Origin of the sequence: Enterococcus sp. DIV2379, from assembly GCF_050542965.1 — a bacterium.
Classification (GTDB): domain Bacteria; phylum Bacillota; class Bacilli; order Lactobacillales; family Enterococcaceae; genus Enterococcus_D; species Enterococcus_D entomosocium.
Map to the genome: position 1 here is coordinate 2259387 of NZ_CP172938.1, position 115343 is coordinate 2374729.

Below are 115343 nucleotides of genomic sequence, written 5' to 3' on the forward strand. Positions count from 1 at the left end.
AGCATGATCACTAATGTGATTGGATAGCCTGCTTTATAGACCGTCAAGGAATACAAGGGTTCGACAAAGAACCAATTGTAAGAAAGGACACTAATGATCGATGCCATGGCACTCCAAAGATAGCCACTTGTGTAACGTGCCACTAAGAGAACAAAAAAGATATAAACCAGCATCAAATTCTGATCGCCGAAATGTAAGTACTGCATGCCTTCTGTCACTATGGTAGCGAGCATGATCAGCCCAAAGGTCAAGGTGAAATCTCGACCACCGCCTTCAAATAATTGCGAAAACGTCAGCCGTGGTCGCTGCATTTTTTCTTTAAAAGGAATCAAATGGATCTCAATATCATCAAGGCGCCGAATCAAGCGGTCTTCCAAATCCTCGACAAACAATTTTTGGAACCACTTCTGAGAAACCTGTTTCCCCATGATAATGTCACTGGCACCCGTCATTTTGGCATACTCTACGATGGTCTCAAAACTGTCATCCGCTTCGATGTTGATGACTTCTGCTCCCAAACGCTCTGCCAATGGCACCTCGGTAGGTGTATCATCTAACGATCGAACTTGAATCACCGTCCATTCCGCCCCCACTCCTTGGGCTAAGCGGGCGGTCCAACGAATGCATTTCTCTGCCATTTTAGGCAAGCGATCATCAATAATCGTCAAAAGCTTGCTTTGGACTCGTTTTCGACCGCCGTTCATTTGATTGATATGATTGGAAGCTTTTTGGATCGCTAATCCACGTAAATGATCAAGTTTTTCTGGCGTAAAAAAGTTTTTTAGTGCCCGCTTGGCATTTTCATCGGCATAGATTTTGCCTTGTTCCAACCGATCAATCAGTTCGTCTGGTTCAACGTCCACCACTCGTAAGCTGGCGTGCTGGAAAAAGGTGTCGGGTACAGTTTCTCTGACTTCCACTTCCGTGACCTTTTCCACGATGTCATTCAGACTTTCGATATGCTGGACATTGATGGTCGTGTAGACGGTGATTCCTGCATGCAAAAGTTCATCAACATCTTGGTAACGTTTTTTGTTTCGCGCACCAATGGGATTGGTATGTGCTAACTCATCGATCAAGACGATATCTGGTTTTAGTTGGATCAGTCGATCGATATCCGGCTCATATAGGGTCAATTGCTTGTGCTGGTATTGCTTTAATGGTACTTGTGGTAACCCTTCAAGCAATCGATTGGTATCGGGACGTTTGTGGGGTTCGATATAGCCGATCACCACATTTTTGCCCATGAGCAAACACTCATGGGCTTCGGTTAACATCGTATAGGTTTTTCCGACACCGGCAGCAAAACCGAAAAATACCCGCAGCTTGCCACGTTTGGGGCCAAATCCGGCTTGCAGCAGCATCTCTTCTGGGATTGTCTGCTGGTTGTTTTCACTCATAGATGCTTCCCCCTATTCTTCGGGTAATTGATCGAGCTGCTGATTCAAGGTCATGATATTGACATATTCTCTCGTGAAGAACAGATCAGCTACTTTATTTCTGTTTATTATATCATGAATTGTTTGTTCATCGATGCCTCTTGTGTCAGCGATCCGCGGCAGTTGAAAAAGTGCCGCTTCGACACTGATATCAGGATCAACGCCACTACCCGAAGCGGTCACGAGATCGATCGGCACACTGGTTTGGGTTGGGTTTTCTGCCAGTAACGCCGCTGTCCGCTCAGCTACAGTCTTTTTTTGGGTCGGATCATAGGGCGACAATTGTGAAACGGTTTGATCACGGCCTTGGAAGTAACCTGCTTGATCAAAGGGTTGTGCAAGCAGCTCAGACCCTTTAACCGCTCCGTCTTCCACGATCTGACTGCCGTTGGCTTGATGGGCAAAAAAGACTTGTCCGACACCGGTGACCAATAATGTATAGAGACCGCCAAATAGCACGGTACTAAATAGTAAAAATTTGATACTGGCAAAGAGGGTGTTCTTCATCATGTTTTCCTCCTAAATGACTCTTTGACTCTGATGGACTTCTCTTATAGTAGAACAGCTGACAAAAGCAAATCTACTAGCTTGATACAAATGAATGGTGCGATGATGCCGCCTAGGCCGTAGACGACAAGATTGTGCCGCAGCATTTGGCTGGCTGGTTTTTCTTGGTATTTGACCCCTTTTAACGCCAGAGGGATCAAGGCGATGATCACGACTGCATTGTAAATGACTGCGGACAAAATCGCCGTTAAGGGACTACCAAGATTCATGATATTCAGCGCTGCAAGTTCTGGATAAATCGCATAAAACAGGACAGGGATCACTGCGAAATATTTGGCGATATCATTCGCGATACTAAAGGTCGTCAATGCCCCACGGGTCATCAGCAGCTGTTTACCGATCTGCACCACTTGCAGTAATTTGGTTGGGCTGGAATCAAGGTCGATCATATTCCCTGCTTCTTTGGCTGCTTGCGTACCGCTATTCATCGCCATTGCCACATCGGCTTGGGCGAGTGCGGGTGCATCGTTGGTTCCATCCCCCGTCATCGCCACCAAATGCCCTTTTTCCTGATATTCGCGAATCAGGTTCATTTTGTTTTCTGGTGTTGCTTCGGCTAAGAAATCATCGACGCCCGCTTCCGCAGCAATAGCAGCTGCCGTCAAAGGGTTGTCTCCAGTGATCATGATCGTCTTGATGCCCATCTTTCGCATGTCGGCAAATTTTTCTTTGACGCCGTTTTTCACGATGTCTTTTAAATAAACGACCCCGAGTACCTGGCCATTTTTCACTACGACCAATGGGGTTCCACCAGCTTTAGCGACTTTTTCCACGATCTCGTCACATGCAGTGGGATAGGTCTGCCCTTTTGCCGTCACGTATTGCTTGATCGTATCAGCAGCTCCTTTACGGATCTCATCACCACGATAGTCGATCCCAGACATCCGTGTTTTGGCACTAAAATCGATCCAATGGACATCAGCTTGCTGAAATACCCGTTCACGAATATTGAAGGCTTCTTTGGCTAAAATTACGATACTGCGTCCTTCTGCCGTTTCATCGGCAAAAGATGCCAACTGCGCTGCATCTGCTAACTCTTTGGCGGTGACCCCCGGTACCGGTAAGAACTCGCTGGCACGGCGGTTTCCCAGAGTAATGGTTCCTGTTTTATCCAGCAGCAAAACATCCACATCTCCTGCAGCTTCAATCGCGCGTCCACTCATGGCGATGACGTTTTCTTTGGTCAAACGGCTCATTCCAGCGATCCCAATCGAGGAAATCAAGGCGCCGATCGTGGTTGGTGCGAGACAAATCAGTAAAGCGATCACGATCACACTGGAAATCGCCGTTCCCCGACCAGATAACTGACTGCTAAAATCAGTAAAGGGAATCAATGTGATGGAAACAGCCAAGAAGATGATGGTCAGTGTCACTAAGAACAGCTGCAAGCCAATCTCATTGGGTGTTTTTTTCCGCTGTGTCCCTTCCACCATCGCAATCATCTTATCCAAAAAAGAATGACCATTTTCAGCGGTCACTTTAATGACCAAGTAATCGGAAACGACTAAGGTTCCTCCCGTGACTGCACTACGGTCGCCACCAGATTCACGAATGACAGGTGCTGATTCTCCTGTGATGGCACTTTCGTCCACCGAAGCAGCACCTTCCACGACATCCCCATCGGCAGGAATTTGTTCGCCAGAAGGAACATAAACCAAGTCGCCTTTTTTCAAATCGGAGGAACGGACTTCGATAAAAGCCTCTTTGGCGACATCTTCCAAGGACATGACTTTGTAGGTCATGATGTCTTTTTTGGCTTGCTTCAAACTATCCGCTTGTGCTTTGCCGCGCCCTTCTGCCACTGCTTCGGCAAAATTGGCAAACAATATAGTCAACCATAAGAAGACGGTCACACTGATGCTAAACCACAACGGGACCGTTTGTTCTTGAAAACATAAAATCGTTGTCAAGATCGCCCCTAGGTAAACCACAAACATCACGGGGTTTTTGATTTGTTGGCGAGGGTCCAATTTCTTAAAGGATTCGCCGATCGCCCATTGATAGATTTTTTTCATTTTTTCTCTCTCCTATTTCGTTGTAAAAAAGTCTGCGATTGGTCCTAAAGCCATCGCTGGTAAAAAGCTCAGTGCACCGATCACGATGATCACAATGATTAGCATCGTGACAAAGACTGGACTCGTGGTTGACAAGGTTCCTTCATTACGAACGGTTTTCTTTTTGGCACCCATGTTTTCTGCCAGATACAAGATGGCTGCGATGGGAACGAAACGTGAAACGAACATCAAGATACTACCCAAACCATTCAGGAAAACAGTATCTGCGGTCAAGCCGCCAAAGGCACTCCCGTTGTTGTTGCTGAACGAAGTTGCTGCATACAACAGTTCGCTAAAGCCATGGGCGCCTTGGTTGGTTAGCCAGCTCATGATGTCAGGATGCAAGGTCATCAACATAGCCCCGAAAAGCGTCAGTAGCAATGGCGTCAAAATAACGATACTCGTCATTTTAATGTCAAAGGCTTCGATTTTTTTGCCGATATATTCTGGTGTTCGTCCCACGAGTAAACCAGCGATAAAGACCGTCAATAATAGAAAAGCGATCATGCCATAAAGTCCGCTACCGACACCGCCAAAGATGATTTCCCCCAGCTGCATCAAGAACATTGGGATCGCACCCCCGAGTGGTGTGAAACTATCCAGCATGGCATTGACTGATCCACTGGAAGCGGCGGTGGTACTCACTGCCCAGAGGCTCGACCAACCGATACCAAAACGTACTTCTTTGCCTTCTAGATTGGCCGTTCCAAGCACTTGACTGAATTGCGGTCCATAAGCTTCACTGATCACTACGCCAATAAAAGCAAGGATCAAAAAGACGGTTGCGGTGATCAAGATCGTACGTCCTTGTTTCCACTCTTTGATCCAAAAGCCAAAGGCAAAAATCAAAGCAGCTGGCAGCAACAAGATCGCTAAGTTTTCTAAAAAATTACTGAACATCGTTGGGTTTTCAAATGGATGGGCGGCGTTGGCGCCAAAAAAACCGCCGCCGTTGGTCCCTAATTGCTTGATGGCGATTTGACTCGCTACCGGTCCGAGCGCCATCCAAAAGGATTCCCCCTCAAATCCATTGACTTCAACGCCGCTGCTCAACGTTTGGACGACGCCTTGAGACAGGAGCAAGATCGCTAAAATCAATGAGAGTGGTAAAAGGATATAGAGCAAGGAACGGGTGATGTCTTGCCAAAAATTCCCTACCGTTCGTTTTTGTTTTTGCTGCAGCCCACGAATCAAGGCACACAGTACAGCTAGTCCTACTGCCGCAGATAAGAAATTTTGCACCGTTAATCCTAATGCTTGGGAAAGATTGGTCAGTGCTTCTTCCCCAGCGTAAGCTTGCCAGTTCGTGTTCGTCACAAAACTGACGGCTGTGTTCAAGGCTAAGTCAAAGGACAAATTCTCAACGGCCGCCCCTTGCGGTAACCAGTGCTGGACCATCAATAATCCGGTCAATCCGATGATGGAAAAGACGCTGACGGCCAAGACTGAAAATAGATAAGTTTTGGCGGTCATTTCTTTTTTGCTGACCGAACCAATCACTCGATAGGTCAACCGTTCAATGGGTTGAATAAAGCGGACAAACCGCGGTGTTTTTCCTTGCATGATTTCTTTGATATACCAGCCCAAAGGAACCGCTGCTGCTAGTAAGATCAGTAAAAATAAAAAGCCTTGCACAAAATAGCTACTCATCGTTCTCCCCCCTCAAACAAGTACCAAAAGAGATAGATCATTACGATCACTCCGATTATTCCTAAACCAAGATTCATATTCTTCACTCCTTCATGACGTAAGCATACGCAAAAAGAAATAAAAATAGTGTAAATCTTCTGCTAGCATCTTTATATCTTCTTTATACGGCTGCTTATCGGACAAGAAAACCGCAATACTGCAGGTTTTTTTTAGAAAACAAACTAAAAACAGCGGATATCCTTAACGATATCCGCTGCTAGAGTCATTGAGACTTATTTCGTTTTTCTGCTTTTGTTCGTGTGTTTCTTACGAAAGAAGACGATCCCCGCTAGTGCCACAAGGCTCACTCCTACAATGGAATAGCCTTGAGTGATGGCTGTACCAGTCTTTGGTAACACCCGTTTGTCCTTTGCGGTCGCTTTGCTTTGTTTACCAGGCTGTCCTGCATCCGTTGGTTTTTCTTGCCCTTTATTAGAATCATCTTTCTCTGGCTGCTTATCATTTTCCTCTGGTTCTTCTGCTTTTTCAATGACTTTGATCGTCGCTGTGGCGGTGACTGCTTCTTGTGAGTCAGTACCAAATAAGCGTGCGAAAAAGTTAGGAGTTGCTGCTTCATCGGTTACGATTGAATAGGTGACTTGATAGGTTCCGGTTTTTTTGGTATCAACCGAACCGTCCACCAACAGTTGCTCCAACGTAAGTGTCTTACCATCACGATCTGTAGCGGAGACAAAATTGTCGGCAGCTGTCCAGTTGTCACCGACATAAATCACGCTATCTTTCACAGTCACAGACGTTTGGTCTGCCAACACGGTGATTGTGGCAGTGGCTTCGGCTTTGCCATTGCGATAGGTTACTTGGTATTTTCCAGGCACATCAGTATTGACTGTACCGCTAATCAATACTTGATCATAATCGACTGCTTGTCCGCTTTTATCTGTTGCCGAGACAAAATTATCGACGGCTTGCCACTTCTCTCCTTCATAGATTGTACTATCTTTTGCTACGACTGTTTCTTCGTGAGCAACCACAGTGATTGTCGCTATGTCGCTGACTTTTCCATTCGTATAAGTGACTTCGTATGTGCCTTCTTGATTGGTATCGACGGTACCAGTAACCATTACTCCTGATAATTCAACCGTTACTCCCGTTTTGTCTGTGGCTGAGACAAAGTTGTCGGCAGCTTGCCAGTCATCGCCGACATACAGGGTACTGTCTTTGGCTTTGACACTCGTTTGATCTGCCAACACGGTAATCGTGGCAGTCGCTTCGGCTTTGCCGTTGCGATAAATCACTTCATATTTCCCTGGTGTGGCGCTATCGACCGTACCTACTGTTGTGATATCTGCAAGTTTTAGCTCATTACCGTCCTTGTCTTTGGCTGACACGAAGTTGTCGGCAGCTTGCCAGTTATCATCCACATAAATCGTACTGTCCTTAGCGACTACGGTTTCTTGGTTCGCAACGACTGTAATCGTCGCCGTTGCTTTGACATGACCATTTTGGTAAACCACTGGGTACTCGCCTGCTTTGGAGGTATCGACTGAGCCACTAACGGTTACTCCTGAAAATGGTAGGTTTGCTCCCGTTTTGTCTGTGGCTGAGACAAAGTTGTCGGCAGCTTGCCAGTCATCGCCGACGTATAGGGTACTGTCTTTGGCTTTGACACTCGTTTGATCAGCTAACACGGTGATCGTGGCAGTCGCTTCGGCTTTGCCATTGCGATAAACCACTTCATATCTGCCTGCTTTAGAGGTGTCAACTGTGCCATCAACGGTTACTTCTGTTAGCGGCAATGCCTTGCCGTCTTTGTCTGTTGCGGAAAGAAAATTATCCGCGGCTTCCCATGAGTCACCTACATACAACGTACTATCTTTAGCTGCCACCGTTTCTTGGTTCGCAACAACCGTGATCGTAGCAATAGCTTCTGTTTTACCATTGCTATAAGTAACTTTGTACTGACCTTCTTTGCTCGTATCAACTAATCCACTAACGGTCACTGCTGAAAATGGTAGGTTTGCTCCTGCTTTATCCGTTGCCGAAACAAAGTTGTCGATTGCTTGCCAGTCGTCACCAACATATAAGGTGCTATCTTTAGCTTTAATTGATGTTTGATCAGCTATCACGGTGATCGTCGCTTTCGCCTCAGCTTTGCCGTTACGATAGATTACTTGGTATTCTCCTGGTACTTTCGTATCCACGTCACCACTGGTGGTGACTTCTGCCAAGCTTAACGGTTGTCCCTTCTTATCCGTTGCTGAAACAAAATTATCCGCAAGCTCCCACGCATCTCCAACATAAAGTGTACTATCCTTGGCAACGACTGTTTCTTGATTGGCAACCACGGTGATCGTGGCGACTACTTTTTGATTGCCATTTTGATAAACCACTGGATATTGGCCTTCTTTGGAAGTATCCACGGCTCCACTAACTGTCACATTTGAAAATGGAACGTTCGCTCCTGTTTTGTCCGTTGCCGAAACAAAGTTATCAACTGCATGCCAGTCGTCCCCGATGTATAAGGTGCTGTCTTTGGCTTTAACCGAAGTTTGGTCTGCTAAGACCGTGATCGTAGCTGTTGCTTCGGCTTTGCCGTTACGATAGATTACTTGGTATTCTCCAGGTGTATCCGTGTCAACTTCACCGGTGATGGTCACTTCTGTGATTGCCACTGTGTTACCGTCTTTATCCGTTGCCGCTAGAAAATTATCAGCTGCTGTCCATGCATCGCCCACATATAACGTGCTGTCTTTGGCTGCCACCGTTTCTTGGTTGGCCACCACAGTGATCGTCGCTGTCTCGCTCACGTTGCCATTCATGTATTTGACTTCATAAGTGCCGACTTTAGATGTGTCGACCTCACCGTTGACGGTAATTTCCGAGAAGGTCAACGCATTGCCATGCTTGTCTGTTGCTGAGACAAAGTTATCTACAGCATGCCACTCGTCTCCCACATAGATTGTACTATCTTTCGTGACGATCGTTGATAAATCTTCTTCTGGCGTGATGCCCACAGAGAAATGATTGCCCGTCCGATTCACTTGGACTTCTTTTCCGAGTTGAAGCTCCTGGGGCACAACGTAGCCTTCTGGGACGTAAGAAACATAAAGCGTATAGGTCCCTGTATAAATATCAGCTAATTGATACTCTCCCTTCTCATCCGTTACAACAGAAATAACATCTCCAGTCAACTGATTCCAAAGCATCAATGTAACGCCTGCAATTTTCTGAGTTGGTTCTTCGGTATTATAAACATCAAGTGACGCACTAGTTTTGTAAATGATCCCGTTTGAATCACCTGCCGAAAATTGCAGGTTAGTCACCGTCGAAGTAGCCGTCCGTTTGGCTTCCGACAAGGTATCAATCGTATCAGAAACGATCGTTGCTGAAGCTGAGATTTGGCCGGCGTTTTGTGAAAGTACGTTGTAACTGATTTCGATATTTTTCGTTAAAACATAGTTTGAAAAGACAAGCTGTACGTCTCCGTCAACTTCTTTGATTTCGTAGCTATCGTCTGGCACATTTGAAACATTGATTGACCTAAGATCGATTTCACCATTGGTATTTCCCAATGATTTTAGAAGGATCGTTGGATTTGCTACTTTTTTCGAGCCATCATCGATATTTTTTGTTGTGACCTTGACCTGAGTCATGTTTTTTGTATTATTCACGGTATTTTGAGTAATCCCAATAATATCCGTCGCTGTATTGGAAACCGAAACGGTAGTTGAGCCTTGCTGATTATTTGATAGCGGCTCTTTTGCAAAACCAGGTACATAAATCGTACTCATTTCCTGCCAACCATTGGCGTACTGATAGGAAATGATGTAGCGATGGTTAGTCGTCCCAAAATCAAAGGTATAATAGTTGGTTGCCTCATCATGGGTGATCGTTGGATAATTCGGATCGCTTTCTTTCATGGCTTGATTATCATAATAACCACGATCCCAGTACTGTGGATAAATGCCACTGACTTGTTCATTGGAAACATCGATGATCGAAAACACAACATCCGTATTTTTCGGAACATGGGTCTCAACAGTCAAATCACTGATGGTATCTTGACGAGCGTTGACTAAAAACTGATTCTTACTGCTTTGGAGCGTGCGTTCAGAATACAGTTTTCTTCCGGTATAGACGGAGGTATGAACCGTGTCAAGTCCTGTCGCGGAAATCGTGATTGGAATTGTATCGTTAGGAATTGATTTTGTCGGTGCTAAACTGTCTGGCACATAATTGAAGCCAATATCAAATTGAACAGAATAGGTAATGGGCGACGTAAAGGTGACCATCGTTCCGCCTGCTACTTCTTCAATCGTATAATCAGTTCCTAAAGTATAATAGAAGCCGACTTTTGGTACCTTTCTTAAAGAAAGATACTCGGGATGTTCAATAAACATTTGTAAATTTTCGATCGGTTGTGAGGTGCTGCCTTCGATATTGACTGAAGTGTCACTGGCATAGGCACCATTTTGATCATAATTTCCCCAAGCAGTTTCAGCGTTATTGGGATTAAGAACACTGATTGGTTCGACGTAGTTGTCTTCAACGATTTTGAATTCTTTATTAGCAATTAACGGTGTCGAGACATTGAGGATGATATCTTTCTGATCAAAGGGTACGGTTATGTTCGTGGAACCAAGAGTGAGATTGCTGTCTTTTGTGGCCGTCACAATCAGTTTGTCCCCATTATTTTCGACAGAAAAATAATCCGTAAAAGTCACATTTTGATAGAAGGCGTCTCTTGCTGTTAACTGTTTCGCCGTGATCGGCTGTCCGTTTTGACTCGAAAGAATGATTTGTTGACCTGCTTTCATCTCCGTCGGCATTTGATGAATTGATACATAGTAGTTTCCTTTAGAAAGGCCATTCATAAAACTGGCAGAAGCAACCCCCATATAATACCTAGAATCGACTTCTTTTTCATCTTTACTGGTTGCTGCGGTAAAGGAAAACCCTCTGTTTTGGGCAGTTGTTTGTTTTAGCTGTACCGAACCAAATCCGGTCGTTGGATACCCTTTTGAAAAAGAAGGCGTATAATCCGTCAGCTCGGTCAAACTCATGGTGAATTGATAAGAAACCCCATAAGCCTTTTGTTTGTCCATCTGTTTGATTTCAACAGCAGTATTGTAAAGACTATTTGAGGTGATCGTATAGTCTGTCCCTTCGACTAATGCTGTCTGTGTTTCTGGCTTGATCTTTCCTTTGATATCCACTTCATAGCTGAAGACTTTTAACGGTTGGGTCTCAATCTTTTTGAAGGACGCACCCGGCGTATCAACCAAATGCAGTGAAAGAGTTTCCGTTCCAGATAATGTCCGATCAGTATTGTAGTAAACCATTCCTTGCATCCCAAAGACATTTTTTTCTGACACATATTGAATCGGGTCAACTTCTTCATACAAATCAATGGCGTAGCTTGTCTGGTTTTGATCGCCCATCTCAATGGTTAGCTGAGGCTTGTCTTCTGAATAAAGATAACTGGTCAACTCGATCGAAAACGATGCATCATGAATGGATTGGTTAAAGGTGATCGTTAATTGATGGGCGGCGCTATCTACTGCCCACGAAGCATTGATTGCTTCATTTGTTCCTTGCATATCACTAAAACCAAGGCCTTCCGGCAGGTCAAAAACAGCAGTGGTGCCGGCTAAGTAGTCTTCGTCATTGATTTCAAAGTCTAATTTCAGTTTCACCGGACTATTGTTTAAAATCCGCGTTTCTTCCGTTTGACTGAACTCCTCACCAGCAATCGTCAGTAATGTGCCTTTTTCTAAAAGCTCTTGTCCATTGATGCGGGTGCTGACACGGGAACTCTTTTCGGCTCCTTTTGCCTCTTTCGATTCAGTTTCTGAAGAACTTGTTTGCGTCGAATCTGTAGTATCTGCTGTATGCGTTGATGAAGTTGTAGCAGGCGTTTCACTTTGACTCGTTGTTGCTGCATCCGTCTTGGAGGTTGCTTCGCCGCTTTCTTCTGAAGAACGATCCGTTTGAGTAGTCTCAGTTGTTTGCGCGTCGCTTGTGTTTGTTTCATTGGCAACGCCGCTGGTTGATTCCAGCAGATGATTTGAGTTATCTAAAGTACGAATGGTCTGTTCCTGTTCCGTGGTTTCCGCAAGCGCCATGACCGGAGTGATCACTTGGGACAGACCTAAAGCGGTAACAACAATGCCATGACGAATTCGTTTATTTCTCTTTTTCATTTTTTTCCTCCATTAAATATATGTAGTTTTAACTGATTGCTTTACGGATTTTTTTTCCAACTTCTAATTCTTCCCCATTAAAAAAGCAAAGAACATTGTTTGTTCGATCAATCATTTTGATTTGTCGCGCATTAATAATGTACGATTTGAATACTTTATAATACTCAGGCAAATCTAGCTGTTTGATGACCTTTAACGAAGTTTCAATGCACTCAACTGATTTCTTTTGATGGAATACGATTCGGTTTCGCTCACCTTTGATCGTTGTTATGTAGTTGATTGCTTCTGCATCAACGATCATCAACTCTCGTTTACTAACAATTTTTAATAAGTGTTTTTTTCCCAGCAATGATCGTTTCACTTCAATTGCTTCTGTTAACAAATTTCTTAACTGCATTGCCACATCCTTTTCTTCTGTATCGATGATTCCTAAAGGACAGATAAGATTCAGTTTCTTGATTTCGATTTTGGACGCATAGGCACCATAAAAAGCAATTTGACACTTTTTGCACTGCTCCCTCAATCGCCCTGCTAATTGAAAACTTCGATCAAAGCCCATCATTTCAATGGAAAATAAAAATAAATCGTTCACATCTGTTAAGTACCCTTCAAGAAAAGAATCTAGTCCTTCCGGTGAAATGATCTCCACCATAGAATAAGGAACATGACTTTCAGTGATCATTTTTTTCATCAAATTTCCATTAAAAAAGTTGTCATCTACTATATAAACAGCGAAATTGCTCAAATTTGCAGACATCTTAATTCTCCTTTTCACATCATTTCTAATTGTATTCTTAATTAAAAATGCCTGCTTGCACTTTCAAACGAATTAGCGAAACGTTTATGCAAAAAAGGTAGTTTAAATTAAAAACAAAGTAAGAAAAGACTTTATAATTGGTCTAAACCTATTATAGTAAAGGAGTTCCCGTCGTACTGCTTTCTTAACACATTTATAAGACAGAAAGCGCAAACAACAATAAAAACTTATGTTTTTTTAAGTAGTTTAACTAATTAACAATTCCAAAACTTACCGACTACTGCCCAACCTTTCTAATGATTTCAAAAAAAATAACCTTCGTTCAAATAAAATATTAATCGTTATTTATTCTTCGTTTTTTCGCAAAAAAAGCTAACCTTCTCTTTGGGCAGTCCGGTTAAGGGTAATCAACTGTTTCCTCTGAAGATTTTCCATCAAAATAAAAGTGATCGTTCGCTGCTGCAAGATGCAATCAAAAAATTTTTCTACTTAATTTACCATATCGAATCTTCATGGACACGACAAAAAACCATTTATTTCGAACAATAAATGGCCTGTTTGCTGCTTTTATTATGCTTCTGATTTACATGCATCCCGTGAATTTTAATTGTTTTCTTTTTTTCCTTCTATATTAATAAGGAATTTCTTACAAGTGCTCATGGGGTTTTATCATCTGTTTTTTTTAATGCTCGTTTTAGTTTTCGATTATGCCAAATCAGATAGGCGATGATCAAACATAAAACACCCCCAATCGATAGATAGAGAAGGATCGACGAAGCGGTTTCTTCAATACTGACATCTTGCTCGTTTCTTTCTTGCGCTTCTTGCCTTGCAACTTGGAAGGTCGGCTCTCCCTGCCATTCTTGATCGGCTGCTTTGAGGGTCGCTTTTATTTCATACTCTCCTGATAGCAGTTCCTTTCCATCCAGCGGAAGTGCGTAATTCATTAATGCATTGGGCGCTAATTGGATCTCTTTTTCTCCTTTGATGGCTGTTGCTTTTCCTTCATGAAACACTTCATAAGCAAGCGTGGCTTTACTGAGATAATCGGCTGCTGCATTTTCCACCGCTACGATGATGACATTGCGGCGGTTGATCTCTTCCAAATGGGCTTCTTCAATTCGGACCGCTGGCGGGATGTCTGACTCTTTATTTCGGAGCAATACCGCCACTTCTCTTGCTAATAGGTTTTGAACATTCCCTTGAAATTCTTCACTGCCGGTTTGCTGTACGTATAGTCCCCCTGCCAAAATCCCATCAAATGATTTAGATGGCATCCGGACTGTCAAGGTGATTTCTTTTTGTTCATTAGGGGCTAACGAAAGTGTTTCATCACTCAAAGTAACGAGTTCTTCGATCGCGTACGGAGCAGAAGGCGTTGCTTCCTCATTTGCCCCAGAGTACTCAACGACGCCAGTCATGTTCGTGACCGCTCGATTAAACGATAGCTGTAGATTGATTGGTTGCTCGCTTTTATTGGAAACCATGACTGCTAGTTTTTCTTCTGCCTTGGGCTCCAGCAACAAATCATAGTACATCAACTCTTTGTCCCGCTGTGACTCCGGCAATTTGATTTGAACATCGAAGGTATCAAGTGAATCTGCTGCCCCCGTACTACTAGTACCAATTAAAAATAAGACCGTTAGAATACTTACTACCCAATACTGAAATCCTTTGCCTCGAAGTTTGTTCTGATGCATCCTGTCAGATCCTTTCTACACAAAATAGGAAAGAAAAATCAGCTAGCATAAAAAGCAGCCGCTTAGGCAAGCTGCTTTTTTTCTGCTAACTGTTAAGCAATGACTACTAACCTATGGGGTCGTCGGCGCACTGCTGATCGTCCAAACGAGGGTCGTTTGATAGGTTGCCGATTGTTTTTCCGTATTGGCTGGGATCGAAAGGGTAAATTGTTCTAGAGGCATCGACGTTTCACCGATCCCTTCACCAGCATTGGCGGTCAAGAAAGCATATTCATTGTTGATCGCCGCAAAATCAAGCTCGCCATTGGCAATATCACTGGTTCCGGTTGGCGGCGAACTTAAGTTGTTGGTCAATGTACCCGTATCTACCGTTAATACCGCACCGTCCAACGTACTGTCTCCTGCCGTAAATTGGGTTGCTTGCCGTACTTTAATTGCCCAAGAAGAGTTCGCCTGTCCTCGGTTATCACTGACTGCAACTGCCCCTCTTTGCAGCGTGGACCCATCGCCAGGTAGTCCAGTCCCATCCGTAGTAGCTACCCACGTTTCGGCATTTTCTGTTTGGATCTCATGGGCCCCAAAATCTAAATTCGTTGGTAGCTGCGTATTGGGATCACTCCCGCCTTTATCCGGGTCAAACACGATGCCACCAGAGGTATATTCTACGACACCGGTCGTGTCGTCCGCTTGCACCGTGGTCACAATACTAAGGGCGGTCAATACCCCCAATGTGCCTATTACCGATTTCTTTGAAATCATTTTGCCATCCTCCTTTTTTTGATGCAAATGATCAATGTCAGACTAATGAAGAATCCGCCTATTAAGGGCAGCCAAAAGTGATTGGTTTCAGCAAGCTGCGGCAGTGGTTCTTCTACGTTAGTGACCGTTTCTTGATTGGTTGGTGGTTCAATTTCTTCATCAGTTGAATCACTGCTAGCTGTTTCCGTTGGTCCTTCATAAAACTCAATGTTGCCGGTCGTCGTATTGGCTACTGCTGATAGAACGAAACTGCAGAAACTGCCGATCATCAAAATCAGAAGCAGCACAAGGGAATTCTTTTTCATTCTGCTCTTCCTTTTCAAGGTGTATCGGAAACGGTCCACACGACTGTGGCGCGATACTGACCTTGAAATTTAGGTGTTTTCTCAGGTACAAATAAATTGAACTGGGAAAAATTAACGGTCAGTCCACCAGTCGATGCCGCATTTTCCAACGTCACCACATTTTTTTCGACATTTTGCTGCAGGGCAATCGTTGCATTATCAGGTAAAACCACTCGACCATCCGTAAAGGTCGAATTGACAGTGCCAAGCTGAACCCTTAATTCGGCGGCTGGCAATGTGCGTGTACCATTGACCCAATTGGTGGATTGTCTGACCTTGACTTGCCATTTTTTCTGCCGATTGCGGGTATCATTGATCCGTAAAATCCCAGTTGTAGCAGCTGAGCTTTGATCGCCGTTGGCGGTTGCCCGCCACGTCTCACTCTTTTTCGTTTGAATGGCATGTCGGCCAAAATTCAGCTGAGTCGGTAGATTCGTCCGATCCATCGTCAGTGCTTCGACCATGAAATAAATCATGGTTTGGCGACTGCTGATATTTAGCGCACTAAAGTTCAAGAGATTGATGTCTGTCGGCTTTGCTTTCAAAACAGAAGCGGAAAAATTAGCAGTCCAATTTGCAGTCAACTGACCCGGACCTGAAAGTAACGTCGGAATTTGAACATCCGTTGCTCCTAAAACAGCTGCATCCGCCAGCTGTTCTTGGACAGTTGTCAAATCATTCAACGCTGAGTTCACGGTGCTAAGCAGAGTATTGAGCAACCCTTGCAGCAATGCGCGCACGACGCCGCCAATATCGATGCCGATCACTCGGATCTGGGTATTTTGAATCGCGGTACTTAAATTCCGTAGAATTTGCGGGACATTGGTTCCTAAGACGACACCAAGGTTCGAACTCATATTGGCATATAAAGCTTCTTTCTGGGTCGTAAACTGCAATGGACTGGTAAATTCAACATTCCCAATATTTCCGACAGTCTTTAGTAAAGAAATCTGCTGATTGATCGCTGTCAAATCGATTTGAACAATCCCAAGGTTGAGATTTAGTGAACTGGTCAAGGAATCAAGCGCTGTTAAGATCGCATTCAAAAGTGGGACATTGGCAATATTGACTGTGGTCGACGTCTTGATCGATGCGGATCCATTGGCACTAATGCTAGTTCTCAATTCTGCTGGGATCGCTAATAAAGCAAATTTATCTTCCCCACTGACATTGACAGAAGCGTTCAACCCGCCGTTGCCTTTAATAGAAAAAGTCACTGGTCGATTTGTCACGCTGCCTGGCCATGGAACGCTTACTGAGGTGCCACTTGTATTGGCACTCGTTAAATTGCTTAAAATCTCCACATCTAAAACATTCACTGCTGCTTCGGCTTTTATTGTCGTTGTTAAAAGATACAAATTGACGAAACTGATGCTGGTCAAAAAGAGAATTAATTGGCCGATCGTCCATTTGTAAAGACATTTTTCCCTCCTTCTGCTTTTCATACCATTTCTAACCCTTTCTTTACGAAACGATGATCATTGCTTCAAAACTATTGTTCACTAGAGATACCAGCGGAGGATGTCCACTCCGCTGGTAAAGTCATGCTATTTTTGTTGGTCTTTTTTCTTTCTTGCTTTGAAGAACAAACCAATTCCTCCTACAACGAAGACTGCTGCCCCAATCAGTGAAGCATACCAAGTTCCTTCAGATCCCGTTTTCGGTAGGTACTTACTTCCCCACCAGCTTTGGTTGTTATTGCTACCGTTGCCGTTGTTGTTCCCCCAACTGCCCCAGTTACCCCAAGCGCCGTTGCTTCCGTCGGTACCATTCGTTCCATTGGTACCGTCCGTGCCATTGCTACCGTCCGTGCCGTCGGTACCATCCGTACCATTGTCACCCGTTGGTACCACGATTGGTGTTGCTGCACTGCGGTATTCTCTGCCACCTGCTGTAACGATAGCCACAACGTTAAGGGTTTCTTCTGGTGAAACATCCTCTGGGTCTAATGTGATGCTGAAGGCACCATTCCCATTGGTCGTTCCAGTTCCGACAACGTCACCCGCTTCATTCAAGATTTCGATCGTCGCATTGGCTGGCCCATTCCCGAAGACTGGATAGCCATCGGTAGGATTGCCAGTGATCGTGGCAACCGGTGCGTCAACCGTCAAGGCACCGACTACGGTCGTCGTCGGATCACTTAAGGTTTCGCCTTCGGCTAAAGCAAGAACCGTAACGGTTTCGCCTTCCGTCGCTTCCGCGGATAACTCAACATCCCAGTCACCATTTTGATCGGCGATCGTTGTGATTGGTCCTTCAGCCGCGAAGATGGTCAGGAATCTACTTGTTAACGGATCGCTGATGGTAACGGTGATCGTAGCACCTGGCTCACTCGTTCCGCTGATCGTTGTATCACCAGCCGTAACTGGGTCAATGGTTGGTGTATCTGTCTTGATGCTTTCATCATCGACAGGTACGACGATTGGTGTCGGATTACTGCGGTAGTCATCCCCACCAGCAGTGACGATCGCCACAACCGATAAGTTTTCTTCTGGTGCGACATCCTCACTAGTCAATGTGATCGTATAGTCACCATTTTCATCGGTCGTGCCTGTTCCTACGACAACACCCGCTTCATTAAGAATTTCAATTGCTGCATTGGCAGGCCCGTTCCCGGCTACTGGATAGCCTTCTTGGGAATTACCCGTAATGGACGCTGAAGGTGCGTTGACCGTGATGCCATTAACAACAGTCGTTGCTGGTTCACTGGTGGTTTCTCCTTCACTTTGCGCCACTGCTGTTACGATTTCATCTCGAGAAACTTCTGCAACTTCCACTGACCAATTTCCTGCTTCATCTGCTTCGGTTTCAACCGCTTCTTCTCCCGTTACCGTCACGGTGACCATCGATCCCGGTACAGCAGTACCAGTGATGGTCGTGTCACCAGCTGTGACTGGTTCGATGATTGGTGTGGCGGTTTGATCGATCGTATTCTCAACGGGCACTACGATTGGTGTGGCATTACTCCGATAGTCTTTGCCGCCGGCTGTAATGATCGCAACGACGTTCAATGATTCTTCAGGAGAAACATCTTCACCAGAGAGCGTGATCGTGTAGTTGCCATTTTCATCAGTATTGCCTGATCCAACGACATCCCCCGCTTCATTCACGATTTCAATCGCCGCATTTGGTGCTGCCATCCCCGTCACTGGATAACCATCCTCTGGATTGCCAGTGATGGAAGCGGTCGGTGCTGAAACCGTGATGCCATCCACACTCACTGTGATTGGTGCACTAGGGTCTTTTTCAGGGGATTGTGCCACAACAGTGACGGTATCACCCTCCGCAACTTCAGGTACCTCGACTGTCCAATTGCCCTCTTCGTTCGTTTCAGTTGTGATCGGTTCATTTTCACCAATCGTTACCGTCACCGTCGAACCTGGTTCGGCAGTCCCGCTGATCGTCGTATCGCCAGCTTTGACTGGATCGATCGTTGGTGTTGCAGTTTGTTGCTCTTCTTGATCCAAAGGTACCACGATTGGTGTCGCATTACTGCGGTATTCTTTGCCGCCAGCTGTCAGAACTGCGACGACTGTTAGGCTTTCCGCTGGTGCAACAGCTGTTGGTTCAAGAGTGATACTGTAGTTTCCTTCCGCGTCTGCGGTTCCTGAACCGACGATTTGTCCATCGCTATTCAAGATTTGTATGGTGGCATTGGCTGGTGCCGTTCCACTTACTGGATAGCCATCCGTGCTGTTGCCTGTGATGGTTGCACTAGGAGCAGTGACCGTCAACGCCCCCACACCAACTGTTACTGGAGCGCTTGGCTCTTTGTCAGGTGATTGAGCCACAACAGTGACTGCATCGCCTTCAGAAACTTCTGGTACTTCTGCTGTCCAATTGCCTTCGTCATCCGTTTCAGCCGTGATTGGTTCCGCATCTGGTACAGTGATCGTCACGGTTGAACCTGGTTCTGCGGTCCCACTGATGCTGGTATCTCCTGCCGTGATTGGATTGATCGTTGGTGCAGCTGTCTGATCCACTACCGTATCTGCTGGTACGATGACCGCTGTTGGATTACTGCGATACTCTTTCCCACCAGCTGTTACGATGGCAACGACATTTAAGGTTTCTTCTGGATTGACAGTTTCAGCAGTTAAGTCCACTGTATAGTTGCCGTCTCCATCGGCAGTGCCTGTTCCAACGACTTCATTGTCTGCGTTCAAGATCTCGATCGCTGCATTGGCTGGTGCTGTACCAGTCACTGGGTAGCCATCCGTGCTGTTGCCGCTGATGGAAGCTGTTGGTGCTGCGACAGTCACTCCTTCAACGATGACAGTGATTGGATCACTTGGGTCTTTGCCGTCACTGTCTGCGACGACTGTGATGGTATCCCCTTCAGACAATTCAGGCACATCGACACTCCAGTTGCCTTCGTCATCTGTTTCGGCGGTCTCTTCTGTGCCATCAGGTAGTGTCACAGTCACAGTTGAGCCAGGTTCGGCCGTTCCACTAACTGTTTCATCGCCTGCTTTGATTGGATCAACCGTTGGTGCCGTTGTTTGATTTTCACCCGGTTCAGCTGGCACCATGATCGGTGTCGCTGGACTACGATAATCTGTACCACCAGCTGTGACCACCGCAACTACCGTCAAGTTTTCTTCAGGAGAGACATCTTCACTGGTCAAATCGATCGTGTAAAGCCCTGCAACATTGGTCGTACCCGTTCCAACTGTCTCGCCAGCTTCGTTCAAGATTTCGATGGTCGCATTCGCTGGTCCTGTTCCGGTCACTGGATAACCTTCGGCTGCATTGCCACTGATGGACGCACTAGGAGCCGCCACCGTTAATGCACCGACTGTGATCGTTGCTGGTGTACTTGGTGTTTCATTTTCTACTTCTGCTACTGCCGTAACAGTCGTCCCTTCGGAAAGCTCTGGCACATCAACTTGCCAATTGCCCTCTTCGTCAACTTCGGCTGAGATTGGGTCTTGCTCACCGACCGTCACGTTGACTATTGCTCCTGGTTCGGCTGTCCCGCTGATTTCTGTTGCGCCGGCAACTGCTGGATTGATCGTTGGTGTCGCCGTTTGATCCGCAGGTACCACGACAGCCGTTGGTTGACTACGGAAGTCATCCCCACCTGCTGAAACGATGGCAATGACACGGACCGTTTCTCCTGCTGATGCCTCTTCACTGGTCAAGGTAACGGTGTAAACACCATTCTCATTGGCCGTCCCTGTGCCAATCACTTGATCATCAGCATTTAAGATTTCGATTGACGCATTAGCTGGTGCTGTACCAGTTACTGGATAGCCATCTGCACTATTGCCAGAAATCGTTGCCGTTGGTGCTGCCACGATCAGCCCTTGCACCGTCACTGTTACTGGTAAACTTTCTGTTTTGCCGTCTGCCAAAGCAGTAACTGTCAAGACATCATCCAGAGAAACCGTCGGCACAGTTGCCGTCCACTCACCTTCGTCATTCGCTGCCACTGTAACAGTATCGCCGTTTGGTAGTTCAACCGTTACATCTGCCCCAGGTTCAGCCGTTCCGCTAACGGTTGTAGCCCCAGCAATCACTGGTGCGACAGTCGGTGCCGCTGTTTGGTCTTCTGCGTTATCTTCTGGCACCACGATAGTAGTTGCCGGACTGCGATAGTCTTGACCGCCGGCTGATACGATAGCCACCACTTGCAAGGTTTCTGCTGGTGAAACACCTTCTGTCAAGGTGATCGTATACTCACCGTCTCCATTGGCAGTACCACTGCCTACCACTTCATTGGCAGCATTTAAGATTTCAATGGTTGCGTTGGCTGGTGCTGTTCCTGTGACTGGATAGCCGTCAGTACTGTTGCCCGTGATCGTTGCGGTTGGTGCAGCCACGTTCAAGGCACCGACACCAACACTGATTGGTGCACTTGGGTCTTTGCCTTCAGCTTCAGCAACCACTGTGACCGTGTCGCCTTCTGAAAGTTCTGGTACGGTGACTGTCCAATTGCCTTCCTCATCCGTTTCGGCAGTCACTGGATCTTCTCCAGGAATCGTTACCGTCACCGTTGAACCAGGTTCGGCAGTTCCTCCGACGGATGTATCACCTGCTTGCACTGGATCGATCGTTGGGGTGGTCGTTTGGTCTGCTGGTACCTCGATGGAGAGCGGCGCACTACGGTACTCATCGCCGCCAGCTGTTACCACTGCCACCACCTGAAGTGCTTCTGAAGGATCAACATCGTCGCTGCTCAATGTGATGCTGTAAGCACCTTCCTCATTTGCTTCACCGCTACCAACAACCTCACCGGCTGCATTTAAGATCTCAATCGCTGCATTTGGCGTGGCCGTTCCGGTTACTGGATACCCCTCCGAACTATTGCCGCTGATCGCTGCTGTCGGTGTCGCCACACTGAGTGGATTTACGACGACCGTAGCTGCATCACTTGGTGTTTCCCCATCAAGAGTCGCTACCACAGAAACAATTTCTCCTTGAGAAACCTCGGGCACAGTTGCCGTCCAATTGCCTTCGTCATCCGCTTCGGCAGTGACTGGCTCTGCGTCACCAATCGTGACTGAGACTGTCGCGCCAGGTTCAGCCGTACCACTGATGGTCGTGTCGCCGGCTGTCACCGATTCAATCGTTGGGACTGCAGTTTGATCCAAAGGTACTGTGATTGGTGCAGCCGCACTGCGGTACTCTTGACCACCGGCTGTGACTACCGCCACCACCCGTAAGGCTTCAGCTGGAGACGCGTCATTACTCGTTAACGTGATCGTATATTGGCCTTCGTCATTGGCGGTGCCAGTACCTATGACCTCGTCATCGGCATTCAAGATTTCGATGGCTGCATTGGCTGGTGCCGTTCCCGTTACTGGATAACCTGCGGTACTATTGCCGCTGATCGTCGCGGTTGGTGTAGCGATCGTCAACCCATTGACTCCAACACTGATCGGTGCACTTGGGTCTTTGTCTGGTGCTTGTGCGACCACTGTGACGGTTTCTCCTTCAGAAACTTCAGGAACTTCAACTGTCCAGTTCCCCTCGTCATCGGCTTCACCAGTAACAGGTTCTTCACCTGGGATCGTTACCGTCACCGTAGCGCCTGGTTCTGCGGTCCCACTGATCGTCGTATCCCCGGCATTGATTGGATCGATGGTTGGTGATGCTGTTTGTTCAAGCTCATCTGCTGGGACCGTCACCGGTGTGGCAGGACTGCGGTACTGATCTCCGCCTGCTGTAACGATCGCAACGACAGACAAGGTTTCTTCTGGTGCTGCATCGGATGATGCGATGGTTACCGTATAGTTTCCATCCCCATCGGCTGTCCCAGTACCGATCACATCGCCTGACTCATTCAACACTTCGATCGCTGCGTTCGCTGGAGCAGTCCCCGTGATTGGATAGCCATCGGTACTATTGCCGCTGATGATCGCTGTTGGTGCTGCAACGGTGACTCCATTGACTCCAACGCTGACTGGCGCGCTGGGCTCTTTGCCTTCGGCTTCCGCAACGACTGTGACTGTATCACCACCAGAGACTGCTGGCACTTCCGCAAGCCAGTTTCCTTCGTCATCCGTTTCAGCCGTTACTGGTTCTTGACCGGTGATCGTAACAGTAACCGTCGAACCTGGTTCTGCCGTTCCGCTAATCGTGGTATCACCTGCTGTGACCGGATCGATCGTTGGTGTCCCTGTTTGTTCAATGTCTGCTGGTACCGTGATTGGCGTGGCATTACTGCGGTAGTCTTGACCGCCCGCTGTCACAACTGCCACCACCTGCAAGGCTTCTTCTGGCGCCACATCAGCTGGATCTAAGATGACGGTATAAACACCCGTGTCATCCGCCGTCGTGCTACCAACGACATCGCCTGCTTCATTCAAAATCTCAATGGCCGCATTCGGCGTGGTTGTTCCACTGACCGGATAGCCATCCGTACTATTGCCTGTGATGGAAGCGCTCGGTGCACTGACAGTCACACCATCAACGGTCACGGTAATCGGTGCACTTGGCTCTTTGCCTTCTACATCGGCAACGACTGTTACCGTATCACCTTCCGTTAACTCTGGTACCGTCGCTTCCCAATTGCCTTCGTCATCGGCTTCTGCCGTGATCGGATCGCCTTCAGGCAGCGTGATCGTCACAGTTGCCCCTGGTTCAGCCGTTCCGCTGACGGTCGTATCCCCAGCTGTTACTGGGTCGATCGTTGGTGTTTCTGTTAAATTTTCTACATCATCTGCAGGAACTACAAGCGGTGTGCCTGTACTGCGATAGTCTTCACCACCAGCCGACACGATCGCTTCCACTCGTAAGTTGTCACCAGCTGTCACCTCTTGAGGATCAAGGGTGATCGTGAAGTTGCCATCCTCATCAGCTGTTCCGCTACCAACGACCTCTCCTGCTTCATTCAAAATTTCAATTGCTGCATTGGCAGTCGCTGTTCCCGTTACTGGATACCCATCTGTGCTATTTCCGGTGATCGTAGCCGTTGGCGCCGCCACGGTTAAACCGTTTACACTCACGGTGATTGGTGCACTCGGATCTTTGCCTTCAGACTCAGCTACGACGGTCACGGAATCGCCTTCTGATAATTCAGGAACCGTTGCTTCCCAGTTGCCTTCATCATCGGCTTCAGCCGTGATTGGATCGCCTTCAGGAAGCGTGATCGTTACCGTTGCCCCCGGTTCCGCTGTCCCACTAACGGTCGTATCTCCAGCACTGACTGGATCGATCGTTGGTGTTTCCGTCTGCAGGATATCTGCAGGCACCACAATAGGTGTTGGGTTACTTCGATAGGTTTCGCCGCCAGCGGTCACAACCGCTGTCACATTCAGGGTTTCTTCCGCGTCAACATCCGCTGGATCTAACGTGACTGTATAAATACCATTCTCATTGGCGGTACCTGTTCCGACAATTTCGCCATCCGCATTGGTGATCTCAATGGCCGCATTTGGTGCTGCGGTTCCAGTCACTGGATAGCCCTCTTGACTATTTCCTGTGATCGAAGCCGTTGGTGCGTTGACTGTTAAGGCGGACACGGTGGTGCTAGCCGGTTGGCTTGGCGTTTGTCCTGCTAGTTCGGCGATAGCTGAAACCGTATCGCCTTCTGACACTTCGTCCACATCAACACGCCAATTGCCCTCTTCATCGGCTTCCGTCACGATCGGATCTGCACCGTTGACGGTCACAGTAATCGAGGCACCAGGCTCAGCAGTTCCGCTGACGCTTGTATCCCCGGCAGTCACCGGTTGAATCGTTGGTGTTCCCGTTTGTTGCTCCGCATCGTCTGCTGGAACGACGATTGGCGTATTACCACTACGGTAAGTTTGCCCACCGGCAGTGACGATTGCGGCAACATTCAAGTTTTCATTTTCTGCTACATCTGCTGGGTTCAACGTGATACTGTAGTTGCCGTTCTCATTTGCCGTCCCAGAGCCAACGACTTCACCTTCGGCATTGGTGATTTCAATGGCTGCATTTGCTGCGGCTGTCCCCGTCACAGGATACCCATCGGTACTATTTCCTGTAATCGAAGCCGTTGGTGCATTAACCACTGGTGCTGCTACCGTTGCCGTTGCAGGCTCACTCGCCGATTCCCCATCAGCTTCCGCTACTGCTGTGACTGTATCGCCTTCCACCAATTCAGGGACATCTGCCGTCCAATTGCCGTCACCATCTGCGGTTGTTGTAATAGGTGCACCGCCGTTGATCGCCAATGTGATGGCTGCGCCTGGCTCAGATGTTCCGCTGATCGTCGTTTCCCCTGCTGTCAATGGATTGATTGTTGGTGTATCGGTTTGATCTTCTGGTGTATCTGGCGCAAACCAAATCGAGTTATTGCCGTCAGCATCCGTAAATAAATCAATGGTGATCAAATCAAGTTGAGACATCGTTCCTTCGAAGCGGGCTTCGTAAGGATTAGATGGATTCGCCACGCCGTTTTCAACCAATTGTGCATAGGTCGGACTGGTGACATTCGTTGGAACGACCACATTGGTTTGACCTAAAACAGATGCAGAAGCGATTTGATCTGCTAAATCTGTCGTTGCATTGAAGACTGTTTGTGCTGTTTCAACCGTTGCGTTTAAAGTGGCTTTAGCTGTGTTAACGGTACTTTGTACCAACGTATTGATTTGACCGATCAAGGTACCGATGCCTGGAATCCCACTTGCACCATCCAAAATACTGACTTGAATCTGGGCTGCTTGTAAATTATCGAGAATTTGATTGATGCGTTGATTGATAACGATAAATAAACCATCATCCACATTGGCAATCAGGGCACGTTCGTTATCGGTTAGTCCAGCTGGAACTTCAAAATTCGCTTGGCCAAATTGTCCAAGTTGATTTAATAAGTCTAACTGGGTAGTGATTTCATCTAAGTTGACGGATATCACTTGGCTAACATCCACGATTGAAGCCGCTGTATACAACGGATTTGGCAAGCCGCCAACGATTGTTGGCGGAATATCAAGTGCATCAGCTAAATTTTGATTGACGATTCCATCCACCGTGCTGATCAAGGTATTGACTGCTGGTGTGACTGTACCGATCAATGTTTGCAAGGCTGGGAAATTCCCCAGTTGGAGTATCACATTGGTGGAAATCGATGCATTCCCTGCCGGTTGAACCAAACCAGTAAGGCCTTGAGGAACCCCAACAACCGCGACTTTATCCCCATTCAAGACATCAACCGTTACTGCATTCGATCCAGAAATCGAGAAATTGACTTGGTTCGTTGCACCAGGAGTTGCATAAGGTGCAGACGCACTCGTGCCTGAGTTATTAGACGCTGTGATATCTGAGAAAAGTTCAGCTGAAACCAAAGCAGCTTCAACCGTCGTTGGTGCCCATAACAAACTTGCTGGCACAACCACCGTACTTGTCAACAACATTCCACTGACAGTTAAATTCGCAATAATATTTTTCTTTGTTCGAACGCGTGTGTTTTTCTTTGAATCCATGAGCTTTTTATAATTAATGCCTTTCATTCATTCTCCTCCTGTTCGAAAAAAATTTAACCGACAAAAGATAAAACTGATGATCTCTGGAATCCTTCTTTCCCCCTTTAAAACCAGATGAAAATCTATTTCAACCCAACACCAAAAGGCATAGAGAGAAAACAAAAAGTAACCGATCGCAAAGCGAAGATTTTTTCGCATGCTTTCTGAAAAACCCAGTGATTTTTGTTCAAATAGTTTAGAAGCACATTAGCTCACTCTTGTGAAACTAAAAAATAAAATAACTAAACGAACACACTGTGTACCAAAATTCTAGCAAATTTATTTCTTTCCAACAAATTATAAACACGATAAATAATTAAAAAAACACTGAATTTCACCTTTCAAAACACAAAAGGTTTATTTTATAAACAAGCAGAAATTATTTATATTTTTCTTATAAACAAATGTATGATGATAAAATATTGCCTTTTTTCGTCAGTTAACCTTTCTTTTTTTTATATTTAATCAATATAATGAATACGATTTCAATTGCATGTTTATACACCGGGATAGAGAAAAATGATGATTGTGTTTTTTCATGATTTTAACCTCGTTTTTTACCTCCGAAAATAAAAAAACAAAAATAATTTGGACGTTTTTTCACGATATCACCTAAAATAACTCTTACTAACGAAAAAAAGGAATCGAAACGCTCGCAGAAAGTTCTGTGAAAAAAGAATGAAACTATTCTATCAAAATCAACGTTGCACTATTATGAACGATTATTTCTTCAGTTGCTCTTCACTGCTTTTCATCCTCACCCAGTTATTTGGTCCTACATTTCGGACGTAAACGTTCATTCTACTTTAAGCGGTTATACTTGTTGGTAAGAAGGAAACACCGCTGCCCAATTGGCTTCTTCTAATACGACTTAAGGAGCAACAAACGATGCATTGGCTAGTAATGATTTTTCTATTGATCTGCCTCAGTTTTGTCTAAAAAAAGCGTGAGAACCGAATGTTCTCACGCTTTTCTACGATCCCCCTCTAAGGATCCTTTATCACGAAGATTACTGAACGATTTCTTCCACCAAATCAAGGAAAGTCTGAAATAAAAGACCTTTTAGATTCCTCTATTGGCTTTACTTTACTATAATGGGGATACAAGATCTCATTAATTCAACGAGAGCGGAGGCTTTCTTATGTATGGCGAAACGATCAGACAAATCCGATTGAAAAAAGGCTTCACCCAAAAAGAAGTCTATGGCACGATTATTTCAAAGTCTTATGCCATCGAGTTCGAAAAAGGCAAGCATCAAATTGCTGCCAACTTGCTGTTGCAAATTTTAGAAAATCTCTCAATGGATATCGATGAATTTCTCTATATCGCGAATGGCTATCGCCTGGATGAGCAAAACAGCTATAATCATCGGTATAATCAATATTCAAACAAACACGATCTGCCAAATTTACAAAAGCTGTTACAGGAACTACAAAAAACCACTAGTAGACTGAACAATATCCGTATTGCAGAGGTTCGCTCGCGAATTCGCATGCTACAATGCTTGGCAGAACATGGGGTCTATCGACAAAGTGCTGTTTTAGAATGCGATCGCCAAACGATCACTTCTTACCTCATTGATGTTGAGAGCTGGACGTTACAAGAAATCCAACTATTTGGCAACACCATCGATCTTCTGGACAACGACCATAATTTCTTCTTTTTCAAAAAAAAGTATCCAAGATGCTCGAGTACTACATCGATATGGAAAAAGGTCGAGAAATATACTGCGCCTTGCTGATCAATTTGATTGAATATACGCTAAAACACCAGCAATACGATGCGACGGAAGTTCTCGTTGTCCAATTGAAACTTTTAGCGACAGACTACAAAGAATTTTTCCACCAAACCGTCTGCAAGTTTTTCCAAGGCGTGTTGCTCATAAGAACCGGCGATCAAAAAGCTGGTGAAACGATCACACAAAAGATGTTGGCTATTAGCTAACACTACGTTCGTCTGTCGCTCCAAAGTATTGATACATTGGTTTTTGGTTGCCATTGAGCAATTGATCCACCGTCACAAATTCATAGCCTTGTGCTTTCAGCGTTTGAATAATACCAGGTACGGCTTGAACGGATTTCGGATGAATATCATGGAGCAGAATTATTGAACCATCGTAGACATTATTTTGTACGACCTTCAAAATTTTGTTCGGATCTTTTAGCTTCCAATCCTCGGTATCAACACTCCATTGAATGATCGATTTTCCTGCCGCTTGGGCGCTCTGTTGATCGATCGCCCCATACGGCGGGCGCAAATTCTTAGGTAAGACTCCTGTTGCCTGATAGATTGCTTTGTCGGTCTTAGTTATTTCAGCTTTGACATCCTCCGGCGACAACGTATTTAATTGCGGATGTGAATAGGAGTGACTGGCAATTTCATGCCCTTCCTCATGGACTTTTCTCGATACTTCAGGATACCGATCCACCATTTGTCCTAATTCAAAAAACGTTGCTTTGACATCGTTGTCCTTTAAAATCTTCAAAAGATCTAATGTGGTTGTGTCGTTAGGGCCATCATCGAAAGTCAGTGCAACATATTTTTTGTTTTGGTCCAATGTCGATTGTTGCTCTTTCAATTGATCCGCATTAACAAGTTCCGGATCAATAAACGGTGCAATCTCTTTGTACGCCAACGTGATCTCAGATACGCCAGTTTGATTTTGGGGCAACTGGATCGTTAATTTTTCAGGATCATACGTAAATTTCGACTCATAGGTGATTCGATCCATCGCCAAGACCGCATCAATGACTTTATCAGGTTCCTTGACTTGGTCTAAAATCTTTTGCTGAATGACTTGCTGGATCCCTAACAAGCTGCCCTCGTCTGGAACCAAGTCTTTCAAGGATAATTCATTGCCGGTTTTCTCGGAAATAAAAATTGGATCGGCAACCACGCTATCCGCATCTTCAAAGCGACCAGTTTCCCGATTCCAAACATAGCTGTCCGCTTTTAAAGAATAGGTTGACACTTTCGATGCGACCGCTTGTGCTTCAATCCGAGCAACAGTGACTGTCTCTTTGTCGGTGTGTTTTTTGCATAATTTGTTCGCCATGGTCGACAATTTCTTGCTTGCATCTTTGACAGGAATCGTACTTTCTTCTTTTGGTCGGAAAATCAATTCTTTCTTGTCCCCATTAGACAATGTTTCGAGTTTTGCCGGGATTCCCACTTTAACTTGTTCTTCTTGGATCGATGCCAATAACTTTTCAGCAGCAGCCTCATATTTTTCCCGTGCCAAGGCTTCTTGCTGCTTCAACGTAAAGGCGATATAGCCGCCAGTGGCGATAATGACAATTGTCAGAAGCGTCATCAATGAAAAGAGATACTTACGATGGGTTGGCTTCTTTTTAGAAACTTGACGATCGGTGGTTTGCGTGCGTCTTGCCGTTCCCGTTGTTTGCTTTTGATGTGATTCGACCCTTGAAAAAGGTGCTTGTTTTTCAGACGTCGCTTCTTTATGTTGTGAATTATTTGAATAATTGCTTGATTTCTTCATAAACATTCTCCCTAAAACATAATAACGTAAACAAAACGTAACATAATCGTAATAATATTTCAACAGTGTTACAGAGATTCTTATAAACTTCTCTTTTTGTTCACCATTTTTGAGAATTGTTCTAAGAAATCTTTTATTCTGATACTAATAAAAGCAAGCCTATCAGCCATGATATCGTATTCACTCCGTTTTATTTTCGTTTAAAAATAATGAGAGATGTCTTTTTGTACTTTGATGTTTTTTCTGTTTATAATTCAGCGTATGGCAATTACTTTAAAGGATGTGTTCAAAATGAAACACAAGTCAGCAACGTATTTATTTATTCTTACATTAGTCATCGGTTTAACCTATCAAATGCTTCCCTATACACCCCTAAGCGATTCCGTTTTATCCATCATTGGTACTGTATGGAATGTGATTTTGGCATTTGGTGCAGGGTACTTTCTCTTACGAAGGACTTTTTTGGAACAATTCAAGCATTTTCGTTTCATCGTTTTATTATGGGGTGTGCCTTTCGTCATTTTGACTGGCGTGTTCTTTTCCTTTATTTATGCCGCTATTTTTGGACAACCAACAACTAACTCGATCGGCGAAACCATCACTGTCCAAATGGTCTTTTTACAAGTACCCTTCATGTTGATGGGAGAAGAGTTGCTTAGTACCAATCTCTTGTTAGCTTTACAGAAAAAAGGATTCTCTTTCCTCTGGTCTTCCATCATTTGCAGTGTGCTGTTCGCTTTGTGGCATATCCCAGCGTACGGTTTTCATCCAGCACAATTATTGATCACCTTGATGCCCGCAAGATTGGCACTCAACTTCGTCTGGAAAAAATCCAATAGTGTTTGGGTCAGCTGGATCTGCCATTTTCTTTATGATGGACTCGGTTTTATTTCATTCTTTCGTTAAATAATCAAAAAAAGACAGCTGAATCGTAGCTGTCTTTTTTTGATAGTCAGTAACGCCTTTCCCCAATGACTTACTTGATCGCTATTTTCGCTTTCTGAAATAAAGCCAGCTTGCTGTGGCGACGAAGCACAAACCAACTACAAATGGGAACAACGTCCCCTGCTCATCGGTTTGCGGCAATCTTTGCGCAGAATTGCTTTTTTTCGAAGTGACATTCGCTGTTGGGTCTTTTTCTTTTTTATCAGAACTATCCACTGTTGCTACGTTTTCTTTTGTATAAACATACGTCACAGTTGCCTCCTGCTTACCGAATGTGCCTTTGGCATTTTGCGGCAGCTGACTTCCGTCTAACGTGTAGCCTTCGATTGTTAGTTGATATTTTTCTGTGCTGGCATCATAAGAGTCGCCTACGTTTCCACTGATCCTTTGTGAAGGATGAACTTCTTTGCCTTCTGTATCCACGTACTCCACTGTTACATCAGCTGCTGGTACCGGATTTTTCGTGTAGATATAGGTGACTGTTTGTGCCGTTTCTCCAAACACACCCTTATTGTTTTCTGGTAATTGACTTTGATCTAAGGTGTATCCGTCGATTATTAGTTGATATTTTTCTGTACTAGCATCGTATGGGTCGCCTACATTTCCACTGATCGTTTGAGAGGAGTGAATTTCTTTACCTTCTGTATCCACGTACTCCACTGTTACATCAGCTGCTGGTACCGGATTTTTTATGTAGATGTACGCAACTGTTTCCGCTGTTTTGCTAAAAATACCTTTACTATTTTCTGGCAACTGGGTTTCATCTAGAGTATAGCCTTCGATCGTTACTTTATATTGATGTGTGCTGGAATCGTATGAATCACCTATACTTCCGCTAATGGTTTGGGAGTCATGAATTTCATTGCCCTCTGTATCAACGTATTTTACTGTTATATCCGCTGCTGGTATCGGATTTTTTATGTAAATGTAGGTAACAGTTTGGGCCGTTTCGCTGAATACACCGATACCATTTTCTGGTAGCTTAGTTTCGTCTAAAGTGTAGCCTTCGATTTTTACTTGATATTGTTCTACGTTGGCATCGTATGATTCACCTACATTACCGCAAATCGTTTGGCTAGCGTGTATTTCTTTGCCTTCTGTATCCACATACTTAATTGTTACATCCGCAGCTGGTACAGCATTTTTTGTATACACATAAGTGACTGTTTGTACTGTTTCACTAAATACTCCTATGGTATTTTCTGGCAGTTGGCTTTCATCCAGTGTATAGCCGTCGATCGTTAATTGATAGTTCTCTGTACTGGCATCGTATGGATTGCCCACATTACCGCTAATCATCTGAGAAGCGTGGATTTCGTTGCCTTCGGTATCTATATATTCGACCGTGATATCCGCAGCTGGTACGGCATTTTTTGTGTAGACATAAGTGACTATTTGCACCGTTTCGCCAAATACACCGATAACATTTTCTGGTAGTTTAGTTTCGTCTAAAGTGTAGCCTTCGATTTTTAATTGATATTGTTCTGTGCTAGCATCGTATGGGTCCCCTACATTTCCACTGATCGTTTGAGAAGGATGAACTTCTTTACCTTCTGTATCTACGTACTCGACCGTTACATCCGCTGCTGGTACGGGATTTTTTGTATACACATAGGTGACCGTCTGTGCTGTTTCTCCCAAGATACCTTTACTGTTTTCTGGTAACTTAGTTTCATCTAACGTGTAGCCATCAACTGTTAACTTATATTCTTCGTTGCTGACATCATATGGTTCACCAATCGTACCGGTCAAGGTCTGCATCTCATGGATTTCTTGCCCTTGACCATCAAGGTATCGGACATTTACCTCTCCAATCTGCTCCGGATCGACAATGACATTGACCACATGTGTGGTATTCACGCTATAGGAAGCTTGTCGAGCCATAAAAATTGTTACATAGGAACCTGGCTTGCTTGGGTCAATATTGGTGTAGTAAGGATAGATTTGCGAGTCAGAAATGCTTTTTTCTATATTGCCGCTAAAATTTAGTTTAAACGCCTCAATGCCTAATGCTTTGGTTGAGAAATCAAACGTACTGTTTACAGGAATATGAATCGTATCGGGACTGTTTCCAAAAGCATACTCACCCGTAATTAAACGCTCGTAGAGTTCAAGTGTTTTCGTTTCCCCAGGCTGCAAGGTGATGGAATTTCCAACCGATGTGAATGCATAGTTTTGTCTTTGATTCGTGGTACCAACTTGCTTAATAAAATAGCCACCTGAAGGAAGTTGAATTGTAACCTTTCCTGAACTGTCCGTGACTAACAATGTCACTTCACCAGATGTCGAGGAGGTCAATGTGAAATAAGCTCCTTGGATCGGTTGGTTTGAATTACCATCTAACACTTGAACCGTCAGTTGCCCATTGACAGCTCTTGCAGCTGAAGCATTAACAGATGAGGGGACCTTGTCTACAGTGCTTACAGCAGAATCTTCTTTAATATCTGATTCAGAAATATTTTTTTCATTATCACTGTTGACTTGCGTTTGCTCGTTTTTAGCATCCACACTCGATGAGGCCATTGTTGTCATCGCAGCATTATCTGCTTCCGTTAAATCATTTGTATCATTAGATGGTGTAGCTATCTTTTCGTCTTGCTCCAACTGTTGGGAATCTGAAAAACCTTCGCTTTCCGCCATTACCTGAAATGCTGGTGTTACCACCGCAGCACTTAATAGGATTATTAAAGACATAATATGTTTAAATTTCTTTTTCACAAACTTTCACCTTAACCTTCTTTTTCAAAATTTAGACTTTTTTATTCAAGCTTTTTTCACGCCTGAAAATCATTATAATTTATTAAATTTTAATTTACAAACATTTTTTATTTATCGTATGCTCCACTCCTAGCTGAAATTTTTATGCGGACTCATGAAATGCCCTTTATCTTGTGTATACCTGATTCATTTATCATTGCACTACATCACCTCTTCAGAATTTTATAATTCAAGTACCCTTCCCTTCAAGCAAATCCAGTGCAAATCAGCGCAAAGCTTCTTTGCATCCTTGTTTTATCAACGATTTCCGTTTTCCTAAAACAGGACACTATTTTCACCTAAGATTTCCTTTCTTTTTTGAATGACTCATATAAAAATACCTCCTAATTTTCAAAAGAGATATTTTTTCAAGTTTCCAGCTCAGAACAATAGAATTAGGTATTATTTAAAAGAAAAAACACTAAAAATAATCGTGTTGCCGTGAATATCCAATGCGAAATTCTAAGCTAAACTCATTTTATTTTCATTTTTTGAAAACGAAGAAATACACTTGTGCATTTCTTCGTTAAATCGAGCTTTACAATTGTTTCTTTGAACCGCTTTATGTTAGGATATGTCAGAAGGAGCATTGAAATGACTATAGCTGAAAAAATAAAAGAGAGTCGCTTGAAATTAGGACTCACCCAACAAGAAGTTTCCGAGAAATTATTTGTTACCAGACAAACGATCTCAAATTGGGAAAACAATCGAAGTACCCCAGACATCGATACATTGATCAAATTAAGTGATCTCTATCAAATCGATTTAGAGTCACTGCTAAAACCAGAACAATTAGCAGACGAACCAGAAAGAATGAGTGAGGAGAAGAAACCAACCTTCCGCCTACTTCTATACTTGCTCAATTTGACTGCAGTCGTCGCTTGCGTTTTCACCGACTTCTTAACACCTACAGGAACAATGACCCTATGGACAGCTGCTGCACATTTTTTGTTACTAGTTAACTTTGTCCTTTTATTCGGTTTTTTCCTCACAAAAAAAAGACCCCTTCCTGCAAAAACAATTGTCTTTGCATTTGGAAAAGGTCTGTTGATCTTAGCCATTATATTAGGTTTTACTCTTTGGTCGAATAAAGGAGCTTCTGCTGATGCGTTACATCTGATCGGCCATAATTATGGTCATTTTGTCTATTTGATGTTTAAAGCAATTGGGGTGATTTATTTGTTTGATTGGCGGAAGTATACACTCTAATGTTTAAATTTTATTCTGAGCTCTTAAGAAAGGTATGAAGGTATCTTGGCTTTTAGTGTTTATTCTAAGATAGTTATTTGATGTATTTATCTCCCTCAAACTCTCCTATTATATTTATTCTTAATAGTAACTAGGTTAGATAATAAAATATTTTTTCATCTGGACTCTCATAAAAATTTGTCAAAATCTCTAATAAAAAATGATTTTTCAAATTAGTTAAATAGCTGTATACATAACTGAACAAAATTAAAGAAAAAAACACACTAATCAAAAATAATTTATAGGACATCAAAAAGTTAGATTTTTTGGTCTAACTTCTTGGTGGCACTTCATTTATTCGTTGTTTCTTTTATACATCTTAACTTTAAATAGTTTAAGCATGATAAATGACAACAAAAAAGATAATATAAATGAATACAACCCATAGAATATAAAACTGGTATAAAGAGAACTAAACGATATATATTTTTTAGACAGTATAATCATAATTGAAACAGAAAGAATAATTAATAAAGAACTAAATATATACTTAACAATTTTGATTAGTTCAAGGTATCCCTTTAATATCCAACAGTATAAAATTGTTAAGGTTATATTACTGATTACAAGTCCTAATGCACTCCCTATCGATCCTAAAATTGGAACAAGAAGAAAATTTAAAAGAACTATAACAATTAGAGAAGCTAATGAGGTTTTTACTAGTTCTCTATCTAAAGAAAATGGAATAATCATACCATTCATCAAGAATACATTATATGTGCCAAACATAATTAGAAATGAACCTATTACTAATATAGGTATCACTTCATCATATCCTCCGCCTAAGAAAATTGGTATAAAATACTCCGCTACTGCTATTATTCCTGAAATTGTTATCGTAGAAAAAACTGAAATCAAAACTATAAATTTTTCAAAATAACTTCTCATTTTAGTAATTTGCTTTTCTCCCACAAGATATGACATTCTTGGAGAAACTGCATTTGATGTAGAAGTAAGGATACCTAAAATAATAACTATTATTTTTGAACCTTGATCAAATATACCTACTTGATAATTCCCTGAAAGATTAGATAAAATAACTCTAGATGAAGTGTTTTTCAAGTTATCAAGTATCATTGGAATCATTAATCTAAATGAATCTGTCACAACTTTTTTTCGAAAATAAATTTTAAAATGCTCTCTTTTAAATTCAATATAAGGTCTGAGCGTACTAAACATTGTGAGATTTCCACAAAATACAGCAATAATGTTAATGACCGCATAAAATTCCAATTGAGTAGGACTTTTGATCAATATAAAAATGCTAAGTGTTGCTAATATTTTTGTAACTAAATTTCTTAGAAGATTTTTTCTTATTTCTTCTAAGCCAATATAGAACCACGATATATCGAACATAGTAGCTAAAATTAAAAAGGACTGTACATAGTATATTTTATCCAGATGAAGAATAACAACTAGACCGTTGAAGAAAAAAAAACAGATAAAAGAACACAAAATTTGAATAACCCATAAATTAAAGGAAACACGAGTTCGTTCGACTATGTTATTAATCTGAGCTATTCTTCTTGCACCATAGATTGGCAACCCGATCATAGAAAAAGTAACGAATAAACTAGCTACGCTATAACTGGCTGCGTATATTCCAAGGTGATAAGGAGTGAATATTCTAGCGACATAAGGAGTTGTAATTAAGGGTACTACAAGCATTAGAAGTTGAAATAATCCACTTGATATCATATTGATTAATAAAAGTTTATTACTTTTGTTCTTTTGAATCAAAGCTTATTCCCCCTTTTTCCCCAAAAATTTGAAGTCGAAGAAAAGAGGCCTCAAGACATTATATAAAAAATTCATATTATTTCTCATAAAAAAAAGTACGTTATAAAGTAAATAAAAGATATAAAAATTTCTACTTTTTACAGCAAAATAAAAGATAACTTGATTAAAAGTACTATATTTGACGTTATCTAAACATCTTCTAAGTTTTGAATCATTTATTATAGAATATATAACTTTTTTATTCAACTTGCGTGGAGCATCAAGCTTATAGGAATTATTCAAAACAATCATTTTACTATTTATATAACAAGAATCGAGAAATTCCTTATACTCAGAAGCTTGCAAAGTTGAACTAGAATAAAATTGCTCCCGTGCATCCTCAACAAAGTCCAAGTTAATTTCTAAATTTGGTATGTACTTGTTTAATGTAGAATGTCCGTCAATTCTTATATAATTATAAAGTGGTTCTTCTATTATCTTTATTTTTTTTATAAATCTGCAATAATGGTATACAAAATCTAAATCTTCTCCAGATTTCAAATCACTATTAAACTTAATTTTATTATCGACTAATATTGACTTAAAAAAAAGTTTATTCCAAACTACATTTAGCATACCATTTACGTCTATTTTGAAAATAGATTGATCTTTTTCTAATTTTTCCAAATTAATATGCAGTAACTTTTTTAAGCTACGGTCTTCTTTTGGATATTCAATATTGTAGGAACAACAAATAAGAGAATTATTATCATCAATATTTAAATAAAATCTCTCAATATAGTTCTTCTCAACTATATCATCGATATCAGCAAAAAGTATATTTTCATATTTAGCATATCGTATTCCTGTATTTCTCGCTTCTGAAACACCTCTATTATTTTGGAAAACATAAACGAAATTATAAGTATTTTTCAAAGTATCTAATAATTCCTTAGATCCATCATTCGATCCGTCATCAACTAAAACTAACTCATAGTTTTGACTAGTTTGATTATGGAAAGCTTTTAGAAATCTCTCAATATAATTTCTGGCATTATAAAATGGAACTATTACTGATATCATCATTTATATCCCCTCAATTTTTTCGTTATGTTTTATTAAAACAGGTAAAATGATTTAATTTCAATTCAATGACCCTATTCTTTATTTTTCAAACATAGATTTTTCAGCAAATTTATTTAAAAAAATAGATTTAATCTCTTTTTTTGTTTTTTCATAATTGAAAACTGAATCAGAATCATTCAGACAAATTATTTTGCTATTTGATTCTTGAATATCTTTAAATAATAAATTATTATCAGAAGAAATGTAATACATCTTTGAGAATTCTTTTTTTTGCGGAATAAATTGGCCTAGACAAATCTGCCAATATCTAACAATCCAAAAGTTAACATCATCTTTGGTTCTAAATTTATTATGAATAGTTTTTTGTATAGCTTTATATTCTTTTTCAACCACAAGATTAAATGTGCTTTTTTTTAAGGCGACCGCTGTATGGGGCTCGTAAAATCCAGTAATTTGTTGCCATGGTAAAAGTAATACATTTCTGATATTCCACAATCCGTACTTTATATTAAAGAACTTATTAAGGTTTTTCTTAATAACCTCTTTCTTATCAAATCGTTCATTTATTAACTCAATATTATTTACTATTGTATGCTCTATACCGTTTAGATGTGGAGTTATTGCATTAAAGAGACCGTAGTCTTTAGGAAGACCATCTACAAAAAAATCTTCAGGTGTAACATAGTCATTTAGAAACATATCGTCATTAAAATATACAAAGTTCTCACTTAATCCCTTTATTTTATTTAAAGCTAATTCAATTGCTTGAGAATTAAATGTTGGCAATGCAGTTAGAGGTAAGATTTGATTGTGAGTAACTACGTTTAATTTTTCACTGTTCTCATTTAACCATTCAGGTACATGCCCATATGTCACAAGATGGATTTTATTAACCCATGGTGCATATTTTTCTACAGCACGAAACCAATACTTGAAAAAATCCCAGTCTCTATATTTGGAGACATCATTTAATTTTTTAATATCCAAATTTTTTTTATCGTATAAATTTTTATCTTCAAGCCATTTTTTATCATTAGAATCTACCCATGTTACGACAAAATCAATTTTTTCCATTTTTATAAAGCTCCTTCAACATTGCATCAAAAGAACGGGCCGAATTCTCATACTTCCATTCTGATATAATTTCAAATGATTTATCGCCCATTTCTTTAATTTTATTCTTGTTACTATACATCATGCTAATCTTATCTGATAAATCAACTATGTTACCTTTTTGGAAAATGTAGCCGTTAATGTTATCTTTTACTAAATCATTTACACAACCGCAAGAATCACTAACAATAACCGGCAAATGTGCTGCGGTAGCTTCATTAACAACCAAGCCCCAAGGTTCATCTTCAGAAGGCAATATCAAACAATCCGCTATATTATAAAGGCTAAATAATTCATCTTGCTTTTTGACAAAATCTTTATGAAGGTAATTAACATCTCTTTCTATGCAGTATTTTATGATAGAATCCTGCTCTTTTCCATTCCCGATGATCACAAATTGAATACAATTTTTAATGTTTAGTAATGAAATTGCAGCAACTATATCCTTAACTCTCTTTCTTTCAAGCAATCTTCCTGCATAAAGTATAACAAATTTATTTCCATTCAATATTTGAAAATTTTTTTTAACATTTTTAGAGTGTTTCTTATAAATTTCATCGATTCTATTTACATCGACGGTTAGAAATTGGTTAAAGATTTTTCTACTATTAACAGAAAAATTATTAACTAGATATTTTTTCGAAATGCTTCCGTTAGCAAAAAAACTATCCATTTGTTTTAAAAGAAAATATTTCAAATAAAATTTAATATTTTTTGATTCTTTAATTTTTTCAGGAGATATTCCATCCATTACAAATGCCACATGCTTTTTCATTACTTTAGCATAATATGTAAATAGATAACTAGCTGTTGTATTGTACCCGCCCAACAATATTAAATCATACTTTTTTACTATATTCTTAGTTTTTGGATAGTATAAAAAATGATTACCTAGTTTTCCTATTCCTTTTAAATGAATCTCATTAAAATTAGGTGATTCATTCACTTCCCACTTTCTACTAATAACACTTCTGCCTACATAATATACGGTAAGTTCAATTCCTGTTTTGCGGACCATATGTTCAAACTGTTTAGTTCTATATGGTGCCTTAGAATATGTTATAAATGCAACTTTCATTTTATTATCACCTCTCATATAATATTACTTCTTAACCTACTTTATCTATTAGTATAAAATACGATACAAATAGAAGAATTGACAATAATGAAGTTGGAAAAATTAAGGTTGCTTCAAAAGCTGCATAAGAAATACAAAAAATTATGATACCTATTAATGACATATTTTTCATTTTCAATGATTTTATTAACATATTACCTACCAAATAAAGGTTTAAAACCAATCCTATTATGCCAGTAGTAGCTAAACAATAAGTATAATAGCTGTCAGTATTTAATCCGCTGAATATATCTTGACTTGAAAAAAATGATATATTAAACATACCTAATCCAAATATAAAACTCCTAGAATCTAATAAAAATTTTATCGTATTAAGCTGTCTACTCAATCTATTAGTAGTTAAAATATCTAAACTCACAAAAAAACTACTCGAGACTGTTGAAATAAAATTAGCAAATATTAAAATAGAAACTATTGTGCAACCTATCAACAAAGTCTTCAACATAACCTTCAATAACGGAATAGTGATTTTTTTATAAGAATAATAGAAAATAAAGAATACAACCATAAGAAGCATGGCTAATAAAGGCGTTCTTGCGCCTGTATTTATCAATATCAACAAACTAAAACCTAATAGTATTATTTTTGTAATTTTTTTCATGTTTGATAAATAAGTAGTAATTATCAGAACAGAAGACATTATTGCAACTTGATTTGGATTTGTAAATCCTAAATATGACCTTTCAATACGGTTATTACCAACGAGATTAAATACTAGTGTTATAACGTCAATAGTAAAGTCCCTATAGATTAGTGCCCCACTTATCAAAAACAAAAAGCATATCATAGAAAAATCTTTGAAAAAATTTGCTCGTGAAGTTTCTAAATAATATTGAGATATATAAAGACAACATACTAAAAAAGATATATAAAAACAAATATTCATTAAAATTGTAATTAATCCGTATAAATAAATGTTGAAGAGTATTCCAACGAGTGGATAAATAAAAAACGTCAAAACAAATAACAATATAATAAAGATATGTTTTTTTAAAATAAAATTTTTTCTAATTTCCAATAAAAAAAGTAAAAATAAAGATGCCATACATATATATCTAAGACCAAGAAAAATAGTGTTAAAATACTCGAAAAAACTTCCTATACTACATACTAAAAACATGATAATTAAAGATCTTCTAATTATATTCATTTTTCACTCCTAAAATGATATTTAACAACTCAGATTTATCACTTTCTTTTCGATTATATTTAGAATATACGTAATCATTATTTTTAATCATATTTTCCATTTTTTCAGCTAAGTTATGAGGACTATTCGAATCAAAAAAGACTATATTCTTATACCCATCTGAAGTTTCATGGGCATATTCTAAATCCGCAGCAATGATAGGGCATCCAATCATCATCCCTTCAATTAATGGTAACCCATAACTTTCTATAATTGATGGAAAAACTAATACTGATTCAGTCATTATTTTATATACATCTGTTCTCGTAATTTTTCCAATATAGTTAATATTAGCGATTTCATCATGTTCTTCAGGTGATAAAGTTAATATAACTTCAAAGCCTCCAATATGATTCTCATTCAAAATTTTTACAGCTTCAATTATCACCTTATAATTTTTGTAGACAAAGTCTGACGTAGGAAAAAAGAATCTGCATTTTTTTTTATTTTTCATGGAATCAAATTTAAATTTACTTAGTTCCGAAGTTACACTTGGTTGTGAAACATAAAAATCATTATTTAAATTTTGTTGCATCAATTTTGCAAGCCACTTACTTTGAACAACAATATCTGCATTTGAATGCTCAAATAGTTTTAAATACACATATCTCCCGATATTTTGATAAATCCATAATTTGATTTCCTTCTTTTTAAACAAATTAAACTTGTAATCAACTTGAAAGGGGATTACCTGATGAAAATAGACAATTTGCTTCATCTTAACACCAAGAGTAGCTGTATTCTGAAGAGAGACATACACATCAGGGGCTAAGTCATTTATAAGGTTCTTACCATGAAAAAAGTCGAAGTTTATTCTTTTGATCCAGCTTTTCTTAATTTGAGGAAGTTTAATGATTTTAATATTATCTTTTGGTTCCAAATAGTCATCACTGATTAAGAATATCCATTCATTTTTATCATTGTATTCAACAATTTTATTGTATAAATCTTCAAGAACAGATAATGCACCTCCTTCTGAGGCAGCAATATCATTAACTACAATTTTCACTTTTGCCACACCACACGATTCACATAATCTGTATAAGAAACAATAATCCGTAATACTTTTTCAGATACATTTGGCACTGAATAATCTGATACTTGTCGAAGAGTATCATCTTCTTGTGTCTCTAAAACTTCTAATCCTTCAAGAATTCTGGTTTTCTTTAAACCAACCATCATTACACTAGCTTCTTCCATAGCTTCTGGTCTTTCATGTGCCTGACGGATATTTAGAGCTTTGAATCCGAGGATCGATGCTTCTTCACTAATCGTACCACTATCACTTAAAACAGCTTTAGCATTCATTTGAAGCTTATTGTAATCATTAAATCCCATAGGTTTCATGGTTTGAATCAATTCGTGGAATTGAATACCCTCTGATTCTATCATTTTCATTGTCCGTGGATGAGTACTGATAATAATTGGATATTGATATGCTTCAGCAATTGAGTTTAGTGAATCCACGAGATCATGAAAATTTTCTTTTGAACTGATATTTTCTTCCCTATGTGCCGACACTAAAAAGTACTCATTTTGCTTAAGGTTTAGTTTTTCCAAAATAGGTGAGTGCTCAATATCTTTTTTTCTAGAATTCAGCACTTCAAACATGGGACTACCGGTTTTAATGATTCGATCCGCTGGAAGCCCTTCTCTCAATAAATATTCTCTGGCGATATCACTATACGTTAAATTAATATCAGCTGTATGGTCAACAATTTTTCGATTTGTTTCTTCTGGTACTCTTTGATCAAAACAGCGATTTCCAGCTTCCATATGAAAAATAGGAATGTGTCTTCGCTTCGCGGCAATTGCACATAAACAACTGTTGGTATCTCCCAAGACCAAAAATGCATCTGGTTTTACTTCTTCAAGAATTGGATCTATTTTGATCAGTATATTCCCAACGGTTTCAATGGCTGTACCTGTTGCTGCATTCAAAAAATAATCTGGCTTCTTTAATTTAAAGTCTTCAAAGAAAACTTCATTTAGTTCATAATCATAGTTTTGACCAGTATGTACAAGTACATGGTCAATCGCTTCAGAACTCTCTAAACGATTAATAACTGCAGATAAGCGAATGATTTCTGGACGAGTCCCAACGACTGTCATAACTTTTAATTTTCTCAATGCTAGACCTCCACGTAATAAGTATCAGGATTTTCAGGGTCAAACGTTTCGTTTACCCACATAACAGTGACCATGTCAGTATCCCCTAAATTTTCAATATTATGGGTATAGCCAACAGGTATATCGACTACTTCTAAATTCTCACCAGAAACGAAATACTCAATGATTTCTTTAGAATCAATCTTTCTAAAGCGGATGACGCCTTTTCCACTTACTACCAAAAATTTCTCGTTTTTGGTATGATGCCAGTGATTTCCTTTAACAATCCCCGGCTTTGAAATATTAATTGAGACTTGTCCGCGATCTTCAGTCCTCAAAAATTCGGTGAATGATCCGCGATCATCGATATTCATCTTTAAAGGATATGAAAACTCATCCTCTGGTAAAAAGCTAAGAAATGTACTATACAGATTTTTTTCTATTCTACGATTCAATTGAGGTACAGATAGATTTATTCTACTTTCTTTAAAAGAAAGAATTATATCTCTCAAAGTGCCCACAGTTACTGTATCCGTTTCTCTTACTGAACAAAAGTCGTCGACAATAAATGGTTTTGCTTGAAGGCAATGCAGCAATTCCTTAACAACATCATCAATATAGCAAAGTTCAATTTCCGCATTTTTATCATTAACGGTTATTTCTTCACCTCGAGCTACTTTATAACAAAAAGTCGCTACTACCGTATTATAATTTGGTTTCGACCATTTTCCATACAAATTAGAGAATCGGTAAATGTAGACTTTCGCTCCAGTTTCACTTTGATATTTTCGTAAGAGATCTTCTCCAGCTTTCTTACTGCGACCATAAGCATTGTTAAGAGCAGCTTGAATAGAGGATGATATCATTACTGGACAGGTATTGTTGTATTCCTTTAGTTTATCTAGAAGAACTGAGGTGAAACCGAAATTTCCTTCCATAAACGCTTCTTCTTCCTTGGGCCGATTTACGCCCGCTAAATGAAAAATAAAATCTGCTTTTAAGCAGTATTCATCTAATAAATGTGGAGGAGTATCTATATCATATTCAAAAATATTTTCATAACCTTCGTTTCGAAGCTCTGCAATTAAATTTCTACCTACAAATCCATTGGCTCCTGTAACTAAAATATTCATCGACTTTTCCACTCTTTCAACTCTTCTTGAACATAATCTAATGCTAATAATTTTTCCTTAATTTGTTCTACGGATAGTCGTTCTGTGTTATCAGAATTGTATTCACCTTCGTGTGTCAACTCGGTACTGCCTTCACTAAAATATTTCTCATAATTAAGATCTCTAGTATCGGCTGGTACACGATAGAAGCCACCCATATCTTTCGCAACGAGGTATTCTTCTTTTGTAAGAAGGGTTTCGTATCTTTTCTCACCATGACGTGTGCCTATAATTTGAATCTCATTTTCGACTTCAAAAAGTTCTTTCACTGCTTGTGCTAGATCACCGACCGTTGACGCAGGCGATTTTTGAACCATGATATCTCCTGCTTTTGCATTTTGAAATGCAAAAACAACTAATTCAACGGCTTCTTCTAAACTCATCAAGAATCTAGTCATGCCCGGGTCCGTTACAGTTAACGGTTTTCCTGCTTTTATTTGCTCAATAAATAATGGAATCACAGAACCTCTGGATGCCATGACATTACCATACCGCGTTCCGCAAATCATTGTATTTTCATCTGTCACAGTTTTCGCTTTTGCTACAAAAACCTTCTCCATCATTGCCTTTGAAATCCCCATTGCGTTGATTGGATAAGCAGCTTTATCTGTTGAAAGACAAATAACTTTTTTTACCCCCATCTCAACAGCAGCTGTCACAACATTATCCGTACCCATGACATTTGTTTTAACAGCTTCCATCGGAAAGAATTCGCATGAAGGAACTTGCTTTAAAGCAGCCGCATGAAATATGTAATCTACTCCGTACATTGCATTTTTAACACTATTTATATCGCGTACATCCCCAATATAAAATTTCAATTTGTCATTGTTGTATTTCTTTCTCATATCATCTTGTTTCTTTTCATCTCGAGAAAAAATACGAACTTCTTTTATATCGGAGTCAAGAAATCTTTTCATAACAGCATTTCCAAAAGACCCTGTACCACCAGTTATTAGCAGTGTTTTATTTTCAAACATTATATGTCTCCTCTGTTATATAATTATCCATTTTATCTAAAAGTAGTTCTTTTTCAAAATACTCTAAAAAGTAGTTTCTTGAGTTGTTCCCCATATGAACAATTTCATCTCTGGTAAGTGACTCAATTAGCATTAGATTATTTAGTAATTGGCTAATATTTCCTGCATCGCTAACGAATCCACAATCGGCGTTTTTGACAATTGTCTGAGATTCTCCACTAGCAGATAGTAGTATAGGCTTTCCACAAGCCATACTAGATTGAAGTTTCGCTGGTATGGTCATCGAAAAGATCTCACTTTCCTGAAGACAGACAAATGAAAAATCACTCGCCGAAAAAATTCCTGATACTTCCGTTGGTGGCACAGGATCTATAAAACAAAAATATTCTTGAAGATTTTTTTGCTCTATTTCCTCTTTTAATGTTGATAAATATCTACCGTTTCCAACAATATTAAATCTTATATTGGAATCCCTACGCTTTAAATCTTCACCAATAGAAGGTAATATATCCAATCCTTGAGCCATCCCAACATTTCCGGCAAAAGTAATATTAATCTTATCATCTTGTTTTATTTTGTCACTTGCTAAAGCATTAGGACGATAAAATTCTTCCGCATACTGAGGCCAAAAATAAATTTTATTTGAATCATGTCCGCGACTTTCAATATTCTTTTTAAAACTCTCCGAGGCTGTAAAAATTTTGGTGCAATTTTTATAAATATAATCGACCATGTTATCTAAAGTCTTAATTATCAGTCGATTTGAGATTCCTGTGATAATTTCAAAATTCTCTGGCCACAAATCCATTACATAGATATAACAGGGAATTTTTAATTTTTTCGAAATCCAAATCCCTGGCATTGCTTGCGTCATAGGAGATACCTCATAAATAAATACCATATCAAATTTTTCTTTATTATTCAGATTCCAAAATAATCCGGATATAACAAAAGAAAGATAATTTAAAGCCATCATTATACTGTTGCTTTTTCTAGGTATTATTGGAATTCTAATTATATTAACGCCATCGAAATCATCTTTTCGTCTTTTTTTCAGACTATATCCTTTATAAAAATCTCCTTGAGGATAGTTAGGTATCCCCGTAAGGACAGTAACTTCATAGCCTCGTTTAACCCACGAAGTACATATGTCATTAATTCTGAATTGTTCTGGATAAAAATATTGTGATACTACTAATATCTTTTTACTCATTTCTATCTATACCTACACTTCTTTTAACAGATTCTTCAAAATCTACAAAATCTGGATTTCTTGTAATCGGAGCATAAATTAGATTACCAAAAGCTTTGTTTGTCAATTTACCTATTTTACCTGGAAAATAGCCTAAAACCTTAATCAATAAACTTACATAATTCAAGATAAACAGATTATGATTTGTACTTTTTGCTATCAATTTAATGAGGGTACTCGTTTGAACATATTCGTTATTTTGAGGGAAAAATACCCCCTCTTTATTTTTGTCTATAATTTCTCTAATGACTATACACAAATTTTCAATATATAACATTGATCGCTGATTATTTACTAATGGAAAAATTGGAAGCTTATTCGCTAATTTTACAAGTTCTCGAAAATTCCCTTTACTATTTTCCCCGTAAATCATTGGTGGTCGCAAAATTACTATATTCAAATTTTTGTTATGTGTTTCTATTAAAGCTTTTTCTGCTTTCAACTTACTATCACCATAAAAATTGGATGGATTAGGTTGTGTTTCTGGAGTAATAACACGCTTCTTATTTATATTTGTTTCCTCACCATAAATAATAATCGAACTCATGTAAATAAATTGTCCATTTTTTCCATTTAAATCTTTTTTGTACTTTTCTGCTGTCTCAACTGCAAGATCGCAATTCACTTTATAATAAAGTTGTTTCGTTTCTTCACTGACTTTTGATACATCTGCATGAGCAATTCCAGCAACATGAAAAACAGAATCATACTGAGAGAAATCTTTTTCTTTCCATTGATCTCCATGCATATCAACTGTATCAATTTGATAATTATCGCCAAATTGCTGCATCCATTTCTCGAAGGATGTACCGATAAAACTATTCGCTCCTGTGATTAGAATTCTTTTCACTCGATTTCCTCCTTCTTCATCGTTCCAGTCCCGCCTTCAACGACACCGTCACTTTTGAAAACAGAAGTAATCGTACCAAAGAAGCATTTTATATCCATCCTTAAACTAATATTATCCGTATATTCGCCATCTAACTTGGCCTTAACTGGAATCTCAAGCTCGTCTCGACCACTAATTTGAGCCAACCCAGTCAATCCTGGTCGAACATTATTTGCCCCATACTTATCACGTTCTTCAATCAAATCATATTGATTCCATAGCGCTGGACGAGGCCCAATGACAGCCATATCGCCTTTAATAATATTGAATAATTGAGGCAGCTCATCCAAACTGGTTTTTCTTAAAAATTTCCCGACCTTGGTGATATAAAAATCAGGATCTTCTAAAAGATGTGTTGGCATTTCTTTTGGTGTATTAATCTTCATTGTTCTGAATTTATAAATATTAAAATGGGTTTTATTCTTTCCAACCCGTTTTTGTTTAAAAATAATGGGACCCTTTGAATCGATTTTTATCGCTAGACATAATAGTAATAGTACTGGTGATAAAACAATTATCCCTATTAGCGATAATAGAAAATCAATAATTCTTTTCATTCCATCCTTATACAACAAAACCCACTCCTATTTGTTTGAAGCATTTGCAAATTTCACAATTTCATTAGCCAATGTAGCACTGTCTTTAGGAAGTGCTTCTACAAAACAAAGTACCTCTTCCAATGAATATCCTTTGATATTCCCAACAAAAATTTTCTCAAAGACTGCTTTATCATTTCGTTCTTTATCCAGCAAAAGCTCTTCATATAATTTTTCCCCAGGTCGAATCCCAGTTTCAATAATCTCAATCTCTTCTTCGCTATAACCACTTAGACGAATCATATTCTTCGCAAGATCAACAATTTTCACCGGTTCGCCCATATCTAAAATGAAGATTTCGCCACCTTGAGCAAGTGCCCCTGACTGAATAACCAAGCGGCTAGCTTCTGGGATCGTCATGAAATAGCGGGTCATACGAAAATCAGTTACTGTGATCGGTCCACCTTTTGCTATTTGCTCACGGAATACTGGAATCACACTGCCTCTTGAACCTAATACATTGCCAAAACGCACAGCAGAAAATTTCGTGCACCCTTTTTCATTTAAGCCGGTAACAATCATCTCGGAGATGCGCTTTGTTGCCCCCATGACGTTTGGTGGATTATTGGCTTTATCCGTAGACACCATTACAAAGTTTTTCACTTTCGCAGCTTTGGCAGCTTCAGCGGTATTTTTCGTTCCGTAAATATTGTTTTTCACTGCTTCTTTAGGATTGTATTCCATCAACGGTACGTGTTTATGTGCTGCCGCATGATAAACGATATCCGGTTTGACTTCCTTCATGATTTCAAACATCTTTTCTCGATCTTGTATATCGGCTATAACAGGAACGATTTTGGTAATATTATCTTTAAAATTGATGTTCAACTCACGGTCAATTAAGTAAATCGAGTTTTCTCCATGTCCTAACAAAACTAGTTTTTTAGGATTGAATTGAATCACTTGGCGACAGATTTCGGAACCGATCGATCCACCAGCACCAGTCACTAATATCGTCTTTCCAGTAATTTGATCTTTGATGGAGTCGATATCCAATTTGACTTCGTCTCTGCCTAGCAAATCAACGACATCGATTTTCTTCAAACGTGAGGTGCTGATTTTTCCAGAGGCGATTTCTTCCATTGATGGCATCGTGTTGACTTTGACATGCAAAGGTTCAATTAAGCTAAAAATACTCCGCAATTTTTTCCGTGACAAGGATGGAATAGCGATCGTAACCATATTGATCTCATACTTTTGAATCAAATCAGGTAAATCACTGATACAACCCAAGACTTTTTTCCCAGAAAGATAAGTGTTTCGTTTATTCGGATCATCATCGACAAATCCGATAATATTAATGTCACTTGCCGTTTTCGAACCTACGAAGCTATTGTAAAGAATACGGCCGCCTTCTCCTGCACCGACGATCAGGGTATTTTTGACAACCTCATTGGACGTACCCCTCATGTTTTTTCTTTCAATATAGATCCGCCAAATCAATCGACTAGCAATAATCAGAAAGAGCGAAAGAAAGTACGTAAAGATCACTAAGCGCACGCTATAGGTTTCATCACCGAAAAACAAGATCACGTTACAAGTAAAAGCGCTGCATGATACAGCCAAGAAGATAGCGATCATTTCTTTCAAGTTCGTGTAACGATTGATCCGAGAAAAAACACGAAATACGGAACCATAAAAAAGGTAGAAACCTACAGACAGACTCACCGACATCAATGTAAATTCTTTTGGAATCGCCACAAAGGGTTTCATAAAATAAACTGCTGCAATATTTGCTGCTATGATCAATAAACTATCTACAACTATCAAAGTTACAATTTTTCTTCTTCTCGTTAATTCAAACAACCCAGTTGCCCCCTAAAATAACCCGAATTTCTTTTTTTTCACTTCTGTAAAAGCTGGAAAACTGATTTGATCCCCGTTTATCAAATCTTTTGCTACTTGTTTCATCAAGGTTACTTTGAGCATGCCAAAATCTTGCTCAATTTGCTCATAAGCTTCTTTTAAATTAAAGGTGCGTTTTGTAACGCCATGGGCATCCGAAGCGACCATCTGAACAAGATTATGTTCAACCATTGTTTTTGCTGTTTTTTGGATTTCTTTTCCAAATACGCCGACATAACTTGGCGCAGTTAACTGTGCCAAACAGCCCATATCCAAAAAAGGGATGAGATTGTTAGGGTCTTTTCTAAAATGAGCATTCCGCTCGGGGTGGACAATGACTGGAATCTTTCCCAGCTGTAGTAAATCGAAGAATATTTGTTCTGTATACGTAGGCACTTCAATGGTAGGAAATTCTATCAAGATATACGTATCATCAAGATCTGTAAAAAGGATGTCATTTTTCTGTATATCCTCAATTAAATCTCCTGTTATCCTAACCTCTTGCCCCTCAAGAACTGTCAAGGGCAGGTTCTGTGCGTCTAATTCTTCTTGTAAAGAGGTAACGAGAGAAATGACCTCTGACTTCGGATTGCGGTATTTTCCATTGTTATGATGTGGGGTACAAAGGATATGCGTAATTCCTTGGCTAATCGCTTTTTCAGCCATAGCAATGCTCGCATTGATGTCTTCAGCACCATCATCAATTCCTGGTAAAATGTGGCAATGTAAATCAATCATTTCTCTCGTCTCCTTCAAATTAATTAATTTCCATAATAATAGTAGTAACCTGAGTCTTTCGAGTGTTCGGCACCGTTATAGACCACCCCAATGATTCTTGCTTGAACCATATTCAATAGATCTCTCGCTTTTGTTAAGGATTCTTTACGTGCAACATTTTCTCGAACCACTAAGATCGTCCCATCTGCTTTAGATGCCATGATTTGTGCATCGGTGACTGCTACAACTGGTGGCATATCAAAGATAACCACATCGTAAAGGTTTTTCGCTTCTTCCATCACTTGGTTCATTCGTGCTGACCCAAGTAGCTCAGATGGATTTGGTGGTTTTGGTCCGCTGGTTAAGACAGATAAATTATCAATCACCGTTTTTTGAGCTGCTTCAAGGACGCTCGTTGAGGTACTTAATACGGTACTCAATCCACTCGCATTGTTTAAGCTGAATGTTTTGTATACAGTAGGCTTTCGCATATCGGCATCAACTAACAATACTCGTTGTCCTGATTTTGCAAAAACAACCGCTAAATTAGCTGAAGTTGTCGATTTCCCTTCACCTGGACCAGAAGAAGTAACAACAATGGTCTTGATTTGTTTATCTGCTGAAGACGCAAATTGAATATTTGTACGGATCGTACGATATTGCTCTGAGATTGGTGAAGAAGGATCAACCATTGTAATCAAGCTCACTGCATGTGTCTGTGTCCCAGTACGTTCTTGTTTTTTTGCCATCATTGTTCCCTCCTAGACCCGGCTACGACTACGGCGTGATTCTGCCGTTTTGTCGCCTTGCGGTTTCTTAATAAATGGTGCGCTTGGCTTTTTCTGAATGGTCGCAGCCAATTCTTTTGGTGACATTTGGGGTACAGTACCCAATACGGTAAAGCCTAATGTTTCGGTTACAAATTTATCATCTTTGACAGTTCGATCTAGTAGCTCCAATAAGAAGGCTAAACCGACACCGACCATGATCCCTAATACCAGACCAATGGCTAAATTTAGTTTGTTGTTAGGTGAAACGGGTGTAGTACTAGCTACCGCACTTGAAATGATTGAGATTTTATCAACATTCATAACATCTTGAGCATTTTCTTGAAAGACCAATGCTGTTGTGTTGGCAATATTTTGCGCTGACACTGCATTGGTACTAGTTGCCTGAATGGAAAACATTTGTGAGTTCTGTGACTGGTTGATTGAAATGGATTCTTTCAATTGTCCGACAGTCAAGTCAAGGTTATTTTCAGACTCCAAACGATCCTTTACTTGTGTCATAACCAAGTCACTGACAATCATATCCTTATACGTATTGATCATTTGCAAGTTTGTATTCACATCGTTGGCATTGGTAGTTTCGGATTGTGGCAATGTCACAATCAACTGAGCTTGTGAACTGTATTTCGGTGTAATGACAAAGAAGGTGAATATCCCTGCTAAAGCTAAACCAGCAAACATTGAAATAAAAATAGCAGCTAAGTGTTTCCGTAGAATTGCGAATATTTCTTTTAAGCTAATTGTTTCTTCCATCTTTTCTCCACTTTCCTATTCATTCTCTAGATTTAGTTGAGCTTTCAACTCTTTTTGAACTCTTGCTAGTTCTTCGTCACTCACACGCTGATATGAGATGCCGTCTTGCATGAATCCTTCCCCTTGCAACTGATCTTGTTTGATCGTTTGAAAGGCACTGCGATAATTAAATGCTAAGGTTCGCATGTCATCGAAACTCATATCTGTCTTCATGTTTTGCTCAACGGCATTTAAGATCGTTTGATATTGGGTGATTCCATCAAGACTCAAGACTTTCTTAACGATCCCTTCAACGATTTTACGTTGGCGTTCTTGACGCCCATAATCGCCGTTTGGATCTTCATAACGCATTCTTGAATAGGCAAGGGCTTGTTCGCCATTTAGTGATGTACGTCCGATAGCAAAATCAAAGCCGTCTTGCGAAAAGGTGATTTCATTATCAACTTCAATGCCGCCAACCGCATCGACTAATTCTTTCAAACCAGCCATATTGATTGATACATAATGATCGATCGGAATATCCAAGAATTTTTCTACGGTATTCATTGCCATCGCTGGTCCACCAAAAGCATAGGCATGATTAATTTTATCTGTCGTCCCATGTCCAACGATATCAACATAGGAATCTCTTCCAATACTCACCACCGTCGTCTGATTGTCTTGTGGGCTGATGGTCGCCACCATCATGGTATCAGAACGTCCTTGTTCGACTCTTCCTAAATCACCGGTATCGATCCCCATCAGTAAAACCGAGAAGGAATCTTTTTGGGATAGGTCGACATCATTTTCACGTAGTCGATCTTCTCGATCACGTTCGACTGATTGATAGGTTTCTTGAATTGAGTTTGATACATCAAAATATAATTTTGCAGCGACACCGATCATTCCGATGACTAACACTGCAACGATTGAAAAGATGATTAAAAAGATTTTTTTTCCTTTTGACATTTGCTTTCCTCCAGTTATCTCTATTTTCTTCGATACATCTTTAAATTAGTAAACAGTGTCTGAACTTTGATCTGTCCAGGTGCCATCTCCTGCGGATGTATCCTCTGAATAACTTTCCGTTGAAGCGGGGGGTGTATACGTGCTGTATCCTGTGTACCCCATTTGGGTAGCGACTTTATCTGCTAATTCGGTGAATTTCTCTTTCAATTCTTCGTTGCGAACTTTGCTGATACTGTCGACTGCACTCAGGTATTTTTCTAAGGTGACTTCACTTGTCACCTCATCCCCATCAAGCATTTCATCAAAAGTTTCTTGTAATTTTGCAATGCGGTCCAATTGAGTATCCGCATATTCTAAATAGGAAACAACTAACTCTTTCCATTTACTATCCTCAAAAAAGCTCAGATTTTCACGGACATTCCCGACATCCGTTTCTTTTAGATCAGCTCTAATGGTGACATCATTTTCAGCACTTTGCCAATTTGAAACACCTTCAGTAAATAAGGCTTCCGTATCCGCTTGTACTTTTAATTTTGCCTCGATGTCTTTTAGCTGATCATCAAGGGCGGTTTTTTCTTGTTGGATCTCCACTGACTCACTTGGCAGTGCATCATCATCGATCCCATAATCGTCTGCAGATACTTTCACTGCAGAAAGTTTTGCGACTGTTTTAAGAACGTCTTCTTCTTTAAGATCTTTTCGCAAAAACGTTTGATCTTCGTTGCTGTAAAATTCAGCAATTTCATTTGACAACTCATTGATGCGATCTTTTTCGCTGGCAATCGCTGTCTGTGCATATTCGACTCGTTGCTGATATTGCCTTTGGTTATTTTGTCGGTAACCAATAAAACAAATTGCAACGGCGCCAATACCAACGGCTAAAACAGTCAAAGTCTTTATTAACGGCTTTCCCATGAACACACTCCCTACTTCAATTGTGCTTGTTTAAGCATTCTGCCTTCCTCTCACATAATAAAGGCAATTCTAGTTTATTATAAGAGAAATGTATCATTAAATAAAGGAAATTCCCGTTTTTTATTTATTAAGGTATATTTTTCGTCAATAAAAGACTTATATCATGCCAAACATCAGTTATTTTAAAAAACCATAAATAACGTCTACTTTACTTGACAGTTTTTTTAAACCCTCATTTTAAATAATGAATAATTCAGTTATAATCGTTGTTCTCATCACCTTTGAAGGTTGTCACATTATAGAAAAATAACCTTAAGAGATTATATTCGTTCACTTTCTCAACATCTTTTCATTATAAATAGAAAAGATAAGAAATTCAGAAAGTATTTTTATACACTTTTTTGTTATTATAAATTAATTTGGCAAAGCTGAATTCTTTTCTTGGCGCACTTAGGGTTTCCTTTGCGGCTGCTATTTATTTACGTCAATCGTTCCTGTTAAAATTATAAGTTGTCTTTCGCAAAGTGACTTTTTTCTTCAATTCTGTTCCCCTTAATATTCAATCGCCCCCCGAAAAACAATAATCATTTAATTTTTATTCCACCACTAAAAACTTATCGTCTCGCCCCCTCTCTGGCTATTCAATTTCCATCAATCTTCTTCGACATGCTGGAAAAAACGTGTTTCTACCTATATATATATGCCGATCGTCAGTTGATTTATAGAAAATGCAAAAAATCTCGCATAGACTCTGGTATAGATTTCACCAATCGATGAAATACGTGATTTGTTTTTTCTTCCCTATCTTCTTTAAGATGAATAAGTAAGATTTGCGATTTTGTTCATGAAAGGAGCCACGTCTTGAGAAATTTTCAAATAAATTTTATTACTAATACTGCAACGATTCGATGGCTGAAAATTTTGAGGGCATTCGAGAAAAATTATCAATGTTCGACTCAAGGTTTGGCAAAAATTTCAGGAAGTACCACGCGAACGATCGTTACGGATGTGACGGATCTAAAAGAGTACTTTGGCGATTGTTTATCGATCGACTCTTCTCACAAGGGGTATATTTTTTCGATCAAACATTCAGCTGTTTATTTAACGAAAAAACGTGCGCTGATTGCCAACGAGATTCTGTTCCATATCATCGAAAGTATTTTCCACAATGATCTTTATAGCTCATCTGAATGGGCTGAGAAATACCATATATCAGAAAGCACTGTTCTTCGCTATTTGCGGAAAGTGCAACCGATTTTTTCTTTCTATCGTTTGGAGATCCAAACCAATCCTATTTGCTTTATTGGTGAGGAGATCAATATTCGCAAGTTTTTCCATGATTTCTATTACGAATCGGAAATTACTGCCCATACGATTTTTCCGCCGATCGCCATCCAAAATATCACTGCTAGCGCTTTTTCTAGATGTTATCAACTTGACCAGCATGCTTGTTCGTTTGGTGAATTCAATTATTACTTGTATATCACCTTTGAGCGCCATTGTGCGGGTCAAGGTATCGAGTTGCCTAAGCAAATAAAAAAAATATTTGAGCAATATAATGATTTTCGGCTATTTTCTGAAATCAACGAGGCAATGAGTGAACAATACCAAAAAGAACTTCCCTATGAGGAAGTACTTTATTTGTTCTTATTGGTGAAAACCCGTCGCTCGATCAGCAATTTGGCGATCGAACAAACCTTTTGTAAAGAGTATAATCATTGGCCTGAAATTAAGCAGCTTGCTGCAGCCTTTGTCAAGGATTGTTTGCCAGATACTCAAGATAGCGCTCGTGACCGGCTCTTAGTAGAATCCTTTTTTACGGTAGCAAAAATCAAGCAATTATTATCCCCCTTATTAAACCATATGATTTCGGATACCGTTCATTTTGTCGAAGAGGCGTATATGGATGATTACCATCTATTTAAAAACTATCTGTTGACGCAACCATTAGCCAGAGAAATTTGGGACAGTATCACACTGGAACACTTAGGAACGAGTCTTACGATGTACGTTACCTCTATTAAATCTTTGTACTGGCAAGCAAAGAAGAATATTGCTTTTTTGTTTGAAGGCCCCTTTTATTTATGCCAATTATTAAAATGCAAATCTGTTCGTTATTTGCGCAGCTCTCGGACATTTTATTTTCCAGACTCCAATGAATTGTCGGCAGGCTATTTGGAAAAAAATCAAATTGACTTGATCGTCACCAACTATACGGAATACATTACCGAATATGCCCAAGACATTGATTATTTGCTATTCAAAACTTTTCCCGATGAGCACGACTGGGAAGCTTTAGAGGAAAAACTGAATGCCAATTTCAATCCTTGATAAACGAAAATCTTGGCTCTTTAATTTATGGGACTGAGGAATCATAACTGATTCTTCAGCCCCATTTTCATTTTAGGTATTAAAAAACATATCGTTCTCTAGTATGATTAGATCACCACAAAATAAATATCTGAGAGAACGATTGTAAGGACTTGTGAGCAATTTAAATCAAAATAGAGCGTATCCATTCGGGTCGGCACTGACACAGCGATACGCTCTCTACTTATGCCTTATTCTATTAAAATCAAAAAAAGAAGCAGCCACTTCATTCAGTGAGCTGCTTCTTGCTAGTTGATTGATTAATCGAGAATCGTTACTTTTACTTGACGACGTCCCCATTGGATACATTGTGCTACATTATCAAAGTGAACATCAATGATATTTCCTTTAATCGCGCCACCAGTATCAAGCGCTAGTGCTACGCCATAGCCTTCAACATTGACTAAGGTGCCTAACGGAATCACGCTTGGATCCACGGCAACTGCCATTGGATTTTTGCGTAAGTCTGTACCACTTGCTGTAAAGAAACTGGAGCCAGCTTCTTTATAAGAGTAAGCAGTTGATTCCATCATCAATGTTCGACCACTACTTGTATTGCTGTTGTTGCTATTGTTATTGTTGTTTGTATTGCTTGAGCTGCTATTTGAGCTATTGTTACTGCTTGAAGAGCTGCTCGATGATGAGGTGCTGCTTTCAGTCGTATTGCTGCTCGATGAAGCAGCCGATTGTGATTCAGAAGCGCTTGAACGTTCGGCAGCTTGGGCTGCTTCTTTTTCTGCTTTTTCTTTCGCTGCTTGTTCTGCCGCTTCTTTGGCTGCTCGTTCTTCTGCTGCTTTTTCAGCAGCTAAGCGAGCTGTTTCAGCTTCTTTGCTTGAAGCGATTTGTGCCAAGGTTGATTCGTTTTCTTTCAATTGGGCTTGTAGATTCGCAATTTTTGAATCCAGTGTTTTGGCTTCTGATTCTAATGCGGTTTGATTTTCTTTCAATGATTGCTGTGTTGACTGTGCTTTTTCTTCTAAAGCTTCTAGCTTTTCTTTTTCAGCTGTTAATGAATCGATCTTTTCTTTTTCCAAGTTTTGTAACATCGTCATCGCATAGGCACGATTGATAAAATCTTGGATGTTTGATGATTCTAACAGTACCGTCCAGTCTCTGGTAGCCCCGCCATTGACTTGGATGTCTTTCATACGTTCCGCAACGACTGCTTCACGCTTTTCAATTGTTTCTTGTGCAGTTTTGATTTCTGCTTTGGTTGTTGCTAATGATTCTTCATTTTCAGCGATTTGAGCTTTTAGCTCTTCTACCTCACTGTATTTCGCATTCACATCAGTCAATGCAATCTGTACTTCCGTACTGATTTCCTGACTTTGCTGCATGACGGCACTTTCTTGCTCTTGCAATGATTCAAGTGACTCAGCCTGCGCAAAGATTGGAGAAACGATTCCTGCCGCAAAGACAGCGACAACGATTGTTCGTAGTTTCTTTGCCTTCAAAAAATTCCCTCACTTCTCACTATGTTTTCCAACATATCCTATTATACAAATTCTTAAGAAGAATTTTATTGCAGGACCTTTACAATTTGTTACAAATTATCGTAATAGTGGGTGTTTTAATCGTCTTTTTCAACTGAAATCAGTCAGAAGTGGGAAGAATCAGCATTGATAAGGGTTTATTTTTTGTAATCTTACCGTAACAAACCTATTTTTTCTTACGGATCGCTTCAATAAATCGAGACAATTCCTGACTGCTTTTTATCTGATTAATTTCTAACTTTTGAAAGTTTTTTAAGAGTCTTCTTTGATGGAAATTCAATCTCGGTAGATTCTGTTTTAATACGCGCCATTCTTCTGGAAACGCTGCGAAGCGCCCTTGCCAATCGTTTTTATATTGCTCAATATTTTCAGCCAATTCTTTTTTGTGCTGTTCAAAGGCTTGATTGACCTGTTGCACTGCTTTCTGAAAGGCAACCAAGTTAGCTAGGGTATAGCCCATATCAAAAGAGAGAACCATTAATAAGAAAACTGGCAATAAGAATCCTACGCGAGCACTCAATGTTTGAACAATCTCCAGCATTTGCGGATGAACAAATCGAACAATGAGCACACAGCACACGCCCCAAAAAAGAGAAATCGGCAATGCCACCCGTCCATTGATATTCAATGGGACTTCTTTATAATCCCACCATGAGGCATGAAAAAAACGCTCAAGTAAATAACTTGTCACATATTCAAGCACGGTAACCAACAACGCTGCCGCAAAGAACAGTGGAATCACTTGCTCATGCAATGGCCGCAATAAATAGACAACGCCAAGAATCCCAAAGCCGTAGATGGGTGTGATGGGACCAACAAGGAAGCCCCGATAAACAAAGTGCTTGGCTTTTAGTGAGCAATAAATGGTTTCCCAAAGCCAACCGATAAATGAGTACAAGAAAAATAATAAAATGATCCGTTCAAATTGAACCATACCTATCCGCTCCTTTTCAAACTGTCACAATGATCTGTGCAATCGTACTTGTCATCACAATCATACCACAAATCAATCAGTTTTATTTTGAATCAGTGCAGTAGCTTATTCCCTGTTTGAACGTTCTTTTTTCGTTGCTTATTGATCACCAAAAATAATTGATGGGTGCACTTGTTCTTTCAAACTATAGCCACACAGTTCTTTGTTAAAGGTAAAATGATCTTGTTCCACATTTGCAATGATCTCATCTTCGGAAAATCCGTGAAAATCGTAGTCATTGATGTAACTGCGAAGTAATACTAATTTTGCATCGATCAAGAGAACTCTTTGGATATCCATCCAAAAAGCCATGTCTTTGTTTTTCAATATTTTTTTCAATTCTGCTTCCTGTGCTAACCAGTACGCATAGACTGATGGCATTTCACCTTTAATGGTTTCAGCAGATAATCCTTCTCTCATTTTTACTAGATACTCATTTACTGATTGATAAAACAATTTCCTTCCCCCTAGTTCCATTATTTTTAAACGTAGATCTTATGTTTCTTCTATTCCTCGCCGCTTTGAGCTATCTTTCTCTATCCGGCTGTCGCTGATGTCGCCCTACTTTTTGTATCGAAAGAAGCCATAGTATTTCGCAACAAAATTCTGACAATTATTCAAAACAAATAGATAAATAAAAAACACACTATTCTTTTATAGATATAACCGACACAATTTTTAACTTCACTATTCTTTTAATGCTTCCTTTCTTTTCTAAAGCATAGCAAAAGTCGCCCCGTATTTATAATCAACTTTTGCATCAATCTAAGAAAAAAGTGAAAATAAGCGGTAACAGTCAGTTATTTCGGCTTCATTTTTTTAAATTTATTATTTAACAATCCTTTATTTTTTTCTTTTCATGCAGTAACTGAGAATATTTTATTGCGTTATTTCCTTTCCTATTATACGATTAACTAAATAATGTTGGTTATTTGAAAATAGAAAACAAAGGGGAACGTGAGAATAATGAGAAAAAGTGTTGTTTTTAGTTTATTGGGGTTCACACTTCTTTTTGCTGGCTGTACGCCAAAAGAGGAGAAACCAGCTTCAGAAAGCACGGAAAATACAAGCGCTACAAGCTTATCTATGACTTCGTCAACAGAAGTCGCGCAAGAATCGACGGGCTCTTCCAGCGAAGCGGCTTTACCGAGTTCGGAACAAACCATCACAGGCGTGAGTGGAACAAACTATACCATCGATTTGCCTAGTAATTGGCAAGAGGTACCCGATTTCACTTCATTGAATCCTGACAATGATTTCATGTTGTCAGATGCGTTAGAAACGAAATACTTAGCTGCAGTCGTTGAATCGAAACAAGATTTTGCCGATTTAGAAACATATCTCGGATTGGTTCAAGAAAATTTGGCAACAAGCTTCGATACGACCGCCACCTTTTTACCAATTCCTGACACGAAGGCCTATTTCGTTGATTTCCCAGCGACAGTTGAAGGGCTAAATATCCACTATATTTATTATGTACTTGAAACCGACAATAATTATGTTCAGTTGTATGGTTGGACGTTAGAAAGCTTATACGACTCTTCAAAAGACGAGCTAACAGCGATCATGAACAGCTTCAAAGAAGAATAAACAAAACATCTGGAACCATTTTGGCAAATAGCCGCAAAAATGGTTCCAGATGTTTTTTCATTTTATCTACGGACTACAAGACGCTGTCCTACAAGAATCAATGAGCCAGAAAGATTATTCCACTGCATCAACTGATTCACAGTCACACTGTAGCGTTGCGAAATGCCCCATAGAGTGTCTCCCGAACGTACGGTATAGGTGGTGCTGTTTGATGAGGAAGTGTTCGTTTCTTGAACATACGCTGCACTTACCCAGCCACGCCCTTCAATTCGATACCAGACGTTGTTGCCATTCACACTGGTTCCGGTCTTTTGCGCAACAGCGCGAAAAGAGGAGTTGTTTAACAAAGAACCAACAATTCTGGCACTGGTAGACGCATCAGAGCGAATATTCAATGTTGCGGTTGTACGAAACTCTTTGTTGATGCTTTGCTCAGAGCTATTACTTCCAGCGTTCACTTCTGTCACGTACGTAGCACTCACCCAGCCGCGACCTTGAATTCGATACCACACATTGTTTCCGTTGACACTCGTTCCCGTCTTTTGAGCGACTGCTCGAAATGTCGCATTACTTGCCAAGGAGCCAATAACAGAAGCGCTAGTCGATGCATCTGAACGGATGTTCAAGGCAGCAGTTGTGCGGAACTCTTTGTTGATGCTTTGTTCGGCATTGTTGTTATTGTTGTTGTTACCATTATTATTGTTGTTATCATTCCCACCCGTATTCGATGAGATCTCCGTCACGTGAGCAGCACTTACCCAGCCACGTCCTTGAATTCGATACCACGTCGTATTGCCGTTCACACTGGTACCAGTTTTTTGCGCTACTGCTTCAAATGTTGCATTGGCAGCCAATGAACCAACGATCGAGGCGCTAGTGGAAGCATCCGAACGGATATTGAGTGCTGCATTTGTTCTGAATTGCTTATTGATCGCCTGCTCAGAATTGTTATTGTTGTTATCATTTGAACCGCCACCACTTGATGTATCGTACTGGGTCAAATTGTGCGTTTCAATCAAGTTGTTTAGCTTACTTGCATAAGAAGTATCGGTGGCATAACGTCCTTGCAGCCATTGAGTCGCGTCACGATAAGAATTTGTATTAGACTTCCATGCCCCATGGTAGAAGAAAACACCCGGCGAAAATGAGGTAGTTCTCAAAACATGCGCATTGTCTTGAAAAGATTCTTTTAATGAGGGGTATTTACGAAACCTAGCAATAATCGGATAGAGATTGCCATTCCCGTCATCTTCCATGGTTTGCATCTCTACAAATTGTCCATTGTAAGATCCCTTGATACCAAACATATTATTTGCAAGAGTGGTCAGCGTGGATTGCCCCCAACCCGATTCTAAGATCGCTTGGGCAATCATGACCGAAGCGTAGAGGTCATTTGCCCCGGCAACTTCTTGTGCCATTGGTCCTACTTGCTGAATAAATGCTTGCTGATTGTTGGAACGTGCCATTGGATTGTTATAGTTGGGCATGACCTTCGTTTCAATGGCGATCCGCTCTTCTTCTGACAGAACAGGAATATCACTATCGGTTTCTGCTTCATTCTGTTCAGAAGCATCATCTGCTGGTGCATTTTCGGGTACCTCTTGGATGTCTACTCCATCCGCACTTTCAGCTTCTGATGGATCGGTACTATCTTGAGTTGCTGGTGATCCCTCGTTCACTTCTTGATCTTCTACAATGCTCACTGAATCATGCGTCGATGTGTCTTGGGTTGACTCTGCTGTTTCAACTACTTGAACACCATTTTGGGCTTCTGCTGACTCGAGTGTATCTGCTAAAACATTCATCGGCAAAATATTCACCGTACTAACAAGTGCAGCGGTTGCCGCCGCACTTTTACGGTAAAGAAGCCCTCTTTTTTGTTTCTTCGCACGATAACGAAGTTGTTTTCTTTCTTCCATTTGTCTCTCCTTAAAACTACAGCTAGCTACTTCTTACATTCTTACTGCAAAGCTAGGTGTAAAATGAGCGGTGCTGCCAACAGAAACATTTTGTCCTGGGCGTGGTGCATGAATGTATTGTCCGCCACCTAAAGCAATGGCTACATGATAGGTGCTACCTGATGAACCCCAGAATAAAAGATCTCCTGGTTGTGCTTGGCTAACGGAAATCACTGTACCGGCTGTTTCTTGTGGCACCGTCCATCCACCAATATCTCTCCCTGTTACTTGTAAAAAGACATAGCGAGTAAACCCAGAACAGTCAAAGCTGTCCGGTCCTTTGGCACCCCACACATAGGGTTTTCCGATATGCTTATAGGCTTCTGCCACGATTGCAGCACCATTTGTTGATGCTGGTGCAGAAGGTGCTGGCGGCGTCACGATCGGTGCAGGTGACGGAGCAGGCGTTGGCGCCGGTGTTGGTGTAACTGGCGTCGGTGCTGGCGTTGGTGCAGGAACTGCAGGTGCACTGTCCGCTGGCGTCTCCGGTGCTGCAGGTGTCACTGGTGTTTCTGGCTCATGAATTTCTGGTGTATCTACTGGTGTTTCCTCTGGAACCTCTGGTGTTTCAACCGGTTCAGATTCTTGCGTTTCCTCTGGTTGCGTTTTTGCTGGTGCTTCTGGCTCTTCCACTGGCGCTGGGCTCTCTGTTTCTGCGTCAGGTTCTGTGCTCTCTACTTGAACAGCTGCTTCATTCAAGGCTGCTTCTTCCGCTGCAGCTTGTTCTGCCTGCTGTTGCGCCGCTTGTTCCGCTTGGGCTTGTAAAGCAGCTACTCGGGCAGCTTCTTCACGAATTCTCGCTTGCTCCGCTTCATAGGCTTCTTTTTCCGCACGCAGCTGTTCTTTTTCTTCTTCTTTCGTTGCTTCTTCGTAGGCTAAATTACTAACTAAGACATTTAATTCTGCTTGGCTTGCTTCCAAAACACCTTTTTGTGCTTCCAGATGGCTCTGTGCTGCTTGCAATTCTGCCACTTTTTCTTGTGATTCCGCACGCTTTTGTTCAACAGCTTGTTGGTCGGCTTTTTGCTGTTCGATCACTTCATTATTCGCTCGAATGATCGTCGTCATCGCATGCAAACGACCGACTAGATCACTGACAGAGTCCGCCTCTAGTACCGCTGTTAGAAAATGGTCGCCTTTTCCATTAACTTGTGTTTCTCTGGCTTGCTTTTCAATGTTTTCTGAGCGTTTGGCAATGCGCTCTTCTAACTGACTGATTTCCTGATCCAATCCTTCGATCGCTTGCAACAAATCACTTTGCTGCGCTAAAATGATTGCTGCTTCTTGATTTAACGAATCAATTTCTGCAGACAATCCGTCAATTTCCCCTTGTACGCTTTGACGTTGCTGTCTCAACTGATCAATTTCGTTATTTTTTTGTTCGATCAATTGATCGTGATTCGTAGCAAAAACGGTCACAGGTCCGCCGAATGATGACAATACAATGCCGCACATACACACTGTTGCAAAGATTTTCTTCTTCATCTGATCCTCCAAATTCAATTTTAAAACTTTTTTTTCATTTATTTGACCATTTTCATTTTACCATAGTTCAGCAACAAACCCAATCCGTAAGCGATTTACATTTTAGTTACATAAATAAGCTCTGTTTTTTTATTACATGTTCCCCACTCCTATCCCACCGACACGCCGAGTGAATCCCTATGTATCAACTGTTCAAGAAAACTTCATAGAAAAAGTCCTTTTTCTTAAGAAAAAATAAATAATGTTGTAGATTTCACTTTTATTACATTAATTTTCTGCAAAATATGCTTGATTCACAAAGTTATAAACAGACGAAAAAAGCTCCTTCCTAGTGTTTTCTAGAAAAGAGCGAGTTTTTTTGTCTGTGTTATTCACGATAAGGGAGTAGTTGTCTCATTACGGCGATTTGGTCATCAATGGTCTGTTCTGTGATGTGACCGGTCAGAGCCAAAATCCCTAATCCTTCAATCACGAACATATAGTTTTCTGCAATCACTGCCAAGTTTTCATCTTTTAATACACCTTGCTGAACGCCCACTTGAAAAATCTCATGGATCGTCCGTTTCGTCTCAGCGAGTTGAGCTTGCTGCAGTGAACTGGAGGCTTCGGTTTTATGCGTATAGTAATACTCGTAGACGGCTCGCAGCATACCGTCAGAAATGCTGTGGAGTAGACGCTTGCGATGGTCGGAAAAATATTTGTTTAAAATCGTTTCAAAGGGTACTTGCTCCATGATCATCTCTCGTACATCATCAAATTTTCGTTTGGAACGCTGCTCTAACACTGCCAAAAAAATCTCATCCACCGAACGAAAGTACAAATAAATGCCGCCGCGACTAATGCCGCACTCTTCGATAATGTCCTTCATTGTCGCATCAATCAAACCTTTCTTACTAAAGACGACTTTGGCACTTTCAAGAATCAAATCACGCTTTTGTTGTTTTTTCTTTTCCGCTGTAGTCAATTCGCTCTGCTGCTTCTTCGCCATTTTTTTGGCTCCTTTCATCACATTATTAATGACACTCGTGTCATTTTATTGTATAATCAACCTAACTTAAAAATGACACGAGTGTCATTATAAAAAAGGAGTTTTTACAATGAATACAAAAAGCAAAACCTATCGCCTTGTCATTCGTGCCATTTTGACTGCTATTATTATTTTACAGACGATGGTACCTTTCCTTGGATTTATTCCGATCGGTATCACTAGTTTGACGATCATCCATATCACGGTAATCGTCGCTGCCATCGTTTTAGGGACAAAAGACGGGATGTTCATTGGCTTAGTCTGGGGCATTTTTACCATGATCCGTGCGTTTACCTCCCCGACAACGCCCTTGGACATTGCCGTTTTCACCAACCCAATCATCTCGGTGGTCCCCCGTGTGTTGGTTGGCTTAGTGGCTGGTCTCTTATTTACGATCATTTACAAAAAGACCAAAAAAGTCGTCGCTGCTTCGATTGTTGCAGCAATCTTTGGGACCATCACAAATACAGTTTTGGTCTTAACCCTAATGGGAACCTTATATACTGGCTTAGTTGCCAATACCTATGGTGTCGATGCTTCGGCTTTATTCGTGACCCTCGGTGGAATTGCTATAACGAATGGAATCTCTGAGGTGATCACAGCTGCGATCTTAACACCCATTCTAGTAAAAGCCTTATTTGCGGCAACCAGTTTACGTCCAGAAAATCGTTAGTCCCTTCTCTTATCCTATCATTTTTTTCACGTTCTGAGTACTCTTTGCCAAAACATTAAAAGCCCCCGATTTAAGAAAGCTTCTATTGTATAGAAAGGCTTTCTTAGATTAGGGGGCTTCTTCTTTTATTGGTTAAAAAAAGGTGGACAGCAAGGCAAGGATCGCTAGACCGCCTTGGGTCAAAATAATTTTCTTGTCGCTAGTCACACTGCCATATGCAGCTACTAAGATAATGTAGATCAGCAACAAGCGACTGATTTCCAATGGCGCTGAAGCAAAGGTAATACTATACAGTAACCCCAAACCGATCAGCCCATTGTAAACCCCTTGGTTTTTGAACAAGGTCACGACGATCGGTCGTTCAAGTTCTGCTTTCGTCACGTTGAAGATCCGCGCTGTTGCTTTGGACGTAGTGGCAAATGTTTCTAAATAGAGAATATAGAAAAATTCTAAGGCAACCAGTACAATCAAAATCGTCGATAAAATCGTCATCTTTATTCTCCTTGATGAGCGACAACGATCTCGCTCGGTTTGGCTGCAAAGTCAGGCATTTGTTGGAATAATTGTTGCAGCAGCGGGTTTTGATTGTGAGCAGTGATTGCTTCTTGATTCGCCCATTTTTCGACCATGACAAACCGATTGTTCTCTTCCAATGATTCATAGAGATGATAGCCGTGGCAGCCTTCCTCAGCTCTCGCCGATGCTAATAATGGCGTAACAGCGGCTAAAAAATCTGCCCGCTTTTCTTCTTTGATGTAAAACGTTGCATTGATGATTTCCATCGTTTTCCCTCCTCTTATAGAAATGTCGTAATTTGTTCTGCGTCTAACCGAACGGATTCATAGCCTAATTCTTTGGCTTTTCCGACTGAAAGGATCATGACAGGAACATAACGCTCTTTGTCTAAGCCAAAAGCTTCGGATAATTGATCTGCTTCAAAGCCGCCGATTGGGTTGGTTTCATAGCCATGCGCCCGCGCAACTAACATAAATTGCATGGCAGCTAAACTAGCGTCGATCTTCACCACATCATTCATTTGTTCTTTTGTAAGATTTTCGTAATGCGGAATGATCGCTGCTAATTGTTGGTCACGTACTTCTGCTGGCATTTTGCCTTCTGCTACTGCTTTGTTATAAATTTCTTCCCCAAGTTCATGACAAAGCATATCGCCAAAAATCAAGACCATTGCAGAAGAGGTATCATTTTGACGGACGTTGAAACGAATCAACGGTTTCAATTTTGCTTTTTGCTCATCGCTTTCCACAACGACAAAGCGCCAAGGCTGCATATTGACTGAGGAAGGTGCTGTCGTTGACTCTTGGATCATGGTCAACATTTCTTCATGGGGGATTTTGTAGGTTTCATCATAGACACGAACCGATTTTCGGCCAAAGGTAATCTCTGAAAAATTGTTATTGCTGTATTCTGTCATGGGTTTGCCTTCTTTCATGGAACTAATTTCATAAGTAATGTTAGAAGCTGTGCTTCTTCTTCTTCGGTCAAATTGATGCCTAACGACTCCTCAGAGCTGGCATGCTTTGAAGCACAACTAGCCAAATCGGCTTGTGCTTTCGGTGTCAAAGAAACAAAAATCTCGCGGTTATTGTCTTTGTTTCGTTCCCGTGTCACAAATTGTTTTTCTTCGAGAATCTTCAAATGCCGAGTGACCGCTGCACTATCGATCTTCAATTCATTCTGTACTTGATTTTGGGTACAGCGTCCTTGCTCATTCAAAAACTGCAGCAACTGATAACGGGTCAGACTAAAGCCAGTCTCTTTTTCAAAGATCGCCGTTAATTCTTGATTCACGATTTTCATCCGATACAGCAATCCGCTTAGCTCACGTAAATTCATTGCATAAACCGCTCCTTTCATCATTGACTTGTCAACTGTTGACTAGTCAAGTATAGATCATTTTCTTTTGCTTGTAAAGAGTAAGCAAAAAAGACCCGCAGCTAGGCGAACTTCATCAAGGATCGAATCAAGAATCCTTTGGCGAAGTTGCGCCATTAGGCTGCGGGTCTTCGTTACTCCGGTATTGAGAAAATACTGGATAATTTATTTTATTTTAATTGGAAGAGTTTCTTCAAGCCCATCACAATCAGTGTAGAGATCGCTGCAGCAGCGAAGATGATCCCCCACGTGCCGGCTTGAATTGGCATCGTGTCTAATAGCTCATTCATAAACGGTACATAGACTGCTGAAAGCTGCAAACCTACGGAAAGGAGCAATGCCCCCATCAACGGTTTGTTTTTCAAGAGAGTTTTGTCTAAGCCAAAACCGCTGCTCTTACGAACGTTGAAAATATGCATCAATTGTGCTACTGCCATAAAGGTAAAGGTCGCTGTTTGTGCATAAAGCAACTCGTGATCCGTCAACATCAAGAAATTGAAGAAGCCAAACGCCACCAAACCAATCACAACACCACTTAAAATGATGCGTCCTAAGAAGCGTTTGTTGACGAGGCCATCAGCTTTCGACCGTGGCTGACGTTTCATGATATCGTCTTCTGCTGGTTCAAAGGCTAACGCCATTGCTGGCGCAATATCGATGACTAGATTCAAGAAAAGGATATGCAACGGTTGGATCGGCATTGGCATCAAGAAGATGACACTTAAAAAGATCGTCACGATCTCAACCATATTACATGAGAACAAGAAAGAAACATATTTTTTGATGTTGTCAAAAATGATGCGTCCTTCTTTGATGGCATCGACGATTGTTCCAAAACGGTCATCCGTTAAAATCATATCGGAAGATTCTTTGGCTACTTCTGTCCCACGAATCCCCATGGCGATCCCGATATCGGCGCCGTTGAGTGCCGGCGCATCGTTAACGCCATCGCCGGTCATTGAAACGATATCGCCTTCTTCACGCAAGGCTTCCACAAGTTGTAATTTATTTTTTGGAGAGACTCGAGCAAAGACAGCGACTTCTTCGATTTTTTCGTTAAAGCCTTCTTGACCTGCCAATTCATCGATCTCTCGACCTGTCATGGTTTTCTCATGATCTATTAAACCAATTTCTTTGGCGATCATTGATGCGGTCTTCGGATGGTCCCCCGTGATCATCTTCACTCGGATCCCCGCTTCTTGGGCGACCTTCACTGCCTCTTTGACATCTGTTCGGGGCGGATCGACGATGCCCGCAAAGCCTTGGATCTTGATTTCCTGTAATGCTGCTTTCAGTTCTGCTTCGTCCGTCCCACCTTGATAATCCTTGATGCAACCGACAGCGATCACCCGCTGCCCATGACTGGCTAACGTGTCATTGTATTCATGAAGTTGTTCTTTTTCTGTGGCATCAGCATCAGCTAAATCAATTAAGACATCTGGTGCCCCTTTGATGATCAATGTCCGTTGCTCTCCTTCATACACGGTCACCATGTATTTGTTGTCGGAATCAAAGGGCATTTCTGCGATTTTCTTCAGCCCGCTGTCCTGCTCTTTTTGCCGATCGATGCCGATCTTTTGACCTAAAACGACAAACGCCCCATCCGTTGGATCACCGAGGATCTCGTATTGCCCTTCGTTTTCACGTAAAGTGGCGGTGGTACATAAAGCGCCATTTGCAACCATCCCTTGCAGTGCATCATGATTGGTTGCGTCGATCTCGGAATTATCATCCGAGTCTGCCTTATAGAATTTTCCGTTGGGTTCATACCCATTTCCTGTCACTTTGAACATTTCCCCAGAACCTAAAATGATCTCGGCAACCGTCATTTGGTTTTCTGTCAGCGTCCCCGTTTTATCACTGGCAATGATACTGGTGGCGCCAAGAGTCTCGACGGCAGATAACGATTTGACGAGTGCTTTGTGCTCGGCCATCGTCCGCATGCCTCGAGACAATGTGATTGTCGAAACGGCTGGCATTGCTTCAGGAATGGCTGCGACCGCTAAAATAATCGAAATATGGATCATTTCGACAAATGGCTGATTCGTCAAAATACCTGCGACCAAAACTGCCACCGCAGCAAAGAGCGCTGCAATAATGATTGCTTTTCCAAGCTTGTCCAATTCTATATCTAACGGCGTTTGACGCTTTTTGTCACCCGTCAGCATGTCACTGATTTTTCCGACCTCGGTCTTCATGCCGGTTTCTGTCACTACTGCATAGGCATTTCCCCGAGTTGCCGCAGTTCCTGCGAAAACGACATTGCGGCGATCGCCTAATGGAACATCTTCTTCATAAGTTTCTCGTGCATCTTTTTCAACAGCTTCTGACTCACCGGTCAGCGCTGATTCGATGCAGGCAAAGTTGCTCGTTTCAAGTAAGCGGGCATCTGCCGCAATAGCATCCCCTTCTTCCAAAACGAGAATATCGCCTGGAACGATCTTTGCCGACTCGATCTCCATTACTTCTCCATCACGAATCACTTTTGCGGTAGTGTAAATCATGCTTTGAAGTGAATCAATTGATTTTTGTGCTCGTAATTCTGTAATGAAACCGGTCATTACAGCAATCACCACGGCAATCAATACTGCAATTCCTTCAACCGTTTCCCCCATCGCAAAAGAGAGTAACGCAGCTGCTAGCAAGAGATAAACAATCAAGTTGTTCAAATTATGCCACAGCAATTCCCATACAGAAAGGGATTCTTGTTGCTGGATCGTGTTTTCTCCGTATTTTTCTAAGCGTTTGTCGGCTTCTTTCCCGCTTAGGCCTTGCTTGCGGTCACTTTCAAAATGTTTCAAGGTCTCTTCAGTCTTTTGCTGGTAAAATTTTTCCATCAAATTCCTCCTTTTAATTGTAAACTTCTTGCCGAGGGTTTCCACGTTTCTGAAGGGATAAATCGGTACAGATACCTTGCACAGTCATTTTTTGATTTTTAATCGGTTCACGCAATTGCTGATTGAAGGGAATATAACCAATAAGAAAAGCAAGCGCAGATTGACTGGCTGAGGGAAAAGGTATGTGTGATGAGCATCGATCATTTTGCGAGCAGTGAAGTAACTTTTTTTGGTAGTCGCAAGTGATCTTTCTATGTACGTACTTTGTGAAAAAACCATTCGGCCTATTTCTAACCTATCATGGATGAAGATGTTCGCAAAGGATTTTGCTTCACAAGTAAAGTAAAAAAACAGTCGTGACAAAATTAGCACCTCAGCTTTTGGTGTCGATTTGACAGCATGCCAGTAATGGCAAACAGGCACTCGTTTCGGCGTTTTCTTAATAACCTGAGCTTTCGCTATGTTGTGATTTACAATGTTACAACTCTAGCAAAAAAATAACTTTAAAAAGAGATCGCTCACTGTCCTTACTTTATTTTAACAAAAAAACACAAACTTTTGAACAAAAAAACTGTTTACTGCTAAAAAAATAGATAAATCACTGGATCTTTCCGCTTACAATCTAATTCCTGATCGTCAGAAAAGCCTAAAGTTAAAACAAGCCACTGATCCTTTGTGTTCATTCAACACGAGCTCACCACTACCCAAAACAAGCATTCCTGGGTTGAATTGTGAATCACCAACCGAAGAATGCTTCGTATTTATTCTACTTTAAGAGGTAATTTCCTCACTCTCGATATAGCAATAGACCCTCAGTTCAGGCAAAGCCTGCTTTATTTGCTGCTCAATGTTATCAATAAACGTGCTTGGTTCTTCATCCGGCGCTAGTTTCAAGCTAAGGTCGGCGACGATCAAAAGTTCCTCTGGGCTTAGATGGAGGGTTCGTAAATCTTTGATTTGAATGATGGCAGGGTTGGCTAAAATTTGTTTGATCGCCATTAAATCTGATGCAGATGCCCCTTCGCCAATCAAAAGGCTATAAAATTCTTTGGCTAAAAAGACAGCAGCAGCTATCAACAACAATCCACCTAAAATGCCCCCGAGGGAATCAAATACCGGATTGCCTGTCAAAGCAGTCAATGAGATTCCTACGATGGCGATCGTCACACTACCTAAGGCAAACAAATTTTCCGTGAAGCCTAAAAGCAGATCGGAATCGCGGCTTTCTTTTAGGAAACGGACGAGGGGCTGGTTTTGCTTGTTTTGTTCTTTGACTTCTTGCCAACCATCTTGAACTGCAGTCACTTCAATAAACAAACTGACAAATAAGATTGCTGCCACCAGCTGGATCTGCTCCACTTCGTGGGTGGGGTCCAGCAAATCGCGGCTGGCTTCGACAACAGCTAAAATGCCGCCTCCTAAAAAGACCGTCATTGCGACCACGGTACTAAAAAAGTAGGTCGCTCGTCCTTCACCGAACTGATACAATTCACTGCGTCCTCGCTGTGCTCGGTTTTCACCGATGGCCAAAAGACCTTGATTGATGCAATCGATCATACTGTGAATACTTTCGTTCATTAAAACTGCACTGCCGCTAAGGAAGTACCCGATGGCTTTCATGAGCAACCCTAAGACATGGGTCAACAAGACGATTCTACGGGCTTTTTGTTCTTGCTGTTTTTCCATCATGGTTCCTCCCTCGGTGTCGGCCTCGCTGCAGTAGGCTGCTTCTTATCTAAAGCATAGCACTGCACTTCTTAGATGAAAACGAAAGTGGCTTGTGACAAAGATTTACCATTTGCTCCCCTCTTGAACGCAAAAAAACCAGGATTTCTCCTGGCTTGCTTCAGATAATTATACTTCATTAATAATTTGAATCTGATCCATACTCCGTGCCATAGCCCGTTCCGTTGTCAGTACCGTACTCGCTGCCATAACCTGTTCCTTGAGACCCGTCGTCGTATCCTGTCTGAGCATCTGTGTTTTGATTTTGGGTACTCTGTTCTTCTGTCTGCTTGCCTAATGCCTTAAGCATGTCGTTTCGGATTTCATTGTAAGAGTAGTCTTGGATGTACACAATGGACTGACCATCGTAAGACTCCCCATCATACCATTCAAAGGTATGACTATTGATTTCAAATCCTGAAATCATATTTCCAGCAAGGGAAACTAAATCTTCAAATTTAAAGTTTGTATTTACGTCATTACTTACAGAATCTAAAATTTCTTGATATTTCGTCACGTTATTAATTTTTAAAGCCTGATGAATTGCTGCTTCAATGACTTCTTGCTGACGATTTCCCCGATCAACATCGGTATCCATTTTTCGAATACGCGCAAAAATCAAAGCTTGCTCACCATTCAACAACTGACGACCTTCCGGAATCAATGTTTCCCCAGAGTTATCTGCGGCATAATCTTGATTTATGTCGTAAGGGACATTTACAGTTACACCACCAATTGCATCAATAATTTTTTTAAAACTTATGAAATTCACATTTACATAGTAATCGATTGGTAATTGCAAATAATTTTGAACGGTTTCGATCGTGGCATCTTCTTCTCCGACTGTATAAGCACTATTGATTTTTGCTGTGGTATAGATTGTACCTGTTCCAGTTCCATCATAGATATTCGTCCAAATATCCCGCGGGATGCTGACCATATCGATTTTTTTATTTTCGCCATCATAAACCATGTAGATCAAACTATCAGTACGTGCACTGTCTAAATGATCTGTTTGTTCACGTTCCTCATCATTATCGACACCCATCAATAAAACACCGAACTTAGAACTTACATCGGATGTTTTGAGTGATCCATCCTCTTTTTCTTTGTTAGAGGTTATCACAGCGGATTCTTTAAACATTTTATCCACTGAATTTTTTGCTGCATAATACGTATAGCCGGCAAATAAAACGATGCCTGCAATGGCGAAAAGAAAGATTCCTCCAATAATCACGCGTTTGTTGCGCGCTTTGTGGGCTCTTTGCTGTTTATATCTCGTCTTTCTATCCATAGTGCCTCCTTCATTTCTCCTGAATTGCTCTCCCCGATTGTACCAGAATTTTTGCGATCCGCCTATTTTTTTAAGAAGTTTTATTCTTTTTCTGTGAAGTCCTTTAAACATTCCTTAAAAATAATTCTGATGATGAAAGAAAGCTGGATAATTAGTCAACTTCTATGGATATTTTATTAAAAAACGATTTTTTTCATTCACCCTTTTTTGATGGATCAACTTCTTTTTCGACAGTAAGCTGAATAATTACACCAAATGGATCGCGAACACTTGCATAAAAAAACGCAAACGGATTTTCACTAGGTGCCTGGATCACCTGACTGCCCTTTTCCACTAGTCGTTGATAAAGCTTTTGAACTGTTTTGGTGTCGTCTATCGTCAAACTCAAGGATAAGTGATTCCCTGCTTGAATGGGCTCCCCTTCGATCAATGGATTGTCAGCCAGCTGCAACTGGAAATCTCCGATTTGTAGGATGGAATGAGAAAGATACTGTTCTTGACCTGCAAGAATCTCCAGCGTTGGATCAAGTTTTTTTTGATATTCTTGGTTGGTGATGGCGAATAAGAGGGTCGCGTCTAATGTTTCCTGATAAAAGTGGATGGCTTCTTGGGCTTTGCCGTCTAAGGTCAAAAATAAAGCGATTTTTGGTTCGATCATTTGTTGGTTCCTCCTTTTCTTGTTACCATAAGTGTAACTGTGAATATTGCCAAAACTTGGCACCATTGGAGAAAGAAATGAAAAAATCAGAACGTTTAACTCAGGAGCTATTGTATTTACAAGGAAAAACCACTTTTCATCTAGCTGATTTGATGGAAACCTTTGCGATTTCAAAACGTACAGCCGTCCGCGATGTCCAATCGTTGGAAGAGCTGGGCTTGCCTCTCGTGGTAGAAGCCGGTCGTTATGGCGGCTATCAGATCTTAAAAAATCAACTGACCCCCTTGTACTTTGACAAAAATGAACGTTATACCCTTTTCTTTGCTTTACAGCTCTTACAAAAACTGTCCGATTCTCCTTTTGATCGGAGCTATCAAGGGCTGCGGCGAAAACTTTTGCAGTCTTTTTATCAAGGAGATACCGACTGGTTAGAAAAAATGGAGACGGCGGTTTCGTTTCAAGGGGTGCCTCAATTGACGAGTGCACCGATCCTCTCAGCGCTTTTTTCAGCAATCGTACAAGAACAGGTCATCCAATTTACCTATCAGCGTTATCAAAAAACGAACAAGACCGTACAACCCTATCAGCTGGATTTTCGTGCTGGTTACTGGTATTGTTTGGCCTTTGATTGTCAAAAGCAGGCCTTTCGCCGCTATCGCTGTGATGCAATGCAGGGACTTGCTCCGACTGAAAAAACAGGCTATACCTTGCAGCAGTTAGCTGAAAAACAGCTGCAGCAACAAGTGTTGACACAAACACTGGGCTATCACATCCGCTTTGATCTATCGGCAAAGGAACGCTTGTGGCAAGAAAAATATCCTGATATGGCAGTGGTGGAACGTCCTAGTGAGCTTTGCTTAGAAGGACACATTGCCGACAATGAGCTTGATTTTCTAGCTGACTTTCTCTTGCAATTTGGGCCAACCATCAAAGAAATCGAACCGTTAGCCCTCAAACAGGCGTATACTGAAAAAGTTCGGCGGATGCTGCAGCCATTTACAACTGACTAAGCGTCTTCACGCTGTTCGATGATGGTTGACACTCTGCCTAAAACGATTCTTACTTATAAGGAGTTTTCTACCCATGTTTCTTTTAAATAAAAAAACCTTCCAAGCGTTGGCAGCCCCCTATTTGACGGAAGGAGCTGTGATCGGCTATGCAAAATGGCAGTCCTTCAATGCCATCACCAGCCGTACCCTGCTCGTCTTAGATGATCAGCAATTGACGATTTTGGCATTGAATCTTTTCTCGACAAAAGTCCTGCAGCACAAAATCGTGCCGCTTGCTGAGCTAAAAAAACAGCACAAAGATCCTGTTGTAGGGATGCTCGTCCCGATTCGCTTTACTTATAAAGGGGAAACCTACCGTTTTCAAATGCAGCGAGTGATTTTGCCCTTGGGGGATTGGCAAAAAACCTTTCTTGCCCGCTGGCAGGCGTGGTAAATAGGCAGCAACTGGCAAGTTCTAATTGTAAAAGAAAGAATTTTCATGAAATTTACACTCTTTTACAAGAAAGTTGTTGTATTTTTCTGATAATGTTTTCGGCTATTTCGTTCTATGGTAAGATGTCCCTAAAGAAATGGAGGCTGTCTATGGTATGTATGGAAAGTGAACGGTTAACGATCCGTCCGTTTCAAGAAAGTGATTTTGCCGATACCTTTGCTATTTATCAGCAAGCGGAAGTTTGCCGTTTCTTACTTCATGAGCCTTGGCAGACAGAAACGGCAGCGGCGTCTTTTGCCAAAAAATGTCAACAGCACACCTTGACGGACCAAGCAGGTCTTTCTTTGGCGGTACTACACGATCAAACGGTCATCGGCGATTTGTCGGTGTGGTCTACTGGTCAGCCGTCTTCCGTTGAAATCGGCTATGCCTTCCATCCGTCATTTGGCGGACAAGGGTTTGCTCAAGAAGCCTTGAAAGAGTTGTTGGACTGGTTGTTTGCCAGTCAGAAGATCCATCGGGTCCAAGCGACGCTAGATGCCCGCAATCAGGCCTCAGCCAAGCTTTGCCAACGGATTGGATTGCGCCAAGAAGCACATTTTATCCAAGACTGGTGGAACAAGGGGGAATGGACCGATAGTTTGGTTTTTGCCTGTTTAGTCAGTGAACATCTTGCTGAAGTTCACTCATAAGCTCATGAGGATGAACAAGTCCGCTCATCCGCAATAATTTAGGAGGTTTTTTATGATAAGCTTGTTACGCTACGCCAAGGATTATCGCAAACAGATTATTCTTGGTCCGTTTTTCAAATTTTTAGAAGCGGTGTTTGAATTGGTTCTGCCTTTGCAGATGGCCGCTTTAGTCGATGAGGGCCTACGGCAAAACAATTGGTCGAAGGTCGTTGAAATGACGATCTGGATGATCGTGATGTCCGTGGTGGGGATGATCTGTGCCGTCATCTGTCAGTATTATGCTTCCGTCGCTTCTCAAGGATTCGGGACAGAATTACGCAATCGCTTGATGAAAAAAATCAACACCCTTTCCCATAGCGAACTGAACTTATTCGGTACTGATACGTTGATTACTCGAATGACCAACGACATCAATCAGATGCAGATTGCTTTGGCGATGCTGATTCGGCTGGTGGTCCGGGCACCCTTCTTAAGTATCGGTTCCGTGATTATGGCCTTTGTCATTGATTGGCAAGCTGGCTTGATTTTCCTACTCGTTTTACCGCTCTTTTGTATCGTCTTATTCTGGATCATCGCCAAAACCGTGCCATTGTATAAGAAAGTTCAAGTCCATTTAGATGAGTTGAATGAGCTAGTTAGTCAAAATTTAAGCGGGATTCGGGTGATTCGTGCCTTTGCCCGCACAAAAACGGAAACGAAACGCTTTGATAAGGCAACTGATGATTTAAGTGAGGTCTATTTACGGGTGACAAATCTGTCTGCTTTATTGACGCCTGCCACCACCTTGATCATGAATGTCGGCATTATCGCGTTGTTTTATATCGGTGGATTCAAAGTCAATATAGGCAATTTGCAGCAAGGACAAGTGCTGGCACTGGTCAATTACATGAATCAAATGCTCTTAGCATTGATCGTGGTTTCCAACTTAGTGATCATCTTTACCCGTGCGGCAGCATCAGGTTCACGGATCAACGAAGTTTTAACCACTGAGCCATCGATCGGCGATGAACTTTCAGAAGTCTTTATGGATCAGCCGAAAAACAACGTCGGAGCGATTCGCTTTGAACATGTTGATTTCCGCTTTTCAAAAGAATACGGATTAGCTTTGAAAAACATTGATTTCCAAGTCGCGCCAGGGTCTATTTTAGGTATCACTGGACCAACCGGTAGTGGGAAATCTGCCTTGACCCAATTGATTCCCCGCTTCTACGATGTAGCAGATGGCAAAGTGATCGTTGACGGTCACGATGTGCGGAAATGGCCTTTACAGCAATTACGCCAAAAAATTGCTATGGTGCCTCAAACCGCCGTGCTGTTTACGGGGACGATTCGGGAAAACTTGCAATGGGGCAAAAAAGAGGCCACCGATGAAGAATGCTGGCGCGCCTTAGAGATCGCTCAAAGCCGTGACTTCGTTGAAGCCTTGCCGCAGCAACTGGATACCCCGATTTTTGAAGGTGGCAAGAACTTTTCTGGGGGACAAAAACAACGGTTAACGATCGCCAGAGCGTTGATTGCTAAACCAGATATCTTGATTTTGGATGATTCTCTGAGCGCCCTTGACTATCAAACCGATCTTGATTTGCGGATGGCTTTAAAAGAAAGCATTCGTGGCACGGTCATCATTATCTCTCAACGGGTTCGCTCCATTCAAGACGCGCAGCAGATCTTAGTCTTAGACCAAGGGAATTTGGTAGGCAAAGGGACCCATGAAGAGCTGTTGGCATCTTCAAAAGAATACCAAGAAATCGTCGCATCACAGGCAGAGGAGGAAGAAGCATGAAAAAGAAATCATTCGATTGGTCGGCCTTTCGTCGCTACCTCCCTTATTTAACTGCCTACGCGAAGGAAACTTGGGCAGCAGTTGTCCTCGGGATCGCTGCTGGCGTCTCCTCGGTTTATATGACGTATCAGATTGGTCAAGCCGTCGATCAGCTGATAGGTGCTGATCAAGTGCAATTTAGCACTCTCTATCGTATTTTGCTTCTGTTTGCCGGAGTGGTTTTAGTGACTGTGGTCAGTCAATGGTTGATCCAGCGACTGGGCAACCGCGTGGCGTATTTATCTGTCGCCGATTTGCGTAAAAAAGGTTTTGCGCATCTCAATACATTGCCTTTGCGCTATTATGACCAAAACTCCCACGGCAACATCGTCAGTCGTTTTACCAATGACATGGATAATATTTCCATTGCCGTCGCTGCAGTCTTTAACCAGCTGTTTTCTGGTATTTCGGTCGTCTTGATCGCCTTAGTCGTCATGCTGCAAATGAGTGTGCCCTTAACGTTGGTCGTATTGGTTTCGACCCCGATCATCTTTTTGGTCAACTGGATCGTGGCACGAACGTCACAATCGCATTTTGCTCGCCAACAAGAAATCGTCGGCGAAATTTCTGGCTTTGTTACGGAAATGATCGGCAATCAAAAAATCGTCAAAGCCTTTGATCGAGAAACCATCAACCAAAACCGTTTTGAAACGATCAACCAAGAATTGAATGTCCGGGGGCAAAAGGCACAGTTTTCTTCTTCTTTGACCAATCCCCTTTCACGATTCGTCGATCATTTGGCGTATCTGTCAGTCGGCTTTGTCGGCGGTCTGCTTTACTTTTCTGGTTCAGGTGCTGTCACGGTTGGGATGATTTCCAGCTTTACGATCTACTCCAGTCAGTTTTCGAAACCATTCATTGAATTGTCAGGAATTACGACCCAGATTCAAACGGCATTGGCTGGACTTTCAAGAACCTTTGAGCTGTTGGATCAAGAACCAGAAACAGCCGATGACCAAGAATCTCAATCACTGGGTGAGATCAAAGGAGAGATTGCCTTTGAGGAGGTGTCTTTTGCTTATGATCCTGGTCAAAAATTGATCGAAGATTTCACTTTTACTGCAAAACCTGGAGAAACCGTCGCGATCGTCGGAAAAACCGGTGCCGGTAAATCGACGTTGGTCAATTTGTTGATGCGTTTCTATGATGTTGATAAAGGCGCGATCAAGATCGATGGCACCGATATTCGTCAGTTGAAACGAGAAGAATTACGGCAAAGCTTCGGAATGGTCTTGCAAGATACATGGCTCTTTGATGCCTCTTTACAAGAAAACTTGCAATACGGAAATGACACTGCCACAGATGAAGAAATCTATGATGCCCTAAAGCATGCCTATATGTATGAATATGTGATGCGCTTACCAGAAACACTAGATACACCGATCGGTCATCAAGGCATCAAGATCTCTGACGGACAACGACAGCTATTGACGATTGCCCGCACGATGATCAGTAACCCACCAATGCTGATTTTGGATGAAGCAACCAGTTCGGTTGATACTCTGACTGAGAAAAAAATCCAAGATGCCTTTTTGAAAATGATGGAAGGCAAAACCAGCTTTGTGATCGCCCATCGGTTATCAACGATTCGAGCAGCAGACAAGATCCTTGTAATGGATGCCGGTCAAATCGTGGAGCAAGGAACCCATGAAGAATTACTGGCAGAACAAGGCTATTACTATCGCCTATACCATGCTCAATTCCAACATTGATCAGTCATACAACAACCCCCACCACCTCAAAGAGAGACTCTTGAGTTGGCGGGGGTTGTTTTGGTTGATTTATTGGTTCCAAACATCGGCATATTCTGGTTTGCGTTCAAATTCTTTTTTGGCAAAGGGACACAAAGGAATGATTTTCTTTTGTTCTTTGCGGGCTTTTTCCACCCCTTTTGCCACTAATTTTTCGGCGAGTCCTTGTCCCCGATAAGCAGGATCGACAAAGGTATGATCAATGATCATACGCGTTTCACCGGCTTTTGACCACGTCATTTCACCAATTTCTTTGTCACCGTCTTTTAACACAAATCGAGCATTTTCTTCTAAGATTTCCATGATTGTTCCTCCTTTAACACATACTTTAATGCACCGCTTGGACAGGTATGGATCACTTGTGCCGCTTGGGCTGCTTCCCCATTATCAGGAATCACCCAGGGACGCCGTCCAACTTCAAAAATGGCGGGATTGCCCCGCACACAATTACCGCTGTGGGTGCAGATCTCTTTGTTGTAATAAATATCGATCGCTTCACCACGATACTTCCGATATCCTGCAGCAATCAACCCTTCTTCTGTTTCATTCGCTAGTGGCTGTTCGTCCATGTTGAACACCCTCCTCTTACTGATTGTCAGAAGCAAACTGCCTGCCTCCTCCTTCATCATACGACTTCTCGAGAAAAAAATAAATCATTTGTTCTAAAATAGCCTCTCAGTTGCCGATCATTAGCCAAAAGCTTACGGCAGCAAAATAAAGCGTCCCGTCAAAACATGCTGCTTTGACGGGACGCTTTTTTCATTCGTGGGGCACTTTTGCAACAAAATGAAACCGCTGCGTGGCGTAATCCCCGGCTAAATGAGGATCGATATACAACCCGAGTTGCATCAATTCATCGCCACCGAAGCTCTCTCCCCCGCTTTGATAGGTGAGGTCAGGATCAAGACCAGCCAGCTTTAAAGTAACCAATGGTGCAGAGGCTTCGGCTAAGACTCGGAAGTAAAAGACGATCGCTTCTTTTTTATCTGGGGAAACATACAGCCAGGCGGTGTCATTGCCTTCATAAGGGCTGAGCAGTCGAACAAAGCGACCCAACTGCAGCAGGCGCCGATGTTTTTTATAAAAAGCGATTTGATCTTTGATCTGCGCTTTTTCCTTTTGTGTCAGCTGTGTTAAATCAAGCTCATAGCCCAGTAAGCCAGACATCGCAGCATTGCCGCGAATCGCTAGATCCGTTGCCCGTTGGGTCTGATGGTTCGGGATCGCTGAGACATGGGCACCCATGGTGGATGGCGGATAGACCAGACTGGTTCCGTATTGAATCTTCAGGCGGGCGATGGCATCGGTGTTGTCGCTGGTCCAAATCTGCGGCATATAATACAAGAAGCCAGCATCAAAGCGCCCACCGCCACCAGAACAGCCTTCAAATAGGATCGTTGGATAGGCAGTGGTCAGTTTCTCTAGGAACTCATACAAGCCCAGCAGATAGCGATGCGCGACCTCCCCTTGCTGGGCAGGATCGAGGAGCAAGGAATAGACATCCGACAGACTGCGGTTCATGTCCCATTTGATATAGTCGATGGCAACCGTATCAAACAGTTGGGATAATTGCTGATAGAGATGGTCTCTGACATCTTGCCGAGAAAAGTCCAACACATACTGACTGCGGCTAAGCGCTGGCTTGCGATTTGGTACTTGTAACAGCCAATCGGGGTGTTGTCGGTTCAGTTCACTGTCGCCCGAAACCATTTCTGGTTCCAGCCAAAGCCCGAATTGCAGCCCTTTGTCATGGACTTTTTGGGCAAATCCTGCCAAGCCAGAAGCTAGCTTGCCTTCGTTTTCAAACCAATCGCCTAATGAGGTTTGGTCATCTTCTCGCTGACCAAACCAGCCGTCATCCAAAACAAACAGTTCGATTCCCAGCTCCTTCGCTTCATCAACGAGGGCATCCAGTTTTTCTTCATTGAAATCAAAGTACGTTGCTTCCCAGTTATTGATCAGGATCGGCCGTTCTTGCTTTTTGTATTTGCCCCGAATCAAATGCTCATCATAAAAGTCATGATAGGTGGCTGACAGCTGGTTCAAGCCAGCCTCACTATAAGCAATCACGGCTTCTGGGGCTTGAAAGCTTTCAGTTGGCGGCAATTGCCAGGCAAATTGATGGCTGTTGATCCCCATGATCACACGAGTCTGATGGTAAGGATCTTTTTCGATGATAATTTCATGGTTGCCACTATACAGCAAACTAAAACCAAAACACTCCCCAGCAAACTCCGTAGCATTAGGTTCCAGTATGACGGCAAAGGGATTTTGCTGATGGCTACTGGAACCACGCTTGCTGTCCAAACGCTTGATGCCGCGATTGATTGGTTCTCGGGTGACTTGGCGTTCTTTCGCCCATACCCCCGGCAAGTGGATCAAATCAAAGGGACGGTTAGGAAAATCGAGCGCTTGACTCGCCAGCTGCTCGATCGTAACAGGTTGGATTCCGTGGTTGATTATTTTACTTGAGCGGACGATCACTGCCGCATCCTCGAAAATCGTGTAAAACAGCTGCAGTTCGAGTCCCGCCACATCATCTTTTAAGGACAGAATCAGTGTTTCGATCCCGTCGTCGGCACCATGTGTCTGAGGCAATCCTGCTAGGGCGGGTTTGCCTTGTTGAATCTGGTAATCACTAAAGACAAAATGGCTGACTCGGCTACCGTTAGACTGGCGAATCCTATAAGCTGCTTCTCGAAAATCTCCGAAGCCGTTGCCAGGAAATTCCATCATCAAGGTGTCTAATGAGAAAAGCCGGTCGCTGCTGTCTGGGGGATTGGGCGAAAAGGACCGATCAAGACGTGGATAACGATAGCCGCCAGAATAATGAGCGATTTTTTTTCCAAAATAAAGGTGTGCCACATTGCCCCCTTCTTCTATTTGTATGAGATAGCTGATTTGATCGTTGCTTAAATGAAAGACGTTTAATTGTTTGTCAAAAAGAATCATATCGTACCCTCTACTTTATAATTGTTCGCTGATACTCCGTTTATTTCACGGATCCCAGCATACCTTGGACAAATTGTTTTTGTAAAACGAAGAAAATGATGGCCGTTGGCAGTGTGGCGATCACAATGCCGCACATCATCATGCCATAATCAGGTGTATAAGAAGCACCCATAGCCGAAAGAACAAGTGGAACGGTCCGTTTGTCTGGTGATTGCAAGGCAACTAATGGCCACAAATAATTGTTCCAGCTGCCCATAAACGTAATGATCGCGGCAGCTGCATAAGTATTTTTAGCCGTTGGCATGTAGACTCTAAAGAAAATACTCAGTTCATTCAAGCCATCGATCCGAGCAGCTTCGACTAATTCTCTAGGGAATGCCTTGATGTTTTGGCGGAAAAAGAAAATCAAAAAGGCGGTACAGACCGAGGGCAAAATCACGACAGCGAAGGTATTGATCCCGATTGGTGTGCCGCTAAGCTTGCTGAACATCCGATATAACGGGATCATTAGAGCGGCAAAAGGTACCATCATCGACAGCAATAGAATATTAAAGATACGGTCTTTGGTTTTCGTCCGATAGATCTCAAAGCCATACCCTGCCATGGAGGAGAATAACAGTGCAAAGAAGGTAGTAATCACGGCAATCACCGCTGAGTTACCTAATGCCCGAGTAAAATTCAAATCGGAAGAAAAAAGATTTTGGAAGTTGATGACTAACTGATCCCCAATCATGATTTTTCCAGCAACGATATCAAAGGTTTGATTGGTCATCCCTAGGATCATCCAAACAAATGGAAAAATGGAGATGAAAGCCAAAATCGCAAGAAAGCCGTATTTTAAAGTGAGTGAGATTGTTTTCAATTTTCTTTTCCTCCTATTTTCGTTTGGATGATCGATAAAATCACGATTGCAATCACGATAACAAAGGAGACCGCAGCGGCATACCCAAAGTTTGGCGTGAATTTGTAACTTAAATTGTAGATGTATTGTGACAAGGTCGTCGTAGCATTGGCTGGTCCACCGCCAGTAATATTTTGAACTTCATCGAATAATTGCAGCGTACCGATCGTTGAAGTGATCGTGGTAAATAGGATGATTGGACGCAAGTTGGGAATCGTGATTTTAAAGAATTGATCCCATTTTGAAGCGCCATCGATCTCTGCCGCTTCATAAATACTTGGATCGATATTCTGCATGCCTGAGATGAAAAAGATCATATTGTAGCCGGTCCAACGCCACGTGATGGCAAAAATAATCAGTACTTTTGCCCAAAAAGGATCTGTCAACCATTGGATCGGCGCATCGATCAGGTGTAGCTGCGTCAAAAAGTTATTGACTAACCCGTTTGCCGAAAAGAGACTTTTCATGATCAAGGAATAAGAAACCAAGGATGTGATACATGGTAAAAACAAGGCGGTGCGGAACAGCCCTTTAAATTTCAATTTTTTGTCATTCAATATGTTCGATACGATCAGCGCCAAAAAGAGCATGATCGGAACTTGGACTAATAAGTATAAAAACGTATTGCCAAAGGCTTTTTTAAAGGTTGAGTCGCTCAACATCCGCTGATAGTTGCCAAGACCGTTAAAGGTCATCGCTGTCGGTGGTCCTGATTGGAATGACGTGAACAATGCCGAGACCATCGGGATAAAGACCAGCATCGTGATCAAAATGACGGGTAAGGTAATAAAGGCATTGCCGTTTGCAAACCAATTTTTTGTTTTGTTTTTCATTGTAATTCCCCCTTAACACAGAAACTCGCGATCGCTCACGAGTTTCTGCAAAGTTGTTCGATTAGTTTGCAATTTGTGCTTCCACTTGTGATTGTGCTTCTTCTAATACTTTATCGATGTCTTCACCGTTGATCACTCGTTGCAAGCTTTCAGTCAAGACGGATTCAATGGCATAGGTGTGATTGCCGTAGTTCACGGCTGGAATTTCTTGTGACCATTGTGAGAAATCTTGGAAGACTTTTTGACCGCCATAGAAATCAAGACCCGACGTATATTCTTCCGTTTCTTCTGCAGCATTCATGGTTGAAACCAAACCGATCTCGGTAGCTAATGTACCCATCAATTCTTTGTTTGAAGCAAAGGTATTGGCTAAAAAGTCTTTGGCATTTTCTTCGCCGTCAACCCCTTTGATCACGTACCAGCCTGCTCCGCCGATGCTGGAAGCATTGACTGAATTGCTATCGCCAGCGATGGATGGGATCGGAGCGATCGCCCATTTGCCGCTTTGATCTTCAGCGCCTTGAATTGTGCTAGAATACCACGCACCGGTTGGCGCAGACGCAACATTCCCCGATTGAACGGCATTGACCCCGCCATCCCAATCGGAAACTTGTTCAACTAAGCCTTCATTCAACAATGTTGCCAAGACAGTTAGACCGGCTTTGAAGGATTCATTGTCTTTGATGGTCACGGTGGAGCCATCTTCACCGGTATACCATTCGCCTGCAGATTGCATAATGATTCGTGCCAAGCCAAGATCGCTTGGGTCTAACGACATCATAGCGTGACCCGTTTTTTCTTTGACATCTTTGGCAATGCTGATAAAATCATCCCAGGTAATATCTTGGAGATCCGCTTGCTCATAGCCTGCATCGGTCAAATAATCTGTGCGGTAAAATAGTCCTGCGACGCCACTGTCAAATGGCACCCCATAAATGACATCGTCGACTTTATTGACCGCAAATTTATAGCTGGAGAAATCCTCCTCATTCACGATATCCGTTAGATCACTAAACGCATCTGGATAAGAAGAAAGGTACCCTTGGATGCGGTAGTCTTCGATCAAGACAATATTTGGTAGTCCGTCCGTATTTCCTGATGCCAGACTAGTATTTAATTTTTGGACGATATCATCTTGCGACATCGTCACAACTTCCACATCGACATCTTGATTTTCATACACTTTTTTGGCTTCATTGACTGCCTTGATGTTGAAGGTCTCATCCCATGCCCAGACCGTGACTTTGTTTGAGGACTCGCCGGAATCCCCAGAGCTTGTGTTGCTGTTTCCGCAAGCCGCCAAAGTCAGCACTGCAGCCGCCGTTACCATCGATGCAAGTAGTTTTTTCATTTTTATCCCTCTTTCCTTTTATTTACAAGGCTAACTATACACTGATTTTGTAACCGTATTCAACGATTATGAAAGAGCTTACTAAATTTGTCCAAAAATAGAAAAAAGTTACAATACCTTTCTTTTTTGAAAGCGTTTATAATAAAGAAGAGATATAGGGGGGGATACCATGACTATTTTACGCACGGTCTTAGTTGTTGATGATGAGGCAACGATCCGAGATGGATTAAAACATATGATACGTTGGGAGCATGAAGGGTTCCGTCTCTTAGGCGATGCAGCGAACGGGCAAGAAGCATTGGCGCTGATCCATGAGCTGAATCCCGACATCGTGATCACGGATTTGAAAATGCCACAAATGGATGGTCTTCAACTCACAACGATCATTCAACAACAATATCCAGAAGTCCATTTTTTGGTCTTGAGCAGCTACGATGATTTCCAATACGTCAGTCAGTCTTTTAGAAATGGTGCCGTAGATTATCTTTTAAAACCGACACTGACACCGACACTCTTGTTGAAGACGCTGCACAACATCTCACAAAAGCTGTCACATACAAAAGGCTCCGTGACAGAGGAGACGCAGCTGCAAGAATCGTTGAATCGCTATTTAGCAGGGTATGAAGAACCGTTGGCTCCTTTAGCGGACTCTCTTGCATTGGGTCAGCCGCAACAGCAAGCCCAAATTTTGACCACCAATTTTAGCGGCTTTCGTGCCAATGATCAGCTGCTACATGCGTTGACAGAATTTACTCAATCACAACCGCAGGTAAAGACGCTCTTTTTTCAAACCAGTAATAAAGATGCCGGCTTAGTGATCAGTTATCCAGAAGGAACGAATTTTTATTCCGCTTTGAAAGAAACGTTGGAACAATTGCGTTTTACCGAGCCGGATGCCTTCTTTACTCTCAGTGTGCCCTTTCGAAAGATTGAACAGTTACGGGATCATTTTGTGACGCTTAAAGCCAAAAGCCAAGGACAATCGTTTTTTTATAAACGCCAACGGTTGGTGCAAGAACACGAACTCTTTTTGTACATCGAAAGTGATCGCTTTGATACTAAGAAGTTCTTACGGGCTTTGTTAGACAACAACTTTTTGCTAGGAATCACCAGAATCGAGGAATATTTTAATGACATGATTTTATCCAATGTCGATCCGACATTTTTAAAACAGCAGGCCAGCAGTATTTTTTACACGTTACTCTCCCGCTTGGAAGAAGAATTTCCCACTGCTCCCCGCTTTAGCCGCTTAAAAGCTGAATTTTTGCATGCTATCGGTCACGTGCAGTATTTGGAAGATTTTTCTGATTTATTGTTGGCGACCATCGATGATATTCGTCAACAGCTGACGACCTTATCACCGCTGGATGAAGATGATCTACTCGTTGCGATCCAGCGCTTTATTCAAGACAACTACACCAAAAGTCTGTCTTTGTCTGAACTGGCTGAAACCTTTCATTTTAGTTACACCTATCTTTCGGCTTTTCTTTCTGCAAAACTGAAAATGAGCTTTTCTGAGTACGTTAAGAAAACCCGTTTGGATAAAGCCAAAGAACTGCTGACACAATCTGATCTGAATCTATCTGAAATCAGTGAAGCGGTCGGGTATTCGGATATCAGCTATTTTTCTCGTATCTTTAAGAAAGAATGTCAGGTCACCCCATCGAAGTATCGGCGGTTGAATCAATTATGAAAATCAACCAATGGATTCAGAAAAATGAATTATTCAGTCGGATCTTCCTCTTTGTTGTCGTCGGGGTCATTAGTGTATGTCTGCTAACCGTCGTCGTGATCTATGGTCGCTCGAAAGATGCCTATGTTGCTTCGTACCAAAGCTCCAATCAGCTGCTACTGGAAAAAATCCAAGAAGATTATGAGCGTCTGAACGAGAATATCCATCGAATTTTTGACATCGTCGATGAAAGCAAAGCTGTTGAAACTTACTTAGAAGGCGATATGAATCAAGGGCGCACGATTTTAGAATTAAACGAGCAATTAAAAGACACCCGCTCTTTGTTTCAAGACATCCCCTCAAATTTAGTGTTGATTGGGGTCAACGGGGGTACTTTTTTTCAAAACGATGCGGTTCGCAATCAATCGGTGGATGATTTTCTCGCCAGTACCTTTATCCAGCAAATCAATGACAATGACGCCATCAGTCAGTATTATTTCTTGGACCAAGGCTTAAGTACCTCCACCAGCGACTCCCCTGGCTTGATGTACGTGCGCAAATTGATGAAAGAAGAAACGATTTTCGGCTATGCCCTGATTTTCTTAAAGGAATCCGATTTTTCTTCAATTTATCGTCAACTCTTAGATACCAGTCTTCACTCGATCTATATCGTCAATGAACAAAATCAAATTCTCTCCACTTCTGATCCGAGCCTTTTAGGCAAGCCGTTTGAAGATCATCTCGTCACGGTCAAAAGAGATACTAGCATCAATCAGCTGCCCCTTTATTCGTATCACTTTACTTTTTACGATGTCTTGGATGAATCGCATCTGGTACGCAATATGAATCTGATCAAGCCAGCTCTTTTGATTTCTGTCGTCAGTATTTTACTCTTTAGTCTGCTGGCATTTTGGATCATCCGCAACATCACCCAACCGATTTATCAGCTGATCGCCAAGCTGCCGGCGGTCACGCAAGGCGATTTCAGCGATAAAGTCACCATCAACGGGACGTATGAAACGCGAGAATTGGGGCGTGCCTATAACTTGATGCTGGAGGACTTGGAATCTTATGTCGATCATTTAATGGTTACAGAAGCTGAAAAACGCAAGTTCGAGATTCGTTCACTGCAAATGCAGATCCAACCGCATTTTGTCTACAACACCTTGACTGCTATCAAGTTTTTGATCTGGCAAAACGAGCAAGAGGCCGCCACCCAAGCGATTGAAAGTTTTGTCCAATTGTTGCGGCATACCTTTAACCGCAAAGAGATCGTCCCTTTAAAGGATGAGCTAGCGATCGTGGAAGAATACCTCGTTTTAATGAACGTGCGTTATGGCAATCGCATCCAATCGACGATTTTTTCTGAAGATGGCTGTGAAGATATTCTCGTACCGAAAATGATTTTGCAACCGATTATTGAAAATGCCTACTTGCATGCCTTTCCCGAAGAGGATTCAGGATTGATCCAGATTTTTTCTCGTGTCAGTAAGGAAGGCCTGAAAATTGAGATCATCGATACGGGCATCGGGTTCAATGAAGAGCACCCAACCAGCTCCGCCAACCATTTTGAACACTATTCGGGTATTGGCTTGGACAATATTGATCAGCGTATCAAGCTGCTCTATGGGGAAAAATACGGATTGACTGTAGAATCACGCATCAACGAAGGAACCACCGTTCGCTTGCTGCTGCCGATCCAGCGGGAGGAAGCAGAATAATTTCTTTCGTTAAATAAGAAAAACGCCAACAGAACCAGGCTGCTTCCATGAGCAGTTCTGTTCCGCTGGCGTTTCTTTCCTTAATGATAATCGTTAGTTAACTGGCTTAAGCCAAGTCTTCCCCATTTGAGGCAATCACTTTTTTGTACCAATAAAAGGATTGCTTTTTGCTGCGGGCTAATGTGCCATTGCCTTCATTGTCGCGATCGACATAGATATAGCCATAGCGTTTCTTCATTTCTCCGGTTCCTGCAGAAACCAAATCGATACAGCCCCATGAAGTATAGCCCAACAGTTCCACACCGTCTTGGTCAATCGCTTCTTTCATCGCAGCGATATGCGCACGTAGATAGTCGATGCGATACACATCATTGATTTTTCCATCTTCGTTTGGCGTATCCACCGCTCCTAGACCGTTTTCGACGATGAAAAGCGGCTTTTGGTAACGATCATAGAGATCATTCATCGTGATTCGCAAACCAAGCGGATCAATCTGCCAGCCCCATTCTGACGCTTCTAAATACGGGTTTTTAATGGTCGGGAACAAGTTGCCTTCCGTTTTCTCAACACCGGAATCTTCTGAAGCAGCAACCCGAGAGGCATAGTATGAAAAGGAAATAAAATCGACGGTATGGGCTTTTAATAAAGCCGCATCTTCGGCGGTTCGTTCCAAAGTGATTCCTTTATCAGCTAGCATCTTCAAACCATAATTTGGATATTCTCCTCGCGATTGCACATCGATAAAGAAATAGTTGCCGCGATCGCTTTTTTTGCTTTCACAGACATCTTTAGGATTGCAGCTGTAAGGATAATAACTAGCCGCAGCCAGCATACAGCCAACTTTATTTTCTGGATCGATCTCGTGGGCGATTTTTGTTGCCAACGCACTTGCGACTAATTCATGATGAGCAGCTTGGTATTTAATTTGTTCTTCATTTTCGCCTTCAGCAAAGGTCAGCCCAGCACCGAGAAATGGGGCATGCAAAATCATATTAATTTCGTTAAAGGTCAGCCAGTACTTCACCAATCCTTTGTATCGAGTGAAGATCGCTCGACAAAGGTTTTCATAAAAGGTGATCATCTTACGGTTGCGCCAACCGCCATATTCTTTGATCAAATGGATCGGACAGTCAAAATGAGTGATCGTCACCAAGGGTTCGATTTGGTATTTACGGCACTCTAAAAAAAGTTCTTCATAAAAGCGCAAGCCTTCTTCATTAGGGGTTTCTTCATCCCCCTTCGGAAAAATTCTTGACCAAGCAATCGATAAACGATAGGTTTTAAAGCCCATCTCCGCAAACAAGGCGATATCTTCTTTGAAATGATGGTACATATCGATCGCTTCTTTGGCTGGATAGAAATACCCTTCTTCAAAAGCAAGCATCTCATGCTTGCCGGTAATAACTGCTCGGCGGTCCTTGCCAGTCGGAATTACATCGACATTGGCAAGCCCACGCCCGCCTTGATTAAACCCGCCTTCACATTGATTGGCGGCTGTTGCACCGCCCCATAAAAAGTTTTCTGGAAATCCCATGTCTTATTCTCCTTTTTTAGCCGATCACTTTGATGATTTGATCGCCAAACGTAATCGGGCCACTGTTAGCCGTCAAAATGTCCCCCACTTCAGTACTGTTGGTGATAACGATCGGCGTGATTACTGGATAGCCTTTTTCTTTAATAAATTCAATATCAAACGTAATCAATGGATCCCCGACTGTCACTTTTTGCCCTTTTTCTACTTGATAGGCATAGCCTTCACCATTTAATTGCACTGTATCGATCCCCACGTGGATCAATAGTTCAATGCCTTCCTCACTGGTCAAGCCAATAGCATGTTTTGAATCAAAGACTGCTGTGACAGTCCCGTTTACTGGAGCTAGCACTTCTCCGACGGTTGGCTCAATCGCTACCCCTTGGCCAAGAATCTCTTCCGAAAACATGCCGTCATTGACTGCTTGCAAGCTTTTTAGTTCCCCTTTTAAAGGTGCTTTGATCTCTGCGCCGCTGATTTGATGTGCGGGTTCTTGCGCTTTGTCTGTCGGTGTTGCTTCAGGTGCTTCTTCTGTGACAGGGTCTTTGTATAAGAATAATGTCGCAATAAATGTGATCACGATACTGATTGCCGCACCGATACAAGCATTGGTCAAATGACGTAAGGTGTCATCGCCGATATAGCTTGGCAAAGTCAACAGGCCTGGTGATCCGCCTGAGAAATTGCGGACACGCATGATTCCCATAAATAGACCACCAAATCCGCCACCGATCATTGCTGCATACAAGGGTGTTTTAAACCGCAAATTGACCCCATACAACGCCGGTTCAGTAATGCCGAATAGCCCAGTCAGACCAGCAGAAAATGCCAGTTGTTTGATCGTAGAATCTTTTGATTTAAAACCAACGCCGATAGCTGCAGCTCCCTGACTGACGTTTGAAGCCAGCATGCCAGGGTAGATCACTGTGTCATAACCTGTGGTCATCCGGTTGTTGATACCGATAGGAACCAATCCATAGTGGGTACCAGTTGCCACGAACAATGGTGTGAAGGCGCCAATCAGTAATGGAACGATCCATGGGCTAACCGTTTCTAAGGCTTGGATCCCTGTAGAGATCGCTTCACTGATCATGTAGCCTAGAGGGCCTAAAGCAACTAATGCTACTGTCCCTACGACGAAGATCGTTAGCAACGGTTTGCTGAAGAATTTGATTGCTTTTGGCGAGACTTTATCGGCGATCGGTTCAACGTAAGACATAAACCAAACACTCAAGATGATTGGGATAACCGATGATGAATAACTCACTGGTGAAATCGGCAAGCCGAATAAATGGATGCCGCCGCCTGCCTCATTGACTGCTGTCACCATCGCGATAAAGTTCGGATGGAGTAAAATCCCCCCTACCATCATAGCTAAATACATATTGGCTTTGAATTTTTGTGCAGAAGAAGCAGCCAGCAAAATCGGCAAGAAGTAGAACGCCGCATCCGCCATAAAGTTTAATATTTGGTAACTTTGACTCTCTGCCGTCAAGACATTGAAGACCACTAGCAATGAAAGAACCGCTTTTAGCATCCCAGCTGCCGTGATGGCTGGTAATATTGGAGTGAAGATCCCGGTGATCGTATCGATGACTTTCGCAACACGTCCGCGATCGTCTTCTGCTGTTTCTTGGTCACTGTTTAAATTGGTTTGGGCAGTGATTTCGTTGTAGACATTGCCAACATCACTGCCGATGATTACTTGGTATTGCCCACCTTTATTGACCACACCCATGATCCCTGGTGTATGTTTTAAAGTACTTTCTTGGGGTTTGCTGTCATCTTTCAAGTTGAACCGCAAGCGGGTCGCACAATGGGTCAAGCTTTGGATATTTTCTTCCCCGCCAACATTGGTGATGATCGTTTTTGCTAACTCTTTGTAATTCATGTCGTTCCTCCTATTTTGGTCTTTCGTTTGCTTTTTGTGTGTCAAACCATAAAAAAATACCTAAACAAACCCCTTGGGAGTTCATTTAGGTATAGCCTGCCAATCCAGTAACAATCCTAAGCACTTGTTATTCGTTTGATGTGTATAGTTAAATAGATCAATTCGTCTTCTTCTAACGGTCTACCGAATTCTTTGTTGATGTAGTCGCTGATTTTCAGTGCACACGCATATTCCTTCATGTAGCGGTCTTTCAACATAAAAATAAAACTGCCGGTTCCTGCATCATCGAGCTTTGTACCACTGAATAAGCGCTGGACAAAAAATTTCAAATGGGTCACAAAGCGTTCGTAGTTCAATGAATACTCATCAAGCTCCATTGAAAAATGATATTTGACGATGTTTAGGATATGCTGAATGATCTTCGCCATTTCCGATACTTGACTGACCTGCGCCATATCCAACTCCGCATTGACGATGTGTAGCGCAATGAAGCCGGCTTCATCTTCCGGCAGCTCGATCGCCAAGCGATTTTTGATGATCGATAACGCTTCTTTGCCAATGAGGTATTCATGGTTATAAAAACGCTTAATTTCCCATAGCAAGGCATTTTTGATTTCCATGCCGTTTTGATAGCGCTCGATAGCATAATTGATATGATCGGTCAGCGTCAGAAACAATTTTTCGCTCAATTTTTTCCCAAGGGAAACTTTTGCAAAACTGATGATCTCATTCGCTGCTTGAATATGTTCGATAGGGATAGAAGAAAGTAATTGGGTTAGTTTTGTGACATTCCACTCTTGCGTACTGAGATAGACTTTTTCAATCTTGGTATCGTCGATCGCATCGCCCGGCTTTTTCTTAAAGCCTAAGCCTTTACCCATGACGACCAATTCTTGTTTTTCCTCATTCTCAGAAATCACAATGTTGTTATTGATCACTTTTGTTACGTTCATTTTAACGACCCTATTCTTCTTTAGATTTCTTCACACAAAAAAATAGGTATAGCCCGCCTAAAGCGGTAACAATCCTCAGAGCCAGTGTAGCATGAGAAAAATCACTCGTCAATGGGGATTTTTAACCGCTTGTTTAAAAGCAGAAAACAGCGCTGCTGCCATTTGAGTCTTTGGCAGAACGCTGTTCACTGGTTTATGGATCACTAACTCTCTTTGTGAGAGATGAATTAGATACGATTTTCGTGGTCAGCAGTTTTGACTAAGTTTGCTCCCACCATACCACCGATTGACGTAAGAACGAGTCCTAAGACCATTGCCACAAAGCCCCAAATGGACGCTTTAGCTGTTGCATCACTTGCTTCTTCCGCTTTTTGACGAGCGTCTTCCACTGCTTGGTCAATGTCTTGTTTGGCTTGTTCAAGATTTTGTTGTGCATTTTCGATTTGTTTTTGTGCTTCATCAGAAGCATCTTGTAAGCCGTTCACGATATTGTTCGTTGCTTCTTCCGCTTCTTGTTGGCTTAGATCTGTGTTTTGAGCCACTGCATTTGAGATTGCTTCTTTATCGACTGAATCACCGATCGTTGTAGCACGATCTTGTAATTTGCTTGCTAAATCATCAATGATTTTGTCGGCATCATTTGGATTGGTTGCAATGTCTTTGCCAGCATCTTTGATATCATTTGTCGCGTCAGATAATTGGTTTTGTAAGTAGTCTGGTTGCAATTCCGGAACATCGGTATCTTGTAAAACATCATTGACATTGGCTTGTAATTCATCTGTGTTGACGTCTTCCATGTTTCCTGTTATTTCATCGAAGGCTTTTGAAGCGACATCGCCAGCACCTGAGGCAACTGTTTCAACGCCACTGCCAACAGCTGAAGCAACGTTTCCTAAAAGTGAACCGACTACAGAAAATGCTCCGATCGTTAAGTAAGAGAGCATAACCATCATCACGATCATACTGGTTGCCCATGTTAAGAAACCATGAACCAATCCAACACGTCGAGCCGCCACACCTGAAACAAAACCAGCACCGAATAATGCTAAGACAAAGGTAATGACTGTCCAAATCAATAATCCTGTACCAACACCATCTAATGGATTATTTGATGTTGGTTCCACCAAACCAAAACCGATTGCTGAGCCGATCATTGACAGTGTCATGAACAATGCGATAAATGTTACGACCCCTGCAAAGATAGAACCCCAAGACAAATTATAGCCTGCCTCCCGCTCATCTGAACCTAAATAATTTCTGAATCCTTTTTTCATCATTACATCCCCTTTTTGTTTTTTTAACCTGTATTCAGTCTAACAACTGATTGTTTTTTTATCAATCAACTCGACTTGCGCTATCTTTTTGTAAGAAAAATGAATGATTGTGAATTATTTGACTATTTATTGAAATAAAGCAAAAATTCATTCGTGTATTTTAACTAAAAAAATCTTTTCACGCTCTTTCTTTCGATCACAGGCTTGTTTCTCACAGTCTTCTGCTGATTCGTCATTTTGAAGCTAGCAGGGTTTCACTAGAGAAAAAACAGCTCTTCTCAATGTGTCACAAATGAGTAGCGATCACAAAAAACCACCTTCGCCCGAGGCAAAGGTGGTTGTCTGCTTATTATTCTTCATTTAGTCGATCTGGCATCATGTTTTCCATAAAACCCCAAACGCCATTTTGTAATACGAGTTCCTCACGTTCGTAAGTAGAAACCGTGGTGCGGATCAACTCATCTTGACCGTCTAAGACTTTTTGTCCCCAATGAGGATCGATCAACAATGCCCGCCCCACTGCAACAAAATCTGCATGTTCTAGCAAGCCCGCGGCATCTTTCGACGTTCGGACATCCCCTACACCAATCAAAGGAACCCGCTGAGCGATTTTTTCATAGACATACGCCAACATTGATTTTTCTTGATACGCTTTTGAAATCGATTTACGGGTATAATCCGCAAGAGAAATGTGCAGATAGTCTAATCCTTTTTCTGCCAGTTGGTCCACTAAGAACAACGTATCTTCAAAGCGAATCCCTGGTTCTTCGAATTCTTCCGGTGAAAACCGATAACCGACGATAAACTCCTTCACACCTGATTGGTCTACTGTTTCCAATACTTCATCGACGAGCTTCTCAATAAAACGATAACGGTTCTCTAGTGAGCCACCCCATTCATCGGATCGACGATTTGAGTGAGGAGAAAAGAATTGTTGGATCAAATACGTATTGGCTCCGTGGAGTTCTACGCCATCAAACCCCGCCTTGATCGCCCGTTCGGTAGCTTTTTTAAAGTTTTCAATAATCGCTAATATCTCATCCACCGTAACTTCCCGGGGAACTTGGGCATTTGGTCGTTCAGCTGCAACCGCGCTGGCGGATATGGGTTGTGTGCCTCGTAAAACTGAGTCATCCGTCATCCGACCGGCATGAAAAATCTGTAAAATGGCTTTGGTCCCATTTGTTTTGATGGTGCTGGCTAATTTGCTTAATCCAGGTAAAAAGGCATCGTCATAAGCGCCTAATTCCCCTTCCCATCCCTTGCCATCTTCTTGGACATTGGCTGCCGCTGTGATGACTGCTCCGACTTCCCCAGAGCGTAAGCCATAGTAAGCCAACTCATCTTTCGTAATCACCCCATCAAAGAAGGACATCTTGGTCGTCATTGGTGCCATGATGATTCGATTTTTCAACTGCAATCCGCGCTTAAATGTTGCTTTATCTGTTACATTTCGCATGGGTTTCCCACCTTTTCCATTGGATTCATATCGCTTTGTGGATCTGACTGGCTTGGTTACCTAAGGAGATCCTTAAAGCAAATCGGTGCATTTTTTTCTCTTTTGCCAAAATATACATGCACATGCATCTATATTACAAAAGAATCAAGGAGAAAACAAGTGAAAACATCTTTAGTCTAGCATTTCCTCCAAGACTTTTTCAAAAACGACTTTTGAGCGCTGCAGTTTCTTTTCCCCTGATTGGGTCAAATCAATATAGATCCCCCGCTTATCCTCTTGACAAGAATGCCGTTCGATCACACCACACAGGTTGTCTTCCATGCGCATGATCATGCGTGACATCGCACTTTGACTCAAATCAAAATGGGCGATCAAATCGTTGAGGCGCATGCTATGATTGGGGGTCTTTTCTAAGTAATAAAGCACGTAATACTCATTCAAAGACAGATTGCTTTCTGCTTTGAGGGCTTGCTCCAAACGAGCTTCGATCGCTTGATGCTGATTCGTAAAGGCTAACCATTGCCCCATCCGTTCTTTTTCCATCCTCTTCACCACCCCATTCTCCTATACCAAGGTATTTTAATCTAGATCCCTGCGTTACGCAAGCCGCCAGAAAGCTTCGCCACTATGGCTGAAACTTTATTATACAAAACTAGCCAGCTGCTGCGGACGTTAATGAATATTTTATGATAGAATTGGCGAAAAATTCAGCAAAAACTTCCTATTCTTTTTCAGTGTTCTGGATTACAATATCTTTAACATTAAAGAATATTTAAACGCTATGTCAGCAAAATTGTGCATTTAGACACAATAGTTTGCTTGTTTTAGATGCTTTAGTATTCTAAAGAAAGGATGAAGTAAACAATGAAAAAAACATTTTCTTTGATTGGGACACTGATGCTCGTCAGTTTGGGGCTTTTGACAGGCTGTAACAACGAAAAAGATACCGCGCAATCAACAAGCGAGCTAAGTCAGAGTCGTGTGTCTACTGAAAGCAAAAAAAGCACGACGGCGCAAACGACTGAAAGCAGCTCCTTAGCGTCAAGCTCCACTTCAAAAACTTCAACCACAAGCCAGCAATCGACGGATCACTCTGACGCAACGCAAACAACAGCAAGCTCAGTATCCACCAATGAGTTGCCATATGCCGTTGATCTTTCCCAATATGGCCCTTCACTGACTTTTTATTTCCATGGCGTCAATGTACCAGATGCTGTCACGATTCAAAATACGAGCCCATTGATCATTTCGATCGGCGACAGCGCAAGCTATGAAGCACAAGTCGATACGATCGCAACAAAAGAGATTCGCGTGTTTTCTGCGAAAAACAATGAGATTCGCACAGTAAAAGTGAACACTCAGTTGACCTTTTCGAAAGGGATCACTTCCAATGGAAATCCTGATTTTAACCAAAACCTGTACCTATTTACAAATAAAGAGGGTGGTCTATCTTTAATCACACCAAATTATGCGGGGAATGTCAGCGATGACCAACGAGATGTGATGTTAGAAGTACTTCAATAAACGAAAAACAGGGAAACGAAGCGTGCTTCGTTTCCCTGTTTCGTTACCCGATCATCACGGTTTCATCAGGATATTTGTAGCCAGCTTCTTGTTTGTTGGCTTTTTTCATCAATGAAAAAGCAACGGTCATGATGCCGACTCGACCAATGAACATCAAAAAAATGATCAGTAGTTTGCCAAAAACCGACAAGTAAGGCGTCAACCCCATGGTCAACCCCACGGTTCCAAAAGCGGAAAAAACTTCAAAGGCAATGGTTGGCAACCCAAAGTTTGGGGTTTGCGGCATACGCTCAGTGATCGACAATAAGAAAATCGCTACGAAGCATAACGTCAAGGTAAGAAAGAACAACGTAAAGGCACGCGATACAGCAGATTCTTTGATCGTGCGACCGAACACTTCCGCTCGACTGCGCCCTTTCAATAAACTGCGGATCTTGATGATCAAGACTGCAAACGTCGTTGTCTTCAATCCCCCAGCCGTTGATCCAGAGGTCCCGCCGATATACATTAAAATCATCGTCAGCATCAAGCCTGCTTGACTCATTTGTCCGTAATCAATACTGAAAAATCCCGCGGTTCTTGGGGTGACCGCTAAGAAGAGGTATTGGAAAAAACGTTCGATGACCGAGTCACCCGTGATCAACTGTGAATTGGCTTCGGTCAAAAAGAACCCTGCCGTTCCAAAAACCACCAAAACGATCATAGCGATCCATGCCAAGCGACTATGCAGGGACCGTTTTTTGGACGCCGTATGCAGGAGATCGAACCAAACGAGAAACCCAAGACCGCCGGCAATGATCAAGAAACTGATAATCCCCAGCACAAACGGGTCATTTTGAAACCCTACCATGCTGTTTCCGAACAAATCAAACCCAGCATTACAAAAGGCCGAGATCGCATGAAAAACACTGTACCAAAGGCCTTGCTCCCAACCAAAACGGGGCACGAATGCAAAAGCCAGCAAGATAATCCCGCTGACTTGGATCAAAAAGGCGATCCGAATCAGGTACCATGCCAAATGGATCTCTCCAGACATCCGATCCAGATTCAATGATTCCCGCAAAATCATCCTGGTACTAAGATGGACTCTTTTTCTCGCCAAGATGTAAAAGAAGACGGGAATCGACATGAAGCCGATCCCACCGATCTCAATCAACATCAGCAAGATCCCTTGGCCCCAGAGATTGTAATGGTCGGCTACTGTCAAGGTCGAAAGACCCGTCACGCAAACAGCCGATGTGGCAGTAAACAGTGCATCTAAAAAGTTGGTACCTTCACCACTTTGGGTGACAGCCGGCAGCATCAGTAAGCCAGTTCCTGCCAATATCAACAAAACGAAGACCAGTGTGACGATCTGCGGAATCAAAAAGCGTTGCGATGCCAGCTTTTTTTTCAAACGATTTCTTTTTTTCATTTTCATTTCCTTTGACCTTTTGCAAAAACCAATGGCTTGGTAATCCTAGTTTATTGCAGTTGTTTTTCACTTATCATACCATTTTATTTTGATTTATTCTTCACTTTGATCATTCTTGTTACGTTTGCTCGTTCATTTTCTTCCAGCCGCATTTTGATTCCATAAATGGCTTCTTCCAGCTCGGGAATCGTCAAATATTCTAGGGCATTGACGCGTCGGCGAGTACGTTCGATTTCCCCTGCCATCAATTGACAGGTCTTTTCGATTTCCGTTAGCTCCAACAGCTTCGGCATGGCGTCGGTAAAACGGGCGACCGCATTATCTAACGGAACATTGGAATTCAAAAAGCCATATTCGATCGGCGCTTGCATCACCGTATCGTCATAATCAAAATGCATCACTGGCACTTCCACACTCATGATATTTTTCGTGGATAACTCAAGGGAGACCTCAGTTGCTGGTAAAATAAACATTTCTTCAATGTATTTTTCATTGATCGTGGCATTGGCTAAGCGAAATGCCTTCATGGCACGCTGCAATTGTTCTTCTACTTCTTTACGCAAGTGGTCATTCTTTTTGATCAATTCAATAAATTGACGCATGAGTTCGTCTTGTTTGTCTTTTAATAATTTATGTCCGCGTTTGGCTGTCGCCAATTGTTTGCTGAGGCGCGACAGCTCCATGCGGGTTGGATTAACGGTTTTTTGCGCCATTGTTCTCCTCTCCCGGTAAGTATTCCGCCAGTAAGGCATCGCTGATCCGCTTCAGTTCGACTTTTGGCAGCATCGCCAACAAGTCCCACCCTAATTCCAAGGTTTCGATAATCGAACGGTTGGTGCGGTACCCTTGGTTCAAGTATTCATTTTCGAAGCGTTCTGCAAATTTGGCATAGGTTTTATCTACTTCCGACAATGCCGATTCTCCTAAAACGACTGCCAATTCCTTGGCTTGCTTTCCTTGAGCATACGCAGAAAACAACTGGTTCATCGTTGCGGCATGGTCTTTGCGTGTCTTGCCTTCGCCGGTCCCTTTATCTTTTAACCGTGACAATGACGGCAAGACATCGATGGGCGGCTGGATGCCGTTTTTATACAAATCACGAGACAAGATGATTTGTCCTTCGGTGATATAGCCGGTCAAATCGGGAATCGGATGGGTTTTGTCATCTTCTGGCATGGTCAAAATCGGCAGCTGGGTCACTGAACCTTTCAAGCCGCGAATCCGTCCAGCACGTTCATATAACGTGGATAGATTGGTATATAGATACCCAGGATAGCCGCGACGTCCTGGCACTTCACGACGAGCAGAGGAGATCTCCCGCAAAGCTTCACAGTAGTTGGTCATATCCGTCATGATCACCAAGACATGCATGCCCTTTTCATAAGCCAAGTATTCGGCCGCCGTCAGTGCCATTCGGGGAGTAGCGATCCGCTCGATCGCTGGGTCATTGGCTAGATTCATAAAGACGACAGAATGGTCGATGGCGCCCGTTTGACGAAAATCTTCCATGAAATATTCAGCTTCTTCAAAGGTGATCCCGATGCCAGCAAACACAACAGCGAAATCATCTTCTGAATTCAACACTTGTGCTTGACGCGCAATTTGCGAAGCCAATTCTTTATGAGGCAGACCAGATCCAGAAAAAATCGGTAGCTTTTGTCCCCGAACGAGCGTATTCAAGTGGTCGATCGATGAGATCCCCGTTTGAATAAACTCATCAGGATAATCCCGCGCTGCTGGATTAATCACTTCGCCGTTGATGTCCATAAATTTTTCTGGGACGATCTCTACTCCGCCATCTTTGACCCGACCTAAGCCGTCAAAGACTCGCCCGATCATTTGCTCGGAAACGCCTAATTCCAAAGGATGTCCTAAAAAGCGGACCGCAGATTCCCGCAAATTGATCCCGCCGGTTCCTTCAAAAATTTGGACCAACGCTTTGTCTTCTTGGATCTCAAGTACTTGTCCTTGCCGCGTTTCGCCGTTTTGCATGCGGACTTCGATCAACTCTTCGTATTTGACACCGGAGACGCGATCGACGGCCATCAATGGTCCGACGACTTCTCCAATCGTTTTATATTCCTTGATCATCAGTGCGGTCTCCTTTCTGTAAAATTTCTTTCATCGTTGCTTTGATCTCTTGATGCAAAGCAGGAATTTTTGCTAATTCTGCTTCAGGCAGGTACTTCATACGTGCCACTTTGTCTCGCAATTCTTCGGTCCCTACATAGATTTCTGAAAGATACGCACCTAGTGTCAACGCATCTTCCGCTTCTTTGTGGAGCAGCAAGATCGTTTCCAGCATTTTGAACTGCTTTTCACGAGAGGTAAACGTATCAACGTCGTCAAAAGCGTTTTGCTGCAAGAAATCTTCTCGCAAAGACTTGGTGGTTTCCAGCAATAACTGATCTTTTTCGGATAAAGCGTCGATGCCGACAAGTCGAACGATCTCTGACAACTCAGATTCTTTTTGCAGCATCCGCATGGCTTCTGTTACTTGTTTGGACCAATCTACTTGCATTTGTTGGTCCAAAAAGGCACCCAATTCGTTTTCGTATAAAGAATAGCTCTTCAACCAATCGATCGATGGAAAATGACGCTTTTGCGCTAAGGTGGCATCTAAGCCCCAAAAGACTTTAACGACCCGCAACGTATTTTGGGTAACTGGTTCTGAAATATCACCGCCTGATGGTGAAACAGCGCTGATGGCAGTGATGCTGCCTTCTTGATCAGAACCTAAGCAAATCGCTTTTCCAGAACGCTCATAATACTCTGCCAAGCGGCTGCCTAAGTAAGCCGGATACCCTTCATCCCCGGGCATTTCTTCCAGACGACCAGACATTTCCCGCAGTGCTTCTGCCCAACGTGAGGTGGAATCCGCCATGATCGCCACGGAATACCCCATGTCTCGGAAGTATTCCGCAATCGTGATCCCAGTATAAATCGACGCTTCCCGAGCGGCTACCGGCATATTGGAGGTGTTAGCGATCAACACGGTTCTCGCCATTAAAGATTCACCACTGCGAGGGTCGATCAACTCTGGGAACTCGTTCATTACATCGGTCATTTCATTGCCGCGTTCGCCGCAGCCGACATAGACGACTAGGTCGACATCCGCCCATTTGGCGATTTGGTGCTGAACGACAGTCTTCCCTGCACCAAAAGGTCCTGGAACGGCTGACGCCCCGCCTTTAGCGATTGGAAAGAAGGTGTCGATCACTCGCTGGCCAGTAATCATTGGTTCGACTGGATTCAGTTTTTGCTTTACAGGACGACTATGACGAACGGGCCATTTTTGCAGCATCGTGAAAGACCGTTCTCCTTTGGGGGTATCTAAAATATAAATCGTTTCATCGATCGTAAATTCCCCCGCATAAACAGCCTTGACTGTTCCTGAAACGCCATGAGGAACCATGATCTTGTGATTGATCAACGGTGTTTCTTGCACGGTGCCGATGACCATCCCGGTACTGACTGCCGCGCCGACTTCCACGGTCGGTACAAAAGGCCACTTTTTCTCATGATCCAACGCAGGCAATTGCACCCCACGCGTCAAGAAGTTGCTTTGGGTGACAGACATGAAGGTTTCTAAGGGACGTTGGATGCCATCAAACATTTGTGACATGATCCCAGGCGCCAATTCTACGGATAGCGGTTCACCGGTGGTTTCGACTGGTTCACCAGGTCCGATCCCGGACGTTTCTTCATAGACTTGGATCGAAGCGACGTCGCCGCGCATTTCGATGATCTCACCGACCACGCCTAAATCTCCTACATAACAGATATCTTCTAAACTTGCATGGCCCATATTTTTGGCTAACACCAATGGACCGGATACTTTAATAATTGTTCCTTTTTCCACAACATCGGCTCCTCTCTATAGTATGTTTTGCCCAACTGCTTTTTCGACATTTTCTTGAATCATTCGTTTGCCGATTCCTCGGGAACCATCGTAATCAGGAATCAAGATGACTGCAGGTGTCATTTTTTGTTGGACTTTTGCTAATTCATCGGGAATCAGCTCGGCACATTTTTCAGTCAGGTAGATGATCGTACTGTTCTTCATTAATTTTGCCAGCGCCTGCTTCACTTCTTTTTCTTCCGAGGCATAGCAGACCTGAAAGCCAAATAGTTGAAAAGGAATGACGGATTCTTTCTCGCCGATCACGCCGATTTTATGAGTCATAGTGCCGCATCCTTTCTCTGATTTGTTCTTCCGTAAAGCCGCTGCGTTTGCCTACCAGCAAGATACGCAGATTTTGCAGTTCCAAAACCTTAGCATTCAAAAATGCGAGTAAAGGCAGTGGTCCTAAAGCATCCGTTTGAGCTTGACCATAGCTTTCTGTGATCAAATTGTCTTGTAAAAGTGCCAAGCCAGCAAAGTCGATCACCTGTTCATGAATCAAAGGCCGCAACACTTCCTGATAATCACTTTCTAATAAGAAGGCTAAAAAGTCGCTATAGGACGCATCCGCAAACGCTAAAAATTCTTCTTTCGGGATACTGCCGACACTCACTAGGACTGCCTCCATAAAACTGCGCGATCGTTTTTGAAGTACACAACGAGCGGCGATCGTCATATTGGTCAGATCGATCATCTTGATGACAGCTTCTTGTAGCTCAGGGATCTTGATTTCATCTGCCAGTCGCCGTTGTTCATGTAAATACCGGCGATCGTAAATGATATCGATGCCTTGCAGCACGGCGCCGCCTTCTAAGTACTCCCGCACCTCTTGGATCGTAGTCACGATTTTCTCAGGCAATACCTCTGAGGTTCCCGTTTTGATGGCGGTCCGACACTCATCGATCGTGTAAAAACCATCTTCGATCAGTAGATGATTATAATCTTTTTTAGTGACTGACTCTTTGGTCAAGACTTTTAGATTATGGAAAGTAAAAGGCATCATATACAGTCGGAGGATCTCTTGATCAGGAACCAGCTCGGCCAATTCTTTGATCGTCTTTAACAATTCTTCATCGAGATAGGTTTCGAATCGTTCATGAAAATCTGGCTTCAAATAGCGTTGATAATGGGTCTGCTGCAAGACAGCTTCGACTTCAGCAAACCCTTTTGCCGCAATCATTTGCTCGACTTCTTGCGACTTTAACAACGTCATCTCTTTCAGCCGAATGATTGGATTCAATTGATGATAGTTCCTCATGGATCAACCTCCTTGTTGTATGATCTGCAACCACCGTTCTCGGGTTTCTTTCTTGTATTCATCAAGCAGTACCTGATAGGTTAAATTGTATTGAATGCCGTTGTCATCTACCAAAAAGCCCGCTTCTGTCAATGGTGCGCCTGCTTTGATTTGATACGGTAGTTTTGATTGACAAGACGTAAGCCAAGCGGCATCTAGATGGGCTGCTTGCTCAGGACCAGCGTGGAAGGTCACCGTCCCACTGATCGGCAACTGCTGCAGCACATTTTCAGCAAATGACTGCAGCTCTTCTGGCGTCCAGGCAACCATTTTTTGATACGCTTGCTCAAAAAGTTGTGTCAAGTATTCGTTTTGTTTCACCATTTGCTGCTGCTTAGCGGCACTTGCTTGGCGATTCAGGGCTTGCTGATAATGTTTTTCGGCTTGCTTTTTTGCTTGCTGGGCACGAAGCTGCAAGTCCGACTCTTTTTTCGCCCAGTCACGTGCCATCGTTTCACTGATCCTAGCACGTTCAGCGGCAGCCAAACGTTCCCGTTTTGTCTGCGCTTCTTGGTCTAGTTCAGCAATCATTTTGTCGATTGCATCCATACCTTCGCCCCCTTTAAATCGTTCCTAAAAGTAAGAAAGAAATAACAAAGCCTAAGATGGCATACATCTCAACCATTACCGAGAACATGACCCCTTTAAAGAAATGCTCTGGTTTCTTCGCTAAAATTTGAATCCCAGCTGCAGCGACCTTCCCTTGGGCCATTCCTGAGAATAAGCCAGTAAAGGCAACTGGCAGTGATGCCATCAAGTACGCCATACCAGTCACTGTCGACATTTCACCACTTAAGCTACCATAGATCATAAACGCAATAACGAATCCGTATAGTCCTTGCGTTCCGGGAAGCAATTGTAAAATCAAGGCTTGTCCAAACTTCTCCGGCTGATTCGTCGTTAAGGCTGCCGCTGCTTCACCAGTTTGGCCCACCCCTTTGGCTGAACCGACCCCAGAAAAGATCGTAGCGATCCCCATTCCGATAATTGCAAACACCATACCACCATTATTATTAATTAAGTAATCAATCATTTATTGTCTCCTCCATTTTCTTTATCAAAATCAACGTATTTCTCACTTGGCTTAAAGGTTTCAAATTGGCGCCCCCCACCAGTGAAAAATTTTCCGAAAAACTCTACATATTGTAAACGAGCGGCATGCACATACGCACTCAGTAACGATAAAAAGATGTTTAAAGCTTGTAGGACAACCAATAAAAGAATGCCCACAGAAAAACGAGCGGCTGGCGGCAAATAGCCCACCAATAAGTTGAAGGCTGCTGCGATACTCCCACCAGAGATCCCTAATGCCATCAAGCGGCTATAGCTGACAAAGTCGCCGATGTAACTGGTCACACCGTATAAGTCATACAAGCCTAAAAAGAAGCCGCCCACTTTGGTTTTCCCTTTCAGAATCGGTACCACGATGATCAATAAAGCACTAAAGCCTGCTAAAATCAAGCCGACGGTTGTTAGTGCTGGGACATCGATCAAAAGATTGCCAGCGGCTGCCACTAAAAGACCACTCAAAAATCCTAGCCACGCAAAGCCTTCGTTGACTGCACCTAAAAGATCCTTTTTGCGGATATTTTCTTTGGCTGCTAAATAAAGGCCTGTAAACAGTTGGATCCCACCAAAAATCATGGATAGACCAAAGATCGCCATAAAATCTTCGGAGGGCGATAAAAGTTGGAAGGGCAATGTAGCACCAAAGAAGGAGCCGTAGATTGCGCCCCAAATCATAGTTGGCACAGACAAAATCTGGAACAATTTCAGAAACCGTTTGGTCCCTTTGGGCAAACGCAAGGCGTGTAGCCCAATCGTGGTCGCGACAGCCATTAATGCACCATAACCTAAGTCAGCCACCATCATACCAAAGAAAACATAGTAAAAAGGCGTCATCCATGGGGTTGGATCGATCTCATCGTATTTTGGCAAGCTGTACATTTCCGTCAACATTTCAAAGGGTTGAATAAACGAGGCGTTTTTTAGCTTCGTTGGCACTTGATTGGCAGCGATCTCCTCTGCAGTGGGTTCTTCAAATGAATAGTAAATCTCGTTGGCAAAGGATTCTTGGACCATTTCCGCCACTAACGGCTGATCCTTTTCTTCGATCCAGCCGCGCAAGAGGGCAAAGGTCTGACCAGCTGCTAAGCGCTGTTGCATCATTGCCCGATTCTCACGAGTCAAAAACAGTTCTTCCGCTTGCTGCAGCAGGATCAGCCGTTGTTTGTGCTGACTGATTTCTGTAATCAGTTCTTTGCGCTGTTGCGTCAAGGAAGTCAAGGCTTGTTTCGCATTTTGCAAAACCACTTTTGGTGATTCGGATGTCAGTCCAGTTTCTTTCTTCACCCCATATCGGTGAAACAATTGGAACACTCGCTCTTCGATCGCTGTTAAAAACAGGCAGCTGAAATTGACTTTTTTGGGTTCAGAATAGATCACTTCGATATGAATCTCTTCCAATTGACGCAAGGCTTCAGCTAGATCTTCCCAGCGTGGACCTTCGACACGCCCAGCAAAAAAACTTGTATGTGCAGGCGCTTCGATCTCCAAGGGTACGTCAAGATTTTGCCATTGTGTCGCCCATTCTTCCGTCTGCGTCGCTGCTTCGATCGCTTCGATCGTCTCTACCCAGCGCTCTTGCAAATTCTCGACTTCAACCAGCTCCGTCAATGCTGCTGCTTCATCGAAGCTTGTTTCAAAGTCCGACAGCCGCAAGGCATCTCGTTGCCATTCTATGCCTTTTTTCGCATCACCATTTTGGCGAATAAAGCGGATTGCTTCTTGCAGTCGACGAATCATTGGTTGGTGAGAAGCACCTTCTGGGGTGGCTCCTGCAAAAAATTCCCGTAGCCAAGTTTCGTTCGCTTCCTGCTCAAATACGTTCTCGATTTCAACAAACTGCATCGTTTGCAGCTTCGTCAATACCCTTTCTTGGTAGTGCTTCGGGGTGATCAACGTTAGTTTATTTAGTTTGGTTACTGCCATAAGTTCCGATCACTCCTTCAACGATCTGTTGAACCGCTTGCTCTTGGAAGATTTGCATATTTTTTTGGTAACGATCTAACACTTGCTGGGTCTCTTTTGCCAGCTGCTGCTTTTGTGCTTCTAGTGACTGTTGCAACTGGTCTTCGACTGTTGCTTGTTCCTGAGCAAGGGCTTCTTCCAAAGCGGAAGCCCGCTCTTGCAATGCTTGTTGCTGCTGCGCTTCTTCCGACTGCAGTTCTTTTTTCAAAGCGAGCAATTGCTGTTCATTGGCTTCTTCTGCTTCTCGTAAACGAGTCAAAGCTTCTCTCATCGATTTCCCTCCCATAGTGATTTATATTCTCAACTGAAAAATAAACAAAAAAAGCATACCTCACGAAGAAGTATGCTGATAACAAAAAAAAGGCCAGCATTCCTCCAAGAATGTTTGCCTCACCCCTTGGCAAACCTGATCCTTGAAGCATAAAAAATGCTCAACCTTTGTCTATTTTATTTTTCAATTCCTGAACTATTATAGCAAAAAAAAATGTTTCCTTCAAGTAGAATCGTTTTTTATGAGAAAAAGACGATTTCTACTATTGTATGTTCGCTCGTAATTCCACTGCTCTTGGCTGTCCGAATAACCATTACTATTCGTTCAGTCTCTTAGGGACTTTTCACCTAACATTTGTCAGTGATCGGATTGTTCTTACTAAATTGAAATCGGTCAAAATCAATTTAAGCCTTAGAATGGTCTGAATGAAGAACGTTGAGATTTTTTGAAAATGCTAGACATCATTTGATTGGTACCAAAAAGGAGATAACAATTCCAACAACCCGTTCGATCCCTGACAAATCTTAAGTGAGAAGTTCGCTTATTTCGCTTCTCTTTTTATCGATGGCAGCGGTTGGCCCTTTTCTTCACAAATGAAATAACCGCCTCGGTAAAGGCATGTATAAATCTTACCGGGCTCCATTGTTAGGGGAAGCCCATTTTTTAAATACATCGGTTTTCTTTCCATTGAGCTCACCTTGTCTTTCGTGGGATAATAAGTCAAAATAAAAAACAACAGCTATTTCTAATCTTATCTTCAAGATTACCAAAAAATAAACTAATTTTCTAGTTTTTAATCAAAATATCGCAACTATATTGAATATTTTATAAAAAGATGGATATTTATCCGAGAGCGTGTGTAAAGAATGAACAGGAGGAAAAAAGGATGTCAGATGAACGTTGGTTTCAAATAAGAAGAAAGCGAAACATCGAATTAGGAATTTGTTTGCTCGTCGTCCTGCCGATGGTCTATGGCTTGTGGTTTCAACTGGCTTTTTTGATCCATTACATGTCGTTTTTGTTTCTGGTTGCTGTCTTTACTGCAATCTACGAAGGAATTCGTTGTATCTGGGCTTTCATTAGAAAAAAACGATCTTGAGAAAGCTTTGCTCTGCTATAATAAATGAAACGAGCAGAGAGGAGTGCTTCTATGAAACGAATCATTATGGCTTGTGACTTACAACATACCCCCAAAGCTTTACAAGAATCCGCCCTTTCTTTTGACCCCTTTATCCCGGATTCTCGAAGTGTCGCAGAACTTTTTTATTCGGCCTATCATGAAACGACGGATGACGAAGGGGAATCGATTGCTGACTGGCAAAGAGAGCTGAGAGAGACTGCTGACGGAAAATACGGTCCCTTGAGTCCAGAGCTTTCTTTTCGGTTGCAAATGGATAATTATCCTATCGGTGCCGTAGTAACCAGCACGTTTCAAGAGCTTCCCCTGCTATTATTTGTTGTTATGAGCGCAGCCTTTAAAGGCAAAGGCTTATCCAAGCTAATGATGAATGAAGTGATCCAACGAGCAAAAGCCATGGGACTCACTCACCTTTATCTGGTAGTGACGGTTGAAAATCAGCCAGCCTACAAGCTGTATGAAGCATGCGGTTTTTCCTTTGCAGGTGAAAGCTGGGCTGATCTTTCCCCTTAGCTAGGCTCGCAAGTTATCCGTGTCATTTTCTACTATTTGAAAAGGAGCTTCGAACCAATGAATGAACGACTAGCTGCTGCGATCCAACTGCGGGCTGAAAAAAAGCTGCAACAATCAAATGAACAATTGATTCAATTAGCTGCCGAAAATCCCCAAGATGCCTTTGTCCACTACCAAACGGCTTGGAGTTATGATCTTTTAGCGGAAGAACAACAGGCAATTCCTTATTATGAACAAGCAATCGCGTTAGGTTTATCAGAAAACGACTTGCCAGATGCCTACCTAGGTCTAGGCAGCACCTATCGTGCCCTCGGCAAGTATCAAAAAGCCGAAGAAGTGTTTTTACACGCGATACAGCTGTTTCCAAAAAATCATGCTTTGCAAACCTTCTATGCCATGACACTGTATAATCTAGCCGAGTATGAGCAAGCCGCTGAACGATTATTGACCCTGCTTGCCGAAACCTCTAGCGATCCAGACATCCAGTCTTACCGACAGGCACTTTTGTTTTATGCGGATAAACTCAATGAGACATGGGGTTAGATGTTTCCGTCGGATCAATCAAGCACTCCCTTCTCGATTAAAGAAAGGGAGTATTTCTTTTTTCCTGTCCCTTAATTACTCCTTCGCTATCAGCGCTTTGCTGAATCAATAGCCATCGACTTTCCTATGGTCCTTTTTCCTTCAATCAATACCAAACATCCATTATCGAAAATTTCGATAACAAAACCAATTGACGAGTACTGTCAAATTTGCTAATTTATCTATGCTTTTTTTATCAATATTTTGGAGGAATGACTATGCCCTTTATTGTCTATTTTTTTCTATCCTTATTGATTATTTATATTCCGACACCCACACTTTTGCTATTTTTTCAAAAACTTGCCTCCCAGCATGACAATCTGACGGCTTTTAGCAAACTTTTTCTATTATTGATGATCTTGCTGGATTATTACTTAAGCTATTATTGGTTGAAAAACTGCAAGGTCAAAAAAGCGCACTACCTTTATTTAGTCTTTGTCAATGTCTTCGAATGGCTGATCCACTTCTATCTTTATTCACGATTTGAAACGATCAATCTACTAGTCATTTTGTTGTTCCAAACCGTGCTACTATGCTGTATGATCTTTTTTCCTGTCTCGGAGAAATTTCGCTCATTCCTTTTTACCTAAAAAAAGAGCATCCTTGGTTTCCACATAAAAAATCAAGCTTCTCAATCGTTTCTTTCTAAGAACGGATTTACACGATAGCCCACCTTTGTTACGATTGATAAAAAGGATGTGTTGTGATGTCATTGATCGTCTTGATTGGCGCGCAAGCGGTAGGAAAAATGACTGTGGGGAAAGAACTGGAAAAACGGTTGGATGCAAAACTATTATTCAATCACCAGACCATTGATCTATTTGCGAATTTTCTTGGCTATAGCCCAGCAGCATTTGCTTTGTCTAATCAAACGCGGATCGAACTCTTCAAAGCCTTTGTTCATAATGAAGCCAATAATACGACAAAATCAATCATCTTTACGGTCTTGATTGATTTCGATCAAGCGGGAGATTTAGCTTTTTTACAAGAGATCGCCCAGCTATTTACCGATGCCCGACAAGAGGTCTATTTTATCGAATTAGTGGCTGATATTGAGGAACGTTTAAAGCGCAATTGCCATGAGGACCGTTTAGCCGCAAAGCCGTCAAAAAGAGCGCTGGCTTTTTCTAGAAATGAGCTTTTGTCTTCGTATGAAAACTATCGCTTAGAAAGCCTGCCACAGGAATTAACTACCCTTTTCCCAACGATTCCTTCGCTGAAAATCAACAATACCCACTTGTCACCTGATGAAGTGAGTCAAAAAATTATTGCCCATTTTTCCTTGACTTAAGTGCCAAAGAAACGCCATTATCAAGCTTTGCTTCAATACGAAAATGTCTATTGACTTTGACGCTGCGTCAAGCGGTATCCTCTAATCAAGAGGAGGTGTCAAAATGAAAGTTTATGTTATGCCAATGTTTTACCAAATGAAGACAAAAGATATTGTGCAATCATCGAAATGGTTCACAGAAATCTTGGGTTTCCAGTCATTGTATCAGTTTCGCAATCAAGAAAATCAAGTGATGATGGACCACCTGCGTCTTGCTGACTACCAAGATTTGATGCTGATTGCAGCAGAAGCGTTCACTGTTGGCGATGGGGCAATTTTGAATGTAGCGATGAATGATCTTCAGAATATCGCTCAGAAAATTCCCGCAAAGTGGATCGTGGAACCTTTGATGGAAAAGCCTTGGAATGCCCTTGAAATGACCATCAAAGACCCCAACGGTTATTTGTTTACCCTAACAGAGGCAATAAGAAAAAACGAATCAGACTTTCAAACCTTGATGGACCAAGCCAAGGATTATTTTCAATAAAAGGAACCGAGTAAGAAGAATTGCTTTCTTACTCGGTTCCTTTTTTATATAAAAACTTGATTCTGGCAGCAATGACAAAAAAACGACCCTTTCCTAGATTTACCTAGCGAAACTTTTTGCCCCATCAGATGTACCAATACACCGCTTTAGTATATTTTTAAGTATTGAAGGTAATTATTAACACACCTAACTCAGAACATGTTACACTAAGCGAAAAGGGGGATTTCCTATGGAAAAGAAATCGCAGCTTCCGTGGTACAAGCGTAAAAAATTCTACCTTCCAGTTGCCGTCGTCCTCGGCGTGATTGGGTTTCTTCCCAGTCTCGTTTCTCTTTTCGGGGTATCGATCGATGATGAATTCAATCCTGATTACTATTCTGATCCGAATGAACCAATGTTTAAGAAAAAGCAAAACTGACTGTTGCGATGCCGTATGCAGTTTTTTTGACCAACAAAAAAAGAGCAATCACTCGCTGTTGTGTTTGCTCCTTTTTTAAAAGGGATTCGGCAAAACTACGCACCTTGACAGGGTAAGCTGTTTGGGGAGAGGGCGTTTGAATGCGCGAATGAACAGTAACTTATTACGTGAAACCACTTATACTTTTTTCCTGTTAAAAAATCAATTGCTAACCAATCACAAAGGATCGATTATTTGAAGAAAGAAAAAACGTTAGCCATTAGTTCTACAACTTCCCAGGGAAAACTAAAAAAATCAAACATCCATTTCTCCTCCTTTAATTGACTTTCTTCAAGTTTACCCGCAAAATAAAGCTGTAACATATTTGGACTATTTTTCCGTCCACTTTTTTTAGGAGGGATTTTTTGAAGGCCAATGACTTGTTAAAAGAGTTACGAACGGAACGAAATATCTCACAGCGGAAATTGGTTGAGAACATTTCAGAACGCAGTACACTGGCAACCTTTGAACAAAAAGGGCATCGCATCGCCTTTGATATTTTGCACCAATATTTGGACCGCTTAAATGTCACCTTAGAGGAATTTGAGTATCGCTTGGATGACAATCAAGTCAGCGAGAAAAAACAGCTATCCAAACAGTTGACCACCGCTTACTATGAAAGCAATTATTCTGAAGTACTCTCTTTGATCAACAAAGCCCAAGCACTGTATAAAACCACGAAGGATTTTTTCTATTATGTATTGTATAGTCAATTCTATTTGATTTTAGAGAAAAAAGGCGTAGTTACCGACGAGGAAGAACGTTGCATCATCGAAGCGACCATCAAGAAATACTTGGAACGAATCGACACGTGGGGAAAGTTTGAAATCTCCTTATTTACCAATCTGCTTTTCCTTTTTTCTGACGAGTACATCTTGTATCAAATGAAACACCTGAATAAAAAAATTTTTTACAGCAATACGCTAAGTATCAATTATCAAATCTACACAAAATTGCTGACGAATGCGGCTTTCTTGTTTATCGATCGCAAAAAACCTGCCGAGTTGGCGCATGTGCTGACGTATCTAGCCGATCACCTGCCGCCGGACAATGATCGTATCCGCCTGATGATTCGTTATTTCGAAGGCATTTACGCCTTGTTCCAAGGAGATCGTACGCTGGGAATGGCCACGATTGAAAAAGCCTTGGACTATCTGCGATTTATTGGACAAGAAGCCTTTGCCAAAGAATTAGAGGTACTGGCTCATAGTATCTAAAAAAAACCTGCTGCTTCCTCTCAGTAAGAGAACGACTCCCTTACACGGAGGAAACAGCAGGTTTATTTTTTCTTAAAGTAAATGCAATGCTTCTTTCCAGAGCAAAACTCGTTTGACGGAAGCATTCAAATCAGCTTCCAAATAGCGGCCATCTTCAACCGCTTGTACGACAAAGGGGATCTGTTCTTGGTAGGTAGATGAGATCACTAGATCATTTCCCGCCTGCAACGCCTGTAATGCGGCTTCATTTTGCGGAATGAACTCAGAAAGTCCTGCCATATCCAAGTCATCCGTCATGATGACCCCTTCAAAATGCAATTCATTTCGGAGCAACTCATGCACGGGTTTTGAAATAGAGGCGGGTACAGTGTTATCGATACTATTGACAATCGTATGGGCCACCAAAATACTATCGGCACCAGCCTTGATCCCTGCGGCAAAAGGCAGAAAATCCGTTTCCCGCAGTGCAGATAGCGGGCGGTCATCGGTGACGACGGCGACATGCGAGTCACGATTGTTGCCATAACCGGGAAAATGCTTCAAGGTTGACCCCACGTGGTGTTTCTGCAAAACATGAACCACACGTTCTACAAACGCACTCGTGCCCTGCGCATCCATGCCAATGGTTCGGTCGTAGATAAAGGACTGCGGATCAGTGGAAACATCGGCAACGGGAAACAGCCCGGCATTGATGCCATACGCTTTTAAAATTTCCGCTTTCTTTGCTGTATCTTCTTCGATCGCCGACCATCCACCTTGGGCATATAGCTGTTGTGGTGAGAGAAAACGCTGATCCGTAAGGTTCGGATTGCGGCTGATGCGAGTCACCGTGCCCCCTTCTTCATCCATACCGATCAACAGCGGAATGGCGCTGGCTGCTTGGTAATCTGAAATTTTCTGTTTCAAGCTCTCCGCCGTCTCATTTTCGGTATCACGGCCGAATAACAGATAGCCGCCAAAGTGATAGTTTTGAAGTTCTTCGATTTGATTGCTTTCAGGTACACGGACAAAAAACAATTGCCCGACCTTCTCCTCTAAACTCATCGTGGCGATTTTTTCTGCTATCGCCTCTTCTGGCTGTTCTTGCGCGGAAGTTGAAACAGAAGGTGACGTGGAAACTGAGGTGGTTTCTTGGCTTGCACTGCTTTCTTCCTTTGTTTCGTCTCTCGAGCTGCTTTGCTGGATCACGGATGACTCCTCCGTTTGCTGTTTTTGCTGTTCTATCACCCACTTCATCCCTCCCATTGCTGCTAAGGCCAAGAAAAGAAACAGTCCCATAGCGAGTCCTTTTTTATTCATAGGTTCACCTTCCCCTCTAAACAAGTTATTGAGAATGACTAAGCCCATCCTTAGAAAGAAAAAAGTGAACCACTGTCGAAATATTCGCAGATGATTCACTTCAATGGATGTTATCGTTCTTTTTTACTCGTTAAACGAACCGTCGGATCAGCCGTTTGTATGGTACCGCACGCCCTACGATGTAAATCAACGCAGTTTGTATCGGGAACATGATGACTGCTTTTAGCAAGCGGACCGACCAGATGGCCCAGCTTGTCAAAGGAATATTCAGCATCATAGCTAACCAGATCGGAGTTAAGATCAAGGTTATCAAAATAGTATTTAACAAGACGACCGTTGCCGCTCGTTTTAATGTGACTTCTTTCCGATAGAAGAAGTAGCCATAAATCAGTCCACCAACAAAGGTATTGATGGTAAAGCCGAAAAAGTAGGCTGATTTTGGAAAAATCACCATTCCTGCGATATCAGCTAATGACGATCCAACTGCGGTCCAAAACGGACCAAACAGCATACCCATGATCAGCTGTGGTACAAAGGAAAATGTGATTTTGATATAGGAGGTTTCAAACCCCAAGATTTGCGACAAGACCACC

90 protein-coding genes, 1 pseudogene and 1 other annotated feature (2 of these 92 cut by a window edge) are annotated in these 115343 nt (G+C 41.9%); of the genes and pseudogenes, 22 read left to right on the forward strand and 69 right to left on the reverse strand.

Features of this window, described 5'->3' with window-relative positions; all coding sequences use genetic code 11:
- The 11 genes from IGI92_RS10470 to IGI92_RS10520 form a co-directional block, all read right to left on the reverse strand.
- Positions 1–1400: the 5' portion of a sensor histidine kinase gene (locus IGI92_RS10470; RefSeq protein ID WP_301388469.1), read on the reverse strand. It extends 1201 nt beyond the left edge of the window; the window shows 1400 of its 2601 coding nt (coding positions 1–1400); its start codon is at positions 1398–1400; the stop codon falls past the left edge of the window.
- A gap of 12 nt (positions 1401–1412) precedes the next feature.
- A complete protein-coding gene (locus IGI92_RS10475; protein ID WP_430606937.1) occupies positions 1413–1949 on the reverse strand; it encodes a potassium-transporting ATPase subunit C in 537 nt (178 codons plus the stop codon).
- A 41-nt stretch (positions 1950–1990) separates the two neighbouring features.
- Entirely contained in the window at positions 1991–4021 is a 2031-nt protein-coding gene (gene kdpB / locus IGI92_RS10480) for a potassium-transporting ATPase subunit KdpB (protein ID WP_430606939.1), read from the reverse strand.
- 12 nt (positions 4022–4033) lie between these two features.
- Positions 4034–5710: a potassium-transporting ATPase subunit KdpA gene (gene kdpA, locus IGI92_RS10485; protein ID WP_430606941.1), complete on the reverse strand. Its 1677-nt coding sequence runs from the start codon at positions 5708–5710 to the stop codon at positions 4034–4036.
- A 272-nt stretch (positions 5711–5982) separates the two neighbouring features.
- Complete coding sequence (locus tag IGI92_RS10490) at positions 5983–11913, reverse strand: bacterial Ig-like domain-containing protein (RefSeq protein ID WP_430606943.1); 5931 nt, start codon at positions 11911–11913, stop codon at positions 5983–5985.
- Positions 11914–11941: 28 nt separating this feature from the next.
- On the reverse strand, positions 11942–12670 hold the full coding sequence (locus tag IGI92_RS10495; protein ID WP_016613483.1) for a LytTR family DNA-binding domain-containing protein: 729 nt from the start codon (positions 12668–12670) through the stop codon (positions 11942–11944).
- Positions 12671–13326: 656 nt separating this feature from the next.
- Positions 13327–14370 carry a DUF916 and DUF3324 domain-containing protein gene (locus IGI92_RS10500; protein WP_016613486.1) on the reverse strand — a complete coding sequence of 348 codons (1044 nt, stop codon included), beginning with the start codon at positions 14368–14370 and terminating at the stop codon, positions 13327–13329.
- Between the two features lie 111 nt (positions 14371–14481).
- Positions 14482–15129, reverse strand: a complete 648-nt coding sequence (locus IGI92_RS10505) for a WxL domain-containing protein (RefSeq protein ID WP_275626614.1) — start codon at positions 15127–15129, stop codon at positions 14482–14484.
- A complete protein-coding gene (locus IGI92_RS10510; protein ID WP_430606946.1) occupies positions 15126–15434 on the reverse strand; it encodes a hypothetical protein in 309 nt (102 codons plus the stop codon). The genes IGI92_RS10505 and IGI92_RS10510 overlap by 4 nt, the downstream gene beginning before the upstream one ends.
- A 14-nt stretch (positions 15435–15448) precedes the next feature.
- A complete protein-coding gene (locus IGI92_RS10515; protein WP_430606948.1) occupies positions 15449–16918 on the reverse strand; it encodes an adhesive domain-containing protein in 1470 nt (489 codons plus the stop codon).
- Positions 16919–17020: 102 nt separating this feature from the next.
- Positions 17021–26395 carry an Ig-like domain-containing protein gene (locus IGI92_RS10520; protein WP_430606951.1) on the reverse strand — a complete coding sequence of 3125 codons (9375 nt, stop codon included), beginning with the start codon at positions 26393–26395 and terminating at the stop codon, positions 17021–17023.
- Between the two features lie 1153 nt (positions 26396–27548).
- Between IGI92_RS10520 and IGI92_RS10525 the strand changes: the two are divergent.
- Positions 27549–28351, forward strand: a pseudogene (locus tag IGI92_RS10525) (helix-turn-helix domain-containing protein).
- Here IGI92_RS10525 and IGI92_RS10530 read toward each other — a convergent pair.
- Complete coding sequence (locus IGI92_RS10530) at positions 28344–29906, reverse strand: polysaccharide deacetylase family protein (protein WP_430606953.1); 1563 nt, start codon at positions 29904–29906, stop codon at positions 28344–28346. The pseudogene IGI92_RS10525 and the gene IGI92_RS10530 sit on opposite strands and share 8 nt — an antisense overlap.
- A 234-nt stretch (positions 29907–30140) precedes the next feature.
- Between IGI92_RS10530 and IGI92_RS10535 the strand changes: the two genes are divergently transcribed.
- Positions 30141–30812, forward strand: a complete 672-nt coding sequence (locus IGI92_RS10535) for a CPBP family intramembrane glutamic endopeptidase (RefSeq protein ID WP_430608493.1) — start codon at positions 30141–30143, stop codon at positions 30810–30812.
- A gap of 81 nt (positions 30813–30893) precedes the next feature.
- Here the strand turns inward: IGI92_RS10535 and IGI92_RS10540 are convergent, their stop codons facing one another.
- Positions 30894–33569, reverse strand: a complete 2676-nt coding sequence (locus IGI92_RS10540) for a MucBP domain-containing protein (RefSeq protein WP_430606955.1) — start codon at positions 33567–33569, stop codon at positions 30894–30896.
- Positions 33570–34202: 633 nt separating this feature from the next.
- Between IGI92_RS10540 and IGI92_RS10545 the strand changes: the two genes are divergently transcribed.
- Positions 34203–34817 carry a helix-turn-helix domain-containing protein gene (locus IGI92_RS10545; protein WP_430606957.1) on the forward strand — a complete coding sequence of 205 codons (615 nt, stop codon included), beginning with the start codon at positions 34203–34205 and terminating at the stop codon, positions 34815–34817.
- A gap of 333 nt (positions 34818–35150) precedes the next feature.
- On the opposite strand, the gene IGI92_RS10550 is transcribed toward IGI92_RS10545, so the two are convergent.
- The 18 genes from IGI92_RS10550 to IGI92_RS10635 all read right to left on the reverse strand — a co-directional run bounded on the left by IGI92_RS10550 (position 35151) and on the right by IGI92_RS10635 (position 54065).
- Positions 35151–36596 carry an oligosaccharide flippase family protein gene (locus IGI92_RS10550; protein ID WP_430606960.1) on the reverse strand — a complete coding sequence of 482 codons (1446 nt, stop codon included), beginning with the start codon at positions 36594–36596 and terminating at the stop codon, positions 35151–35153.
- 3 nt (positions 36597–36599) lie between these two features.
- Complete coding sequence (locus IGI92_RS10555; protein ID WP_430606962.1) at positions 36600–37661, reverse strand: glycosyltransferase family 2 protein; 1062 nt, start codon at positions 37659–37661, stop codon at positions 36600–36602.
- A 78-nt stretch (positions 37662–37739) separates the two neighbouring features.
- A complete protein-coding gene (locus IGI92_RS10560; RefSeq protein WP_430606964.1) occupies positions 37740–38735 on the reverse strand; it encodes a Stealth CR1 domain-containing protein in 996 nt (331 codons plus the stop codon).
- Positions 38722–39852: a glycosyltransferase gene (locus tag IGI92_RS10565; protein WP_430606966.1), complete on the reverse strand. Its 1131-nt coding sequence runs from the start codon at positions 39850–39852 to the stop codon at positions 38722–38724. The genes IGI92_RS10560 and IGI92_RS10565 overlap by 14 nt, the downstream gene beginning before the upstream one ends.
- 31 nt (positions 39853–39883) lie before the next feature.
- Positions 39884–41062: a hypothetical protein gene (locus tag IGI92_RS10570; RefSeq protein ID WP_430606968.1), complete on the reverse strand. Its 1179-nt coding sequence runs from the start codon at positions 41060–41062 to the stop codon at positions 39884–39886.
- Entirely contained in the window at positions 41049–42110 is a 1062-nt protein-coding gene (locus tag IGI92_RS10575) for a glycosyltransferase (protein ID WP_430606970.1), read from the reverse strand. The genes IGI92_RS10570 and IGI92_RS10575 overlap by 14 nt, the downstream gene beginning before the upstream one ends.
- Positions 42107–43231 carry a non-hydrolyzing UDP-N-acetylglucosamine 2-epimerase gene (wecB, locus tag IGI92_RS10580; RefSeq protein WP_430606972.1) on the reverse strand — a complete coding sequence of 375 codons (1125 nt, stop codon included), beginning with the start codon at positions 43229–43231 and terminating at the stop codon, positions 42107–42109. Before wecB ends, IGI92_RS10575 begins: the two co-directional genes overlap by 4 nt.
- 2 nt (positions 43232–43233) lie before the next feature.
- The gene (locus tag IGI92_RS10585; protein WP_430608495.1) at positions 43234–44343 is read right to left on the reverse strand and encodes a capsular polysaccharide biosynthesis protein CapF; all 1110 of its coding nucleotides are present in this window, start codon (positions 44341–44343) and stop codon (positions 43234–43236) included.
- Positions 44340–45362 (reverse strand): polysaccharide biosynthesis protein, encoded by a 1023-nt coding sequence (locus IGI92_RS10590; RefSeq protein WP_430606974.1) that lies wholly within the window; start codon positions 45360–45362, stop codon positions 44340–44342. The genes IGI92_RS10585 and IGI92_RS10590 overlap by 4 nt, the downstream gene beginning before the upstream one ends.
- The gene (locus IGI92_RS10595) at positions 45355–46575 is read right to left on the reverse strand and encodes a glycosyltransferase family 4 protein (RefSeq protein WP_430606976.1); all 1221 of its coding nucleotides are present in this window, start codon (positions 46573–46575) and stop codon (positions 45355–45357) included. Before IGI92_RS10595 ends, IGI92_RS10590 begins: the two co-directional genes overlap by 8 nt.
- Positions 46568–47464, reverse strand: coding sequence for an NAD-dependent epimerase/dehydratase family protein (locus IGI92_RS10600; protein ID WP_430606978.1), 897 nt, complete (start codon positions 47462–47464; stop codon positions 46568–46570). Before IGI92_RS10600 ends, IGI92_RS10595 begins: the two co-directional genes overlap by 8 nt.
- Positions 47461–48075, reverse strand: a complete 615-nt coding sequence (locus tag IGI92_RS10605) for a sugar transferase (RefSeq protein WP_430606980.1) — start codon at positions 48073–48075, stop codon at positions 47461–47463. The genes IGI92_RS10600 and IGI92_RS10605 overlap by 4 nt, the downstream gene beginning before the upstream one ends.
- Positions 48076–48087: 12 nt before the next feature.
- Complete coding sequence (locus tag IGI92_RS10610) at positions 48088–49905, reverse strand: polysaccharide biosynthesis protein (protein WP_430606981.1); 1818 nt, start codon at positions 49903–49905, stop codon at positions 48088–48090.
- Positions 49906–49917: 12 nt separating this feature from the next.
- Positions 49918–50682 carry a tyrosine-protein phosphatase gene (locus IGI92_RS10615; protein ID WP_430606982.1) on the reverse strand — a complete coding sequence of 255 codons (765 nt, stop codon included), beginning with the start codon at positions 50680–50682 and terminating at the stop codon, positions 49918–49920.
- 23 nt (positions 50683–50705) lie between these two features.
- Positions 50706–51413, reverse strand: a complete 708-nt coding sequence (locus IGI92_RS10620) for a CpsD/CapB family tyrosine-protein kinase (protein WP_420680569.1) — start codon at positions 51411–51413, stop codon at positions 50706–50708.
- A gap of 9 nt (positions 51414–51422) precedes the next feature.
- Complete coding sequence (locus IGI92_RS10625; protein WP_008378786.1) at positions 51423–52202, reverse strand: YveK family protein; 780 nt, start codon at positions 52200–52202, stop codon at positions 51423–51425.
- Between the two features lie 15 nt (positions 52203–52217).
- Positions 52218–53150: an LCP family protein gene (locus IGI92_RS10630; RefSeq protein WP_005234969.1), complete on the reverse strand. Its 933-nt coding sequence runs from the start codon at positions 53148–53150 to the stop codon at positions 52218–52220.
- A gap of 45 nt (positions 53151–53195) precedes the next feature.
- Entirely contained in the window at positions 53196–54065 is an 870-nt protein-coding gene (locus IGI92_RS10635) for a hypothetical protein (RefSeq protein WP_016613512.1), read from the reverse strand.
- 861 nt (positions 54066–54926) lie between these two features.
- On the opposite strand from IGI92_RS10635, the gene IGI92_RS10640 reads away from it, so the two are divergent.
- Positions 54927–56396: a helix-turn-helix domain-containing protein gene (locus IGI92_RS10640; RefSeq protein ID WP_016621502.1), complete on the forward strand. Its 1470-nt coding sequence runs from the start codon at positions 54927–54929 to the stop codon at positions 56394–56396.
- Positions 56397–56695: 299 nt separating this feature from the next.
- On the opposite strand, the gene IGI92_RS10645 is transcribed toward IGI92_RS10640, so the two are convergent.
- The 3 genes from IGI92_RS10645 to IGI92_RS10655 form a co-directional block, all read right to left on the reverse strand.
- Positions 56696–57889, reverse strand: a complete 1194-nt coding sequence (locus tag IGI92_RS10645; RefSeq protein WP_430606985.1) for a 3D domain-containing protein — start codon at positions 57887–57889, stop codon at positions 56696–56698.
- Between the two features lie 205 nt (positions 57890–58094).
- Positions 58095–58862 (reverse strand): putative ABC transporter permease, encoded by a 768-nt coding sequence (locus IGI92_RS10650; protein ID WP_005234965.1) that lies wholly within the window; start codon positions 58860–58862, stop codon positions 58095–58097.
- Positions 58863–59000: 138 nt separating this feature from the next.
- Positions 59001–59378 (reverse strand): DUF7006 family protein, encoded by a 378-nt coding sequence (locus IGI92_RS10655; protein ID WP_005234961.1) that lies wholly within the window; start codon positions 59376–59378, stop codon positions 59001–59003.
- Positions 59379–59867: 489 nt separating this feature from the next.
- On the opposite strand from IGI92_RS10655, the gene IGI92_RS10660 reads away from it, so the two are divergent.
- Positions 59868–60491: a hypothetical protein gene (locus tag IGI92_RS10660; protein ID WP_430606987.1), complete on the forward strand. Its 624-nt coding sequence runs from the start codon at positions 59868–59870 to the stop codon at positions 60489–60491.
- Between the two features lie 62 nt (positions 60492–60553).
- On the opposite strand, the gene IGI92_RS10665 is transcribed toward IGI92_RS10660, so the two are convergent.
- The 3 genes from IGI92_RS10665 to IGI92_RS10675 all read right to left on the reverse strand — a co-directional run bounded on the left by IGI92_RS10665 (position 60554) and on the right by IGI92_RS10675 (position 64922).
- Positions 60554–62410: a glucosaminidase domain-containing protein gene (locus IGI92_RS10665; protein WP_430606989.1), complete on the reverse strand. Its 1857-nt coding sequence runs from the start codon at positions 62408–62410 to the stop codon at positions 60554–60556.
- Positions 62411–62443: 33 nt separating this feature from the next.
- A complete protein-coding gene (locus tag IGI92_RS10670) occupies positions 62444–63934 on the reverse strand; it encodes an NlpC/P60 family protein (RefSeq protein ID WP_430606991.1) in 1491 nt (496 codons plus the stop codon).
- 367 nt (positions 63935–64301) lie between these two features.
- Entirely contained in the window at positions 64302–64922 is a 621-nt protein-coding gene (locus tag IGI92_RS10675) for a TetR/AcrR family transcriptional regulator (RefSeq protein WP_005225615.1), read from the reverse strand.
- A gap of 109 nt (positions 64923–65031) precedes the next feature.
- Here IGI92_RS10675 and IGI92_RS10680 point away from each other — a divergent pair, with 109 nt between their 5' ends.
- Positions 65032–65634: an ECF transporter S component gene (locus tag IGI92_RS10680; RefSeq protein ID WP_005234954.1), complete on the forward strand. Its 603-nt coding sequence runs from the start codon at positions 65032–65034 to the stop codon at positions 65632–65634.
- Between the two features lie 132 nt (positions 65635–65766).
- On the opposite strand, the gene IGI92_RS10685 is transcribed toward IGI92_RS10680, so the two are convergent.
- The 8 genes from IGI92_RS10685 to IGI92_RS10720 all read right to left on the reverse strand — a co-directional run bounded on the left by IGI92_RS10685 (position 65767) and on the right by IGI92_RS10720 (position 74041).
- Positions 65767–66126: a DUF1304 domain-containing protein gene (locus tag IGI92_RS10685; protein WP_005234953.1), complete on the reverse strand. Its 360-nt coding sequence runs from the start codon at positions 66124–66126 to the stop codon at positions 65767–65769.
- Positions 66127–66128: 2 nt separating this feature from the next.
- Positions 66129–66416 carry a putative quinol monooxygenase gene (locus IGI92_RS10690; RefSeq protein ID WP_016608137.1) on the reverse strand — a complete coding sequence of 96 codons (288 nt, stop codon included), beginning with the start codon at positions 66414–66416 and terminating at the stop codon, positions 66129–66131.
- A 14-nt stretch (positions 66417–66430) separates the two neighbouring features.
- Positions 66431–67066: a nitroreductase family protein gene (locus IGI92_RS10695; RefSeq protein ID WP_010747855.1), complete on the reverse strand. Its 636-nt coding sequence runs from the start codon at positions 67064–67066 to the stop codon at positions 66431–66433.
- 14 nt (positions 67067–67080) lie between these two features.
- Positions 67081–67488: a MarR family winged helix-turn-helix transcriptional regulator gene (locus IGI92_RS10700; RefSeq protein WP_008378808.1), complete on the reverse strand. Its 408-nt coding sequence runs from the start codon at positions 67486–67488 to the stop codon at positions 67081–67083.
- A 209-nt stretch (positions 67489–67697) separates the two neighbouring features.
- A complete protein-coding gene (locus tag IGI92_RS10705; protein WP_430606995.1) occupies positions 67698–70364 on the reverse strand; it encodes a cation-translocating P-type ATPase in 2667 nt (888 codons plus the stop codon).
- 771 nt (positions 70365–71135) lie between these two features.
- Positions 71136–72053 carry a cation diffusion facilitator family transporter gene (locus IGI92_RS10710; protein ID WP_430606997.1) on the reverse strand — a complete coding sequence of 306 codons (918 nt, stop codon included), beginning with the start codon at positions 72051–72053 and terminating at the stop codon, positions 71136–71138.
- Between the two features lie 175 nt (positions 72054–72228).
- A complete protein-coding gene (locus tag IGI92_RS10715) occupies positions 72229–73383 on the reverse strand; it encodes an LCP family protein (protein WP_034868433.1) in 1155 nt (384 codons plus the stop codon).
- Between the two features lie 193 nt (positions 73384–73576).
- Positions 73577–74041, reverse strand: a complete 465-nt coding sequence (locus IGI92_RS10720) for a VOC family protein (RefSeq protein ID WP_430606999.1) — start codon at positions 74039–74041, stop codon at positions 73577–73579.
- A 77-nt stretch (positions 74042–74118) separates the two neighbouring features.
- Here IGI92_RS10720 and IGI92_RS10725 point away from each other — a divergent pair, with 77 nt between their 5' ends.
- The 5 genes from IGI92_RS10725 to IGI92_RS10745 all read left to right on the forward strand — a co-directional run bounded on the left by IGI92_RS10725 (position 74119) and on the right by IGI92_RS10745 (position 79710).
- Complete coding sequence (locus IGI92_RS10725) at positions 74119–75051, forward strand: helix-turn-helix transcriptional regulator (protein ID WP_313151199.1); 933 nt, start codon at positions 74119–74121, stop codon at positions 75049–75051.
- A 73-nt stretch (positions 75052–75124) separates the two neighbouring features.
- Positions 75125–75484, forward strand: coding sequence for a hypothetical protein (locus tag IGI92_RS10730; protein ID WP_016621521.1), 360 nt, complete (start codon positions 75125–75127; stop codon positions 75482–75484).
- Positions 75485–75633: 149 nt separating this feature from the next.
- Complete coding sequence (locus IGI92_RS10735; protein WP_034878476.1) at positions 75634–76176, forward strand: GNAT family N-acetyltransferase; 543 nt, start codon at positions 75634–75636, stop codon at positions 76174–76176.
- A gap of 52 nt (positions 76177–76228) precedes the next feature.
- Positions 76229–77959, forward strand: a complete 1731-nt coding sequence (locus tag IGI92_RS10740) for an ABC transporter ATP-binding protein (protein WP_194188374.1) — start codon at positions 76229–76231, stop codon at positions 77957–77959.
- Complete coding sequence (locus IGI92_RS10745) at positions 77956–79710, forward strand: ABC transporter ATP-binding protein (RefSeq protein ID WP_430607002.1); 1755 nt, start codon at positions 77956–77958, stop codon at positions 79708–79710. The genes IGI92_RS10740 and IGI92_RS10745 overlap by 4 nt, the downstream gene beginning before the upstream one ends.
- 69 nt (positions 79711–79779) lie before the next feature.
- Here IGI92_RS10745 and IGI92_RS10750 read toward each other — a convergent pair whose 3' ends face one another.
- From IGI92_RS10750 to IGI92_RS10775, 6 genes are all read right to left on the reverse strand, one after another.
- A complete protein-coding gene (locus IGI92_RS10750) occupies positions 79780–80052 on the reverse strand; it encodes a GNAT family N-acetyltransferase (RefSeq protein WP_005234932.1) in 273 nt (90 codons plus the stop codon).
- Positions 80040–80318: a (4Fe-4S)-binding protein gene (locus IGI92_RS10755; RefSeq protein ID WP_008378829.1), complete on the reverse strand. Its 279-nt coding sequence runs from the start codon at positions 80316–80318 to the stop codon at positions 80040–80042. The genes IGI92_RS10750 and IGI92_RS10755 overlap by 13 nt, the downstream gene beginning before the upstream one ends.
- A gap of 190 nt (positions 80319–80508) precedes the next feature.
- Positions 80509–82701 (reverse strand): alpha-galactosidase, encoded by a 2193-nt coding sequence (locus tag IGI92_RS10760; RefSeq protein WP_430607004.1) that lies wholly within the window; start codon positions 82699–82701, stop codon positions 80509–80511.
- 40 nt (positions 82702–82741) lie between these two features.
- Complete coding sequence (locus IGI92_RS10765) at positions 82742–83563, reverse strand: carbohydrate ABC transporter permease (protein ID WP_005234926.1); 822 nt, start codon at positions 83561–83563, stop codon at positions 82742–82744.
- Positions 83560–84435 (reverse strand): carbohydrate ABC transporter permease, encoded by an 876-nt coding sequence (locus IGI92_RS10770; protein ID WP_005225588.1) that lies wholly within the window; start codon positions 84433–84435, stop codon positions 83560–83562. Before IGI92_RS10770 ends, IGI92_RS10765 begins: the two co-directional genes overlap by 4 nt.
- A 61-nt stretch (positions 84436–84496) precedes the next feature.
- Positions 84497–85786, reverse strand: coding sequence for an ABC transporter substrate-binding protein (locus IGI92_RS10775; protein WP_005234924.1), 1290 nt, complete (start codon positions 85784–85786; stop codon positions 84497–84499).
- Positions 85787–85955: 169 nt separating this feature from the next.
- Between IGI92_RS10775 and IGI92_RS10780 the strand changes: the two genes are divergently transcribed.
- The gene (locus tag IGI92_RS10780; protein ID WP_005234921.1) at positions 85956–87479 is read left to right on the forward strand and encodes a response regulator transcription factor; all 1524 of its coding nucleotides are present in this window, start codon (positions 85956–85958) and stop codon (positions 87477–87479) included.
- A complete protein-coding gene (locus tag IGI92_RS10785) occupies positions 87476–89179 on the forward strand; it encodes a sensor histidine kinase (RefSeq protein WP_061054374.1) in 1704 nt (567 codons plus the stop codon). Before IGI92_RS10780 ends, IGI92_RS10785 begins: the two co-directional genes overlap by 4 nt.
- Positions 89180–89285: 106 nt before the next feature.
- Here the strand turns inward: IGI92_RS10785 and IGI92_RS10790 are convergent, their stop codons facing one another.
- The 6 genes from IGI92_RS10790 to IGI92_RS10815 form a co-directional block, all read right to left on the reverse strand.
- Positions 89286–90713 carry a 6-phospho-beta-glucosidase gene (locus IGI92_RS10790; RefSeq protein ID WP_430607008.1) on the reverse strand — a complete coding sequence of 476 codons (1428 nt, stop codon included), beginning with the start codon at positions 90711–90713 and terminating at the stop codon, positions 89286–89288.
- 16 nt (positions 90714–90729) lie between these two features.
- A complete protein-coding gene (locus tag IGI92_RS10795) occupies positions 90730–92601 on the reverse strand; it encodes a beta-glucoside-specific PTS transporter subunit IIABC (RefSeq protein WP_430607009.1) in 1872 nt (623 codons plus the stop codon).
- Positions 92602–92717: 116 nt separating this feature from the next.
- The gene (gene licT / locus IGI92_RS10800; RefSeq protein WP_005234912.1) at positions 92718–93554 is read right to left on the reverse strand and encodes a BglG family transcription antiterminator LicT; all 837 of its coding nucleotides are present in this window, start codon (positions 93552–93554) and stop codon (positions 92718–92720) included.
- A 227-nt stretch (positions 93555–93781) separates the two neighbouring features.
- Positions 93782–94828: a hypothetical protein gene (locus tag IGI92_RS10805; protein ID WP_429974702.1), complete on the reverse strand. Its 1047-nt coding sequence runs from the start codon at positions 94826–94828 to the stop codon at positions 93782–93784.
- Positions 94829–95177: 349 nt separating this feature from the next.
- A complete protein-coding gene (locus tag IGI92_RS10810; RefSeq protein ID WP_086296968.1) occupies positions 95178–96287 on the reverse strand; it encodes an NADH-dependent flavin oxidoreductase in 1110 nt (369 codons plus the stop codon).
- 171 nt (positions 96288–96458) lie between these two features.
- The gene (locus tag IGI92_RS10815) at positions 96459–96830 is read right to left on the reverse strand and encodes a MarR family winged helix-turn-helix transcriptional regulator (RefSeq protein WP_016613534.1); all 372 of its coding nucleotides are present in this window, start codon (positions 96828–96830) and stop codon (positions 96459–96461) included.
- Between the two features lie 321 nt (positions 96831–97151).
- Between IGI92_RS10815 and IGI92_RS10820 the strand changes: the two genes are divergently transcribed.
- The gene (locus tag IGI92_RS10820; RefSeq protein ID WP_086296971.1) at positions 97152–97811 is read left to right on the forward strand and encodes a hypothetical protein; all 660 of its coding nucleotides are present in this window, start codon (positions 97152–97154) and stop codon (positions 97809–97811) included.
- Between the two features lie 43 nt (positions 97812–97854).
- Here the strand turns inward: IGI92_RS10820 and IGI92_RS10825 are convergent, their stop codons facing one another.
- From IGI92_RS10825 to IGI92_RS10870, 10 genes are all read right to left on the reverse strand, one after another.
- Positions 97855–99231 carry a TrkH family potassium uptake protein gene (locus tag IGI92_RS10825; protein WP_086296973.1) on the reverse strand — a complete coding sequence of 459 codons (1377 nt, stop codon included), beginning with the start codon at positions 99229–99231 and terminating at the stop codon, positions 97855–97857.
- Positions 99232–99308: 77 nt separating this feature from the next.
- Positions 99309–99938 carry a V-type ATP synthase subunit D gene (locus tag IGI92_RS10830; RefSeq protein WP_008378868.1) on the reverse strand — a complete coding sequence of 210 codons (630 nt, stop codon included), beginning with the start codon at positions 99936–99938 and terminating at the stop codon, positions 99309–99311.
- Complete coding sequence (locus IGI92_RS10835) at positions 99919–101316, reverse strand: V-type ATP synthase subunit B (protein ID WP_061054381.1); 1398 nt, start codon at positions 101314–101316, stop codon at positions 99919–99921. The genes IGI92_RS10830 and IGI92_RS10835 overlap by 20 nt, the downstream gene beginning before the upstream one ends.
- On the reverse strand, positions 101300–103087 hold the full coding sequence (locus IGI92_RS10840) for a V-type ATP synthase subunit A (protein ID WP_086296975.1): 1788 nt from the start codon (positions 103085–103087) through the stop codon (positions 101300–101302). Before IGI92_RS10840 ends, IGI92_RS10835 begins: the two co-directional genes overlap by 17 nt.
- A 15-nt stretch (positions 103088–103102) precedes the next feature.
- Positions 103103–103411: a V-type ATP synthase subunit F gene (locus IGI92_RS10845; protein ID WP_005225570.1), complete on the reverse strand. Its 309-nt coding sequence runs from the start codon at positions 103409–103411 to the stop codon at positions 103103–103105.
- Complete coding sequence (locus IGI92_RS10850; RefSeq protein ID WP_061054382.1) at positions 103401–104387, reverse strand: V-type ATPase subunit; 987 nt, start codon at positions 104385–104387, stop codon at positions 103401–103403. The genes IGI92_RS10845 and IGI92_RS10850 overlap by 11 nt, the downstream gene beginning before the upstream one ends.
- A 3-nt stretch (positions 104388–104390) precedes the next feature.
- A complete protein-coding gene (locus tag IGI92_RS10855; RefSeq protein ID WP_016621539.1) occupies positions 104391–104975 on the reverse strand; it encodes a hypothetical protein in 585 nt (194 codons plus the stop codon).
- 13 nt (positions 104976–104988) lie between these two features.
- Positions 104989–105459, reverse strand: a complete 471-nt coding sequence (locus IGI92_RS10860) for a V-type ATP synthase subunit K (protein WP_430607013.1) — start codon at positions 105457–105459, stop codon at positions 104989–104991.
- Complete coding sequence (locus IGI92_RS10865) at positions 105456–107417, reverse strand: V-type ATP synthase subunit I (RefSeq protein WP_430607015.1); 1962 nt, start codon at positions 107415–107417, stop codon at positions 105456–105458. The genes IGI92_RS10860 and IGI92_RS10865 overlap by 4 nt, the downstream gene beginning before the upstream one ends.
- Positions 107395–107727, reverse strand: a complete 333-nt coding sequence (locus IGI92_RS10870; protein WP_430607017.1) for a V-type ATPase, subunit F family protein — start codon at positions 107725–107727, stop codon at positions 107395–107397. The genes IGI92_RS10865 and IGI92_RS10870 overlap by 23 nt, the downstream gene beginning before the upstream one ends.
- A 112-nt stretch (positions 107728–107839) precedes the next feature.
- Positions 107840–107893 (reverse strand) — a sequence feature (sodium ion sensor (DUF1646 type); this cis-regulatory element may regulate processes involved in with the transportation of sodium ions).
- Positions 107894–108613: 720 nt separating this feature from the next.
- Between IGI92_RS10870 and IGI92_RS10875 the strand changes: the two genes are divergently transcribed.
- The 8 genes from IGI92_RS10875 to IGI92_RS10910 all read left to right on the forward strand — a co-directional run bounded on the left by IGI92_RS10875 (position 108614) and on the right by IGI92_RS10910 (position 113451).
- The gene (locus tag IGI92_RS10875; RefSeq protein ID WP_008378885.1) at positions 108614–108826 is read left to right on the forward strand and encodes a hypothetical protein; all 213 of its coding nucleotides are present in this window, start codon (positions 108614–108616) and stop codon (positions 108824–108826) included.
- A gap of 24 nt (positions 108827–108850) precedes the next feature.
- Complete coding sequence (locus tag IGI92_RS10880) at positions 108851–109378, forward strand: GNAT family N-acetyltransferase (protein ID WP_016613544.1); 528 nt, start codon at positions 108851–108853, stop codon at positions 109376–109378.
- A gap of 57 nt (positions 109379–109435) precedes the next feature.
- Positions 109436–109921 (forward strand): tetratricopeptide repeat protein, encoded by a 486-nt coding sequence (locus tag IGI92_RS10885; protein ID WP_430607019.1) that lies wholly within the window; start codon positions 109436–109438, stop codon positions 109919–109921.
- A 257-nt stretch (positions 109922–110178) separates the two neighbouring features.
- Positions 110179–110550 carry a hypothetical protein gene (locus tag IGI92_RS10890; RefSeq protein WP_008378891.1) on the forward strand — a complete coding sequence of 124 codons (372 nt, stop codon included), beginning with the start codon at positions 110179–110181 and terminating at the stop codon, positions 110548–110550.
- Positions 110551–110666: 116 nt separating this feature from the next.
- A complete protein-coding gene (locus tag IGI92_RS10895; protein WP_008378893.1) occupies positions 110667–111251 on the forward strand; it encodes an AAA family ATPase in 585 nt (194 codons plus the stop codon).
- A 103-nt stretch (positions 111252–111354) separates the two neighbouring features.
- Entirely contained in the window at positions 111355–111777 is a 423-nt protein-coding gene (locus IGI92_RS10900; protein WP_008378895.1) for a VOC family protein, read from the forward strand.
- A 229-nt stretch (positions 111778–112006) separates the two neighbouring features.
- Positions 112007–112195 (forward strand): hypothetical protein, encoded by a 189-nt coding sequence (locus tag IGI92_RS10905; RefSeq protein WP_005234854.1) that lies wholly within the window; start codon positions 112007–112009, stop codon positions 112193–112195.
- Between the two features lie 404 nt (positions 112196–112599).
- A complete protein-coding gene (locus tag IGI92_RS10910; RefSeq protein ID WP_139960090.1) occupies positions 112600–113451 on the forward strand; it encodes an Rgg/GadR/MutR family transcriptional regulator in 852 nt (283 codons plus the stop codon).
- 72 nt (positions 113452–113523) lie between these two features.
- On the opposite strand, the gene IGI92_RS10915 is transcribed toward IGI92_RS10910, so the two are convergent.
- A complete protein-coding gene (locus IGI92_RS10915) occupies positions 113524–114750 on the reverse strand; it encodes a glycoside hydrolase family 3 protein (protein WP_430607022.1) in 1227 nt (408 codons plus the stop codon).
- 130 nt (positions 114751–114880) lie between these two features.
- Positions 114881–115343, reverse strand: partial view of a folate family ECF transporter S component gene (locus IGI92_RS10920; RefSeq protein WP_430607024.1) — the 3' portion only. It continues 68 nt past the right edge of the window; the window shows 463 of its 531 coding nt (coding positions 69–531); its start codon lies beyond the right edge, outside the window — the gene reads right to left on this strand; it ends in the stop codon at positions 114881–114883.

Bases quoted from the DNA above. Each gene is read 5' to 3' on its own strand.
- IGI92_RS10475 (WP_430606937.1), bottom strand. From the start codon at position 1,949: ATGATGAAGAACACCCTCTTTGCCAGTATCAAATTTTTACTATTTAGT.
- kdpB (WP_430606939.1), bottom strand. From the start codon at position 4,021: ATGAAAAAAATCTATCAATGGGCGATCGGCGAATCCTTTAAGAAATTG.
- kdpA (WP_430606941.1), bottom strand. From the start codon at position 5,710: ATGAGTAGCTATTTTGTGCAAGGCTTTTTATTTTTACTGATCTTACTA.
- IGI92_RS10490 (WP_430606943.1), bottom strand. From the start codon at position 11,913: ATGAAAAAGAGAAATAAACGAATTCGTCATGGCATTGTTGTTACCGCT.
- IGI92_RS10495 (WP_016613483.1), bottom strand. From the start codon at position 12,670: ATGTCTGCAAATTTGAGCAATTTCGCTGTTTATATAGTAGATGACAAC.
- IGI92_RS10500 (WP_016613486.1), bottom strand. From the start codon at position 14,370: ATGCATCAGAACAAACTTCGAGGCAAAGGATTTCAGTATTGGGTAGTA.
- IGI92_RS10505 (WP_275626614.1), bottom strand. From the start codon at position 15,129: ATGATTTCAAAGAAATCGGTAATAGGCACATTGGGGGTATTGACCGCC.
- IGI92_RS10510 (WP_430606946.1), bottom strand. From the start codon at position 15,434: ATGAAAAAGAATTCCCTTGTGCTGCTTCTGATTTTGATGATCGGCAGT.
- IGI92_RS10515 (WP_430606948.1), bottom strand. From the start codon at position 16,918: ATGAAAAGCAGAAGGAGGGAAAAATGTCTTTACAAATGGACGATCGGC.
- IGI92_RS10520 (WP_430606951.1), bottom strand. From the start codon at position 26,395: ATGAAAGGCATTAATTATAAAAAGCTCATGGATTCAAAGAAAAACACA.
- IGI92_RS10530 (WP_430606953.1), bottom strand. From the start codon at position 29,906: ATGAAGAAATCAAGCAATTATTCAAATAATTCACAACATAAAGAAGCG.
- IGI92_RS10535 (WP_430608493.1), top strand. From the start codon at position 30,141: ATGTTTTTTCTGTTTATAATTCAGCGTATGGCAATTACTTTAAAGGAT.
- IGI92_RS10545 (WP_430606957.1), top strand. From the start codon at position 34,203: ATGACTATAGCTGAAAAAATAAAAGAGAGTCGCTTGAAATTAGGACTC.
- IGI92_RS10555 (WP_430606962.1), bottom strand. From the start codon at position 37,661: ATGATGATATCAGTAATAGTTCCATTTTATAATGCCAGAAATTATATT.
- IGI92_RS10560 (WP_430606964.1), bottom strand. From the start codon at position 38,735: ATGGAAAAAATTGATTTTGTCGTAACATGGGTAGATTCTAATGATAAA.
- IGI92_RS10565 (WP_430606966.1), bottom strand. From the start codon at position 39,852: ATGAAAGTTGCATTTATAACATATTCTAAGGCACCATATAGAACTAAA.
- IGI92_RS10570 (WP_430606968.1), bottom strand. From the start codon at position 41,062: ATGAATATAATTAGAAGATCTTTAATTATCATGTTTTTAGTATGTAGT.
- IGI92_RS10585 (WP_430608495.1), bottom strand. From the start codon at position 44,343: ATGAATATTTTAGTTACAGGAGCCAATGGATTTGTAGGTAGAAATTTA.
- IGI92_RS10590 (WP_430606974.1), bottom strand. From the start codon at position 45,362: ATGTTTGAAAATAAAACACTGCTAATAACTGGTGGTACAGGGTCTTTT.
- IGI92_RS10595 (WP_430606976.1), bottom strand. From the start codon at position 46,575: ATGAGTAAAAAGATATTAGTAGTATCACAATATTTTTATCCAGAACAA.
- IGI92_RS10615 (WP_430606982.1), bottom strand. From the start codon at position 50,682: ATGATTGATTTACATTGCCACATTTTACCAGGAATTGATGATGGTGCT.
- IGI92_RS10620 (WP_420680569.1), bottom strand. From the start codon at position 51,413: ATGATGGCAAAAAAACAAGAACGTACTGGGACACAGACACATGCAGTG.
- IGI92_RS10625 (WP_008378786.1), bottom strand. From the start codon at position 52,202: ATGGAAGAAACAATTAGCTTAAAAGAAATATTCGCAATTCTACGGAAA.
- IGI92_RS10630 (WP_005234969.1), bottom strand. From the start codon at position 53,150: ATGTCAAAAGGAAAAAAAATCTTTTTAATCATCTTTTCAATCGTTGCA.
- IGI92_RS10635 (WP_016613512.1), bottom strand. From the start codon at position 54,065: ATGGGAAAGCCGTTAATAAAGACTTTGACTGTTTTAGCCGTTGGTATT.
- IGI92_RS10650 (WP_005234965.1), bottom strand. From the start codon at position 58,862: ATGGTTCAATTTGAACGGATCATTTTATTATTTTTCTTGTACTCATTT.
- IGI92_RS10655 (WP_005234961.1), bottom strand. From the start codon at position 59,378: ATGGAACTAGGGGGAAGGAAATTGTTTTATCAATCAGTAAATGAGTAT.
- IGI92_RS10660 (WP_430606987.1), top strand. From the start codon at position 59,868: ATGAGAAAAAGTGTTGTTTTTAGTTTATTGGGGTTCACACTTCTTTTT.
- IGI92_RS10665 (WP_430606989.1), bottom strand. From the start codon at position 62,410: ATGGAAGAAAGAAAACAACTTCGTTATCGTGCGAAGAAACAAAAAAGA.
- IGI92_RS10670 (WP_430606991.1), bottom strand. From the start codon at position 63,934: ATGAAGAAGAAAATCTTTGCAACAGTGTGTATGTGCGGCATTGTATTG.
- IGI92_RS10675 (WP_005225615.1), bottom strand. From the start codon at position 64,922: ATGGCGAAGAAGCAGCAGAGCGAATTGACTACAGCGGAAAAGAAAAAA.
- IGI92_RS10680 (WP_005234954.1), top strand. From the start codon at position 65,032: ATGAATACAAAAAGCAAAACCTATCGCCTTGTCATTCGTGCCATTTTG.
- IGI92_RS10685 (WP_005234953.1), bottom strand. From the start codon at position 66,126: ATGACGATTTTATCGACGATTTTGATTGTACTGGTTGCCTTAGAATTT.
- IGI92_RS10690 (WP_016608137.1), bottom strand. From the start codon at position 66,416: ATGGAAATCATCAATGCAACGTTTTACATCAAAGAAGAAAAGCGGGCA.
- IGI92_RS10695 (WP_010747855.1), bottom strand. From the start codon at position 67,066: ATGACAGAATACAGCAATAACAATTTTTCAGAGATTACCTTTGGCCGA.
- IGI92_RS10700 (WP_008378808.1), bottom strand. From the start codon at position 67,488: ATGAATTTACGTGAGCTAAGCGGATTGCTGTATCGGATGAAAATCGTG.
- IGI92_RS10705 (WP_430606995.1), bottom strand. From the start codon at position 70,364: ATGGAAAAATTTTACCAGCAAAAGACTGAAGAGACCTTGAAACATTTT.
- IGI92_RS10710 (WP_430606997.1), bottom strand. From the start codon at position 72,053: ATGATGGAAAAACAGCAAGAACAAAAAGCCCGTAGAATCGTCTTGTTG.
- IGI92_RS10715 (WP_034868433.1), bottom strand. From the start codon at position 73,383: ATGGATAGAAAGACGAGATATAAACAGCAAAGAGCCCACAAAGCGCGC.
- IGI92_RS10720 (WP_430606999.1), bottom strand. From the start codon at position 74,041: ATGATCGAACCAAAAATCGCTTTATTTTTGACCTTAGACGGCAAAGCC.
- IGI92_RS10725 (WP_313151199.1), top strand. From the start codon at position 74,119: ATGAAAAAATCAGAACGTTTAACTCAGGAGCTATTGTATTTACAAGGA.
- IGI92_RS10730 (WP_016621521.1), top strand. From the start codon at position 75,125: ATGTTTCTTTTAAATAAAAAAACCTTCCAAGCGTTGGCAGCCCCCTAT.
- IGI92_RS10735 (WP_034878476.1), top strand. From the start codon at position 75,634: ATGGTATGTATGGAAAGTGAACGGTTAACGATCCGTCCGTTTCAAGAA.
- IGI92_RS10740 (WP_194188374.1), top strand. From the start codon at position 76,229: ATGATAAGCTTGTTACGCTACGCCAAGGATTATCGCAAACAGATTATT.
- IGI92_RS10745 (WP_430607002.1), top strand. From the start codon at position 77,956: ATGAAAAAGAAATCATTCGATTGGTCGGCCTTTCGTCGCTACCTCCCT.
- IGI92_RS10750 (WP_005234932.1), bottom strand. From the start codon at position 80,052: ATGGAAATCTTAGAAGAAAATGCTCGATTTGTGTTAAAAGACGGTGAC.
- IGI92_RS10755 (WP_008378829.1), bottom strand. From the start codon at position 80,318: ATGGACGAACAGCCACTAGCGAATGAAACAGAAGAAGGGTTGATTGCT.
- IGI92_RS10760 (WP_430607004.1), bottom strand. From the start codon at position 82,701: ATGATTCTTTTTGACAAACAATTAAACGTCTTTCATTTAAGCAACGAT.
- IGI92_RS10770 (WP_005225588.1), bottom strand. From the start codon at position 84,435: ATGAAAAACAAAACAAAAAATTGGTTTGCAAACGGCAATGCCTTTATT.
- IGI92_RS10775 (WP_005234924.1), bottom strand. From the start codon at position 85,786: ATGAAAAAACTACTTGCATCGATGGTAACGGCGGCTGCAGTGCTGACT.
- IGI92_RS10780 (WP_005234921.1), top strand. From the start codon at position 85,956: ATGACTATTTTACGCACGGTCTTAGTTGTTGATGATGAGGCAACGATC.
- IGI92_RS10785 (WP_061054374.1), top strand. From the start codon at position 87,476: ATGAAAATCAACCAATGGATTCAGAAAAATGAATTATTCAGTCGGATC.
- IGI92_RS10790 (WP_430607008.1), bottom strand. From the start codon at position 90,713: ATGGGATTTCCAGAAAACTTTTTATGGGGCGGTGCAACAGCCGCCAAT.
- IGI92_RS10795 (WP_430607009.1), bottom strand. From the start codon at position 92,601: ATGAATTACAAAGAGTTAGCAAAAACGATCATCACCAATGTTGGCGGG.
- licT (WP_005234912.1), bottom strand. From the start codon at position 93,554: ATGAACGTAACAAAAGTGATCAATAACAACATTGTGATTTCTGAGAAT.
- IGI92_RS10805 (WP_429974702.1), bottom strand. From the start codon at position 94,828: ATGAAAAAAGGATTCAGAAATTATTTAGGTTCAGATGAGCGGGAGGCA.
- IGI92_RS10810 (WP_086296968.1), bottom strand. From the start codon at position 96,287: ATGCGAAATGTAACAGATAAAGCAACATTTAAGCGCGGATTGCAGTTG.
- IGI92_RS10815 (WP_016613534.1), bottom strand. From the start codon at position 96,830: ATGGAAAAAGAACGGATGGGGCAATGGTTAGCCTTTACGAATCAGCAT.
- IGI92_RS10820 (WP_086296971.1), top strand. From the start codon at position 97,152: ATGAAAAAAACATTTTCTTTGATTGGGACACTGATGCTCGTCAGTTTG.
- IGI92_RS10825 (WP_086296973.1), bottom strand. From the start codon at position 99,231: ATGAAAATGAAAAAAAGAAATCGTTTGAAAAAAAAGCTGGCATCGCAA.
- IGI92_RS10830 (WP_008378868.1), bottom strand. From the start codon at position 99,938: ATGGCGCAAAAAACCGTTAATCCAACCCGCATGGAGCTGTCGCGCCTC.
- IGI92_RS10835 (WP_061054381.1), bottom strand. From the start codon at position 101,316: ATGATCAAGGAATATAAAACGATTGGAGAAGTCGTCGGACCATTGATG.
- IGI92_RS10845 (WP_005225570.1), bottom strand. From the start codon at position 103,411: ATGACTCATAAAATCGGCGTGATCGGCGAGAAAGAATCCGTCATTCCT.
- IGI92_RS10850 (WP_061054382.1), bottom strand. From the start codon at position 104,387: ATGAGGAACTATCATCAATTGAATCCAATCATTCGGCTGAAAGAGATG.
- IGI92_RS10855 (WP_016621539.1), bottom strand. From the start codon at position 104,975: ATGGATGCAATCGACAAAATGATTGCTGAACTAGACCAAGAAGCGCAG.
- IGI92_RS10860 (WP_430607013.1), bottom strand. From the start codon at position 105,459: ATGATTGATTACTTAATTAATAATAATGGTGGTATGGTGTTTGCAATT.
- IGI92_RS10865 (WP_430607015.1), bottom strand. From the start codon at position 107,417: ATGGCAGTAACCAAACTAAATAAACTAACGTTGATCACCCCGAAGCAC.
- IGI92_RS10870 (WP_430607017.1), bottom strand. From the start codon at position 107,727: ATGAGAGAAGCTTTGACTCGTTTACGAGAAGCAGAAGAAGCCAATGAA.
- IGI92_RS10875 (WP_008378885.1), top strand. From the start codon at position 108,614: ATGTCAGATGAACGTTGGTTTCAAATAAGAAGAAAGCGAAACATCGAA.
- IGI92_RS10880 (WP_016613544.1), top strand. From the start codon at position 108,851: ATGAAACGAGCAGAGAGGAGTGCTTCTATGAAACGAATCATTATGGCT.
- IGI92_RS10885 (WP_430607019.1), top strand. From the start codon at position 109,436: ATGAATGAACGACTAGCTGCTGCGATCCAACTGCGGGCTGAAAAAAAG.
- IGI92_RS10890 (WP_008378891.1), top strand. From the start codon at position 110,179: ATGCCCTTTATTGTCTATTTTTTTCTATCCTTATTGATTATTTATATT.
- IGI92_RS10895 (WP_008378893.1), top strand. From the start codon at position 110,667: ATGTCATTGATCGTCTTGATTGGCGCGCAAGCGGTAGGAAAAATGACT.
- IGI92_RS10900 (WP_008378895.1), top strand. From the start codon at position 111,355: ATGAAAGTTTATGTTATGCCAATGTTTTACCAAATGAAGACAAAAGAT.
- IGI92_RS10905 (WP_005234854.1), top strand. From the start codon at position 112,007: ATGGAAAAGAAATCGCAGCTTCCGTGGTACAAGCGTAAAAAATTCTAC.
- IGI92_RS10915 (WP_430607022.1), bottom strand. From the start codon at position 114,750: ATGAATAAAAAAGGACTCGCTATGGGACTGTTTCTTTTCTTGGCCTTA.